The 92,257-nt window shown below is 40.9% G+C and carries 87 protein-coding genes; 12 read left to right on the top strand and 75 right to left on the bottom strand.

Annotated features, from left to right (window positions below; translation table 11 throughout):
- Positions 1 to 1,126: 1,126 nt before the first annotated feature.
- The 30 genes from G590_RS0115615 to G590_RS0115760 all read right to left on the bottom strand — a co-directional run bounded on the left by G590_RS0115615 (position 1,127) and on the right by G590_RS0115760 (position 37,116).
- Positions 1,127 to 2,170, bottom strand: coding sequence for an acyltransferase family protein (locus tag G590_RS0115615; protein ID WP_022766595.1), 1,044 nt, complete (start codon positions 2,168 to 2,170; stop codon positions 1,127 to 1,129).
- 21 nt (positions 2,171 to 2,191) lie between these two features.
- The gene (locus tag G590_RS0115620; protein WP_022766596.1) at positions 2,192 to 4,405 is read right to left on the bottom strand and encodes an OmpH family outer membrane protein; all 2,214 of its coding nucleotides are present in this window, start codon (positions 4,403 to 4,405) and stop codon (positions 2,192 to 2,194) included.
- Between the two features lie 220 nt (positions 4,406 to 4,625).
- A complete protein-coding gene (locus tag G590_RS0115625) occupies positions 4,626 to 5,195 on the bottom strand; it encodes a dTDP-4-dehydrorhamnose 3,5-epimerase family protein (RefSeq protein ID WP_022766597.1) in 570 nt (189 codons plus the stop codon).
- 2 nt (positions 5,196 to 5,197) lie between these two features.
- Positions 5,198 to 6,349, bottom strand: coding sequence for a UDP-galactopyranose mutase (glf, locus tag G590_RS0115630; RefSeq protein WP_026494211.1), 1,152 nt, complete (start codon positions 6,347 to 6,349; stop codon positions 5,198 to 5,200).
- The gene (locus G590_RS0115635; protein WP_022766599.1) at positions 6,349 to 7,269 is read right to left on the bottom strand and encodes an NAD-dependent epimerase/dehydratase family protein; all 921 of its coding nucleotides are present in this window, start codon (positions 7,267 to 7,269) and stop codon (positions 6,349 to 6,351) included. The genes glf and G590_RS0115635 overlap by 1 nt, the downstream gene beginning before the upstream one ends.
- A gap of 17 nt (positions 7,270 to 7,286) precedes the next feature.
- On the bottom strand, positions 7,287 to 8,300 hold the full coding sequence (locus G590_RS0115640; RefSeq protein WP_026494212.1) for a glycosyltransferase family 2 protein: 1,014 nt from the start codon (positions 8,298 to 8,300) through the stop codon (positions 7,287 to 7,289).
- 33 nt (positions 8,301 to 8,333) lie between these two features.
- A complete protein-coding gene (locus G590_RS0115645; RefSeq protein ID WP_026494213.1) occupies positions 8,334 to 9,032 on the bottom strand; it encodes a hypothetical protein in 699 nt (232 codons plus the stop codon).
- Positions 9,033 to 9,977: a glycosyltransferase family 2 protein gene (locus tag G590_RS0115650; RefSeq protein WP_022766600.1), complete on the bottom strand. Its 945-nt coding sequence runs from the start codon at positions 9,975 to 9,977 to the stop codon at positions 9,033 to 9,035.
- Entirely contained in the window at positions 9,974 to 11,002 is a 1,029-nt protein-coding gene (locus G590_RS0115655; protein WP_022766601.1) for a sugar phosphate nucleotidyltransferase, read from the bottom strand. Before G590_RS0115655 ends, G590_RS0115650 begins: the two co-directional genes overlap by 4 nt.
- Before the next feature lie 11 nt (positions 11,003 to 11,013).
- Positions 11,014 to 11,934, bottom strand: coding sequence for a Gfo/Idh/MocA family oxidoreductase (locus G590_RS0115660; protein WP_022766602.1), 921 nt, complete (start codon positions 11,932 to 11,934; stop codon positions 11,014 to 11,016).
- 1 nt (position 11,935) lies between these two features.
- Entirely contained in the window at positions 11,936 to 12,913 is a 978-nt protein-coding gene (locus tag G590_RS0115665) for a Gfo/Idh/MocA family protein (RefSeq protein WP_022766603.1), read from the bottom strand.
- Between the two features lie 11 nt (positions 12,914 to 12,924).
- Positions 12,925 to 14,703 (bottom strand): thiamine pyrophosphate-binding protein, encoded by a 1,779-nt coding sequence (locus G590_RS0115670; RefSeq protein ID WP_022766604.1) that lies wholly within the window; start codon positions 14,701 to 14,703, stop codon positions 12,925 to 12,927.
- Between the two features lie 6 nt (positions 14,704 to 14,709).
- A complete protein-coding gene (locus G590_RS0115675; protein WP_022766605.1) occupies positions 14,710 to 15,561 on the bottom strand; it encodes an NAD-dependent epimerase/dehydratase family protein in 852 nt (283 codons plus the stop codon).
- Positions 15,558 to 16,907, bottom strand: a complete 1,350-nt coding sequence (rfbH, locus tag G590_RS0115680; protein ID WP_022766606.1) for a lipopolysaccharide biosynthesis protein RfbH — start codon at positions 16,905 to 16,907, stop codon at positions 15,558 to 15,560. The genes G590_RS0115675 and rfbH overlap by 4 nt, the downstream gene beginning before the upstream one ends.
- Positions 16,907 to 17,689, bottom strand: a complete 783-nt coding sequence (gene rfbF / locus G590_RS0115685; RefSeq protein WP_022766607.1) for a glucose-1-phosphate cytidylyltransferase — start codon at positions 17,687 to 17,689, stop codon at positions 16,907 to 16,909. The genes rfbH and rfbF overlap by 1 nt, the downstream gene beginning before the upstream one ends.
- An 84-nt stretch (positions 17,690 to 17,773) precedes the next feature.
- Positions 17,774 to 18,937 (bottom strand): UDP-N-acetylglucosamine 2-epimerase, encoded by a 1,164-nt coding sequence (neuC, locus tag G590_RS0115690; protein ID WP_022766608.1) that lies wholly within the window; start codon positions 18,935 to 18,937, stop codon positions 17,774 to 17,776.
- Positions 18,934 to 19,932, bottom strand: a complete 999-nt coding sequence (neuB, locus tag G590_RS0115695) for an N-acetylneuraminate synthase (RefSeq protein ID WP_022766609.1) — start codon at positions 19,930 to 19,932, stop codon at positions 18,934 to 18,936. Before neuB ends, neuC begins: the two co-directional genes overlap by 4 nt.
- A gap of 12 nt (positions 19,933 to 19,944) precedes the next feature.
- The gene (locus tag G590_RS0115700) at positions 19,945 to 21,120 is read right to left on the bottom strand and encodes a LegC family aminotransferase (protein ID WP_022766610.1); all 1,176 of its coding nucleotides are present in this window, start codon (positions 21,118 to 21,120) and stop codon (positions 19,945 to 19,947) included.
- A gap of 23 nt (positions 21,121 to 21,143) precedes the next feature.
- Positions 21,144 to 22,349 (bottom strand): polysaccharide biosynthesis protein, encoded by a 1,206-nt coding sequence (locus tag G590_RS0115705; protein ID WP_022766611.1) that lies wholly within the window; start codon positions 22,347 to 22,349, stop codon positions 21,144 to 21,146.
- Positions 22,350 to 22,449: 100 nt separating this feature from the next.
- Entirely contained in the window at positions 22,450 to 23,082 is a 633-nt protein-coding gene (locus G590_RS0115710; protein ID WP_022766612.1) for an acetyltransferase, read from the bottom strand.
- A gap of 19 nt (positions 23,083 to 23,101) precedes the next feature.
- On the bottom strand, positions 23,102 to 24,352 hold the full coding sequence (locus G590_RS0115715; RefSeq protein WP_022766613.1) for a lipopolysaccharide biosynthesis protein: 1,251 nt from the start codon (positions 24,350 to 24,352) through the stop codon (positions 23,102 to 23,104).
- A 154-nt stretch (positions 24,353 to 24,506) separates the two neighbouring features.
- Positions 24,507 to 25,556 (bottom strand): CDP-glucose 4,6-dehydratase, encoded by a 1,050-nt coding sequence (gene rfbG, locus G590_RS0115720; protein WP_022766614.1) that lies wholly within the window; start codon positions 25,554 to 25,556, stop codon positions 24,507 to 24,509.
- 89 nt (positions 25,557 to 25,645) lie between these two features.
- Complete coding sequence (locus tag G590_RS19875) at positions 25,646 to 26,998, bottom strand: glycosyltransferase (protein WP_081641112.1); 1,353 nt, start codon at positions 26,996 to 26,998, stop codon at positions 25,646 to 25,648.
- 21 nt (positions 26,999 to 27,019) lie between these two features.
- Entirely contained in the window at positions 27,020 to 28,453 is a 1,434-nt protein-coding gene (locus G590_RS0115730) for a lipopolysaccharide biosynthesis protein (RefSeq protein ID WP_022766616.1), read from the bottom strand.
- Positions 28,434 to 29,657 (bottom strand): CDP-glycerol glycerophosphotransferase family protein, encoded by a 1,224-nt coding sequence (locus G590_RS0115735; protein ID WP_022766617.1) that lies wholly within the window; start codon positions 29,655 to 29,657, stop codon positions 28,434 to 28,436. The genes G590_RS0115730 and G590_RS0115735 overlap by 20 nt, the downstream gene beginning before the upstream one ends.
- 39 nt (positions 29,658 to 29,696) lie before the next feature.
- Entirely contained in the window at positions 29,697 to 30,584 is an 888-nt protein-coding gene (locus tag G590_RS0115740; RefSeq protein WP_022766618.1) for a glycosyltransferase family 2 protein, read from the bottom strand.
- 6 nt (positions 30,585 to 30,590) lie between these two features.
- The gene (locus G590_RS0115745) at positions 30,591 to 31,046 is read right to left on the bottom strand and encodes a YhcH/YjgK/YiaL family protein (protein ID WP_022766619.1); all 456 of its coding nucleotides are present in this window, start codon (positions 31,044 to 31,046) and stop codon (positions 30,591 to 30,593) included.
- Positions 31,047 to 31,155: 109 nt separating this feature from the next.
- Positions 31,156 to 33,627 carry a hypothetical protein gene (locus G590_RS0115750; RefSeq protein WP_022766620.1) on the bottom strand — a complete coding sequence of 824 codons (2,472 nt, stop codon included), beginning with the start codon at positions 33,625 to 33,627 and terminating at the stop codon, positions 31,156 to 31,158.
- 131 nt (positions 33,628 to 33,758) lie between these two features.
- Positions 33,759 to 34,961 (bottom strand): beta 1-4 rhamnosyltransferase Cps2T, encoded by a 1,203-nt coding sequence (gene cps2T / locus G590_RS0115755; protein WP_022766621.1) that lies wholly within the window; start codon positions 34,959 to 34,961, stop codon positions 33,759 to 33,761.
- Positions 34,962 to 35,049: 88 nt separating this feature from the next.
- Positions 35,050 to 37,116, bottom strand: a complete 2,067-nt coding sequence (locus tag G590_RS0115760; protein ID WP_022766622.1) for a hypothetical protein — start codon at positions 37,114 to 37,116, stop codon at positions 35,050 to 35,052.
- A gap of 122 nt (positions 37,117 to 37,238) precedes the next feature.
- Here G590_RS0115760 and G590_RS0115765 point away from each other — a divergent pair, with 122 nt between their 5' ends.
- The gene (locus G590_RS0115765) at positions 37,239 to 38,468 is read left to right on the top strand and encodes a hypothetical protein (protein ID WP_022766623.1); all 1,230 of its coding nucleotides are present in this window, start codon (positions 37,239 to 37,241) and stop codon (positions 38,466 to 38,468) included.
- 241 nt (positions 38,469 to 38,709) lie between these two features.
- Here the strand turns inward: G590_RS0115765 and G590_RS0115770 are convergent, their stop codons facing one another.
- From G590_RS0115770 to G590_RS0115800, 7 genes are all read right to left on the bottom strand, one after another.
- Complete coding sequence (locus G590_RS0115770; protein ID WP_022766624.1) at positions 38,710 to 39,540, bottom strand: hypothetical protein; 831 nt, start codon at positions 39,538 to 39,540, stop codon at positions 38,710 to 38,712.
- A 105-nt stretch (positions 39,541 to 39,645) separates the two neighbouring features.
- The gene (locus tag G590_RS0115775; RefSeq protein WP_022766625.1) at positions 39,646 to 40,713 is read right to left on the bottom strand and encodes a Fic family protein; all 1,068 of its coding nucleotides are present in this window, start codon (positions 40,711 to 40,713) and stop codon (positions 39,646 to 39,648) included.
- Between the two features lie 128 nt (positions 40,714 to 40,841).
- Positions 40,842 to 41,516, bottom strand: a complete 675-nt coding sequence (locus tag G590_RS0115780) for a hypothetical protein (RefSeq protein WP_022766626.1) — start codon at positions 41,514 to 41,516, stop codon at positions 40,842 to 40,844.
- Positions 41,517 to 41,780: 264 nt separating this feature from the next.
- Positions 41,781 to 42,794, bottom strand: coding sequence for a type II toxin-antitoxin system antitoxin SocA domain-containing protein (locus G590_RS20870; protein WP_022766627.1), 1,014 nt, complete (start codon positions 42,792 to 42,794; stop codon positions 41,781 to 41,783).
- Positions 42,795 to 42,904: 110 nt separating this feature from the next.
- Positions 42,905 to 43,393 carry a hypothetical protein gene (locus G590_RS0115790; RefSeq protein ID WP_022766628.1) on the bottom strand — a complete coding sequence of 163 codons (489 nt, stop codon included), beginning with the start codon at positions 43,391 to 43,393 and terminating at the stop codon, positions 42,905 to 42,907.
- A gap of 220 nt (positions 43,394 to 43,613) precedes the next feature.
- A complete protein-coding gene (locus G590_RS0115795) occupies positions 43,614 to 44,594 on the bottom strand; it encodes a type I phosphomannose isomerase catalytic subunit (protein WP_022766629.1) in 981 nt (326 codons plus the stop codon).
- A 2-nt stretch (positions 44,595 to 44,596) separates the two neighbouring features.
- Entirely contained in the window at positions 44,597 to 45,916 is a 1,320-nt protein-coding gene (locus tag G590_RS0115800; RefSeq protein WP_022766630.1) for a sugar phosphate nucleotidyltransferase, read from the bottom strand.
- A gap of 129 nt (positions 45,917 to 46,045) precedes the next feature.
- On the opposite strand from G590_RS0115800, the gene G590_RS0115805 reads away from it, so the two are divergent.
- Entirely contained in the window at positions 46,046 to 47,572 is a 1,527-nt protein-coding gene (locus tag G590_RS0115805) for a hypothetical protein (RefSeq protein ID WP_022766631.1), read from the top strand.
- A gap of 3 nt (positions 47,573 to 47,575) precedes the next feature.
- Here G590_RS0115805 and G590_RS0115810 read toward each other — a convergent pair whose 3' ends face one another.
- The 9 genes from G590_RS0115810 to G590_RS0115850 form a co-directional block, all read right to left on the bottom strand.
- Positions 47,576 to 49,084 (bottom strand): hypothetical protein, encoded by a 1,509-nt coding sequence (locus tag G590_RS0115810; RefSeq protein WP_022766632.1) that lies wholly within the window; start codon positions 49,082 to 49,084, stop codon positions 47,576 to 47,578.
- Positions 49,085 to 49,208: 124 nt separating this feature from the next.
- Positions 49,209 to 49,367, bottom strand: a complete 159-nt coding sequence (rd, locus tag G590_RS0115815; RefSeq protein ID WP_022766633.1) for a rubredoxin — start codon at positions 49,365 to 49,367, stop codon at positions 49,209 to 49,211.
- A 42-nt stretch (positions 49,368 to 49,409) separates the two neighbouring features.
- Positions 49,410 to 50,051 carry a flavin reductase gene (locus G590_RS0115820; protein ID WP_022766634.1) on the bottom strand — a complete coding sequence of 214 codons (642 nt, stop codon included), beginning with the start codon at positions 50,049 to 50,051 and terminating at the stop codon, positions 49,410 to 49,412.
- Positions 50,052 to 50,160: 109 nt separating this feature from the next.
- Positions 50,161 to 50,601 (bottom strand): hypothetical protein, encoded by a 441-nt coding sequence (locus G590_RS0115825; RefSeq protein WP_022766635.1) that lies wholly within the window; start codon positions 50,599 to 50,601, stop codon positions 50,161 to 50,163.
- The gene (locus G590_RS19885; RefSeq protein ID WP_022766636.1) at positions 50,598 to 51,008 is read right to left on the bottom strand and encodes a helix-turn-helix domain-containing protein; all 411 of its coding nucleotides are present in this window, start codon (positions 51,006 to 51,008) and stop codon (positions 50,598 to 50,600) included. Before G590_RS19885 ends, G590_RS0115825 begins: the two co-directional genes overlap by 4 nt.
- On the bottom strand, positions 50,998 to 51,381 hold the full coding sequence (locus tag G590_RS0115835) for a type II toxin-antitoxin system RelE/ParE family toxin (protein WP_022766637.1): 384 nt from the start codon (positions 51,379 to 51,381) through the stop codon (positions 50,998 to 51,000). Before G590_RS0115835 ends, G590_RS19885 begins: the two co-directional genes overlap by 11 nt.
- Before the next feature lie 198 nt (positions 51,382 to 51,579).
- Positions 51,580 to 52,776, bottom strand: a complete 1,197-nt coding sequence (gene pseC / locus G590_RS0115840) for a UDP-4-amino-4,6-dideoxy-N-acetyl-beta-L-altrosamine transaminase (RefSeq protein ID WP_022766638.1) — start codon at positions 52,774 to 52,776, stop codon at positions 51,580 to 51,582.
- 37 nt (positions 52,777 to 52,813) lie between these two features.
- Entirely contained in the window at positions 52,814 to 53,611 is a 798-nt protein-coding gene (locus tag G590_RS0115845) for a hypothetical protein (protein WP_022766639.1), read from the bottom strand.
- Positions 53,598 to 54,410 (bottom strand): hypothetical protein, encoded by an 813-nt coding sequence (locus G590_RS0115850; RefSeq protein ID WP_022766640.1) that lies wholly within the window; start codon positions 54,408 to 54,410, stop codon positions 53,598 to 53,600. Before G590_RS0115850 ends, G590_RS0115845 begins: the two co-directional genes overlap by 14 nt.
- A gap of 177 nt (positions 54,411 to 54,587) precedes the next feature.
- Between G590_RS0115850 and G590_RS19890 the strand changes: the two genes are divergently transcribed.
- Positions 54,588 to 54,782, top strand: coding sequence for a DUF6465 family protein (locus G590_RS19890; protein ID WP_051142171.1), 195 nt, complete (start codon positions 54,588 to 54,590; stop codon positions 54,780 to 54,782).
- A gap of 78 nt (positions 54,783 to 54,860) precedes the next feature.
- Here G590_RS19890 and G590_RS19895 read toward each other — a convergent pair whose 3' ends face one another.
- The 4 genes from G590_RS19895 to G590_RS0115870 form a co-directional block, all read right to left on the bottom strand.
- Positions 54,861 to 55,430, bottom strand: coding sequence for a DUF4143 domain-containing protein (locus tag G590_RS19895; RefSeq protein ID WP_051142172.1), 570 nt, complete (start codon positions 55,428 to 55,430; stop codon positions 54,861 to 54,863).
- Positions 55,396 to 55,809, bottom strand: coding sequence for an AAA family ATPase (locus G590_RS20875; RefSeq protein WP_051142173.1), 414 nt, complete (start codon positions 55,807 to 55,809; stop codon positions 55,396 to 55,398). The genes G590_RS19895 and G590_RS20875 overlap by 35 nt, the downstream gene beginning before the upstream one ends.
- A 110-nt stretch (positions 55,810 to 55,919) precedes the next feature.
- Positions 55,920 to 56,117: a hypothetical protein gene (locus tag G590_RS0115865; RefSeq protein ID WP_022766642.1), complete on the bottom strand. Its 198-nt coding sequence runs from the start codon at positions 56,115 to 56,117 to the stop codon at positions 55,920 to 55,922.
- Positions 56,114 to 56,920 (bottom strand): hypothetical protein, encoded by an 807-nt coding sequence (locus G590_RS0115870; RefSeq protein ID WP_022766643.1) that lies wholly within the window; start codon positions 56,918 to 56,920, stop codon positions 56,114 to 56,116. Before G590_RS0115870 ends, G590_RS0115865 begins: the two co-directional genes overlap by 4 nt.
- A 63-nt stretch (positions 56,921 to 56,983) precedes the next feature.
- Between G590_RS0115870 and G590_RS0115875 the strand changes: the two genes are divergently transcribed.
- The 3 genes from G590_RS0115875 (at position 56,984) to G590_RS0115885 (ending at position 59,356) form a co-directional block, all read left to right on the top strand.
- The gene (locus tag G590_RS0115875; protein WP_022766644.1) at positions 56,984 to 58,234 is read left to right on the top strand and encodes a sensor histidine kinase; all 1,251 of its coding nucleotides are present in this window, start codon (positions 56,984 to 56,986) and stop codon (positions 58,232 to 58,234) included.
- A 278-nt stretch (positions 58,235 to 58,512) separates the two neighbouring features.
- Positions 58,513 to 58,884 (top strand): hypothetical protein, encoded by a 372-nt coding sequence (locus G590_RS0115880; RefSeq protein WP_022766645.1) that lies wholly within the window; start codon positions 58,513 to 58,515, stop codon positions 58,882 to 58,884.
- Positions 58,885 to 58,906: 22 nt separating this feature from the next.
- Complete coding sequence (locus tag G590_RS0115885; RefSeq protein WP_022766646.1) at positions 58,907 to 59,356, top strand: hypothetical protein; 450 nt, start codon at positions 58,907 to 58,909, stop codon at positions 59,354 to 59,356.
- Positions 59,357 to 59,418: 62 nt separating this feature from the next.
- Here G590_RS0115885 and G590_RS0115890 read toward each other — a convergent pair whose 3' ends face one another.
- The 23 genes from G590_RS0115890 to G590_RS19920 form a co-directional block, all read right to left on the bottom strand.
- The gene (locus G590_RS0115890) at positions 59,419 to 60,144 is read right to left on the bottom strand and encodes a lysophospholipid acyltransferase family protein (RefSeq protein ID WP_022766647.1); all 726 of its coding nucleotides are present in this window, start codon (positions 60,142 to 60,144) and stop codon (positions 59,419 to 59,421) included.
- Positions 60,145 to 60,148: 4 nt separating this feature from the next.
- Positions 60,149 to 61,198, bottom strand: coding sequence for a 5'-3' exonuclease (locus G590_RS0115895; protein WP_022766648.1), 1,050 nt, complete (start codon positions 61,196 to 61,198; stop codon positions 60,149 to 60,151).
- A gap of 76 nt (positions 61,199 to 61,274) precedes the next feature.
- Entirely contained in the window at positions 61,275 to 61,751 is a 477-nt protein-coding gene (locus tag G590_RS0115900) for a GNAT family N-acetyltransferase (protein WP_022766649.1), read from the bottom strand.
- A 924-nt stretch (positions 61,752 to 62,675) separates the two neighbouring features.
- A complete protein-coding gene (locus tag G590_RS0115910) occupies positions 62,676 to 63,314 on the bottom strand; it encodes an AAA family ATPase (RefSeq protein ID WP_022766650.1) in 639 nt (212 codons plus the stop codon).
- Between the two features lie 594 nt (positions 63,315 to 63,908).
- Positions 63,909 to 64,622, bottom strand: a complete 714-nt coding sequence (locus tag G590_RS0115915) for an ABC transporter ATP-binding protein (RefSeq protein ID WP_022766651.1) — start codon at positions 64,620 to 64,622, stop codon at positions 63,909 to 63,911.
- A gap of 95 nt (positions 64,623 to 64,717) precedes the next feature.
- Positions 64,718 to 65,476 (bottom strand): ABC transporter ATP-binding protein, encoded by a 759-nt coding sequence (locus tag G590_RS0115920; protein ID WP_022766652.1) that lies wholly within the window; start codon positions 65,474 to 65,476, stop codon positions 64,718 to 64,720.
- Positions 65,477 to 66,538 carry a branched-chain amino acid ABC transporter permease gene (locus G590_RS0115925; protein WP_022766653.1) on the bottom strand — a complete coding sequence of 354 codons (1,062 nt, stop codon included), beginning with the start codon at positions 66,536 to 66,538 and terminating at the stop codon, positions 65,477 to 65,479.
- Between the two features lie 12 nt (positions 66,539 to 66,550).
- On the bottom strand, positions 66,551 to 67,435 hold the full coding sequence (locus tag G590_RS0115930; protein WP_022766654.1) for a branched-chain amino acid ABC transporter permease: 885 nt from the start codon (positions 67,433 to 67,435) through the stop codon (positions 66,551 to 66,553).
- 106 nt (positions 67,436 to 67,541) lie between these two features.
- Complete coding sequence (locus G590_RS0115935) at positions 67,542 to 68,714, bottom strand: ABC transporter substrate-binding protein (RefSeq protein WP_022766655.1); 1,173 nt, start codon at positions 68,712 to 68,714, stop codon at positions 67,542 to 67,544.
- A gap of 147 nt (positions 68,715 to 68,861) precedes the next feature.
- Positions 68,862 to 69,386, bottom strand: coding sequence for a hypothetical protein (locus tag G590_RS0115940; protein ID WP_155828786.1), 525 nt, complete (start codon positions 69,384 to 69,386; stop codon positions 68,862 to 68,864).
- Between the two features lie 143 nt (positions 69,387 to 69,529).
- Positions 69,530 to 69,802: a hypothetical protein gene (locus tag G590_RS0115945; protein ID WP_022766657.1), complete on the bottom strand. Its 273-nt coding sequence runs from the start codon at positions 69,800 to 69,802 to the stop codon at positions 69,530 to 69,532.
- Between the two features lie 142 nt (positions 69,803 to 69,944).
- Positions 69,945 to 70,562: a DUF4234 domain-containing protein gene (locus tag G590_RS0115950; protein WP_022766658.1), complete on the bottom strand. Its 618-nt coding sequence runs from the start codon at positions 70,560 to 70,562 to the stop codon at positions 69,945 to 69,947.
- An 88-nt stretch (positions 70,563 to 70,650) separates the two neighbouring features.
- Positions 70,651 to 71,934: a chloride channel protein gene (locus tag G590_RS0115955; RefSeq protein ID WP_026494216.1), complete on the bottom strand. Its 1,284-nt coding sequence runs from the start codon at positions 71,932 to 71,934 to the stop codon at positions 70,651 to 70,653.
- 4 nt (positions 71,935 to 71,938) lie between these two features.
- Positions 71,939 to 72,274 (bottom strand): Hpt domain-containing protein, encoded by a 336-nt coding sequence (locus G590_RS19900; protein WP_022766660.1) that lies wholly within the window; start codon positions 72,272 to 72,274, stop codon positions 71,939 to 71,941.
- 21 nt (positions 72,275 to 72,295) lie between these two features.
- Positions 72,296 to 74,026 (bottom strand): two-component system response regulator, encoded by a 1,731-nt coding sequence (locus G590_RS19905; RefSeq protein ID WP_022766661.1) that lies wholly within the window; start codon positions 74,024 to 74,026, stop codon positions 72,296 to 72,298.
- Between the two features lie 224 nt (positions 74,027 to 74,250).
- A complete protein-coding gene (locus G590_RS21190) occupies positions 74,251 to 74,565 on the bottom strand; it encodes a DUF1858 domain-containing protein (RefSeq protein WP_022766662.1) in 315 nt (104 codons plus the stop codon).
- 71 nt (positions 74,566 to 74,636) lie between these two features.
- Entirely contained in the window at positions 74,637 to 74,912 is a 276-nt protein-coding gene (locus G590_RS19910; RefSeq protein WP_022766663.1) for a barstar family protein, read from the bottom strand.
- A gap of 115 nt (positions 74,913 to 75,027) precedes the next feature.
- Positions 75,028 to 75,855: a ribonuclease domain-containing protein gene (locus G590_RS21705; protein ID WP_022766664.1), complete on the bottom strand. Its 828-nt coding sequence runs from the start codon at positions 75,853 to 75,855 to the stop codon at positions 75,028 to 75,030.
- 446 nt (positions 75,856 to 76,301) lie between these two features.
- Positions 76,302 to 77,378: a pectinesterase family protein gene (locus G590_RS0115985; protein WP_022766665.1), complete on the bottom strand. Its 1,077-nt coding sequence runs from the start codon at positions 77,376 to 77,378 to the stop codon at positions 76,302 to 76,304.
- Positions 77,379 to 77,392: 14 nt separating this feature from the next.
- Positions 77,393 to 78,967, bottom strand: a complete 1,575-nt coding sequence (locus G590_RS0115990) for a glycoside hydrolase family 28 protein (RefSeq protein WP_022766666.1) — start codon at positions 78,965 to 78,967, stop codon at positions 77,393 to 77,395.
- Between the two features lie 235 nt (positions 78,968 to 79,202).
- A complete protein-coding gene (locus tag G590_RS0115995) occupies positions 79,203 to 79,826 on the bottom strand; it encodes an alpha/beta hydrolase (RefSeq protein WP_196802507.1) in 624 nt (207 codons plus the stop codon).
- Positions 79,827 to 80,033: 207 nt separating this feature from the next.
- Positions 80,034 to 80,519 (bottom strand): hypothetical protein, encoded by a 486-nt coding sequence (locus G590_RS0116000; protein ID WP_155828787.1) that lies wholly within the window; start codon positions 80,517 to 80,519, stop codon positions 80,034 to 80,036.
- A 167-nt stretch (positions 80,520 to 80,686) separates the two neighbouring features.
- Positions 80,687 to 80,905, bottom strand: a complete 219-nt coding sequence (locus G590_RS19920; RefSeq protein ID WP_022766669.1) for a hypothetical protein — start codon at positions 80,903 to 80,905, stop codon at positions 80,687 to 80,689.
- A 318-nt stretch (positions 80,906 to 81,223) separates the two neighbouring features.
- On the opposite strand from G590_RS19920, the gene sdaAB reads away from it, so the two are divergent.
- Positions 81,224 to 81,892, top strand: coding sequence for an L-serine ammonia-lyase, iron-sulfur-dependent subunit beta (sdaAB, locus tag G590_RS0116010; protein WP_022766670.1), 669 nt, complete (start codon positions 81,224 to 81,226; stop codon positions 81,890 to 81,892).
- Positions 81,893 to 81,897: 5 nt separating this feature from the next.
- The gene (gene sdaAA, locus G590_RS0116015) at positions 81,898 to 82,779 is read left to right on the top strand and encodes an L-serine ammonia-lyase, iron-sulfur-dependent, subunit alpha (protein ID WP_022766671.1); all 882 of its coding nucleotides are present in this window, start codon (positions 81,898 to 81,900) and stop codon (positions 82,777 to 82,779) included.
- A 74-nt stretch (positions 82,780 to 82,853) separates the two neighbouring features.
- Here sdaAA and G590_RS0116020 read toward each other — a convergent pair whose 3' ends face one another.
- Complete coding sequence (locus tag G590_RS0116020) at positions 82,854 to 86,489, bottom strand: hypothetical protein (RefSeq protein ID WP_022766672.1); 3,636 nt, start codon at positions 86,487 to 86,489, stop codon at positions 82,854 to 82,856.
- A 656-nt stretch (positions 86,490 to 87,145) separates the two neighbouring features.
- Between G590_RS0116020 and G590_RS19925 the strand changes: the two genes are divergently transcribed.
- From G590_RS19925 to G590_RS0116040, 4 genes are all read left to right on the top strand, one after another.
- Positions 87,146 to 88,048: a hypothetical protein gene (locus G590_RS19925; RefSeq protein ID WP_022766673.1), complete on the top strand. Its 903-nt coding sequence runs from the start codon at positions 87,146 to 87,148 to the stop codon at positions 88,046 to 88,048.
- Between the two features lie 86 nt (positions 88,049 to 88,134).
- Positions 88,135 to 88,659 (top strand): hypothetical protein, encoded by a 525-nt coding sequence (locus G590_RS20880; protein WP_022766674.1) that lies wholly within the window; start codon positions 88,135 to 88,137, stop codon positions 88,657 to 88,659.
- Positions 88,660 to 88,933: 274 nt separating this feature from the next.
- Positions 88,934 to 89,245, top strand: coding sequence for a BrnT family toxin (locus G590_RS0116035; RefSeq protein ID WP_022766675.1), 312 nt, complete (start codon positions 88,934 to 88,936; stop codon positions 89,243 to 89,245).
- The gene (locus G590_RS0116040) at positions 89,226 to 89,531 is read left to right on the top strand and encodes a BrnA antitoxin family protein (RefSeq protein ID WP_022766676.1); all 306 of its coding nucleotides are present in this window, start codon (positions 89,226 to 89,228) and stop codon (positions 89,529 to 89,531) included. The genes G590_RS0116035 and G590_RS0116040 overlap by 20 nt, the downstream gene beginning before the upstream one ends.
- 89 nt (positions 89,532 to 89,620) lie before the next feature.
- Here G590_RS0116040 and G590_RS19935 read toward each other — a convergent pair.
- A partial coding sequence (locus G590_RS19935; protein ID WP_035763537.1) for an InlB B-repeat-containing protein occupies positions 89,621 to 92,257 on the bottom strand: 2,637 nt, incomplete at its 5' end.

Raw genomic sequence — 92,257 nt, forward strand, 5'->3', positions numbered from 1 at the left:
CATACATATAAAGCGAATTTTTCGGTTGCAGTGCATATGTGTAGATTGTTCTATCGAGGAAAGGCATCATCACCTGATTTGGAAACCATTATATCAAAAAATCTAGTTCCTATAAGGCCAGATAGACATCGGGAAAGAAAACTAACTGGCAAGATATATCATAGTTTCCTATACAGAGTAGCATAAAAACAATAAGCTGCATAATTTTATTTTGGCGGAAAAAATCCGTCTATTTGCTATGCCCTAAAAAGAAGAAACTGAGGATGAAGAGTAAAATACTTCATCCTCAGTCTGTTGCCATTTTTGTATTGTCATACTAACTTAATGACATTGGTCAAATGACTCACCATCATTAACCAAATTTCTAAATTGTATAAAATCTTCCTTACTGGAAATAACATAAGGATTATTGGCTGTTCCCATTCCATGAAACGGAACCTTTTTCAATTCTTCCGCATAACACACATTAGCTGGGAAGGCCATCATTGATAATAGAAATTAACCCCCCAATGCAAGCAATGATACTCTATAATGTTTACGAAACCTAGATGCTTTACTTTTCATATTATCCATGCTCTATTCATTGTATATTTTCCCTACGTTTCAGAATCAACTTCACCATACACATTCCCATATATGTTTCCATAAATACGCACATGGCTATCTCCATAAACAAGACATAGAATGTCTCTGTGAATATCTCTAAAAATTCTTGTTCCTGTTAATAACCAGGCTTCAAAATATGAATCACCAGAAGATTCCCCTTCATTAGACACATCGTTATACTTTGTATGAGTCAATCTTTTTTCTATGCAATTTTAAGACCACTGCCCCATCGAAATAGTACATTGGCAGTTACAAAAAATCTTCCTATACGGATGGGTTGCATCTTTAGTCGGATTTAATGCCCCAATCAACAGGAGGATCCTATATCGTGTATTATTGCTCCTACACAACCTTATTTGTGTCAGGTACCAATGCTATAATACGTGTTTCCTGACCGTAAATACGCTGAAATATATTATGGCGATTACCCTACCCGCAAATTTTCTGGCATTTACCATAAAGCACTTCAACTTATACAAGCTGCACTTGATGATGTAAATCTGACTCCTAAGCCAAATCGTTATACCTCGCGACCTTTATTAAGAATTACTAATTTATCAATGATTTTCCGATTGGCATTCCCCATAAACAAAATCACATAGGAAACCAACACCGAAATCACAATAGCGACAAAGAAATCTCTTATACCTTCATTCGGATACTTAATTTCAACTACAAATGTAAAAATCGTGTAATGAATCATATATATCGGAAAAGTAAGATTTCTTAAATGCAGAAGTACATTTTGAGTATGATCATTCACCCAATATACATCGCTACGATTAGCCCATACCAATGTGCATAAAAACAGTAACACAAGAAGAATCAATACAATATAATTATATGCCTGTTTATAAACTACCCCAGACGCAACGATGCCCACTAGCGTAATACCTAAAACAATCACATATCCTTTAGCAGATAACTCTTGATATATTCTATAAACAACGATTCCTAATAAATATGCAAACACAACATATTGCACATGATAAACTGTTGCCAAATAGCCCATCAACAAGATGAGAACAATTCCATCTTTTAAGTAGGAAATGATGCTATCATACGATTTATGCTTGTGTTCCAATACCAAAAAAGCATGTACTTGATTTAACCACCACTCAACTACAAGCGTCCATAAAGGTTTCATACTCGCAAAAGAAGCAATTCCTTCTGCAGACCAATTCCTTGAATTCAGCATCAATATATTACATATAAATGTTTGAATGTTATATTCATTTATAAAGGAAAAATTAATATGCAAAGGCCAATGTAATGCGTCAATCAAAGCCACTACCAGTAATGCTGGGATGTAATAACTATAGATTCGAACTACACGTTGCCCCCCCCATCGAAAAAATGAACGGTTTGTGTTATCCAATGAATACGTATTCAAAAACCCAGAAAGAATAACAAATATCAGAACCGCAAAATCCTGAAAATAAAAGAAATAACTTGCGTCTTTAAAAGGAGTAATATGAAAAAAAACAAACCCATGACCAACAAAAACAAAAATGCATGCTAAGATGCGCCACACATCTAAAACCACAGATACATTCTTTTTCACAATAAAATAAACTCCTCTCTACTAATCATTATCATAAATCTCCCCTACAATTTCCCCGTTAACGTTGCCATATATATGACCATAAACATCTCCATAGATCAAACTATCTACATCCCCGTAGATATTTCCATAAATATCACCATAGATAGGATAACCAATACCAGCATAAATATCACCATAGACATTGCCATAGATAGTATTTGCTGTAGCACCAGCCATAAAAGATAGATAATCCGATTTAATACCATATTTTAATAAATTAACAAAATCATTATCCAAATCATATTTTTCAGCCAAATCATTAATTGCATTATTATATTGCTTTACTATCTCCTCTTTATCATCTCCTTGCTTCTGCAAAGCATCACGATACTCTATATTTATCTCATATGCTTTTTTTGCTACATCCGCAAGTTCTCTAAGTCTTTGTTTGCTAAGTGAATCTTTAATCACCAAATTTGCTCTAAGTTCTATTTCATAGAGAGCAAAATCAATACTCGAACCATTGATTGTAAAAGAACGAGGCATCGTCAAAATACGATTAGCAAAATAATTTGTACCAGAAAACAGATTTACTTCAAGGTAAGAATCTATTGCGCTGTTATTCTCATTAGATACATCCAAATACAAAAATGTATCCTTTAAATCATAATATAAATCCTTGTATTCATCGTTCCTTAGTATAACCGGTTTAATATCGTTATATAAAGAATACCCATAGGCATATGCGCCAAATACCACATGGTCATCATACTCCTTCAATGTCATCATCGCATCTTTCTCTGTATAATTGTTGAAGAAAAACACATATTTCAAGCCACATGCAATATTAATAAATACTGTAAAAGCCATAATTCCTTGGATGACACGTCTACTATCAATGCAAATCTTACTGAAAAGGTTTCCAATTAGCAAGAGTATTATGGCTAGCGTACTGATTATTATTACGAATTTTAAAACGAAAGAAAAATCTCCTGCAGTTCCAACTTTATTCGAAAAAAAGCGATAATATAAAATCAAAAGAAGTAATAAACATATTCCACAGCGGTACATTCCATTGAACGATAATAAATTTACTTTAGAAAGAATATCAAAACCGTTCATAAGATAATTAATAATCAAGCAAAAAAATACAAAAGGTAAAATTAGCACCGCTTTGCGAAATATATAGTCATTCGTAGCTAAGGTCTGAAAAAATAGACCTACTACTGCCATAAATGGAAACATTAGTGCATCATCAAATTCCTTGTAAGCACGATGAACAATCCACGGCAGTGCCAATAAAAACAAAGCCAACACAGGCATGTAAAACAAAAACACATTTGCCCCCCAAAAATCTAGAACAGTTGCAACAAATGCTTTAAACCCAGCTGATGTGGCATTCTGATACCCATCTACAGATGAAAAATCGTTGAATGTGTTCAATGCATTCAAAAGGAAATTGGTGTTCCATACTAATTTGTAATAAATCTCACACAAAGCTAATGCTGTAACACCTCCGGCCACTGCTCCAAACAGGCTCTTGCGAAATGATGCCACATCATTTTTCACCAAATATATGCATCCACAAACTATAATCGGAACAAAAAAGAAAACGTTCGTTAAGTATACTAATTGCATAGATGCAGCAATCAAAATAGTTGCTGAAAAATACTTTACAATTATGCTTTTACAACGCAAAAAAAAGTCATAAGCTAATAAACCAAATGACATACGAAGAATCGTTGGCTCCACGACACGCGATGTAATTAAAAATGGAAAACTAATAGTAAAAAGAAATGATACTCCTACAACCAGCCATCGATCACGTTCCAAAGAACTTCCATATTTCTTTACTAAAAATGCGGAAACATGCATAATCAATAGCAAGTTAAGTAACGCAATAAGAACTATTGGAACTCGAAATCCATAGTAATTATCTCCAATGATTATTAAACCCGCATAAACCATCAGGTTCATCAGCACATTATTCTTTAAATGATAAGCTGTATATGATGTGACTGTAATACCATCAGTCACATCAACGACCGGATTAATGGAATCATAATTATACATGTTCAAGCCCATAAATCCATAAAGCCCTTCATCAGGCGCATTATATGTACCCACGCCATACTGTGGCAGATCTTTGTCTAGTCCAATAAAACGAAGGCAAAATAAAAGAACAACCAACACAAGAGTTCCGTAATATAAGCTGTTGTTCTTTTTTGATTTATTGATAACAGTTATAAACAATATCCGATTCCTCACTATTTAACAAAATATATATCACTATCAAATTCACTAATTATATTTACTCTTGAATTGCCTACACCAACACACTGAATTGATTCTCCCTCAAAAAAAGTAATAATTAATGCAATCAGCAGAAAATCTATCGTATCTCAAGAGTTTTACCATATAGTCGCAGAACCGTCCCCACTATAATTTTCATTCCCACTATATCTAAGAACATCTAATGCATCAACCGATCATACTCAGCAAAACTCATTAATTCCAAATCCTTCTGAGAAATAATCAACTTATCCTTGCCACCAATCTCCTCTAGTGGCCATTCAATTGCCAAGTCTCTATCATCATAGCGGATTCCACTATCACCTTCGGCATCAAATACTTCGGCCGCTTTGTAGCTCATGATTGTATCTTCAAGCGCAATATATCCCTGACCAAATCCTGCTGGCACTAACAAACTCACAACATCGTCACCCTTTAAATCGAAATGAATCCACTTTTTATATGTAGGGCTCTCTGGGCGCAAATCAACCATGACATAATATACATGCCCACTGATACATCTCATCAGCTTTGGTTGCGGCTTAATTAGTTGGAAATGCATTGCACGAATCACGTTTTTCTTCGAAATCGTGTAGAACGTTTCTTTTAATTCATAATCAATTCCTGCATTTTTAAATATATCTATATTATAATCTTTAACAAACCCTCCACGCTCATCGGTAGCATAAAAAGGTCTAATAAGGTATGCACCCTTTAATTCCAGTTCTTGAAAATCAAATTTTTGAACCATACTTATCCTTTCCGGTTTAAAATCTCTTCTGATATTTCCATCGCTCTAAGTATCACCTGATCCATATTATAGTATTTGAAATCTGCTAATCTACCACATAATATGAGATTATCATATTCTTGAGCGCAAGAATGATATTTATTGTATAATGCCATACTATCTTCAGTTAAAATTGGATAGTAACGTTCTGTTTGATTTGCCTCCGTAGCAGAAAACCCTCTAGGTATCTCATACGCAACTACAGTATGATTAGCTGACTGTTCAGGCATCTTAGTATACTCAGTCACCCTTGTAAATCCAACCTCTTGCGGATATGCAACTAATGCTGTGTTTTGAAAGCTACTACATTCTAATCTCTTAAAGTCAAATTCAAGAGAACGATATGGCAATTCTCCATACTTAAAACTTAATAATTCATCAATTGCACCAGTATATATAACATCGACAATTCTCTTATCAAACAGGACATGTTTTTCTACAAACTCAATGTGTTGCAGTGCATCAACACTTAACTCAAGTCTAATATTCTCGTGATTTATGAGCTCTCGATAGAAAAATTCAAAGCCTCTGTCTGGCATAAATTCATACTTGTCATCAAAATACGTATCCCTATATGATAATAGGATAGGCACCCTCTTTAAAACAGAAGGATCGATTTCAGATGGGTCAACTTCCCATTGTTTAGCAGTATATAGCTTATAGTCTTTCTCAAAAAGGAACTCAGCGTAAGATTTAATATCATCATCTTCTGCACTAAGCATTTCTACAACCGTAACTGCTTTCTGACCTGGATATGCCTTTTCAAGTTTTTTCTTTAGTTTAATCGCATCGTCCTTGCTAAAAAACTGATCAATAGTTTTATAATTGAATGGTGAAGGCGTACTTATGCCATCTATTACTGCTTCACACTTCGTTTTAAAAGGAATTGGGTTGCAATAATGCGTAATAAAATCATATACATTATCATCATTTGTATGGAAAACATGCGGTCCATATTTTTGAACTAGAATTCCATCCATTTGGAAATCATACATGTTTCCAGCCATATGACTGCGTTTCTCATAAATCGTGACAGAATTACCTGCTTCTGCTAGATTACGTGCAATTACACCACCAGCCAACCCTGCACCTACAACAATATATTCTTTATTCATCACATTGTACTCTTTAACCAATCTACGGTTTTCTTAATGCCTTCTTCAAAATCTATTTCCGGTTTGAAACCTGTATCACGTTCCAATTTACTTCCATCATACGCTTCCGTAGGCAAAGGATTTCCATTAAATGGGATTTCTCCCAAAAAAAGATCTATTGACGGATCTATTGTGTCTCTAATTATTCGAATATACTCTTTTAATGGTCTCGCACTATTACTTCCAAGATAATACGAAGTAAAAGCCTTACCTCTTGAAGATGCATAGTAGATTGCCTTAACTGTATCAGTTACATACATAAAGTCATATGTCTGTTCTCCAGATGTAAAAGCTGCTCTTCGACCCTCAAGCATAGTTCTACTAGCCATCATAACAAAGTTATTTGTTGTACTACCAACTGCATATGTATTGGATAAGTAGCACCATACATGTTCAATACCTAGTCGTGCACATTCTGTCTTTGTCATGTAATGCGTTGTAACCTTAGCAATCCCATAAAAACTTACCGGATTCGGCTTTGCTCCATCTTCACCGTGATAATTCAGAACATCCTTCTCAGCCAACGTTCCAGCACCTACAAAACGCTTTATACCCATCTGATTAATAGAATCAACAAGTTGTAAAGCATAACGAACGTTTCTTAACTGCATTTCATAATATCCTCGTTCCTCACCAAAAGAACCAATCCATGCTAGATGTATGCAAGTATCTATGTCTCTATCCACAACAATTTGTGGCAGATTATGGATATCATCCATATCACAATACACTATAGATACACCTTTAAGATTTTTAATTTTATCAATATTGGAATGCCGACTTCTAACTACTGCGATTACTTCTACGCCTTCATCTGACAATACTTTTAATAGCTCAGAACCTATAAAACCATTTGCGCCGGTCACAAGACACTTTTGCATTCTACTATCTCCCTTTATTACGGATTTAAATATGTCACCTTCGATGCAAGTAAGTACATCCGCATTACAAATTTCATACAGTGAATGCGTTCTGCGGTAGTAAAGATTTTTGTAATCATTACGCCAGATTTACGCTCACTATTCTTACGCAGATGTCGCTCGTACCTATCTTTCAAGTAATTTGGCATATACTCAAGCATCATCTTATTTGCAGCATTATAATTTTCTACAAACTCACTTATTGTTGAATACCGATTAGAATGGAATAAGTAGAAATAGTACTGTTTAACCATAAGATATGATAAGTCAATCCTATCTTGATTCTCAATTTTCTCAATCATCGGTACAAATAATTTCAACATATCATGTTGCAAATCCAAATATGTCCAAGCTTTTTTCTTCACCTTAGCACCTGAAGTTGAATGCTGGTTAACATAATAGTCATATACAGGCTCGTTCACTATTGCAAAGTTCATCGTATAGTAATTGAATTGCGTATTAAAATCAATATCATCCAACCATGATTGATGAAAACGAATATTGTTTTCAATAACGATTATTCTACGGAAAAGTGTTGCCTGCAAACTAACAGTAAACCACTTCGAATAATCCGAAGTGAAATCTACTACACGAAGCTGCTTACCTTCTGTATCGATTTCTTTAAAAGCTCCACAAACCTTATCTGCATTGTTTGCCTTTGCACTAGCGGATAGCTTTTCAAGACACTCAGGCTCCATCCAATCATCGGCATCGTTAAACATAATATATTGACCTGTTGAAGCCTCAATGCCTTGGTTCCTTCCTAAAAAAACACCTTGATTCTTTTCAACTAAAACCTTAACGACACGAATATCAGGATTACTAAGTGCAAAATCATCAATAACTCCCTGTGTGTTATCAGTAGAGCCATTATTAACAAGTACTACCTCAAAATCCTTATATGTTTGTTTTTTTATCGCCTCTAAAGCCCTTGGCAATAGTTGTTCATAATTATATGCTACAACAATAACCGAAATAAACGGCTGGCTCATCTTTAATGTCCTCCAACTTGATTTCAATTTGCTCTAATAGTATTTCTCAATATCAACATTAAAATAATTCTGAGCAAAACACGAACTGTGCTTTCTGTCATTAATCTCAATACTCCCATTAGCATTTCGAATAACAACCTTATTGTCCGGTATTTCCTGATTATGAATAAGAGCATCAACACCAATAGATACACCATTTCCTATTGGTTTATCGCCAATGATCTTTGCACCAGCAGCTAGGAACAATCCTTTGCCAAGCTTTGGCAGAAGACGCTCAGCATCCCCAGCAGTATTAATTGTAACGTTCTGAAACACCACAAGAAAATCATCATAATCTGCATTTCCCATGATAGTTCCAACCGGATGCCCCAAAAAATATATCTTAGGGATCTTACACTTATAAGAAATAAAAATGCTATGCAAAGATCGATTTAAGTACAGAAGCTTATCACATTCTGACTTCATCTGAAATCTGGTCCATAAGCTATTGGCAAAATAAGCAATAAACTGCGTATACTGATCTGCATGATAATGTGAGAAATGTGTTTGTCCTTCTGCATCACAATAAGCAGGGAATGTAATATGTTGGAAGCAATACTCAAGTCTCCCCAATGCATCATCAAAAGCAATGGATACTTCCTTGCCAATCAAATCGACATTATCTGGAAACATATAGTTCGCCTGCCGACGTACATACTCCTGTAGCTCACTTTTTGGAATGCTTAATTCCATCTATTCTTCCTCATCAAAATTAAGTCGTTCTGCTTCTACTACCATTGGTCGATTCATTTGCCTGGTAAGGATCTCACCGATATATTCACCGATGATTCCGGTAAATATCATCTGAATCGCTCCCATAAAGAATACACCAATAAGAATTGGCGCTGTTCCACCTGGAAAGTTATTCCAAAACATCAGCTTTAAAACCAAATAGATAATACCTATTACAAAACTAAAGAATGCAAGGAAAAATCCTGCAAATGTTGCCATACGAAGTGGCACCCTTGACGTAGTGATAACCGACGTAAGTGCAACATTCAAATAGCGGAAAAAATTATAACTAGACTTTCCCGACTTTCGTTGTGGCTGATTATACTCTACAAATCCAACCTCATATCCAAAATCACCTATCATATTACGAAAGTTAGGCGTTGGATCATTAGCTGCACGAAGATAATTCATTACTTCACGATCATATAAGCCAAATCCAGTGACATTATCATACTGTTCAGAATCTGCCATGGACTTCACCATGTTGTAATACATATTGCGACATAAGCGTAGCAGTGGGTTCTTATCCTTACTAGCAAAACGCTTGCCCCATACAACCTTGTATCCCTCTTCCCACTTCTTAATGAACTCAGGAATCAGTTCTGGCGGATCCTGAAAATCACATGCCAAACAAATAGATGCATCTCCACTTGTCTGGAAGAATCCATAGCTTCCCGATCTGGATGGTCCAAAATTGCGAACATTAAAAATTACCTTTACGCGCTTATCTTCTGCCGCAATCTTACGCAGAATTGTTGGGGTATTGTCCAACGAATGATTATCAATAAATACATATTCATAATCATACTCCGGAACAGTACTCATCACTTCGGTAACTTTCTTATAGAGTTCGTACACATTACCTTCTTCGTTATAACATGGTGTAAATAAGCTTATCTTTTTCATACACCCAGTTGCTCCTTCATATGTTCCATTTCCTCAATCTGCCCCATATCCATCCAGGATTTCTTGGAAATCGGGAAAATACCTACTTTCTCGCCCTTGTGTACGTAATTCATAGCAATATCCGTCATGTGGATAAACTGATCTTCTTTTAGTTCATCTATAACTTCCGGCTCAACCACATAGATTCCTGTGTTTGTCAAGTAAGATAGTTCAGGTTTCTCTTTTATATTTAATAATTCAGCAGAATCATTTGTATCAATGACACCATACGGAATCTGTACATCCATCATAGCGCATACAACAGTAATCTTATTCCCACTTTGCTTATGCGTCTTATAAATACACTCAATATCTGCATTCAGCAATACATCGCAGTTTGAGAGAAAAAATGTATTCTCTACCTTCCCCTTCAAGTACTGCAATCCACCACCAGTTCCCAAGAATTCGCGTTCTTCCTCAAATGACAGCTCGTAATCTTTTTGAACTTCATTAAAATAGGAACGAATCATACCAGCCTTATGGTTGAGAATCATATGGAAATTTTTACAACCATAATTACGGAATGAATTAATAATGCGCTCAGTAATTGTCAGATCTCCAATCGGAATTAATGCCTTCGGCAGGATCTGAGTATATGGGTACAAGCGTGTCCCCTTTCCCCCAGCCATAATAACAACCGGCACTTCGTTTAGAATGGTTGTAGACTCTGGTGAACGCTGCTCGCCAAGGACATTCACAAGCTTACCATCTTCATCTACAATTGGATAGAAAATTAACTTTTTTGGGTATTCACGTGCCTCATACAACGAATGAAAAACAATTGGTCTATCATTCATTGCAGTTGTAATATCCGCATTCAAGTCTCCTCCCATTAAGAAATACTTGCGCATATCACCAGCAGTAAACACCCCCAATAGTTTATAGTTATCAGAAACTACAGCAACTGCCTTAATTCCTTCTTCATCCATTACAGTAACAACTTGCTTTACTGTTTGTGTTGGCTGTACAACATATTGTTCCAACATTCTCTTACTCCCTATGATTCCTCGGCAACGCGCATTGTTGCAATTGCCGATTTTATCGTGTTCTTTGGTTCAGTAACTCCTTCTATTACTTCGTAGAAGTGTTGCATTTCACGCATATACATTGTATTTACATCTTCATGATTCTCCTGAATTACCTGATCATCACATAATACGCGATGTTCTGCAATGTCAAAAATATACTCATGTTCTGCAGTACGACATTCCAAACTACGTCTTGTCTTGCGTCCAAGGTAATCCAAGTGAAGTTCCAGTAGCATTGTCTTGTATTTTGCAATATATACCGCCAAATCTTCACTATCAATCTCAAGATTAGAATATGTCCCTGAGAAGGCTACAACCTCTTCCGGCTGTCCAAATAAATGTTCCAGATAATCCCATTCATGGATTAAATCTATTCGAACGCCACCACCCTGATCCTTGTGTGCACTATATACAGCACGATAATCCACCCCCGGTCGCCAGTCCGGAAGATAGGATGACGATATCGAACGGGCACTAAACACCGCTTCTTCCTTTACAACACGTTCCGCTGCAATGATTTCCTGCGTATATCGAAGTGGACAGGCAACATAATAGCGCTTACTATTATCAAATATTGAACAATCATATGTTAACTTATCAAACACCGGCTTCTCAATGAAGAAGCAATCTGCATACCCATGCAAAGCTCGTAGCGTCTCATAATGCATATGAGTCGGATTCAAGATAAAGATAGCATCATACTTCTCATCTAGTTCTGCTTCACTATGTATCACCTTAGATATATGCTGTTGAATATCTTCCGGAAGTATGCTAGACGTCTTCCGAAGCGCATGTATTTCAGGATATACTCCATGTTCTTCACATACTGCGGTAAAATTACGAATATGTCGTTTTCCTATGGAACCAATTCCGATAAAACATACCTTCATTTTAGGCTTTCTCGATTTCGTCTATCTTTTCAAGTATAAACATGTCTCGCTGATAGTTATACTTCTGCTGTGGATGATTCTGACGAACACAGTCTAAGAAATCAGCAATCTCGTCTGCATATGCATTTTCAATGATATTCGCCGTATAACGTTCATCTTGGACAACATCATCATAGCAAGTAATGTCCTTCAGTTCTTTCACATCCAAATCATAGACTTGAACTGAGTTCGGCGTACCGTCCCAGAATATCTGCATATTCTCATTATATATTTCCAAATGTCTACGCGCTTTTCTAGCAACAACATCAACTGCTACAATACCGGTAGACCCAGAGCTATGTTCCAACATCAACAGATAGTTATCCGGATAAGACAATCCTAAGTTCGTCATACTACCCTTCTTAACCGTAACCTTGGTAATATCTCCAAATGCCGCACAAATCCACGGAAACTCGATAGCCATAATCTCTCGACATCCATTGGTTCGCGCATCTGATACAAAAAAGTTCTCTATTTTCTCCCACGGATGCCAATCAGGTAAATACTGACCTGTATGGTAAATATAATTCACCGACTGACCTCGAGCCTGTTCAATAATGTATCCTACATCCTTACGATATAAAAATGTAGAAGACAAGAACGCAATACGATTATGTTCCTCTGAAATTCTTAAAATATCATCGTAACGATGATTTACAAGATTAATCTCAGTAAACACATGAATATCATGTTCTAACAATTCACAAATAATATCTCCATGGGATAATGGCGAAGTACATACAAATGCGCACTCCACATTATTCTCACTTAATACAGCGTCAATAGAAGAAAAGCAATCGATACCATATAACTGATATGCCTCTTCTTTACGTGCATCCTGACTATCAATTCCGATTATAGTAATTGATGGATCAACCTGCTGAATGAGACGTATACGTCTTTTACCCATGGAACCAAGTCCAACAACTAGTACCTTCATATTACTCCTTGTTACCAAAGCATTAACTTATCATGCTCTTCTTGACTAATAAATGGTGCCATATCTTCCAACGCCGGTGTAGAGAATGAGCCATCCTCATTCATACGAGACATAACTTTTGGTGTGATCGGATCGTTAAATCTCTGCATTACCTCAAGAAGAACATTATCCTCTCGCGCAAAGAATTCATTCAAGCTATCATGCAATTCCCCATTGGTATTACATCTCATATATGATAAGCCAAATGTTTTTGCCACCTCAGAAAAATCAGGGAAGCTAACACCACTATCCGGTGTGCATCCAATCCATACTCCATTGAAGAAGTTTGACGTAGACTGACGAATTGCATTGTATCCATCATTATTGAAGATAACCATTTTTACTGGCAATTTATTCTGACGAATCGTCTGAAGCTCCTGAAGATTCATCATAACACTACCATCACCTGTTACGCAGAAGATTGTCTTGCCAGAAGCAATCGCTGCACCTACTGCCTCTGGAATATCTGCACCCATAGAGCCACAGTTATTATTCGCTATTAAACGCTGATTTGGTTTCTTAATGCCAATCTGAAGCTTAGCACTATTGGCCGAATTATTGCCAAGTACAGTAATACTATCATCTGGCTCAAGCTTCTCATATTCCTGCCAAAATCTGTATGAACATACACGTTCATTATCTTCCACATCCTTTGCAGGGTCAAATGGCGTAAATCTATGCTTCAAGTCATCACAATAGGTAACCCATTCACTTGGAACATCAATTTCTGTAGCCATCTCATTAATCATTTCAAAGAATGGATGTAAGTCAGCTTTAACAAAGTAATCAACTCGAACCCCCGGTTTCTTCATCTCATTCTCATCGATATCAACAGCCATCATATACGCCTTTGGCGCAAATAACTCTTGAGCAAATCCAGACATTTTAAATCCTAAGCTAGACCCAATTGAAAGAATCACATCTGCATTCTGTACGATAAAGTTACCTGTTCTAGGTCCAATAGAACCAGACAAGCCATAATAACGATCATAATCCATGTACATTGCATCTGCAGAGATACAAGCTGCAATTACAGGAACCCGAGTTTTCATTGCAAACACACGAAATTGCTCAATAGTATGGCTATTAGCTACGCCATTACCCACAAGAATACATGGACGCTTAGCACTAGCAAGCTTATGAAGGAGTTCCTTGAGAGATTCCTTATCAGGGGCAATCTGATCCGGTGCTTTCTCAACCGGATACATGTCATCCTCTTCTACCATTGCGCTTTGAATATCCAACGGAATATCCAGCCATACCGGTCCTCGACGACCATTCATCGCTATATCAATTGCCTTACAAAGTTCTCGCTTTACTTCCAATGGATCAGAAAGCATTTTTGCATACTTAGTCATATTCCTAACAGATGGAATAATCTCAAATTCCTGAATACCACGATAACGTAGTGGTAACCCAGACTTCTCTACACAAATCTCGTAACGAACCTGACCGGAAAGGACTATCATTGGCAAACTATCTTGCCAAGCCCCCATTACACCTGTAATGGCATTGGTTGCTCCAGGTCCGGATGTAACACAAACAGCAGCTAAATTCCCGCTATACCTTGCATATGCCTCTGCCGCCATTGCACATGCCTGCTCATGATGGTGGAACACCTTATGAATATCTGAATTCAATGCCAACGCATTATCCAAATGCATTGCACCACCACCAACAACGGCGAAACAATTAGTTATACCCTTCTGTACGAGTGTATCCATGATAATATCTGCAACTCTACGTTTCATTCTTACTCATTTCCTTTCAGATTCTATCTGCATGCGAATACCATCCCGCAATGAAATAAAACTATACGAACCAATCTCATCAATTATACGCTGATTAGATGCTGAATATTCGTAATTATACCCATCTTTTAATATGTGAATTGGTATATCACTCTGCATTTCTTCACATACAATGGTTGCAATTTCGCTTAGAAGATACTTCTCTCCTGATGCAACATTATAATCATGATATTTATACTCATCTTCCTTTGAAATCAGACGAAGCAATAATCCCGCCAAATCATATACATGCATATAGTCAAACACGCAATCCTGTCTGATTGTTAATTCCGGAGCTCCATCTCGTATATCACGAATACAGTGAGTAATAAACTTGGACTCGTGGTCTCCAGGTCCATAGCATGCAAAGACACGAATGTTATATACATTATCACTCTGCTTTGCTAATGTATTCATGATATACTTAGCAAAACCATACTCATCTGTCGGAACCAATTCATCAAAAGAATCTTCTGATATGGATATCATATCCCTAGTTTTTGAAAATTCAGCACCAGATCCTAGATAGAACATCTTGCCATAGTATCCACGCATACGATAGAAGTTCATAAAGCAACGTAAGCTTCCCTCTACCATGTTGACATCCTGATCCAATGGATTCTTCACCCCATTCGGATTGGCACAGTGAATCACTATATCAAATTGATTTGTCTTGATATAGTTTTCCACTTCTTGCGTATCAAGAATATTCAACTCACTCCTTCTAGGAGCTACCACATCATGCTCTTTTCTAAGGATGGGGAGAATATTGCTCCCAATTAGTCCAGAACCACCTGTCAAGAGAATTCTTTTTCTCATCGATTTACTGCCTCTGTAATAATCTGAGCCATATAATCCATCTTCTTATCAGTCATTCCCGGATATACGCCTACCCAGAAGGTATTTTCCATAATGTAATCGGTGTTTTTCAAGTCGCCAACCACGCGATACTGATCAGTATCACGAATGGGGTCAAAGCATGGATGCTTTACTAAGTTACCACTGAATAACAAACGTGTTTGAATGTTATGCTCCTCAATGTACTTTGTAATCTCATTACGAGTAACCCCAGCATTTTCCTTAACAGTGATTAAGAATCCAAACCAACTTGGAACACTGTTCTCAGCCGGCTCGGGAAGAATCAACTTATCAGATACAGACTCTAGCCCTGCTCTCAAGCGATCCCAATTGTGACGGCGTCGCTCAATGAAGGTTGGGAATTTCTTCAACTGTTCCACGCCAACAGCAGCCTGCATATCAGTAACCTTCAAGTTGTAACCAAAGTGGCTGTAGACATATTTGTGATCATATCCATGTGGAAGTTCACCAAAATCGCCATCAAATCTATGACCACAGAAGTTATCCTGTCCTGGAGGGCAGATACAATCACGTCCCCAATCACGATAACTCATAATCAACCGATGCAAGATTGCATTATTGGTGTATACCGCTCCACCTTCACCCATAGTCATATGATGTGGTGGGTAAAAACTGGATGTTCCGATATCCCCCCAAGTTCCTGTAAATCTAGTTTCACCATCAATTGAATACTTGGAACCTAACGCATCACAGTTATCTTCAACAAGCCACAAATTATGCTTATCGCAGAATTCACGTACACTCTTCAAATCAAATGGGTTTCCCAAAGTATGAGCAATCATAACAGCCTTAGTCTTTGGACTCAATGCTGCTTCAAGTTTCGTAACATCAATATTGTACTGAGGAATTGTCACATCAACAAATACCGGAACTGCACCATACTGCAAAACAGGCGTAACTGTGGTAGGGAATCCACACGCGACAGTAATCACTTCATCGCCACGACGAATTCTACGGTCACCCAATTCCGGAGCCGTCAAAGCAGTAAATGCAATTAGGTTCGCAGAAGAACCCGAATTCACCAAATGTGCGTACTTTACGCCAATCCATTTAGCAAACTCCTTTTCAAACTGAATTGAAAATCGTCCCGTGGTTAACCAAAAATCCAATGCAGCATCAACAATTGCACACATTTCTTTCTCATCATGTTCACGCGAAGCGTAGGAAATACGGTCACCCGGTTCAAATTCCTTATCCTGAACCGGCTTCTTATACTCATTATAATAATCCGTGACTAATGCACGAATATCTGCTCTTGCTTCTTCTTCATTATTCCACTTACTCATTATTTGTTCTCCCATACCATCCAAGGTGCTTGTTTCTTAGCAACCAACTTTTCTAACTTATTCTTTTCAAGGATTGTATCCATGCACTGCCAGTAACCTTCGTGACGATAGCTCATCAGGTTGCCTGTGCTTGCCACACGTTCTAACGGTTCACGTTCAAACACGGTATCATCGCCTTCCAGATAATTAAAGATCTCAGGCTGCAATACCATATATCCGGCATTAATCGGAGCTCCATCCATAGAACTCTTCTCACGAAATGAACGTACCGCATTATCTCCACCGATATCAAGAACTCCCTTTTCCTGCTGCATAACAACAGAAGTAAGAGTAGCCAGCTTGCCATGAGACTTGTGGAATTCATAAAGTTCACGAATATTAACATCGCAAACACCATCACCATAAGTAAGCATGAATGGCTCATCACCAATATACTTCTGAACACGCTTTATACGACCACCGGTCATTGTATTCTCACCCGTATCCACGACGGTGACCTTCCATGGTTCGGTACGTTTATCATGAACCACCATCTTATATTCTTCCGTCAAATCAAACGTGATATCGGAAGTATACAAGAAATAGTTTCGAAACCACTCCTTAATCATATGCTGCTTATATCCTGCGCAAATTATGAATTCATTAAATCCATAATAGGAATACTCCTTCATAATATGCCAGAGAATAGGCATACCACCGATTTCTACCATTGGTTTTGGGCGTATTTCAGACTCCTCAGATATACGAGTACCACGTCCACCGGCTAATAATACAACCTTCATGTTCTCTCCTTTTTCAACTTATTCTAAACTTGATACAAACGTACCTAATTTTAGCAATCTGTAAAACTAAAGTCAATTTTTGCACTACGTAATATCGAAAAACTTCTTTTTTAAATCGATACTTCCATCTATAACAGTATCATATATCTTCTTTGCAATCTGTTTTGCTGCACATCCTTCACCATACGGACTAACAACCTGTGCACACACTCTTTGATGCTTTTCTGATAGTGCAAGGCTCATTGCTTTTCGAATAGCTTCTGTATCTGGCGAACAATTAATAATACTCTCAGATTGTAGGCGCCCACGCTGTCGATTACCAATATTAATGGTTGCCACATGGAATGCCGGCGTCTCAATAATTCCACTAGAAGAATTACCCAAAACGAATTTGGCATACTTCATCAATGATAAATATCTACGCACACCAAGCGAAGTAAATACATGAAGATTTGGTATATGCTCTTTTGCTTCATCCAGCAATTCGTTGATACGAGCGCCGCCCTGATCCGCATTGGATTTAGTCACAATGAATTCCAACTCTGGAGTATTGCGAATTGCATTAAGGAACTCCTCAATCTGATCATCTACCGATTCATTCTCCATAGTCACCGGATGATAGGTGCATAGTGCATAATCGCAATCAGGTAAATCTATGCTTCGCAATGCCTCTTCCTTGCTCATATCTGCCATATGGAGAATATTATCAATACTAGTTGAGCCATAATTGAAAACATGCTCGGGATTCTCGCCTAGCTGAACAACACGTTTTCGGCTCTCTTCGTTGGTTACAAAATGCATATACGCAATCTTGCTAATCGAGTGGCGAATCCACTCATCCATCGCACCTTCTGTAGTATCCCCACCACAAAGGTGAAAGATTGGCGTTCTCGTATTGCCAGCTGCCATTGCAACTGCCATCATCTCATACCTGTCTCCAAGGATAACAATCCCATCGTATTGTTCATGTGCAAACAACTCGGTAAACTTCACAAGAACATCCGCTTGGTTCTTAGATATATCTACCTCCGTCTTGGACTGTAAACGAATCCTTATCTCATGATCAACACGTAGGCCGGATGAATAAATCTCATCAATGGTCTTGCCATATACTTCACTCAAATGCGTTCCTGTAACGACTAATTCCACTTGAAATTCATCTGACTCGTAATTACGTAATTCACGTATTAACGGTGCTAACAATCCAAATTCAGCGCGGGTCGCAGTAATAATTCCTATTTTTTTCATAGTTCGATTAACTCGTCTTCTCCAAAGTTACGGATTGCCTTGGTTCCAATCACTTCAGTCCAATGCATTGGATTGATTCCGGTTCCAGGACGCTTTGTCGTAAGGTTCTTTTCTGTAAGAACCTCCCCTTCTTTGATATCACATGCTGCAACGATACTTTTCCTTGCAACCTTCTGATTAGCCAGCTCAGCCTCCACCGGACGCTTCACTCCATCCCCAAGAGCCACCTCAATATGGCGAATTGCTTCTATCATCGCACCCAACTCTTTGGGTTCTAGACTTGCCTTATGATCTGGTCCCTCCATAGTTCTATCTAAAGTAAAGTGCTTCTCTATCACCTTAGCTCCCATAGCAACAGCAGCTATCGGCACTTCAATACCTGACGTATGATCTGAATACCCTACTGGACAACCAAAAGAATTCTGTAGGGTTAGCATCGCATTTAAGTTTACATCCTCATAAGGAGTAGGATACTGAGTAGTACAATGTAACAATGTAACCTCGCCGGATCCGTTATCACGAAGAACTCGTAGTGCATCCGCCACCTCTTGCAAGTTCGACATTCCGGTAGATAAGACGACAGGTTGATGCAACTTAGCAATAGCCACCAAATATGGATAGTTTGTAATCTCACCAGATGGTACTTTCCATACACCACATCCAAGGCTATGTAAGAAATCGATACTCTCAATATCGAACGGGGTAGAAAGGAACTGAATTCCAACCTCTTTACAATATGCCGCCAGTTCGACGAATGCTTCATAAGGAAGTAACAACTTGGACAACATCTCCTTTTGAGAAGTCGTCTTACCAATATTCTCTTTCTGGTATTCAGCCATCTCTGCAGTCTTGGTTACCAGAGATGAGAGCTTAGCCGTCTGGAATTTCACAATATCTGCGCCACAAACCTTGGCGGTACGCACTAATTCCTTGGCAATCTCTAAATCACCATTATGATTCACGCCTGCTTCTGCAATAATCAAAGTTGTATTCATTAATAACCCCTATTACTTCGTAAATCCACGTAATACATCTTCAATCTGTTCTACCACATATGTCATCTCTTCTTCAGTAATCTGAGTAGTAGAAGGAAAATTCAAGATGCATGCAGCATAGTATGGAGCCTTCTCAAGGCCATAGGTCACCGCATTCTTGTACGGAATCTGCTCATATATCAGTCCCCATATTGCTCTCGTCTGTATCTTACGCTCCTCCAAAGCAGTTATGATATCACGCATAGATGCCTTAACCTTATTAAGGTCAATTTTTAATGAATAGAACCACTTATTAGAATTGGTACCTTCTCTAAACGGCATTAACTCACCTAGTTCAAATCCTTCAAATGCCTTCTTGTAATAATTATAATTGGCCTGCTTACGACGAATAAACTCAGGGAGTTCCTCCATCTGAGCCACCCCAAGGGCAGCCTGCAGATTAGTCATACGATAGTTAAATCCAATCTCATTATGAATATAATAATGAGGATCATTCTTCGCCTGAGTTGATAAGTAACGTAGATGATCTACCACTTCACTCTTGTTTGCAGTAATTGCACCGCCACCTCCGGTGGTAATGATTTTGTTTCCATTAAAAGAATATGCTCCGAAGTCACCAATAGTTCCTGCATACTTACCCGCATAACGTCCCTCAGTATAGTGACTTCCAAGCGCTTCTGTAGCATCCTCGATAACCCTGATGTTATAATCATGAGCTAAATCCATAATGCCTTCCATATCTGCCATGTTGCCAAAGACATGCACAACGACCATCGCACGTACAATTGAATCTCCATAATAGAGATGTCCATCACGCATCTCACACTCGTCCTCACAGAATTTACGAGCTTTGGCAGGGTCCATGCACAAGCTATCATCACAATCGATAAAAATTGGAGTTGCAAACTGATAGCGAACCGGATTCACAGCTGCGATGAAGGTTACTGGAGGAACCAATACAGTATCTCCAGGCACAACTCCTGCTTCTACCATGGATAAATGCAAAGCAGCAGTGCCACTCTGGCACGCACATACATTGTCAGTATGAAGGAACTTGGCCAATTCCTGCTCTAACTTAGTAATGTAAGCACCGCCGGTAGATACCCAGCCTTGGTCGATGGCATCGTCCACGTACTTACGCTCATTGCCTTCAAAATTAGGAATAGAAAGTGGAATCATATGATCCATATTAAACACCTCGATTTCGTCTATTACATCTTGCTATCTAGAGACTTACCAGTCTCAATATGTTCAAAGTTAGGAAGATATTCCTTCATGATGGCAATCACCTCTTCTTTTGTCGGTGTGCCCTCAAAAGACGCCTCCAGCTTTTCATACATTTTTTTTACGCGTGCCTTGTCAGGAATCTCCTTGCCCGTAATAACCCCCAAAGCCTGCATACGATCTCCTGTCCAAGTTTCGCTATCGGTATAAAACTCCTCGTATGGTTTCTCACCAGAAGTATCGGACTTGGAGAAATGCACCGGATACTGCTTGCTACCCTTCTTTAAATCTTCTGCTCTATCGATTGCTTCTGCATCAGAGCCACACTCTAATACTTCATATCCATGAGACTCTAAGAGCTTTCTTGCAATATCATCAAAGCTCATAACCTGTGCTTCCCTAAGCTTCGGAAAGAATATCTCACGATTATTACCAAGCATACAAGCCAACATACAGATCTGCCCAGACTCTTCAGGTGATACAAAGTAACGTGTCACATCACTTGGCGCAGACAATGGTTGTAATTTTTCCATACGTGCTATAAATCCAGCCGGAAGTGATCCATTAGAGAATGCCACGTTGGCAAATCTAGCGGTTTTAACTGGGAAGTGGTCCGAATAAGAGAAAATCACGTCTTCCATAATACGCTTGGATGCCCCCATAATATTTACCGGGTTTGCTGCCTTGTCAGTAGACACACAGAAATACTCCTCCGGTGGGAACTCCGTCAAGAGATCCAATAATTTCTTGGCATGCAATACGTTATTCTGAATCAACGCCTCTACCGAGAAGATATCCTTCTCAGAACGCACATGCTTATGAGCAGAGAAATTCGCCACAATATCGAATCCTCCACGCGCACGGAACATCTTCTCAAATACAGGAGCCGCGAAGTCCATCGGATAAGTAATATAAGCCTCAGGCACATACATTCCCTTAGTAGAACGAAGATCACGAGTTAACTCCGCTAGTGCATTCTCATTAATATCTACTACCACCAATGAAGCTGGCTTGAATGGTAAAATTGCTCGGATAAAGCTAGACCCAATAGAACCAGCTCCGCCAACAACTAAGACAGTCTTTCCCTGAATCTTAGTTGTTAATACTTTTCTATTTGCTTCAATATCCGCCAAAAACATAGACTGTGAACGCTTTGTTACATATTCATTAATAAACTGATTGATATTAACCATGTTAATCCTTCCTAAACAATCTCAATATAAATATAATCCAATGTTAAATGAGCTATATTATAACATTTCTCCTAATCATATTCCAAACCAAAAACAAATGTCAACATACATGCGCGGGTACACCCACTGCAGTACATTCGCCCGAAAGCTCTTGTGTCACAGCAGCGCCTGCACCAACAACAGAACCATCTCCCACACGAATTCCCTGTATCAATGTACTTCCAGCCCCCAAAAAACAATTTTTTCCAATGTTGCAATTACCACATGCAATAGCTCCGATTGATACATGTGTATAGTCTCCAACCACACTTTCATGCTCTATTATGGCACCTGTATTAATAATGCAATGCTCACCAACTTTAACTTCTGAATTCAATACTGCACGCTTTCCAATAAATGTTCCTTTGCCTATAATCGCAGTTGGAGACACGATGGCGGAAGGATCACAGATTACTGGGAATTGAAAGCCAATGCTCTCCAGCTTGTTAACTAGTTCCCTGCGAACTAACGTATTCTTAATGCTCCCTACTGTTACAAACGCGTAGTGATATCCTTTTTCTTTTAATTCCGGCAGTATTTCATCTGAACCAACTACCTTATATCCCATAATCTCATTTCCTGCCGGTATGTCCGGGTCCGTTATCACGATATCATCAAATTCGTGCATAGCTAATGTAGCATCCAATACAGACTTGCAGTGGCCACCGCCACCTACTAGGATTAATCTTTTCATATTACTCCCTTACAGCCATTCATTTATATTTCTTTACCACTATAAAAATCATCACCACAAATACTCCACATAAAGCCAACATCATTCCATTGTATAGCATAACGGCTCCCATCATACCCCACCTAGCTACAGCAGGTCTAGAAGCTAATAAAGAAGCAATTGCGATAATAAGATATCCCCACATTAAATTCTTCTGATGACGCATAATGGTCAGAACCGCTGTAAATACTCCAGAAAGCCCAAGCAATCCACCGCCAACCAGCAACCATAACAGCTCAGCTTTGTAATTGGTCAAATCCGTGTTATACAAAATTGATAAAACCGGGATTCCCAACACATACGCTCCAGCAATACAAATCACCGTAATTACAGATACAATTACGGACTGATTAATGATAGATCTTGTAAACTTATCTAATTGTTTCTTATCCCACATGCAAGAAAGCGAAAACAGAATCGGGTTAAAAATAAAGCCATTTAATAAACCAATCACAAACACCGGCATGGAAATAAATCCATAGATAGCTTGTAAATCATCGGATAATTGAGCATCAATCGCATACTTTGGAGCATTTCCAATATAAAATGCAAGAAAAGCTGCCGCAAACACAGGAAAGCAAGCCATCAATAACTGCTTTGCACGAATTTCTATATTATAATCAGCTTTCTGAATAATTCCTTTTGTTGCTTGTAACAAAACCATCATCAAAACAATTGTAAAAATCGTAGATACAATCATTGAGCATAATAAGCTTTTTGTTAAAACAACAGAAACACCAAAAAAAACTATGGTAGCAAGCATACGAATCGTCATACATTTTGCACCTATATCTAATCGACCGCATCGCTGATACTCACCGTAAAATACATCTTCATAAGCATCCGGCAATTTAAAAATGCACATCCACAGGATAATCATTGCCTTCTCCAGCGTATATCCATTAGTAATCGAGGCATATACAATATACAATACGGAACATAGCAGCATCAGTAATAACGAATATACTCTTGATCTGTGATACTCCGTAAAAGAATACTCATGCCTCACATCAGACACCTGATAATTACGCATTCCAAACTTACCAATATTCAAAAATAAATTGGAATTTGCATTTGCGATAGTAAACACTCCCGCTGTTACTAAATCAACCGTACGCGTTAATATCATCAATAATATTACCGACTGAAAAGCTCCCAAAAGACTGCCAGCCATATTCCAAACAAAACTATCTCGTTCGATATCTTTTGATTCCAACAAAAAATGATTCATATAACTTCCACTTCATAAATAAAACTAAATTCCATCAGTGCCAAACATCTATTAAGTATGCTACATGTTCAATACTCTAATGCACCATATTCTACACTTATGACACCTGATGAAATATACTATACTCTAGGGTATAGTAGCATAATGCATTATGCTATGCGAAGAACTCCCTAATCTGCTTCTCCATGCATCCTGGCACATCTCCACCTGTTGCATAGACCTTTGACCACTCTACAGTCTTCTGAATAGCCTCTTCCACATGCCATCTGGGCTGCCATCCAAAGACTCTCTTAACCTTTGAACAATCCAACTTTAGAAAGTTTGCTTCATGAGGGCCGCCATCAGACTTGTTTATCCACTTCAGACCATCTCCCCAGGATTTTACAAACAGATCTACTAAATCACCGGTAGTAACACAGTCACATTCATCCGGTCCAATGTTGTAGAACCCAGCCTTGGATGCATCCTCATACTGTTCCTTTACAATCATAAGGTACATCTGCAATGGTTCTAACACATGCTGATATGGACGGGTAGAGTGTGGATTACGCACGATAATATCCTCTCCTTTAATCGCAGCTCGTACAGAATCTGGGATAATTCTATCATTAGCAAAATCCCCGCCACCAATAACATTACCGGCACGAGCCGTTGATACAGCCACATTCATGTCACAATAAAAAGAGTTTATGTAGCTATGTGTTACCAACTCAGAACAGCTCTTGCTGTTTGAATATGGATCATAGCCATCCAATGGCTCATTCTCACGATAGCCCCATTCCCATTCATTGTTGTGGTATACCTTATCCGTGGTCACATTCAGAAAAGATTTCACACAGGGATGCTGACGAACCGCCTCGCAGATATTTACCGTTCCCATTACATTTGTCTCATAGGTATAGACAGGATCCTTATAGGAGTCTCGTACAATTGGCTGTGCTGCAAGATGCATAACAATTTCCGGCTGTACTTCATCAAATATCTGCATCAGATGTTCTCTGTCACGGATATCGCCGATAACAGAGTTCATCTCATCCTCTACCTCACACAACGCAAACAGATTCGGATTTGTCGGCGCTTCCAATGAATATCCCGTTACTTTCGCCCCGGCGTCTATCAATATCTTGCAGAGCCAAGATCCTTTGAATCCAGTATGACCTGTAACCAATACATTTTTTCCCTTAAACCACGTTAAATCCAACATATAAATTCCTCTTATTCTATATTTGCTTGAAGTATTATAGCATACTTACAATTTAAACAGAATTGTTCCTTTACTTATTATCTAATTCATCAATTAGTTGTCTTTGTATAGAGCTCTATTTCAAAAGTTTTTTCCATTTCATGCATAGATACGATCTTTTGTCTCTCAAGAATCGCATTGTTCATTTCACTCAGTTTCTCTGAATTCAGCCTCTTTAGCACATCATATAAGTTATCTGAATCCACGCCGCTTATTATGCCTGCCCCATCAGTAACTATATCTTTCGCACCTACCGTTTCAGAAAGAACAACCGGAACGCCATAGCTAAATGCCTCTAAAACAGTATAGCCAAAAGTTTCATACCAGATGCTCGGTACAACAAGTACATCAGAATGGTTAAATATATATTCAAGATCATCGTAGCAATATCTACCATGTACATTAACATACGGTGGAGTTTCAGGAGGCTTAAAATGAATATCTAATTGAAAATTTGGGTGCTCACTCCAAAGCTTATTCAATGCTTCTATAAGGGTTATATATCCTTTTCCTTTACTATACGATCCTAAATATCTGATCCTAAGAATGCTATCTTCGAACTTCTTTTTCTTTCGATGATCTACTATATCCCCATGTGTAATAGGTATGACACACCCGGCAGGTAAACCACTCAAATACTTAAGATATATCGTCTCAGTCAATGTACTGTTATAATGAATAACATCAAACAAGCACAACATAGACTTGTAAAAAGAACGCAGGCGCTTATAATTCTCCCCATCACTGATATCCGGCGAAGTGTGCACGTCATTTCCACTGATCAAATACTGGTTTCTATGACTATTTCGCATCATTCTTATCAAAGTAGAATTTTTTAATAATCGATAGGGAACCGACTGCAGTAATAGAATCTGCGATAAAGAGAGCGCAGACATATTACAAGAATTACAATCTACACATTCCATTACTGTTTTACATATTTCCCCATTCCTGAACATAGTAACCTTTGGACATATGGGGAAGAAATCATGAGCCGAAAATATCAGTCTAATTCCTAGTTCTCTGGCCGTTTCTAAGAAAGACTTTTGTAACCCCATAAGGGTATGCACATGAATAACCTCCGGTTTGAAATCACCCAAAAACTTTTGAAACACTTCTGAACACCCAGGGGTTGTAAATGCATTAATATCTCGTATGCCTTCATCGTATGAAACCGGTAATGGATTTATAATTTCATAATTTGGGATTTTCAGTCCACCTTGTAATGATTGCCCTCCATCAATAATCTTTGTTCTCCTGTCAATTATTCTTATTCTTCCCGGCCATAGCAGAGCAACATAGTGACCTTCAAGAATTTGTTCTTTCATCAAGTCAGTACAAAACTTTGTTAATCCACCTGAGCGATATGGAGGCAATCCTAACGAATAATGTAATATACGCATTACTCAATCCCTTCTCGGACATCACTTTCTTTTGATAATTGAAATAACATAATGCCTGCAAATCTCAAACTCCTTAATATGCAGTAGATAAGAATATAACAAGTAAATCGCCATGCCGGTTATAACCTGCAACATTAGTGTTGTCGAACAGGATAACCCCAGATAAGCCATGAAGTAAACAGGAACTCCCATAACAACACAGCCAATCAGAGTAGGTAATATATCTCGGATTTGGTCATGATATTCATAACCATTATACTTTTTACTGGTATATGCTATTATAGCCATCAAGATTACAGTACTTACTACACTCCCAAGAATAATCGCCATAATACTGATTCTACAGGTAATCAAAAGAACAACTATCGCCACAATTCTAGCCAAGATATGTTCTTTCATAAACACATCACTTCTACCAGTCCCATTAAGAGCCTGATGCCGCGGAATCATTCCAACCGCTGGGGCATTTAAAAAGCAGAATGCCTGCAAATACGGTGCAGTATCCAACCATTTATCTGTCAATACAACTCTTATGAAAGGAACAGCTACTGCTGCCAGTCCAGTAAGCATAGGATATACAACATAAGAGGACATCCTTATCGATTTTCTTAGCATTTCTAAAACATGCTTTCTATCGTCTTGCTCATTGGATATAGCCGGAAACATGACCGCTCCGATAGATGTCGTAATGTTATTTACTAAGAGGTTGGGAAATTGTTGACCCTTTGTATAAAAAGCCAAATCCGCTGAGGTATATACCCTTCCTATGATCATATTCTGAAGCTGACCAACAACTGTATTTGAAACCCCTTCAAACAGTATTTTCCATCCAAATCGAAAAAGCTGATATACCCGTCCAAGCGAAAATAACAACTTAGGTCTCCAGTCAACTGTAAAAAACAGTACAATAGTATCTATAATCGAATTTGTCATATACTGAGCAACAAGTGACCAAACGCCATAGCCATGATAAGCCATAGCAATGCCAATAATCCCTGAAATCACTGTTCCAAACAAAGTGGCCCAAAAGTACTTTTTAAACATCATATGCCTTGAAACATAAGAGTGTTGGATACTATTTACAGAAGCAACAATGATTCTAAGTCCCATAACTCGAATAACAGGACATAGTATCTCATTCATATAAAATCCTGCAATAAAAGGACCGGCAAAAAAAATCGCCACATATATCAACAATGAAACGCTCAAGTTTAAATAGAAACATGATGAGAAGTCCAATTCATCTGCATCTTTTTTTTGAATCAACGCATTCGGAATTCCATTAGTTACGAATATATTTGCAATTGCAATAAAAACCGTAACCATTGATACGGCGCCATAGTCATCCGGAAACAACAATCTGGCAAGAATTATTGATACTACAAGGGATACTATTTGGGCTAGCATCCGCTCCGCGAATTTCCATATCACATTATTAATTATGCTGTTCTTCATTTTTTATCTTACCTTGTGATTCCAGGTTCAATAGACGCAACATTTTTTCATACAGATATTGTCTGCTCGTCCCTAGCTTTTGCCCCGGATTGTAATACTTATTCCGAAGTTCATCCCGCCCCGTTTGATGAACTTCATCAGTTGGATCGTCAAATACATGTTTGAGGCAGTCAGTAATTTGAGCAGGATTATTTGGCTTATACCCCACATGATTATCTTCCATACACAGAAAAAATCCTCTAATTTTATCTGTAAATTCTTTATAATCATATGGATACAGAATAATAGGTCGATTGGTTGCAAGAAAGTCAATATAGATAGCCGAATAATCAGAAATCAAAATATCTGTCTTGCAAAGAAGGCTTTGAGTCTCAACATCTTCATTTGTTATATCAAAAATTCTGCTATATTTATCCAGATTTGATTTTTCATCCTTGTGATAGAAATGCTTTTTTATAATAAAAACAGCATTATTTTGCTCACAAATTTCCTGGATGTCCGGAAGATCAAATATTTTATCAACTTCTATTGGGATAGCGCCTTCAAGCCTATGTGTTGGAGCATATAAAACAACTTTGCGGTCTTTAATAATATCATTCAAAAAATCATTCCTATGATCATATAATCTTTCATCAAAAAAGACATCTGTACGCGCCATATTTGCATAAATGACATGATCATCAGGTACAGGCACCTCATCATGTGCCATTTCTATCAGATACGGATTTGTTCCGACTCCATATCTCTTAACATTTAAATGAATAAGAGCATCAAAAAATTTCTGATAACAGGTCTCATATCCCTTATCATGGCTCCTCTTAATAGCCACGCCATGCCCTTGATCAAAAATCATGCAGCCACTAAGAAGATAAATATTAAAATCACCATAATCAACAGTCGAAACCAACATAGCTGCGCGCATCTGAACGAGAATTCCTTTTAATGACTTCGAATAAACAGCAGGTTTCCCCTGGCTGATTAAATTCCTATATACATCATAATTCTTGGTGAACCAAATTGGCTTAATATCTTTTTTATTCAAGCAAAACTCATACAAATATTTTGTATTGTCTGCATATCTTTGTCCGAACCACGCACCAAACAGTACAAGTCTTTTGTCTTTCGGGACAAGCCCGGTCATTAGTTTACACAGCAATATGAAAATAACTCTGAAGGGTCGTAATATAACTTTAAAAAAATCCATTATCTTTCTCTTAATTCTTTATATTTTTAATTCTGTTATTCATTTACAGAAAAAATCAAATGTTTTCCGCAGTATTAGATAATTAAATGTACCAATAAAAAAAGTAAGGTGTAATATCAACTTATGTGCCAGATTCATATGCAGCACTTTATTGGCATACACCATCCTACTCTTAAATCCCATTCTAAGCTTCTTGTACAGACTATTTACACTCTTATCAATGCTTGTAGAATGCTCATGAAGATATTCTTTACCAGTTATGAGTTTTGACTGATAGCCATTTTGCTTTAACTTATATGCCATAAGGTTTTCCTCTCCATAAAGGAAAGTATCTTCATCAAATCCCCCTATGTTTAAAAAAGTCTTTCTTGATATTCCGAAGAATGCCCCTGACACCACATCAACATTGACTACCATATCGTTATTAAGATAAGCTTCATTATAGAGAGTCTTATCACCAAGCAATTTTTTAGTAATAATCATGTTCTCTTTGATACAATCCGCAAATGACGGAAGCTTCCATGCAGATGGTCTGCTACTACCCGATATACACTTCATCATGCAGGCGACAGCACCAACTCGTGATGAATTCATAAGAACGCTTTCTAATAAACGAATAGTTTCCTCATCAAAGTATACATCCGGATTTGAAATCAATAGATAATCCGGGCAATACTTTTTTATCGCATATTGTGCACCACGATTGTTTCCTTTTGCATATCCTCCATTTGTATCTATCTGAATAACATCAACCTTCTCATCAGTATACTGCAAAAGATCTATATAAGAATTGTCTGTCGAATGATTGTCAACAATCACAATATGATCAACACACTGATTTCCTCTAGTCCTTTCTATAAATTCTTTCGTTGTTTTTGCATCATTATAGTTTAGAACAATCAATACATTGCTATGCTGATGTATCATAATGTCTCATTTTCCCTTAACACATACTTTAAAAATTGCCTTGTCACTAAATTCTCCATCATCGCGTAGCCCAGGCATGTGTGCATCCTGTGGAAACACTATTAAAAACCATCCGGGATTAATCCTTAAATCAATTCCCGTGTCTGAAAATGGCGCTAATGCACAATCTCCTTTTGCATCAAATTCACCCCAATCATTAACATAAGAACACTCCGAATAACGAATCACTTCGCTTCCGTCTATTACAATATGAATATCTAAATATTCTTCATGTCTTTCCCACGAATTCTCTTCTTTTGTTTCCAAATAGACTCTATTACAGAAAACATTGTTTCCCTCAATTTCGTGTCGTCCTATATCCCAATTTTTATAATGTCCTTTTTGTATTTCTTTAATTGCTATATCCAAGTGCCTACTTATTCCAAGATAAGTTCCAATATTCTCAATTCTATCAAGTATCATTTGTCCTACCTCATCTCTATTAGTACTTTTATTCCATGATCATTTAAAACAGATATGTATCATTCATTAATTTTTCATGCTCTTTGTAATTCAGCTACTAATAGATTGTCTATTTTTCAAAATATCCAACTTGTTCTCCATATACTTTCCCATTAACTTTACCAAATACTCCTCCTGTAATATTCCCATATACATCTCCGTTAATATCTCCAAATACATAACCATTGATATCCCCATATATATCAAAATCAATATCACCATAAACATTACTATTCACATCAGCATTTTGATTGCCTTCAATAATGATGAAGTCGCCGTCTATATCTATTCCCCTCTCCTTTAGTTCAGTACAACACAGTACATTGCCTAATATCTTTCCTGATACATTTCCTTTGTTCTTTCCATGGACAACTCCATATACATTCGAATCTATTACAGAATTTATATCGCCGTAAATATCACCATAAACACTTCCATGTATTGGCTGATTAATACTCCCATGAATATCACCATATACATTTCCATAAACCGGAACTGTAATATCGGTATATACACTTCCTATAATATTAGTAACTTCCTTACCTTTAATTGGATACTGCGCTCCTTCGGTGTATGGGTATATACATCTATCTATCTCATTACTCCACGCTTTTGAATCATTCTCAAACGTTTTATCTACTTCTTCGCCTTGTTGTAGCTTCTTTTCCTCTATGACTTTCGAGTATAATGCCTCTCTGTAAGCTCTGTAATCCTCAGCAGTTCCAACCTTGTACAGACACATATCGTGTACATATCCAAAAGTTAAAAAAGATCTTTCAATCTCTTTTTCAGGAATAAAATATGTATTACCTTCTCCTTCCGAATAGTATACATTACGAAAGTACTCCTCTAGCTCGCCTCTGACTGACGTATACTCTATTAATAATGGTTCATCCAATATGTTGGCAAATTCCATAGTGTTGTTAGGAGTTGTTAGTAATGGCTTCATATCATTATAAAGCGAGTAACCCAACTGAAACCCTCCACCAAGCACATATTTTCCATCCACTGATTCAGCAAGGGCAATCATACTGTCTCTTTCTACAAAAGATGGGTTTTTCAAAAAGTACTTATATGTAAATGTTAAATTGCACAAACACATACAAATAAACACAAACCATCCAGCCCTCATCTGTAACTTCACAGAATCATTTAGTCTTATATACTTTGGTATAATAAAAACAAAAAGGATATAAATCAGTATTGGAAACAGTTCTAACACAAGCAGCACAATGACAGATGCCAAATCGTAATCTTCATGAGTATCATTGTAAAATACTGTTCTGTACAACAACGAAATTGCAACATTAATTAACCCAAATATCCACAAAAAGGCATCAAAGGCTTTCGCCTTTCGATTATTTTTTTCAATACCAGTTTCTTGGCTGTTCTGAAAGTGCGTCTTCATATCACAACTCACAAACAAAACATATAGTATAGAAACGACAATTGGACATATAAGTATAATTTTACGAGTAACTGTGTCCCATGAAATGAAAGTCTGACCTATAAAGCATAAAACAATCAATTGCAAAAAAAACAGACACTTATCATTTTTCGAAAGCGAGAAAATTTTTCTCTGCTTAACAGAAAAAAACAAAAGTATCGGAAGATTATATAAGAATGAATTGCTCCCCACTATCTTCGCCCACACCAACGCCAAAGCCCTAATTAATGGTTCTGATGTATCAACTGTTAAACTTGCCGTACTATTATAAGAAACAAACCCCTCAATTGTGCGCAAAGAATTTAGTATTGCTTCAGTCTGCCATACATAATAATAATATATCTCAGCCACGACAAACATACATAACGATCCAAATACAAACCACGCAAACTCTCGAACAGCATTCTTTATACCGTCATTTTTAATACTAATTATAATTGATAGCCCTACTGCAAAAAACAAAAACACATTTGTAATATATACAAGAAACGTTGAAAAAGTTGCAAAAATTCCAAGCACAAAGAAACGAGTCGTATGATTGTCAGGAAATGAAATATACACTAACGCAGTCAGTAGAACAAATACAAGCCTCACCATTGTTGGCTCTGCTATTCTACTGGCATTAAAAAAAGTAAAATCAGTAACATACCATGCAAGTATTGCTATTTCTGCTATAAACTCTGCCCTATCGCCTTTTCCATATATTCTTCTTAGTTTATCAATCAGCTTGAAAAAGAGAACAAATACAAGCAATCCCCATAATACATATGGAATCCTTAGCCCAAAATAATTATTTCCCCAAATATGGAAGCCAAGAATAGACATAAAATTTCCGGGCACATTGCTTATAAAGTTCTCCTTAACTACGAGCCCCAATTCCTGACCTTCATAGAAAATATGCGGATTAATACTCCCATAAGTCTTCTCGTTTATGGCCATATAAGAATACGCGCCTTCATCAACAGGTTGATACTGCGCCACCCCCCATGGAGCAAGGTCCTGATCAATATTAATTGCCCTCAAGCAAAACAATACAATCAAAAGAGCAAAAATAGCTTTGTTATATTTTTGAGTGAAAAAATATCTCTTTTCCATCTCTCTTAACTTCCACTTTATAATTATTTCGTTTGCCGTAATAAAACATCCAACTTTATCATATCATCAGAGGCAGTTCATGCATTTTTTATGGTTAGAATGGATTTTAATTTTTGTTCCATGTATCATTACTAGTCTAGTATTCCCAAGAACTCTTTCTCATATTTTTCAGCAATACTTTGCCATGTATAATGTTCCTGAATTCTAGCTTTAGATTTCTGTCCCCAGTATAAAATCTCATCACTTGAAAGCATTTCTACTTTACCTATTAGCTCAGCCAGACTTCCATCTTCTTTATTCCAATAATTTGCTGCTGTTCCAGCAGTTTCTTTGTTGTAGCATACATCAATCAACAAATTAACATTAGTACTTGCAAGAGCCTCCAAAAGGCTTGGGTTGGTTCCACCGACTTCATGCCCATGAATGTAGGCATATGCACCTTCTCTAATCTTCTTGAGAAGTTCTTTATCATAGACAGAATCAGCAACAATCACCCTGTCATCTTTTGAAAAGGAAAGCTTTTTATCCAAGGCATTATAAAGCTTAACATTAGGAGTAGTTACAATAATAAGCTTCTTGTCAGTATCAGTTCTCATAAACTCTCTGATAATGATGTCGAAATTATTCTCCTGCACAAATCGTCCAACTACAAGATAATATTGGCCTTTGGAAGTTGAATACTCGCTAAGCCAATACTTATATCTGCTGTCATCATCTGCATATGTTGATGGGGTTAAATCAGCTCCATATGCCACATATGTTGTACTCGGATTATACCTGCTATACTGTGTATTAATATATTTCTCGATTTCTTTGCTGTCGCATATTATCCTATCAGCATACTTGACCATAAGCTTCTCGGAAATACGCCAATATAGCCTTACCGGTGCTGACCATTTTCTCCTTGCCCAATCATGTCCATCCGGGTTCAGGTAAAACTTACCTCCCAATTTCTTGATTTGTCTCTTATAATGCCCCATAAAAAATCCAATCCTACAAGCCATTATAAAGAATATTGGTTCCTTGATAGCAGGCCTCTGTCTGCAATAATCTATAGCTCTTTTAAGCGCTTTCATATCATAGATGATAGCTCTGCCTGATCCCCACTCATGTACCTTGACGTTATAACACTTCGCGCCGTTATACTCATATCTGTCATTGTCACGAGCGATACGAGCCACATGATATCTAAGCTTGTCGCTGATACGATGTAGTGTAAGATTCTCAACAAATGTCTCGAAGCCACCATATTCTGCAGGAATCCCCTTACACCCAATGCAAAATACTTGTTTTTTCTCTGTATAATATTTTTCACGTATTCTGGGATAACTCATAAAAACCAGTCCATATTCGTTATTTTGTAGCTATTTTTAACCATAGTCTAATATATGATATAGTAATGCTTACTTAATTTCAACACCATCACAGTCTCCACATTCGGAAGTACTTTAGATACATCCGAGGGTTGATCTCACATATATAATTCACACCATGCAATATGAATATAAGTAAAACTGCTAAAAGTATAGTAGTTGTCATAATGGCAATAGATGCAACTAAAATCTTATTCTCCATATGATTACATTCCATATACTTCATTACGGCCACTCCGCCGGCTAATACTGTTATCGGAAGAATATCTACTGGATACCTATAATTCAAGCCCCCGATATCAAAATCCATCAAAGCAACTACTATCGCCACAAACATTGCGATTCTAAATGCCATAAGGTTTCTGTTATCTTCAGGCATCCTTCTCGTCAATAACAAACTTGGCCATGTAATTGGAAATACGAATATACCAAAAGAAGCTGAATCATAGAACATATTCCCTGTATGGTTCACAAAATGTGATCCTACACTTATAAAAGGAAACTCCAGTTTAAACTCCAGATAATCAAAGAAATAATAATACAACGCCGCAGGTAAATGTGCAAGATTCACTTTATTGTAATGTATATCAGATACTGTGAGCTGATAGTTCTGCCCAAACTCCAACGGAGAACCGAACCTTATCATATTGAAGCGAATTATTAGTGCCGCACCTATTACCAATGGAATTATATACGATAGCGCAAAATTAGCTTTATTCTTTATTGTATATTCTTTCGAAACAAGAATCATTAAAAAAAGCGGTATAAGAAGCCCTGCTACATGCAATGAACCACTTGAGCGAGATTCAAGCAGAAGTACCGTTGAAATTCCAGAAATCAGAAAAAATACACTCTTTATCCATATCTTTCTCGATGAAAGCGCTACAAATGCCGCCCAAACCGTAAGAAACACAAAAGTCAACATTGACGAATAGTTAAGTGTGTACTTATCAGCAGCACTTAACAGACAGAGAACATTGCTACCAAGGGCAACCGCAGGTGTAGCAATAAACACACCTATTGCCTTCGTTTTTGGAGCAAAGAGTTCTGCTGCCTTCCACGTACACATACTCCCGAAAATCACTGTCAAAAGCGCAAAAAAGAATGAAGCTGTAGCATATGATGGCAAATGTCCTGTTGCAAAATAGTATGGTACATAAAACACAAGTACCGGAGTCATTCCGTAATATGTGTAATAATGACCGTTGTAGAGTGCAAAGTCCCATAAGTAATCTAGCCCTTCTCGCTGTGAAGGATCATATGGATTTTCCAGTTCCAACAACTGTGGACTCACTTCTTTTCTTACTATGCCACTGGTATGGTTCATTAATGAGTCAAACTGATACACATGGAAGTCATTTTCAGCCTCGTTTGTTATTGGGTACTCCGGAATTGTAGTTATGCCCCACTCATCAACATTTGTAGCAACCAAAAGCTCTTTTACCCAGACAACAGACACTATAAGTGTACAAACAACCAGTACAAAGGCAATTCGCTGTTTTCTGCTCTTAGGATCAAACATGATGCTCCAAAGGCTGTCAGACATCAGTGAAATCAGTAATGCTGATATCAGGAAAATTGTCAGGAATCTTGTTAAGGTAAAATGATAGGCTAATGGCTTATTAAGAATAGCGTTAGATAAGCTGACCCCGGGATTGTCCCATGTTATCTTAAAGTTCCTAAGATTGCCCTTGCTCTTAAGTATTACATTGTCACTATTATAGTTGTCATCATCGGGAATAACTTTGAACGAAGCAGCTTCTGTATACGCATTGGCGTATGCATCATCTTTGAGAAATACGGACACATTAGTAACGTAGCCTATATCACCAGTAAATCTAAGATAAAGTGTTTCCGTGCTTATGTGGGGCACGAGAATCTCTGCTTTATTTTCTGTTGCAGATTGTGAAATATTCTCAGTTAAGTCATACTCACTAAGACGTGATGTAGTAATTGCATTGTAATTAAAAACAATCAGTTCAAGAAACAGGCATACCCCAAAGGTTATAACAATCTTCTTGATAATTTCTCGCTCAAAACCACCACTGCGTAACGCAATCAGTGTCATAATAGCAATCAGTAAGAATATTGAATATGTAGCAAGTAATGTTCCCATACTTTGTTTCTGTCCTTTAGAATAATAAAATAATACAGCCTTAATCAGTCCTATCTACACAACAGTATACCATGGTATAATTGAGAGCGGATATTTGTTTTGATAATAGGGGGATTGTGATTATGAGTAATCGCAGGGCTTTTGACAATAAACTGGTGGAAATCATTGATAAATACATGGATTGGATCATATTTGCTTTTCTGCTTGTTATGTCCGTTCATATAAGAATTAAGTACACTCCACTTGTAGACGTCCCCGGCTGGAGCGATTACAATGCTTTTCTGGCTCCATGGGTTGAAGAGTATCGTAAGCTCGGATTTGTCGGTGGTCTGTCAACTGCAATTGGAGATTACTATATTCCTTACAACGTATTCCTCGCTATTGTAGGACAACTTGGAGTTAATCCGGCAAGTGCCATTTCCTTTTTCTCATGCTTTTTTGATGGCGTTATGGCTGTAGCCATGTTCCTTATTGTTCGGTGTCTACGTGCCAAGGATCTTGCTTGCGGGTTCTGGGCGGAACGCTTCGATAAGTGTTTCTGTCTCACCCTTATAAATCTTCCCTTTATCATAGTGGATGGTGCACTCTGGAAGCAGTGTGATTCTATTTACAGCGCTTTCATTCTTCTGGGGCTTTTCTTTTTCCTGAAAGAGCGTCCGAATCTGACTTTCATTATGATTGGATTGGCTTTTTCTTTTAAGTTTCAAACCGTTTTCATTATTCCATTTTTCGTTCTTGCATATTATCTCAAGAAGAACTTTAGCATTCTTCATGTGCTTTGGATCCCGGCAATGTATCTGATAACAGGACTTCCGGCAATTTTTTGCGGAAGATCCATTACCAACACATATGGAATATATTACCGTCAGATTAATTCAACAGGTGGAGCCACAGTTGTGAGTTTCCCAAGTATTTGGTACATTGGATTCCAGGAGCAGATGTTCAGACATATTGGCGTATTTGTTGCTCTGATGATTTTTGCCGGAGCTCTGGTGTTTGCAAAGTTCAAGCTGCAGGATGTAACTTCCGGGAAACAGGTTCTTCATGGAGCTTTTTGGCTGACTTTAGCCGGATGGAGTATTATGACCGCAGTAGAGTTCATGCCGGGAATGCATGAAAGATATGATTATCTGGCAGTTGTATTGATCTCTTTTGTTGCTGTTGCATACAGAAGACAGCTCTTGATTCCTGCACTTATTATGAATCTGTGTAGCAACTTCTCATATGGAAGACTACTGACACAGACGGGGGAGCAGTATTATCCTGTGGCGGCAATTGCATATTTCGTGGCTTATTGCTGGGTTACATATGATTTGTATAGAGTTTGTTGTAAATGTAAAGAGCTGACTTGATAGTCAGCTCTTTGTTTTATCACATGTTATGCATTTTGTCTATAAATGTATCAGCCACGTACAACACTTATCCCGTGCCCTTACAGCATAATAAGAATGCACCTTGAGATTATCGCGTAAAGATCTTTTGGTTGGCTATTATGGCAAGTATAGTTCAGCTTAATATACACCGTTATGGCCTCGCTGAATTAATCTACCCTCGCGAAATTATTGATACATAATGAATTTCTGTAGATAATCATTATTCACTTTTCAGTTTATCCACCATCCTTTGGTACTCAATAGTCATTTCTCTTTCACTTAAGATAAGCTTATACAAGATAATATATGGGACCATCATATTGCTTTCCAATTCGCCCTTATCAAATCGTTCTACCCATTTATACGTAGAATCAGCTGCTATATCCTTCATTATTTTTTCAGACATCTTACCATTTCCTAATAAAACATTTATATTGCCTTTGATAGTTCCACGCGTATCATACGCAATAGAATCATTAATAAACTTCATGTATAACGAAGCAATCTCCGGATGATATTTAAAATCAATGTTGTTAATCATAGTCATCATATGATTACGCAATTGCTCCTCTGCGTTATAAAAAAGTACAATAGATGGCTCTAAAATGCCATCGGTTAAATATGGTGATGACTTATATAGATCCCTCATGTCTTCAAATTTGATATCTCTCTTCGTTACTTCCTCTAAGCTTACCTCCCCTCTTTTCTCCAACGGAGTTATTACAGCATATAGTAACATGAAATACCTTTGAATCAGCAATTGCATAATAATGTCATATCTTAGAATTTTATCCTTTTCTTCCAAATAGGCCTTCTTTTCATCTTGCTTGTCAAGAATACTTTGAATAATGGACACGGTTATCACAATTCCTATTAGATTTGTGGCTATTCCAATCAATATATTATTTATACTCTCTGCCATCTCTTCCGCGAAAAACTCAGCGCTAATATTTGAGCAGACTACAATAATAAATGTTATACTTATCACAGATAAAACACATCCTACTCTCCCAGCTATGGAATTAAGCAAATTTCTTACTTTTTTAAGCACTTTATGTCTCCCTTCTATAACATAAACAGCCTGATCAGTTAGATGGTTTACTTTAACACTCTTATACTATTCCTATGATCTTTTTGGTCACACGTGTGAGCAAAATCACTCCCCAGCCACAAAAACGTCATATATACGTTGATATTTATATCCTTTTTTCATGACAGTCGGATCTTTAACTAGTATATTTAAATCGACTAATTGCTCAATTATCTTAGACACAGCATTAACAGAAACGCCCGACGCTTCTTCTATCTCTTTTTTGGTAAATACTATCTGTTTTTTTATCACCGGCATAATTTTATATACAGAATTGCCTTTTATGCTTTCTATTGCTTTCATATCTTCTTTATATATTGATTTGACCTTCTCAATTTTATATATATATGAAAAACACTGATCTATCACACACTGTAAGAAAAATTTAATAAAGCCAGCCACATTACCACGTCTAAACTCCATTAGATTACGCTGATATGCCGGCTTGTATAATTCTATTATTTCAGACAAAAACAGTATTGGATTATTCTCGTCAAGAAGCGCCATCTGAACAGGAATAAGCGCCCTCCCCAATCTACCATTTCCATCTTTATAAGGATGAATCGTTTCAAATTGAGCATGTGACACCGCAACATTTATTAGATATGGATCAATAAAAGAATTATTCATGTATTGATAGAGATTTGTAAGATGGCTGTATACCGTTTCAGGAATTGGCGGAACAAAAGTTGCATTTTCCAAACTGCAACCACGCGGACCAATCCAATTCTGGGTAGTGCGTATCTTCCCAGGCGTTTTCTCTGATCCCCTTACGCTATCAAGAAGAATTCTATGCATTTCATTTACCAATTCATAGCTAATTCCGTCCTTGATATTCTTCTCAGCATAAGTAATAGCGCTTTTAAGATTCTGTATTTCCCTACTATCATCAGTCTTATCCATGTATTTCAAATAAAACATTTCATCTTGAGAAATCTGTGTGCCTTCTATTTGCGTAGATTTATAGCTTTCTGTCAGAAGTATTGAATTAAGAAAGTGAGACGCATCTAACTCAAGCGTATTCAGCGACGCTTTGTACTCTCCATATTTAGCATTCGCTTCAGAAGACAATCTTAGTAATTCCTTATCTACGTTATAATCAATTGGCAATTCATATGGGACAAATGGCTTCATAGTTACATCCTTTTCACTGTTTTTGATTAATTTTAACATTTTCAGCAATAAAAATCACTGTTTTTTAAAAAAACAGTGATTTTTATTGCTAGAATTTTTGTTTTTTAATGAATGAATGTGAATTTTATCTAACCATTCAACTTATCACCATACATGATTAAATAATCTTTGTAATAATGAAAATACATCTCATTAAATGTTCTAAAATCCTGGAATTGGCCACAAATTATTGCATACTTTTCATTCATTATTTCATTATTCCTCTGACTAATATCCATGGCCATCTCATCCAAGAACATACAACACATCATAGCTGAAAAGGCAAATAAAGATACTACAGATGTAAAGCCTTGAGGTAAAAGGTTATCCTTAATAAAAGGCATAATAATAAAAATAGCAACTCCAAGAACAAACAATATATCTGAAGCCAACAGAAGCCCTCTTATAAATCTCAATTTTGCATATTCATTTGGATGAATCATTTTCCTATCACATTTATATCCCACTGTATCTTCGAGATTTTCTATTGTATTTCTAATGTTAATATTATGATGAGTTCCAACTTCCTTCATCTTTTCATTCAAAAAAAGTACCGCAATCCCAACTACATTTTGTAAAACATTTTTCTCGAATAACACATTCCTAACCTTCACAAATACATCTGAAACAGAAAAGAATAATGCAGTTAAAGAAAGTGCTCCTAAAACATTATTCCCAATATTAAGCCATCCGGTGGCACATAAGCCTCCAACAACAGCATATAAAATAAATATTACACAAATAAGTAGTTGTGATTTTCTCATATATAAGTCCCACTTTACATCTGCTACATAGTTCAGCGAATCATTTATTAACTATATCATAATACTAGAATTATTACGCTATAATGCCAGCTTACAATCAATGTTATTTATTAAAATATCCAAAAAGTATTTTCCAATTCTGAATATACTTATCATCAATATCAACTTTCTTGGCCGTCTTCATTTCTCTTTTAATGCGTGACTATGAATTTTGTTGCAACCATAATGTAATGCCCCCGATGAACTTCTCAGGCACCAAGCTTCTTAGAAACGAAAAGCCCTCTGACTTCTAATCTCCCCAAGCACTCTACTAATATACTTACTAATATTCTCCTCCGAATCCAACCTATTTTTAATGTAGTATTCCTTAACCGATTCTTCATCAATCGATTTGTTACACGGATCAGTATCCTTACACCCAACTCGCTGCTCAATCCAAGGTTCCTGCCTATGACTTATCATTTCAAGTGTTTTAGGAGAATATAGACCAAATGTACTGATCACCATATCTATTGCCTTGATTTCATCCTCAGATACTAAAGACAACATCGCACCATGCGTACTATTTATCCCGTTGTCTATTGGTTTATACCCATATTTTTTATACTTAACATAAATAGATGGATAAACATAACCATGTTGCCAAGCCTGACACTCTTCACCAATCAGTCTATTTCCATTAAGCGCATAATTCACGCCGTTAGAAAAAGCCATAAGCTTTTCAAGCGCCAGCGGTGTTACTTCTTCCATTTTAATAATTATATAATTGGCAATCTGGTTGATTTTTGAAGCTTTGATTTGATCTATCTCAACTAATCTTTGTTTTATCTTTTTAATTGACACGTCGTTTAATTTATCGCAGTTTAACTCAAAGAGTTTTTCGAAAGAATCCTCATTATCCAACAATTCTTTCAAACGATCAGAGTACTCAGTTGCAGGAATAGCGCCCTCAAAGTATCGTTTGATTGTAACACTTCCAAATCCTGCAACTAATGCCAATGGTTCTTTTCCAACATTGTATTTTTCCATAATCTCAGTAATCTCATCTAGTCCAATTATCCCTTGAGATTTTTTATATGCACTGATCCTTGCTTCGGATTTCTCATAATTGTAATCAACTGAAGCTGCCACTTCACTATTGCAACACTTGCATCTTGCAACCGGGAATTCATACCGAATTCTCACACCTTTATATGTTTCATTTACAACTTCATCTTGGATACTGAATTCGACAAGATCCTCACATTCATTGCAATATGCCAAATTTAATTTATTCATCTTTTCTTCCTCTTATGTTTGAGTCTTTGTCTATGTTTCTGATTTATGATATATGTTTTATCTTTCCGGCACATTGGCTCACAATGTGCCGGTTAAGTTATTGTCTTTGTTTATGTCTTTGGATTGTTCTTATGAAAAGAAACTACAAATACAATTTGATTCGGTATCTTCCGATCATTGACCTTAATGTAGATCAGGATGTTTTCTTTCTCTACGCCACTTGTATCAGCATCTCTCCTAATCAACTCGCATGGATATTTAAAAACATACAAGTATTCTTGCGGTAATCCAAGCTTCTTTCTCTTGTCTGCGCCTTTGCTTAAGTCTAATGCTTTGCCGACAAAATTGGCCAGCTTAAGATCACACAAAATCATTTTCTCATCCTCTTTATCAAATATATAGTTATCTGACAAAGAAGGATTTTGAGCTGTTGGAGTCGCAGGCACATATGACTCATCTTCCACAGCCTTCTTTAAATCTGCTAAAACACCGAATACTTCCGAATCACTACAGGGCACTTTGGGCTGCACAACCACTTTTTCAGTTATAGCATTAATGGAGAGCTGCTTGAAGTGACCCTTTTTATGGTCACTCTCCATTCTTTTTACCTCCTCTCTTCAATGATACGATATTATGTATTTTCGTTTTATCGTATCACAATCATATTCTCTTATCTCCTATTTGTCAATACCATCAGTCAAATGCTGAGTAAGTGAACTGTTTCATTGGAGCTCATGTCATAACACAAAGCGAACGAAAAAGCGAACGCAAAGTATTGCGTTCACTTTTCCGTTCGCTTTGTAAATAATAATATCTGAATCAGCAACTAACATCTAAAATCTGTGCCTTGCCATGCAACTTAAGCTCCATGCTGTCTGCAGGTACAAATATACAGTCTCCTTTGAAGAAATTCAGTGACAAGCCTTCCCCAAATATAACTCCGCAGCCATCCGTAACCAGAAGAGCATGAAAACTGTTGGATTCTGCTCTAAAGTCTGGCATCTTGCGGCCTTCTGTGTTAAGAAGCATTCTGTCTACTCTGAAATACTTACAGCTGGCAAGGAGTTCTTTGGCGCAGCCATTGTTGTATCTGAGTGATCGCATGGGCTGTCTTGGAATGGCTTTAGATTTAAGGTCAGATACTTCCATGGCTTTATCTATATGTAACTGCCTTTTATTACCGTTCTTATCTATTCTGTCATAATCATAGAGACGGTATGTGATATTGCTGTTTTCCTGTATCTCAGCGATAAGCGCTCCGGCTCCGATTGCGTGAACTGTTCCGGGGTCTATGAAGAACAGGTCATTTTTGTGTATCTGAACATAATTAAGAAGCTGTCTGATGGTACCATCGTTTAACGCCTGTCTTACCTGATTTTCAGTAACATCTCTGTTAAATCCATATACAAGTTTTGAATCTTCATGGGCATCCAGGACGTACCACATCTCTGTCTTACCAAAGCTGTTCTCATGAATTCTCGCATACTCATCATCAGGATGCACTTGTACCGACAGATCCGATTTAGCATCTATCAGTTTGATAAGGATTGGCAGAGTAGGCACTCCACCGGTAATACCAAGAGGATGTGTTCCAAGATACTCGGGGTGTTCCTTAAGGATGTCGCCTAAAGGTCTTTTGCTGACAGAATCAATGCTCTGGCCATCTGGATGTGCCGAACACTCCCAGGTTTCAGCCAGAGGACTCATGTCAATGTTCTTATTAAAATCGTCATTTAACCTGCTGCCGCCCCAGATGTAATCCTTGGCTGCCGGCAACAGCATAAAGGGTTTATTGCCCATATTTATAACTCCGGCATCTCGTACTTGTGCTTATCCTGCACACTTATGCTCTCTCCAAGCTGAACCTCTATGATCTGAAGTCCGGCATCTGAAGCAATAACAGTATGCTTGCAACCTGCTGACATAGTTATAACATCACCGGGTTTAACAGGCTGTTCCATACCATCAACAATAGTCTTACCGCTTCCGGATATTACAACCCAGGCTTCATCACGCTTGTCGTGGCTATGGTAATTCATCTTGTGTCCGGGATTGAGAGTAACCTTAACGGTCATACTTCCTTCTTCAACATCAAGAACGCGGTAGCTTCCCCAGCTCTTTTCAGCAAACATGATCTCCTGGTCAAAGGAATCAACATATGGCTTAATATAACTACTCTGTTCCTTGTCACTTACAAGGATTCCGTCAGGACTGGCGGAGATAACAACGTCTTTAAGTCCCATTCCCAGAACAGGGATTCCAAGCTCATTGATTACATGAACGTTATCGCAAGTATCGTTTAGTACTCCATCGCCTACGATATTCTCAGTCATGGCTTCTGTCAGAGTATTCCAGGTTCCAAGGTCCTTCCACTCTCCGTCGTAATTAAGGACCTCAATGCTTGACTCTGCTTCTACAACTGCATAGTCAAAGGAAATCTTCTTGAGGTTGTCATATCCGGAGAACAATTCTGAATATACTGATGTGCCAAGAAGCTCTTTACTCTTATCAAGAACGTAACTGAGCTTGTAAGCAAATACGCCGCCATTCCAGAGTGCACCCTGACTAATAAACTCTTCAGCTTTTTCCTTGTTCGGTTTTTCTGTAAACTTATATCCTGTTCCATCTGCGTTCTGTACAGGCAGAATATATCCGTATTTTTCACTCGGATATGTAGGCTGTATGCCCATAAGGACAAGGTTCTTGTCACCCTTTTCAGCCCTCTCGCACAGCTTGTTGACACATTCAAAATATGTGCTGTCAACATACGGATCTACAGGGCATACTACAACCGCCTCATCGCTTGATACACCCTTCACATCATGAAGGTAAGCAGTAGCTAAAGCAATCGCAGCGAAGGTATCTCTTCTGCAAGGCTCTACAGATATACCCACATCATCTCCAAGCTGGTTATGGATAGCAGAAACCTGTGATCTTGATGTTGCTATAGTTACAGTCGCATCAGGGTCCACAGCCTTGATCTGGCCATAGATACGCTGAACCATTGACTGATATTCACCATTTTCATCCTTAAAAATCTTGATAAACTGCTTTGAACGGATGTCGTTACTAAGTGGCCACAAGCGTTTTCCTGAACCACCGGATAATAAGATAATGTTCATTACTAATACTTCCTTTTTATTGATTATAAATAATATGTATTATACCATGGTATAATATCTTTGTTTTATTGCAATGTCTATAACAGTAATTATTATAGAAAGAACTTCATTTAGAAGGGAACCAACTAGATGCAGAAATTATTGAACAACAGAATAAAAATACTGGCTATTATTTTGGTCATAATACTGATAGCCACGCTGCTTCCTATTATATATGTATCCAAGTTTGCATATCCGTGGGCTGATGACTTTGGATATTCGGCTGATGCAAGACAAGCCTTTTTAAGAACAGGTTCTGTTTTTGCCACCCTGGGTCCCGCTTTTGAGCATGTGATAAATACTTATTTTACCTGGCAGGGGACTTATACTTCATGCTTTTTCATGGCACTTGAGCCTGCTGTATTTGGCATTAAGCTATATCACCTTGGTGGAAGCATCATGCTGCTGTCTATCCTGCTATCGTATTACTATCTTTTGAGCGTTGTATTTAACAAGCTCTTTAATGCATCAGGCGCCGTAAAATGGTGTCTCTTATCACTTCTAACTATGTATACGATACAGGGCGTTGATGGAAAGGCAGAAGCCTTCACCTGGTTCAACAGCGCTGTACATTATACCTTTGCTCATTCACTCCTGATACTGTTTATCGCATTGACGGTTAACCATATCTGGACATCGGATAATAAGAAGCGCATAGTCAGGACGGTCCTTATCAGCATACTGGGATTCCTGGCTGCAGGAACCAACAACATAACTGTGTTCGGAGGTCTTTTATTCATAGTACTCTTCTATGCAGGTCTTGTTCTTTATCAGAGAGTATACGGTGACAGAACCTATGATAAATTCCTTCGCAGTCTTCCGATGATAATCTCATTTTTCGTGGGAGCCGCCATAAATCTGGGAGCTCCGGGCAATAAACAGAGAATGCTGCTGGGATCCAATAACAACAACCTGTTTGTTGTAGTAAAGAATTCATTTGCCTTAGGCTCCGCATTTATTCAGAGACATTTCAGTGGCGTGACCCTTGGCTTTATACTTCTTACAGCAGCTATTATCTGGTACTCAAACAGTGCTGATAAGCTCTTTGAAAAAGCGACATTCAAGTTCCCGCTGCCGGTACTTGTTACTGTGATTAGCTTCTGCCTATTGAGTGCTCTTTATGCCCCTTTTGCCTATCTTGGTGATGCCGAAATATCTGAGCCTTATATAGATGCAAATCTTAGTGTTACCAGGGTTTCCAACACGATCTTTTTCGCATTCGTTCTGCTGCTGTTTTTCAATGTTTTCTATTACTGCGGCTGGCTTCATAATAAAGGCTTTAACAAGTATTCTCCTGTTGCAGGCATAGCTCTGACCGTAGCAGCGATCATCATTATTGCTTGCAGCACTGTACAGATTCTCGGACAAAAACCCGGTGCATATACCACAGCATCAGCAATAAACAATATCAAAAACGGCACAGCTGCTTACTACGGCCTACAGATGAGTGAAAACATCAATAAACTTCAGTCAGACGATGCTGTTGTATACGTCTCTCCGATTGCTGTTGATCCGGACTGTCTGTATCCTCACGAGGCAGAAGACTGGAAAAGCGGCACTAAGTATTTCTTTGACAAAGAAGAAGTAATATATGATGCCGAGCCATATGATTTTTAAGTCTCATTCACCATATATAACAGTGACTGTATGCAAATCAAATAGTCCTGCTGCTGACCTGTTTACAAATTCCTCACAGTCAACAGAGAGTCCCATGCCATAAGCTGATACTGCTTTTTTAAAGCCGGGCACGTATACTATCGCATCACTCTCTTTTTCCGCGAGACGAAGACTTGAGAGTACATACTCCCTTACGGTGTAGCTCTCCTGCATGGCGCCTGTCCTGAAGTCATCAAAGGCTTCATAAGATATACTGCTCTTGATCTCCGACTTAATCTTTCCGTAACCGGCAAGAGAAATAATTAGTGTAATGGCTACAAGGGCTGTCGGAAGGTATTTTGAGATGTTGGTGTTTCTGCCTTCAAGTCTTTCGTGAAGCCACTGACCGAGGAAAATCACGAACAGTATATACATCAGTTTCGCAACAATCTCATAGGATGCCTGAGTTCTCTGGTTTCCTATCACATCTGAATGATATCCATATGAAACCGGGAACATTGTAAATAATCGTATCAGCCAGGTTCCCACGAACACTGTTACCAGTACAGGTGTCGAAACCTTCCCGTCTACTATCCTGACTTTCAAAAACAGGCATATTGCCAGTACCAGAAACAGAGTGGCGATGAAGCTCAAACTTGTAAATAGTATCTTATCTTCCGATGCACAGGTGACAAAAGCATCTCTTAATCCGTCTAAAAAAGTCTCATGACCTTCCACTATTCCGGCATTAGATCTGATATAGTTGCCCGGGCCGATCACATTGACAATAGCTCCCACAAGTGCAAAGCAGAGCGGAATGATCGATTTCACCTTAAAACCGGATTTGCCGGTTCTGATAAAATACAGTATCTCTATTGCAAGAAGCCACGAACAAGATGCTGACACAACATTGAGAGCTCCGCCACTTGCAAAAAAGGCCAGGATGCTGCTTACAATCAGGTATAAAGCCTCTTTTACCTGACTTGTCTCAGTGCCTCGTATATACTTGAGCAGCAGAGTGCAACTAAAGAAAGACAATATAAACTCAAGAGTAAAATTCATGGTTCCCGTATACCAGAAGAACAGCTCCTGTGATGGATGAGTTCCGTTCATTCCAAAAATCACAAATAATGACAACGCAAATATCATGATTGCTGCCGTTTTATCACGCAGAAGTTTCCTGATAATCACAAAGAGCGAAACTACAAACATAACGCTTACGCAGATCATGTAAAAATGGAATCCCGGGAGATCCCATCTGGAATAGGCTCTTACAAAGTGGACCACAAAATTAAAGAAAAACGTTCCCTGATTAGAGTTGTAGTATTCCCACGCTCTCACAAGAGCTCCTTTAAAGGATGACCCGTAGGCTATGAACATGTCTTTTGCCCCGGCTTCAAAGCTGAAATCGTCTTCACAAAGGTATGTGAATCCGTTTGCTGCTACGATGGGAACCGCTATCATTATTGCAGCCACTATGAAGAGTGCTGTGAATATTCTCTTGATTGTCTCTTTATTCCTGAAGTAATCCATTTATTCTTCTCCGTTAGTATTAGTCACTTGTCTAAGATTATATCATAGAATGGCACAAAACAAGGAGCCGGTTCAATCAATGAACCGACTCCTTGCTGTTTCATATCATATTCATTTTAGTTGTTTATGCCTGTTCTGAGAACTGGTCTTTATCTACGCCGCAAAGCGGGCAGGTGAAATCATCGGGCAGGTCCTCCCACTTGGTTCCGGGAGCAATTCCGTTATCGGGATCGCCTGCTGCCTCGTCATAGACATAACCACATACATTGCATACGTACTTCATAAGAAATTACCTCCTTTGGCTTTAGTATAAGATCATTCATTGTTAGCGGATTATCTTCTCAAAATCATCCTTGCCATGCTTACAGATCGGGCAAATGAAATCGTCCGGAAGGTCTTCGCCCACGTATTCATAGCCGCATATTGTGCAGCGCCATACCGTCTCGCCCTTGGGTGTTGTACCAACTGCCTGAGGTTTGGGCTTGATATCGCTCTGGTAGAATTCATAGGTACAGGACTGTACATCCGAGAGCACGGTCATGAAGGCCGGTTCGCAGATGAAGAGTGTGTGGGAGCCAAGATCTACTTCCTGTTTTACATTAAGTGAGAAGTAGGCGTTGGTGCCCTCTATGATATAAGGAATGCCATTGTCTGCCATCGCATAGCTACTGCTCGGATATTCCGGGCTGAATTTGTCCACATCGCGTCCGGACTGGAATCCAAAGTGCTTGAAAAGGTCAAATTTAGCTTCCTTGCTGATGACAGATATGTTGCAGGTCTTAGTTTCCTTGATCATGTCATGGGTGTAATTAGCCTTATTGACCGCAATTGAAATGGTGTTTGGGTCAGACGCAACCTGTACAGCTGTATTGATTATGCATCCGTTTTTCTTGTCGCCCTGAACCGCAGTGCAGACAAACAGACCATATGAAAGCTTGTACATGGCTTTATTGTTGAATTCCGGCATAGCTGTTCCTCCTTAAAGTTTGTTTGATATTACGTTTAGGTGTGTGTTTATAATTATACAAAAGAGCCTCCCTAAAAGGAAGGCTCTTAATGGAAAGTTAATATTTGTTCTACTGATTTGAATCAGCCACACTTTTATAGTATTCAATAACATTAATAAAAGGTATTGTGATTTTACCTGAATTAAATATAGCTGCGCTTATAGATTCTATCTTTCCACGAGCCACTCCTATCAAAGCAGACACTCCGTTGATAGCTAAAAGGTTAATAAAATCTTCTTTGCTTGAATCTGAACCAGACTCAAATGTTCCCCCGATTGATATAGTCAAATTTGCTTTTTCCTCTTCAGACTGATCGATTTTAATTTCAATATCAATTTGGACAATTCCCAAGAAGACATTCCCATCTTTTCTTATAGTTGGCTCATGTACAGAGAGACCAATTGCTTTCTGTGCATCAGGTTTCAAATCAGCTATATTACTATTTACAGCTATATTTGAAATTGTGCTACCCAATATATTTATTCCAGTTGCTACACTATTAAAATTCATGCTATACAGTTTCTCCTATTCTCTGACGTCAAGTTATTTACTGATATCTTAGGAATATACATTTTGCTATCATTCTTTATCAGAGAGAATTTTTCAGTGATTATTTTGTTATTTAAAACCGGCGTAAATGTCAAATCTATTTTGCTACATATTTCATTCAATGACTTGATAGTAAAATTGTAATCTCTGCTCTCCCATTTTGATACCATTCCCTGAGAAACTCCCATATAGACAGCAAATTCTTTTTGTGTCATACCCATTTCTATTCTTCGTCTCTCAATCTTTGATGAAATCTGAGCCAACTCAACTATACTTTTCATTTCAGCCTTTGATAGCCCATCAGTTAACCAATTTGTTTCCTTTGCTCTTGCAATTTTATCCTGTATTCCCATCTTTTCACCCTTCATTTAACCATCTCAATCTATATTCAGCTCTTTTTATCGCTATATTATAATCATTGTCATTCTTCTCTAAAAAAACTGTAAGTAAAATTACTTCTCCGTTATCTGTAATAGTGTACAGAACTCTAACATTTTTTCTTGTCTCGGGATGCCGAATACTATATATATCATCTTTTATTTTCTCAAAGCATTCTAAATCAATGGCCTTTTCTTTCTGGCATTGAAGGACAGCTAAATCCTGAATCATTTTACCATGATATCTTTTCCACGGAGGATTTCGTTTCCATATCTCATCAACTGCTTTTTCAAATTCTTTTTTCACATTAGATATTATGTATATATCAGATAGTCCCTCGATACCTATATGTTCAAGCGTCAAACATAGCCCCTCCTTTCTACTCAAATGAGTGTACTATTATAATATTACTTATAAGTAATATTTTCAATAGTAATTTGAAGCCATACCATAATCTCAGATCAATATAATCACAATATGAACAAAACGCAAAAGTAAACGTTGTTTTCGTTCGCTTTTGCGTTTTCATACATAATTGCTTATAGATTTTCCTAAATCACATTACTTCCTATAGTAGTCAATGATCTTCTTGACCGCTGTGATAACGCTCTCCACATCCTCATCTGTCATCATGGGATAAAGCGGAATACTCATTATGCCCTTGTAGATGTGCTCAGCATTTGGGCACAGGCCCTTTGTGTAGCCCATCTTCTGATAGAACGGGAAGTAGTAAACAGGTACATAGTGGACCTGACACTGGACGTTTTCTGCTGCCATGGCATCGAAGAACTCGCGGCGTGTGCAGGTGAGCTTATCAAGCTGCAGCTGGATGATATACAGGTGCCTTGTTGTATCGGACTCCGGAATCTCTTTTTGAATGAAGAGTTCGGGAACGTCCGCAAAGGCTTCATTGTAGCGATTAACGATGGCCTTTCTCCTGTCAGAGAACTCCTGAAGCTTGTTCAGTTGGCTTGAAAGGAGCGCTGCCTGGAAATCTGTCATACGGTAGTTAAATCCAAGGGTCTGCATCTCATATACCCATGGGCCCTCAGGGTCTTTATCCACGAAGTCAGCCTGATCATGTACGATACCGTGCTGGCTTGCAAGGTGAAGCTTCTTGTATAGCTCCGGATCGTTGGTGGTGATGGCTCCGCCCTCTCCGGATGTGATGGTCTTAACAGGATGGAAGCTAAAGCATGTCATATCTCCAAGGGTTCCCTCGGGCTTACCATTGTACTTGGTGCCGATGGCGTGAGCCGCGTCGATGATCAGAGTAAGTCCGTGCTTATCACAAATCTCGCGGATCCTGTCGTGCTCAACTGCCTGACCTGTGAAGTCTACAGCTACTACCGCCTTGGTGCGCTCTGTGATGTGAGCTTCGATTGAATCAGGATCTATGTTGTAGGTATCAGGATTGACATCTGCAAAGACAGGCTTGGCGCCCACATATACCGCACAGTTAGCTGAAGCAGCAAAGGTAAGAGGTGTTGTGATAACCTCATCCCCGGGGCCGAGACCTGCTGCGATTGCTGCACAGTGAAGAGCAGCTGTTCCGTTACAAACTGAGACAGCATATTTCGCTCCCGTTACCTCGCAGAGCTTCTGCTCAAGGGCTGTAACTGACGGTCCGCAGGTTATGAAATCTCCTCTCAGTGTTCCGGCAACTGCCTGAACATCATCTTCTCCGATCCATTGACGGCCGTAAAATATCTTTTTCGATCTGACGGGGGTTCCCCCATGTATCGCAAGTTTTTCCATTCGATAAACCTTCTTTCTTTGACTTTGCGTTATTATTTTACCACCTACTGCGAAGCACGTCACTCTTAAGATAAAGATTACCTCTGGTGTTCATCTTGATGGGTTCGAACAGTCCGTGGTCTGTCATATAGGCGAGATTCTGCCTTGTGCAGGAAAGTTCATCACAGCACTGTGGTGTATCAATTATATTGAACCCTGCAAATGTGATAAAGTCTGCAAGACTGAGAGGAATCAGCTTGCCTGCACGATACAACTCAGCCGCAGGGACATCTATCGAATTGTTGAAGGTTATATAATATCCGCCCACACCTACCATGCATGAATTCATTAGCTTCTTGTTCTTGCAGACCTTCTCGGCCAAATCATCATTGTCTGTTTTCATCAGGTCAATTTTTCGTGTCTTACCATCTGCAAAAAAGCACAGAATGTTTGTATCATCCAGGACAGTGCAATCAATCAAATTTCTCTTTTGCCTGGAAATCACATAGTTCGGGAGCTTAGCAATCTCTCGGATATACATATTGTCTTGCGAACATCTGCCCCGAGACAGCTCCAGAAGTTTCATTTCGTCGTATTCCCTGAGGTTATGGTTCTTCAATATACTCTTAATATTCTGGCGGCCACTGGGAATTACTCTTCCGCGAACCCACAGATAACTTGCATCTCTAGGCATGCTAAATATCCCCCTCTTGACAAAAGCTGTGAAAAGCAGGGGAGCGGTCCATTCATCGAGGTCATCTTCGAGCTCGACTATATAAGCTTTCTCTTTGGGGTAGTATAAAAGGACTCCAACCGAACGGTTGTTATCATCATCATAGATTTCATAGATTTTCATAATACGTATACCTCTTGTAGATCATTTCCCATGTTTTCTTAATCAGGGATGGAGATATTATTCCGTCGAGTCCTTCGAATATAATCTCTTTATCAGATTTCTTAAGATGCCCCGGGAATATACCCTCCTTGTCCTTGATAATTCCAAGGTTATCCCGACATGATCGGCTTCCAATAAAGTTATTGCATGGTTTATCCTCCATAACATCGTATTTATTGACAAGTTTGTCGTTGGTACACGGATATAGAAGCGACAATCCATGATCAAACAATGGTGCAAGTCTTATAGTATGCTTTTTAGCATTACGAAGGAGCTCTATGTTGGCACCATGCCTGTCCCTGTTCAGGATTATGTAGTCTACAGCTATCATCCGATCAATATACTCGCCAAATCCGCTCCTGACGCAGAAATCATAATGAGATTCTCCTTTAATTGCATTGAAATTATAGTAGTCATCTAATGCCCATTTATTCTCCCCGGGTTCCTTAAAATCATCTGACGCGCAGAGATATGTATTATAAACTCGTCCCTCTATTTCTATATCTGCATTTATCAGCTGATAGTTAAGATGCGGAACCTCCAGCACAGTCAAGAGTCTATCTACAATAATCTCGTTTATGCACTCGTGACCTATTACTCCGCTTTCGGCATCGAAATTCGAAAGCTTATAATATATCTTTTTCCCATCAAGCACAGATTCGGATTTGAGGAATGTACCCGCTGTACCACTTGAAGTTCTGGCGTGAGACCATTTGAGGAATGTAAGATCCTGTTTTTCCTTGATTATTGCTGTTTTCATAACGTATAAATCCTTTTCTTTTTACTAATTTAAGTATATAATTTTATTTGACGTGCGTCAAACATTTGAGTTTTTGTGAGATTTAAAAGCATCGACATGATTTGAACTATTCAAAAAAGCGTATTATAATATCCTCTAATAGTTTACATTTCATTTATGAAAAGGGAGGAACTAAAAATGGCAGCAAAGGTTAACACAAAGATTGAGCTTCAGTTTGGCGACAAGGCAGTAAGCGATGACGTTCTTGTTGCTGCAGCTAAAAAGGCTTACGGCAAGAAAGATATCAAGAATCTTGACATCTACGTTAAGCCTGAAGAGGGAAAGGCTTACTACGTTGTAAATAACGACGTAACAGGAAGCTTCGACCTTTAATTTTGTAGTTTGTTTTCGTAATAAAAGGATTTGAGCTCCTACCTGACGGTAGGAGCTCATTTTTATATTTGTAACCCACTAAATATACTTCAACAAAAAATCTGTAATTCCTATAATGGTAAAGCCATTTTCATCCAGGGATTCCTTAATTGGTTTATTTACAACGAGTATCTTTTGTACTTGATCATTCAACTTAAAATAAGGGCGTATTTCTCTTTCGCGTGTATCCGCATTAGAAATATCAGAAGTAACCTGGATATAAAGCGATTTCAAACCTTTAGTCGCATAGAAGTCAACCTCATTATTCTTACGAACCGATTTTCCATTCTTATCTTTTTCAACAGTATCAAATGCCCCAACATTAACAGAATATCCATTATAACAAAGCTCATTATAGACAATGTTTTCAAGCATTTGTCCTTCATCCGGAAAGGCAAAGTTCAGGCGAGCATTTCGTAATCCTGTATCAATAAAATAATACTTTCTAAGTGCACCTATTTCTTTTCTTCCTTTTAAGTCATAGCGTTTTGCCTCACGCAAAAGGAAAGCATCTTTAAAGTAACCAATATAGCTTTCAACCGTCTGTTTATCTATATTTTCATGTCTGACACTTTCAAACGTATTGGCTTTTTTTCTGCTCTTCTCCACTCTTTAATACAGCTAATGGCATCCCGCCATATTGCATATACGAATATATTGCCTCTGTTGCTGACCCTCCAATATATCCGTAGTATTCCTCAAATGACAACGGAGAAAGTTTAATATTTGTTGCCTTATCTCTAAATTCAGTAACTATATCTGAAGACAACATTTTGGAATTTGATCCCGTCACATATAGATCTATATTCTTTTCTCTTGATAGTCCAAGTACAACATCAACGAATGATATTACCTCAGTATCATTAGCATCCGCTAAAACATGTTTGCCGTCAGTGAAATTAGGATTGATTATAGAATATACCTTCTGTATTTCATCTATAAAAACATAGTAATCATCTTTTTCTTTGCATTTTTTCCTTACTAACACTGCATGTTTTCATAATCAACAAAATTGTAGAATTCTACATTTTTAGTGATTACAATAATGTTATAAAAAACACCCCAGGGCAAATTGTCCTGAGGTGTAAATGCTTTTCTCTATCCAACATTCAAGGCCGCCACCAAACAGACCGCAGCCAGTATCACTGCTATAATGGCGAAGGTTCTCATCCATTTGAAAAACTCTACAGTCTCTTCATCCTGACCTTCCTTGGTTATATTCAGTTGCCCTATTGTGAAGAATACGACACCGGCGATGAAGATCACCGCTGCGTATATCAGGAGTAGTTTATTCATAGGCTGAAATCTCCAAAAACACTGGTTGTTGCCGTTGTCTTGGCAGCTGAGGTATAGGCCTTGATAAGGGCCTTGGCAAGGTCGTTACTAGAAGAAGCATCCAGGGCAGAAGCTGTGCTTGCGGCGGATGCTGTATCCGTATTTGATGTGCTGTTCGCTACCGCCTTAAGGGCAGATGTGAGTGAATCTGTCGCCGTAGTGCTGACTCCAAGAGAGTTTGCAAGCAGCGAATTCACGTTGAGTTGATCAAGGGACTGTGCTTCAAATGGGCTTGTACTTGCAGAGCTGCTGCCGGTGCTGTCCTCATCATCTGTCTTGAACAAAGAACCTGCGATCATGTTGCCGGAGAAATAACCGGAACTCGAGAGCTCTTTTAACGCATCTGCACTGAGAATGCCGGCGTAAGCGTCTGTGTTGCCGGACTTGGTACCGGTCTGGGCGGAAGAACCTGTTCCGCTCTTGTCAGTAGCCGAAACGGCTGCCTGGTTGTCTTTTGCCAAAGATGTGCTCTTACCGGCCTCGGAAATCTCGAGGAAGGCGCCGTTTATCTGCTCAAAGGTGGAGTCGATGGCTGCTGTCGCAGACTTAACCTCGCTCTGCACCATGGCCTCAATGTCGGGTATGGTGTCGACGTCACGGGTCTTGCTCTGGATGTTGGCCTTGATGGCTTCGCTGAGATCAGCCTGAAACTGAGCCTTGTCCGCAATCTCCTGGGACTGCTGCGCAGCCTGCCTGCCGATATCTGAAATTGAATTGAGATATTTATTGACGGCGCTTGTGAGCCGCGAGATATCAAATGACATTTTTATCCCCCAAATAAGCAACTATGCCTACCATTATTATACACTATATCATATACTTATGTTATGGAAACCAAGAGATTTGAGAACTTACGAAACAGATTCAGATACAACTTAAAACAGCTCGCAGTCTTTGAAAGAAACCCATCTGTTGTTGAGCAGAAGTCCAGGATCTCAATCATCCTGCTCACCGGATTCATTGTTTATGCGCTGGTGACGATCTATCCATGCGTCAAATCCGGCTACTATCACGGCGTGGTGACCAACATTGCGATCATTGCGTTATTTCTTTTGGCCATAATTCATCTAAAGCTCTACAAGTGTCATACGGCATCCACTATCATAACGACTTATATGCTCAGTTTTATCATGTTCTTCCACTTCATCATGGAGGTGGACTGGACCATCGGAATGGACGCGTTCTGGCTCTTTATTCTTGTAACGCCCTTCATCACGGACTATCTGGCCGGGGCCATCTATGGGACAATAGCCGCTTCCTCGGGACTACTGCTGAGTTTGCTGTGCTTCCGCACGTCAATGCTCAATTACCTCCAGCCCTATGGCAGCAACATGGTCCAGTGGTACACGGTCATTTACCTGGTTACCATGATAGCTGCGGCGGTCATCTCCTACGAGCTTACGGCGTATCAGATAGATAAAAAAGTTTCCGACGAGAAGATCGCATATTATCAGGCCGAGCGCACAGAGAGGCTCAAGAAGCTCCTCTCCGTCTACGAGAGCAACGAACAGACCATCCGCAAGTACAAGCACGACATAAGGCACTTCAACCGAGTGCTGGCGGGCTTTATCCAGAACCAGGAATATGACAGCGCCGCATCCTACCTGCAGGAATTTGATTCCATGCTGGAGGGCGTAACATCGGTTTCCTTCTGCGAGAACCCGATTGTCAACGAGCTATTGACCATTTATGCAAGTCAGTGCCAGAAGCTTGGCTTCAAGCCCAGGATCAAAGCTGCTGTTCCGGAGCGCTTCGCAATTGAGGAGACCGACCTAACATCACTTGTGGCCAACGCCCTGGAGAATGCGGTTGAAGCCCAGTCGCACCTTGATCAGGACAAAAGAGCTCTTCAGGTGGAGATCTCTTTTGACGGGCGCAAGCTAAAGCTCATGACCAAGAATCCTTCGCCCAACGAGGTTTCGTTTAAGGATAACGGACTTCCCATCAGCACAAGGCCTGTACAGAGCGGAGTCGGCACTGCGCAGATCAAGGCCATCGCAGAGAAATACGGCGGCGTAGCGAGCTTTAAGATGGAAAACGGGGCTTTTGTGGTGAAAGCGGTACTGACATGTATATAAAAATGGTCCTAGGGGACGGAGTCAGCGGTTCATTTTCAAGTAGATAGGTTGAAGAAGGCACAGCTTTCGAGCTGTGCCTTTAGTTTGCATTCAAATCCCAGTCTGCGAGCGATCAGTTTTAATTCTTAAGAAATCTTAAGAAATTTCGACGGTAAATCTTAAGAATTTGATGTTAATATAATCTATATGCTCATTCAGAGCTAAGCTGTCATATTCATGACAGTAATTCGGCAATTCGCTGAACTATTCTCACTAAAAGATTTAAGAAAGGAACAAAAATGGAAGCAACAAATGAAATTAACACAGGGAACACACCGTTTGACGATGTGTTTAGAACTCTTGTTGTTGAGCATAGCAAATTGCTGATAAGCCTCATCAATGAGATGTTTCCCGGAACCAACTACACAGGAAACGAAAAGATGATTCCTCTTAACGAGACCTATTTCGTTAATAAGGAATCATCAGAACAGGACAAGAAGATACTTGATTCTGCTCTGGCAATCATATCCGCGGATGGAACAGAGCGGATCTTTCATCTTGAATGCCAGAGTACCCCTGATGGCAGCATGATATTGAGAATCTTCGAGTATGATACGCAATGTCAATGCCCCCACAGGGAAAACTTTAAGCTACGAAGTTCCCATACTTAAGCTGCGGGATTATGATTGTGATATGATCTTGGAGAAGGAATTATACTTCTTGATACCATTTTACTTATTTAATTTCGAGGACGATTTTGCTAAAATAGAGGCAGGAGACATGACAGTAATTGACTCATTCCGGACGCGATTTTCAGAATTGTATGACAGACTGAAGGAAAGGCTCGAAAAAGGCCAAATTGATGTCATGACTCACCATTCAATCATCATGCTGACAAAGAAAGTGGTGGCAGCGCTTGCACAGAGTAAAGCTGCTGTAAAAGAGGAGGCTGAGAAGATTATGGGCGGACAAGTTATAGATTATGAGACGAAAATCATATATAGGCAAGGAATTGAGCAAGGAATTGAGCAAGTTATTACAGACATTCTCCTAAGAGGTAAATCTCCTGAAGAAGTTTCTGATTTATGCGGATATCCTCTCGAGCAGGTTCAGACAGTAGCAAATAAATTGAATATCAAATAACGTCTAAAGGCGCAGCTTTCTGGGAGCTGCGCCTTTTGTTTAGCAAGGACATTTTTATCATCTTATACACTTTCAAGATGTTCTTTTATCTTATCTTTTATTCTGTTCTCTACAATCTCGGCAATCTCCTGAGTCTTCATGCCTTTATAATCATCGTAGTAGATCGGGTCAAGGTAGTAAACGTAAGTGGTCACAGGACCTCTGTACGGGCTGTTGTAAACCTTGTAGGAATCAACAAGTGCCACGGGAACGATGGGTGCCTTGGCCATCTGAGCGAGCTTGAAGCTTCCGGCTTTGAAGTGCTCAACGATGTTTCTGTTATCCTCTTTGTAGCCGCCTTCCGGGAAGAGGATATATTTTTTGCCCTCGTCCTGTATCTCTTTTGCCATATCCTGGAACGTGCGCAGGGTCTGGCGAAGATCGTCGAGGATAATGGACTTGCCGTCCACCAGCATCAAAAACTCAGCCACCAGTATGATATGGGCCTTGGCCTCGTCCATGACAAAGGAAATCGGGCTCTTGTGAACCGCAAAGATTCCGGGAACATCGTACTTGCCCTGATGATTGGGGTAAAGAATGTAGCCGCCCTCCCTGGGGAGCTTGTCCTCGCCGTAGCAGATGGTCTTGTAACCCGAGGACTTGTTCATCCTCTCTACCATCTTCTGCGCGATGGCATAGCGCTCTTCAATGCTGTGGCGCTCGGGGTGGCGCATCCAGATCCTTGCTTTGATCACGTAGTAAAGGATCCAGTGAATATTTATTAGTATTGTCTTTAAATAATTGCTCATGAAATCAGATTACCTCCAGGGCAGCGAAAAGAGACTTAAATCCGTACTTTTCGAACTGCTCTCCGGCCTTTTCTTTGTTAATATTTAATTTGAAGTCGTCCAGGTTGTCGGTTATGGGATAATCCCTGCGGATCTGAGCAAGGTCTTTTGACAAAAAAGCCATGTCCCTGTACTGGGTAAGCGCCTTGAGCGGGCTGCGGCTGATGCCAAGTTCCTCTTTCCAGAAGGTGTTCAGGGTCTTAAGGTCCTTGTCAGTCGGGCAAGCGTCGATGGCCTCGTAAATGCCCTCTACCGTGTTGTAATGGGCAAGAAGCGGGATCGCTGCGCTGCTGACGCCCTTGACACCGGGGATATTGTCGCTGGAATCGCCCTGGATGCCCTTGAGATCAGGGATCTGCTCCGGACGCACGCCGTATTCCTTAAGGCACAGGTCAGGGGTCACTTCGAAGGCCTTATCCGGAAGGCCCACCAGCTTCCTGTTCCAGCCGAACTCAGCGCCGTACTTGGACTGGAGCTCATCTGCCGTCTCCTGCTTGGTCTGGATCAGCCACACTCTGGTGTAGTCGCTGACCAGCTGAAGATAGTCATGGTCCTTGGTGATTATATATGAAGGAATCTGTTTCTCGAATTTGGTTGCGACGCTGCCCACGATGTCGTCTGCCTCGAAGTGGTCGTCGAACATGACGGGAAGTCCGAGCTCTTTTAACATGTCCTCCATGTTCTGGAACTGCTCCTTGAGAGGCTCGGGGGTGTCGCCACGATTGCCCTTATAATCCGCATATTTCTCACGCCTGAAGGTGTCCCTTGTGGTATCGAAGGCGAACATCATATGCGTGGGCTTCTGCTCTGCGATGATCTTGAGGATCGTGCGCATCATACCGTACATCGCGTTGGTGTACTGGCCCTTGTCATTGTGCATGATCTGGGAAAAGAGCTTTTCTTTTTTCTCGGGGTCTTTTTCGAAAAGCAACGCCTTGGGGAGGTTGCCGTAGTAGTTGGTAACCAGCATGGAGCTGCCGTCTATCAGAATGAATTTATTGTTGTTTGTCCTCATAAGTTGATCCTTGTATTGCATAATTTATCATTATTATATAGAAAATTCCGGGGCCTTGGCAAGTTGGTGATAAGGCTCACAGCTGCTTGGTAAAAAACCTTGTCATGGCGCTGTGTATGACGAAATCAGGTCTGGGTATCTCCCTGTAGCCTGACTTCTCATACTCATGTATCGCTGCCTGAAGGTTGTCGTGGGTTTCCAGGTAGGATGTCTTAAAGCCCGCTTCTCTCATCCGATCCTCTACATAGGCGATAAGCTTGTAGCCGAGCCCTTGGCCCTTGGCCGAGTCGCTCAGGTAGAGCTTCTGGAGCTCTGCTGTATCAGGCATCGGGTCGAATCTTGCAAAGCCAATTCCGCCGATAAGCGCGCCTGTAGATGGGTCGTATAATACGTAGTAACGGCGATCCGGGGCGTTATAGTAGTCGGCCAGGTGATCGAGGCCGTCATCGTAATATACCGTTCCCGGAATGTCGAGATTGTGCTGTTTGAGATTGTCCCTTACAAGTGCTGCCACTGCGGCGTTGTCGGCGTCTGTCATTTCTCTTAGTTTCATGGGCGGGTAGTCTGCTCCTTCCTGATGATACACGTAGTAATATTATATCAGAAAAATGCCGGTACATTGGCAAGATGTACCGGCTTTTAGGTAGGAGATTTCTTATGACTATTCGTCGTAACCAGGTGACTTGGCATTGTCACTCGGTCTGTCTGAGCCAGTAAGCTTGGCGAGCTTGTTTGGCTCGTTATGTGTAATTCATTGTTAGCTTTTGCTAACATAGTTATATTAGCATAGGCTAACACGGAATGCAAGAGGTTTTTTCATTATTTTTTTACTTTCTATTCACTTTTTGTAAATATGTACAAAATATGAACGCAAAATTCACAATTTAGCAACGCATTTAGGGCAATGTAGATGAAGATTGTATACAGTAATAATCCTGGATTTATGCGGGTTTGGAGGATTTTTATGAAACTTATTTACCGGATGGATTTTGGATATGAAGAAATTAGTTACAAGCAGACGTTATTTTTAACTTTTTTATATTGAACGAAAATATTGCCCTGTGATATATTTGCCCTTGCGTTTGTGCGCGCCTATCTGCCGGGCCTCAAAAATGGCACTCGCCATCAAAGCTCAGGGCAATGCATCACTTATTTATCGATGAAATTCATCTTTTAAATATGATAGCGTCTTTCTAGTTATGTTATGAGAAATATGGAGGTGGGTAGCTTGTCATAGGGTTATTCACCATTTAGTGGCTATGTGCCACGAATCACCATGCCTTTGTGCAAATATCCGCCGGAGTCTCAGCATAGGCAATCGTCTATAAACTCACGGCCATGCATCAGGATCTTTTTTGATTACCAACCGGTAATCGCCCCTCTTTTACCAATGATCTTTGAGAGCATCTATTATGAAAAATGTGATTACTACACCAAAAAAGAGCAAGCATAATTCGACTGCTTGCTCTTTTAATATTCAATCAAATATATCTTCGCCGAATCTGACCTTGGCATGCGCCTTGATAGCTTCTACACACTTATCAAAGCCAAGCTTGCTGCTGTCGAGACAAAGGTCATAGTTCATGGCATCGGTCCACTTCTGACCTGTGTGGTGTTCATAGTACTCGGCGCGGTACTTATCCTCTTTTGCCATGAATTTCTCAAGTTCCGGCAGTGGAAGGCTCTTTACCTTGGCCGCCTGTTCAACAAGGAAATCATGTGGCGCGTGTACAAAGACACTCAGCACATTGTCATAATCCTTAAGTACAAAGTCTGCTGCTCTTCCAACGATTACGCAGCTTGTGGTTTCAGCAAGTTTCTTGATAACCTTGGCCTGGAAATTAAAGAGATTGGCTTCGGATGTGAACTCCTTGCTCTCAGGCCCAATCACTTCGCCCCTGTAGACATTGACCGGCATCTTGAAAAATCCCGTATTTCTGAGCTTCTCATCTGTTTCAAGAAACAAGCTCTCATTGATTCCGCTCTCTTCCGAAGCAAGCTTGATCAGCTCGTGGTCATAATAATGAATACCCAGGTCATTGGCCAGCATCTCTCCGACTGTTCTTCCGCCACTACCGTACTGGCGGGCAATTGTGATGACTATATTTCTTTTCAAGGCTCTGTGTCCCTCCCCGTTTGATCAATTATCTTCTTAATAATTGTATTAGATACCTTCTAATAAGATTATACTTCTAATTCCATTGCAAATACAGTATTCTTCTTCATTCCTGCTCAATTTCTTGGATGAGGCGGTTGTTATGATATTACGAGCACAAATGTACTGTTTAATAGCATGAAATGTCATGCTAAATCAATTTTTTCGTAAAAACATGACTTCGATTTTTGTCACAGTCATGTTTTATTTGTTTTTTCAAAATAGCATGACTTTATTTTTCAAAAAAGTCATGCTTATACGATTTTTTGCTCTGAGCATGACTCACCAGTCATTTTATTAAAGAAAATTGCTATACGCATGACTATTTCAGGCCCCAAAAGTCATGTTTTTTACAATATTTCCTCTGCGCATGACTGACGCGCTTAATTGCAATATCCTGCAAATAAATAAGGATGCTCGAGACTCTATGCTACGACACTTTTTGGTGCCAGAGCAGTAAGTTCCTGCATCCTTCAATATTTTGTCTAGAATATTTATCATCCGCGGAGCAAACTTGTGAGTCAAACTGAAACGTCCCCGGTGACTCACAGGTGCTCACTCGCCCAGATATGCTTTCCTGATTGCTTCGTCGTTCAAAAGCTCTTTTGCATCGCCCTCCTTGGAGATGGAGCCGGTCTCGAGGACGTAGGCTCTGTTTGCGATGGAAAGCGCCTTGCGGGCGTTCTGCTCAACGAGGAGCACGGTAACGCCGTCCTTGTTGACATCCTGGATGATGTTGAAGATCTCGTTTACGAAGATTGGTGAAAGGCCCATGGATGGCTCATCCATGAGGATCAGTTCGGGATGTGACATAAGAGCTCTGCCCATGGCAAGCATCTGCTGCTCACCGCCGGAAAGTGTGCCGGCCAGCTGATTCTTACGTTCCTCAAGTCTTGGGAATCTCCTGTAGATATCCTGCAGGGTTGCATCCATCTCAGCCTTGTCTGATCTTGTATAAGCGCCCATCTTGAGGTTCTGGAGCACGGTCATCTCAGCGAACACGCGCCTTCCCTCCGGCACCTGGGCCATTCCGAGGCTCACAATCTTATGGCTCGGGGTTTTGGTCAGCTCATGACCTTTATAGAGGATGTCTCCTGTCTCTGCCTTGAGAAGGCCTGAGAGCGTGTGAAGTGTTGTGGTCTTGCCTGCGCCGTTTGCACCGATCAGGGCCACGATCTCACCCTTGTCTACGTGAAAAGAGATACCCTTGAGGGCCTGGATCACGCCATAATATACACTTAGGTCCTTGACCTCTAAAATTGGTTCCATAATACACCTCTAAATCATAATGAAGTTCGTGCCTCGCTTCGCTCGCCAGAACACGTTCGAACTAGGCTCGATAATACCTCGCCAAGTTCTCTCAGCTACTCACCTAAATAAGCAGTAATTACTTCCGGATTGCTCAGCACTTCCTTGGTCTCGCCCTGACACAGCACGCGGCCGAAGTTCAGCACTGTCAGCTTCTCGCAGATACCTGAAACGAGCTTCATATCGTGCTCGATCAGGAGGATGGTCATGTCAAACTCCTTGCGGACAAGTGCGATGGTATCCATCAGCTCTTTTGTCTCATTGGGATTCATGCCGGCTGCGGGCTCGTCCAGAAGAAGAAGCTTGGGGCCGGTAGCCATTGCTCTTGCGATCTCGAGCTTACGCTGTTTGCCGTAAGGGAGATTGGAGGCCAGATAGTCGCGCTCGCCGTCCAGGTCAAAGACCTTCAGAAGACGCATAGCCTCGTCATCCATCTCTTTTTCCACCTTCTTGTACTTGCCGATGTGGAGCATGCCCTCGAGGGCGCTGTATTTGTAATGCTCAGCCAGTCCGACTTTTACGTTGTCGATAACCGGCATGTTCTTGAAAAGCCTGATGTTCTGGAAGGTTCTCGCTATTCCTGCGTGGTTGATCTCGATTGTGCTCTTACGAGTGATGTCCTCGCCGTCAAGCCTGATGATTCCTTCGTTTGGCTTGTATACACCTGTCAAAAGGTTGAATACTGTGGTCTTGCCGGCACCGTTAGGTCCGATAAGTCCGTAAAGCTCACCCTTCTCAATCTGTATATTGAAGTTGTCAACAGCGCGAAGTCCGCCGAATGAGATACTGAGGTTGTTTACTTCAAGAAGTGCCATTTAAGCCACCTCCTTTTTCTTGCCGAGAAATCCCAGAAGTCCGCTTTTTCCAAAGGTCTTTTCCCTCCAGGCGATGATCTTGGGTGACCAGTTAACGATCATCATCACGATCAGAATGATGGAGTAGATCAGCATTCTGTAGGTGTTAAGGCCTCTGAGCAGCTCAGGAAGCAGGTACAGGATGCAGGCTGCGATGACGCTTCCGCGGATGTTTCCGATTCCGCCCAGTACCACGTAAACCAGGATCATGATGGACGCGTTGTAGCCAAAGTACTGTGATGAAGCCGTCAGGGTTGTGATGTTGTGGGAGAAAAGAACTCCCGCAGCCCCTGCAATTGCAGCAGAAATGGTAAACGCCATCATCTTGTAACCTGTGACGTTGACGCCTGTTGCCTCAGCAGCGATATAGTTGTCGCGGATAGCCATGATTGCACGGCCGTCGCGGGAATTGATCAGATTCTGAACCACGAAAAGAGATATCAGAAGCACCACAATGCCTATTGTAAAGTTGGCGTTGTGCGGAGTTCCTGTGATTCCCATGGCTCCGTTGACGATGACGTTTCCGTCCGCCTCCATCTCGAGGTCCATGGCGCTTTTCATGGTGAAGTGCAAGCCCTTACTATCGATTCCGATGTAAAAAGAGTTTATGACGTTCTTGATGATCTCACCAAAGGCCAGAGTTACAATTGCCAGGTAGTCGCCCTTAAGACGAAGTACCGGGATACCGATAAGGAAGCCGAACAGCGCTGCCACGCCGATTCCGATTATGAATGCGATGATAAATCTCGGAACTGTGGGAAGTGTATTCTCCATTGCTTTGGAAAAGAATGCGCTGGAGAAGGCTCCGATGCACATAAAGCCGCAGTGTCCGATGGAAAGCTCGCCCAGGATACCTACGCAGAGATTCAGGGCAACTGCGATGATCGCGTAATATGTCATTGGTACCAAAAGACCTTTAAGATGGCTGGAGATATTTCCGGTCAGCATCAGGACTTCCAATATAATGTAGGCAGCGATTACGATGCCGTATGTTATGAGATTTTGTTTGGTGGTTTTGTTCATAATGTTTTCCCCTCAGACCTTTTCCTGAACTTTTTTGCCAAGTATTCCTGTTGGCCTTACAAGCAGCACCACAACCAGGATTCCGAACACGATCGCATCGGAGAGCTGTGATGAAATGTAGGTCTTGGACAGGATCTCAACAATTCCGAGAACAAGGCCACCGATCATGGCTCCGGGGATCGAACCGATTCCGCCGAGAACCGCTGCTACGAAAGCCTTAATACCGGGCATTGCGCCGGTGTATGGAGAAAGGGACGGATAAGCTGAGCAAAGAAGAGCTCCTGCCACAGCTGCCAGAGCTGAACCAATGGCAAAGGTCAGGGCAATCGTCTTATTGACGTTGATACCCATGAGAGCCGCAGCTCCCTTGTCCTCTGAGGCAGCAAGCATTGCCTGTCCCTGTTTCGTCTTATTAATAAAGAGCTGAAGCACTGTAAGGATAACCACGCTCACAAGGATCGTCACGATTGTTACGCCCTGGATCTTCAGCTGGCCGTTTGCAAAAGAAAGGCCTTCCCACTTGATGACTGAAGAAAATGACTTGATGTCTGCGCCGTAGATAAGGAGCGCAATGTTTTCAAGAAGATAGCTGACGCCGATGGCTGTGATAAGAACCGCCAGGGGTGATGCAGCTCCTCTGAGAGGCCTGTAGGCCACGAACTCGGTTGTAACGCCCAGGAGTGTACAAAGGACTATCGCCACAATAATGCCAATCACTGAATTGCCCGAAAGTGCTGCGCTTACGGAAAAGATAATGTAGCAGCCCACCATGATAAAATCACCGTGAGCAAAGTTCAGCATCTTGGCAATTCCATAAACCATGGTGTATCCCAGGGCGATTATGGCATAGATACTTCCAAGACTAAGTCCATTAATGAGATAGGTTAAAAAACTCATTGATACCTCCAAAAAACGTTGTAAAGTTATGAAACAAAAACGAGGGATACCTTTGACAGCATCCCTCGCTGGATGTCTAAATCATTATATCATAGAACTGCCGATGTTACTCAGCTGAAACGTAAACGCCGCCCTTGATAACTACAGCCTTAGGCTCCTTGTTAGGCTCACCTGATGCTGACCATGTCATCTTGGATGATGTAAGACCTGAAGCCTCGATCTGTGTCATAGCCTCTGTGAGCTTTGATCCGATATCTGAAACGCTCATGTCAGGTGTAACACCGCTCTTCTCGATAGCTGCCTTGATGATGTAAACTGCATCGTAAGCGTCAGCTGCGAACTGGTTAGGTGTCTCGCCGTACTTCTCGTTGTACTTCTTAACGAAGTTAACTGTGAGGTCATCTGTTGCATCTGCTGCGAAAGGAGTAAGAAGCATAAGTCCCTCAGCAAGTGATGTGTCGAAGTTCTCAACTGTAAGGATACCGTCCATACCGTCTACACCAAAGAATGTAGGAGCATATCCCATTGTGTTAGCCTGTGTAAGGATAAGAGCAGCATCTGAATAATATATAGGAAGGAATACAAGATCAGCACCTGCATCCTTAGCCTTCTGAAGCTGTACAGAGAAGTCTGTGTTGTTGTCCTGTGTATAAGCCTCAGCTGAAACTATCTCGTAGTTCTTGCCCTCAGACTCCTGAGCGAACTTCTGGTAGATACCTGAAGAGTAAACGTCTGAGCTGTCGTAGATAATACCAACCTTAGTTGCAAGGTTGTGATCGTTAATGTACTGAGCAGAAGCGATACCCTGGTTAGGATCTGAGAAGCATACACGGAATACGTTGTCGTACTTAACGCACTCCTCAGCTGATCCTGAAGGTGTAAGCTGGAACATGTTGTCGTTCTTGGTATTCTCTGAAACTGCGATTGAGCAAGCAGATGTTGTAGAGCCAACAAGGATCTGCATTCCCCAGTCCTTAAGAGTGTTATATGCGTTAACTGACTTCTCAGCGTTGAGCTCGTCATCCTCACCCTTGTACTCGATCTTAACACCGTTGATTCCGCCGGCTTCGTTGATCTCGTCTACAGCGATCTGAGCACCGTTAACAACTGCGTTACCGTAAGCTGCAGCTGCACCTGTAAGAGGTCCGATAGCTCCAATCTTAAATGTTCCTGATCCTGCTGCGCCTGATCCGCCTGCTGCATCACCACAGCCTGCCATCATTGTGAGAGCAAGAGCAGAAGCCATAACAGCACTTATTACTTTGTTAAACTTCTTCATAATAAATCCCTCCTCAAATGTATATTTGTATACAATGTTATATCTTAAGTTAAATCAATAGTTAAGAAAAGTCAATACTTTAAAGCAAAAAAGTGACTCCCAAAAATATGGGAGTCACCGATAGTTCTTTTAACAAAAAATCGTGTCCTAGCGGTAGTAATCGTTCTCCGCCTTCTGAAGCATCTTAGCTTCCTGGATCTTGGCGTTCACATCCGAAAGGAACTCATGGTTGATCGGGTCTGATATGAATTCAAGGAAATCAGAAGCTTCTTTATTCTTAAGTTTCTGGATCTTGGTTAGATACTCGAATATCTCATCGTGAGTCTTGCCTTCATTGTGGAATCTGTCGACTATATCGAACAGCACCATAAATCTGCGCATTCGCACTCTTGTATTGATCTGATGAATTTCAAAAAGAATGGATAATGTAAAGATAACGCCTGAGATTCCAAGCACCAAAAGTATTACGCCATAAAGTTTAAGCCCTGATTGAATACTAAGGACTCCGGCGGTAACACCTGATATTGAAAAGATAATCAAGGAAGCTAATAGAACTATCAGCCTTGCCTTATTCCTGGCTTTCTGGGTCAGCTCCATGAAGCGAACCGCCAGGCCAAACACTAAGTAAAAGACTAGTGCGAAGGCAATCCCCACATACGCTAATTTGAGCATTGAGTAATCCCCCTATGAATTAATTGTAACAACCTTATTGCACCAATGCAACGAAAGTTATACCGTACATTAATTAACGAAAAAGCGCTACAATCCAAACTATGTCTGAACTGTAGCGCCTTAAATGCTTGGCAGCATTGGTTTTATGTGTATTCAATTGCACGGAACTCATCAAATTGAGGATCCTCAACGAAATCAAGGATCAAATTCAGCGGTGTAAGACCTATGGCCTCGTGATGAATCTGCTGCTTGATGACCATCTTCTCATAGTTGGTGAGCTTCGAAAACTCCGGATGGCTCTTCTCATACTTCTCATTCAGCTGGTCAAATAAATTGTACTCCGGATCACCCCACGCTAATACTTCGGCTGTCTTCAGGTTTGGTTTGAACGGAGAATATTGCAGCTGCTTGGACATAATCAGGTGCTCCTTTCTCATGTTGCAAAACTTGACTAACGATACCCGAAGGGTAAAATAACACCCCGTACCCAAAATTATAGCATAGAGTTTAACAAAATTTAATAATTTTACCCAAAAATTTTATAATTTATTTTCCCGCTTAAGCCATTACGCCGTGAGCTCTGTTATAGCCTGCACAAACAGTGTTTGTGTTATTGATCAGGATATTCCATGCGATAAATGCACCGATACCGCAGAGCCAGATACCGAGGATCATCCAAAGAAGAACAGCTGATCCGCCTTCTGTTGTAGGCTGTCCGTATCTTGCGCAGTTAACCTGAAGTCTGTTACCGAGCTTGTAGTACCATACATATCCATAGATACCGCATGTTACCATTGTGAGCAGGAAGAACATCCAGAATCCCGGAGTATCGTCTCCATCTCCCTCACATGCAATGTTTACGTCCTTGATAAGCTGATAAATGAAAACCCAGGTATAAATACCACATGTAACTATTGAAAGCAGAACGAAGACCAAAAGGCTACGGTCTGTCTTGAGTGGCATGAAATTGTAAGGTGCCTGGTATGTATAGTTGTTTGCTGCGCCGTTATATGCGCCTGCGTTCTGAGCAGCGTCTTCTGCTGAAAATCCCTTGATCTCTTCGTTTACATTTCCCGCATTCTCTGCATTTGCTGCATTATCCCCAACCGGTGCTCCGCAATTAGGGCAAAACTTTTCTCCATCACTTAGCTGTGTTCCACAATTAGCACAAAACATCAAAAAATCCTCCTTAACCTAAATAAACAACAAATTTATTATAGGTAAGGAGGTAATTGTTGTAAATATTAAATTATAATAAACAGGCTCACATGGTGTCTCTGTTGATGAACTTATTGTGGAACTTGGAGTACATGATCTTCTGGCTGGAGTACAGGCTGTGATAGCCTGAGAACGTGTAGCTCAGCGCCACAGCAAGCAGGTAGAAGGGCATTCCCTTAAATCCGAACAGCTCAAAACAGATAAACAGTGAAGATATCGGGCAGTTCGTAACTCCGCAGAAAAGTGCACCCATTCCGATAGCTGCACAGAGCGCAGGGTCAAAACCAAAAAGCCTTGAGTACAGGCATCCGAATGTTGCTCCGATATAAAGAGCCGGTACGATCTCGCCGCCCTTATAGCCCGCTCCCAGAGTAAGCGCTGTGAAGATGATCTTCAGAAGGAAGGCAAAATACGGCGCTTCGCCCTTGATGGCCATCTCAATGACATTCATTCCCGCACCGTTATAGTATCTTGTCCCCGACAGGTATGTCAGAGCCACTACGATACATCCGCCCACAAATATTCTGATGTAGGGATTCGGCAGGAGCTTTTTGTATGTCTTGCCTGAGACTTTGAGTATATCGCAAAAGATAACACTCACTATCGCACAGAGTATCGCAAGGACTCCGGTAAATATCGCATGATATGGTGTGAATTCCGGAACAATGTTGACTGCAAACTGTTCTCCTGTTGCGCCGAGGAGTTCACTTATCCCCTGGGCCACCAGAGCTGAAACCACGCATGGAACAAGGGCTGAGTAATACATAACACCCACATTTTCAATCTCCATGGCCATAAAGGAAGCTGTCATGGGAGTTCCGAAAAGTGCTGAGAACGCTGCACTCATGCCACACATGGTGATGATCTTGACATTGCCCTCTTTTAACTTGAAGAGTTTACCGAGATTATAGCCGATACTTCCGCCCATCTGCAGAGCTGCGCTCTCACGGCCCGTCGATCCGCCGAAGAGGTGGGTAAGTGTCGTGGAAATAAAGATAAGGGGAGCCTTGGTAACAGGCAGGTTCTTCCCCTCCTGGATAGACTGAATTACAAGGTTTGTACCCTTGTCCTCATAGTCCTTACACAGTCTGTATAAAAAGACAATGAGAAGGCCCGCCACAGGCAGACCAAATATAATGTAATCATGTGTTGTTCTAAATTCTGTTGCAATCTGTATCGATTTGGAGAATATCGCACCTATTGAGCCCACAACAAGTCCTGTGAAGCTGCCCAAAAACAGCCATCTAAACAGCACTCGTATGCGCCCCCAAAGGTCTACGTCCGGCAGATGTTCAATTATGAAATATAAAGGATTCTTCTTCTCGTCCATGGCTTTACTTTAGCTCTTTTACCTGATTTCGTTGCTCTATAAGTTTATCATAAAGCGGCTTATAATCAATATCTTCCCTCTTGCGCAGATGCTCGGTCACTTCGCAGATCGTCTCATAAAGCGGTGTCAGTGCCAGATTTCCGATCACACCCTTAAGAGCATGCACTGTTTCAAAGGCTTCATCAAGGTCATGGTCATCAAGGTTTTTGCCCAGCACCTCAAAGCGGTCGTCGGACATGCCCAGCTCGATCATCTCCAGGTAGAAGTCCTCCATGCCCATGCATCTCTCCAGACCTTCCTCTACATTTGCACCAAAATTCCTCAAGGATTCAATTGTCATACCTTCTCCTTTCGAATACGGTCAACAACGTATCAGCCCTCTGTTTCGTTCGATCAGCGAGCCAAATTCGGCAGAAGTCAGTGGCTTTGAAAAATAGAAGCCCTGAATGATGTCACATTCTGCCTTCTTCAGCAAATGATACTGTTCGTATGTATTAACACCTTCAGCGATTACGGGAACGCCCAGGAAATCAGCTACTTCCAGGATAAACTCCACGATATGCATCTCTTTGTTGTCTATCGCGATGTCTTTTATAAAGCCCATATCGAGCTTAAGCGCGTCAATCGGAAGGTTTGTCAGCATGTTCAGGGAGGAATAGCCCTTTCCGAAATCGTCCATGGCCACCTTAAAGCCCCGGCTTCGTATCTCATTGACCACTTCCACGATGCTGGTAACGCTGTCGGTATAGGCTGTCTCGGTGATCTCCAGCGACAGATCCGAGTTCTCAAGGCCGTTCTCTGCAACGATACCACTGAGAAAGTCCAGGAGGTCAGGCGCAAAGATATCCGCTCTTGAGACATTTACGGAAACCGGAACCGTCAGGCCGTACATATCCTTCCATCTGCGGATCTGACGGGCTGTCTCACTCCATACAAACCGGTCAAGCTCTTTTATCTGACCATTCTCCTCGAATAGCGGGACAAAAAAATCCGGCTGAACATAGCCAAACTTCGGGTGTTTCCACCTGATAAGCGCCTCGGAGCCGCACAAAACGGGCTGTTCTCCGCCAATGTCGTACTTTGGCTGGAAAGCCACGCTTATCTGGTTGTTCTCCAGCGCTGCGCCGATGTCAGCAAGCAGATGCCCTTCATAGAGCTCTTTTTCATGCATCTCGTTATCGTAAACGGCAACCTCAGTGTCGTGGGCATTTCGGGATAGGGTGTTGCAGGCCTGAAGCGCACGATCAAAGCGCTGCTGAAGGGAGCAGGACCTGTAAAGATCAGGATATACGCCGATCCTGAGCCTTGCCTTGGTGGTGTTCATAACCTCGAAAAGCTTGTCTATCAGCGTTTTCTTGAGGTACTCGTAGTCTTTCTGGTGCTCGATGTACAGATAAAAGCAGTCGGCGTCATGGCGACAGGCGACTCCGCCGAAGGTTCGGGCAATTGTTCTTATGCCCTCTGCCATGGCTTTCAGGACGCTGTCACCGAAATTCCGGCCGTAGAGATCATTTATAAGATGGAACTTGCTCAGGTCCACGACCAAAGCATCCACCTGCTGTTCAGGATGGAACTTGTCGTACTCCTGGCAATACTGGAAAAAGAAGTCCTTGGTCATAAGGCCCGTAAGCCTGTCGATACCGGTGGCTCCGATGATGGTCTTGTCGATGAAAAGCTCGATTGCACGGCCGATCCTTGCTTTTATGACCTCGGGCTTGTCGTAGGGCTTGCCGAGGAAATCCACAGCACCCCTGTGAAGACTCTCAACCTCGGCGTCCTTGTCGGTGGTGACAACAACTACCGGGATATTGTGCAGGTCTTTATCCGCCCTCATTTCATCAAGTACCGCAAAGCCGCTTTTCCCGGGCATATGAAGGTCAAGAAGCACCAGGGAAATCGCATCCTTCTCGCTCTGGATGATACTTATCGCCTCATCCGCGCTCTGGGCAAAGTCGATGTCATACTCGTCCCCGAGGATATTGCCGAGAAGTCGCAGATTTACCGGCTCATCGTCAACAATCAGGATCGTGCGTCTGAAATCCCGTTCATGTTTGGCACTTATATCAAGTCTGTTCAGGCTATCCATTGTCATAAGCAATCACCTTTTTATAACTACAGTCGTGCATATTAATTATAAATGATTAAATGGTAAAAGAGCTATTTGCGATGCTTATTTTCGTAAAATTATATGCTTTTTATAGATTATTTTTAAATTTTTCAATTTCAGTTCGCGGGCTTGGAGTCTTTGGGGTATAAAAAATCCCCGAGGCCAGATGCCTCAGGGATCATGTGATGTGAAATGTGTTGTTGGTGAAATTAGTTATTGTGCTCGAGAAGGTAATCGTTAAGGGCGTCTGTGATCTCATCGCCATCGATTCCGTGAACTGCACATGCTTCAGCCAGTGACTCCATCTGTGAAGCAGGGCATGAGATACATCCCATTCCGCACTCCATAAGGAACTGCGCTGCGAGTGGATGCTGTCTGATGATATCTCCTACAAGCATGCTGGAATCTATGATGTTACCATTATCGGCTGTTGCGCCGGCATTCTCGTTCTTAAGCTCTTCTGACATTGAATTTTCCTCTCTTTCTGTATCACTTCCAAAGAATAAATCTTTTAATGAACCCATAATTATTGTACTCCTTTTATTCTGTTCGTTATTCTACTCCTAGAATCGATTGTGTGCAAGTTATTTTTTGATCACGGATAAAACCTGATCTGCAGGGTATCTTCCTCGTCTACAGCGCGGCGGGAGAGCTTTTTGAGCTTATTCAGGTAGTCCGGAAGCTCTTTTTCCAAGGGTGTTGTGTTGTAAAAGATGATGTTCCAGTCGTGGGCTTCCTCAGTCAGAACGTCATAGAGCGCATCAAGGTTGTGCCCGTAATGCTCCGGAAGCGGTAGCTCTTTTGCCAGAGTCTCATGAAGTTGTTCCCTGGTGGTAACGTCCGCCAGGTCTATGTAAAAAACTTGTTCCATTTGTTGTCTCCTGTGAGGATTGTGGGTTGTAGTGTCCGGTTATTGGGTCCGGTGCCGGTGGTTATGCTTGTTATGGTTCGTAGAAAGATTCGATGCTGTTACCGTGGGCTGTATGCTACGGCTCATAGAGGAGTTCGAAACTCTCATAGTGGTCGCCGGTGTAATAGATATAGCCATCGTCTGAGTAGATTATGCGCTTGGCGCCTCGCTTGGACTTGCCGAGAGTGTCGATGTCACACTCGTGGTACTCTTTGTCCTCGGGAAGGAGTCCTTCGTAATTGCCAAAGTAGTCGCCACCAATGCACTTGCCCGGCGCGTAGTCTTCCAGGGAACCTCCCTGCCAGCCCAGTTTCTTGGCGGCTTTCTTGGTGATGAAGTTCTCGGGAAGCTTGCCATAGGTGTGGATATAGAGGGCAACGTCATCTTTGGTGGTGTAGGTGCCGTCCTCGGCGATGGCCTGAGTTTCGGTGACGGAGGCGGGCTCTGTTGTGGCTTCTGTTGCTGATGCAGTAACCCGGTTTTCGGCGACGGAGGCCGGCTCTGTTGTTGCCTTCGTTGTGCTCCCTGCTGCTGTGGTGATTTCTGTTGTAGCCTCGGCTGCTGCAGTGGCTTCGGTAATGGCACCGGCGGCAGACTCGGTGGCTGCTGTTGTCTCTGTTATGGCGCCGGCTGCTGCCTGCGTTGCAACTGCGTCGAGATTAGTGTTTTCTTCTGATGCCGCCGGAGTTTGCTCTGTTACAGTTGTTGGCTGATCCGTTGTGCCCTGTTCTGTTGTCTGCGCTGTTGTTACCTGAGCTGTCGTTGCCTGCTCTGTTGCTGTCTGCTCAGGCTGCTGCGAAGCTGCAGGCTTCTTCTGACAGCCTGTAAACAGCATCAAAAGTGTCATTACCAGGATAAGAGGCAAGATTCCGCGCCTGCTTATCTTTTTTCTTGTTAAATTCATTGTAAATTCCTCATGATAATTTATTCTTGTCAAACTAGAATTTATGATGATTTTCCTACGCAAATATTACTTTATTGACAATGCAGTGGAAAATTTTCCGGAATTTTTGCTTTGCCTTCCACTACATCTTATAGATTACTACAATAGCAGTGGACAATTTAGCTTGAATCTGTGCTGATGCTCCTACGAAAATACCATCATATCGGAAATGCAGTGTAGAAGAGTTCCATATTTTTCCTACGCATTCCGTATTTTTTCAGTGATGCAGTGGAGAAAACATCTTATCCGGCGTTTTGACATCCACTGCATTTGCCATTTTAGAGGCATTGTGTAGGAAATATTCCTTAATATGAGTCAAAATGAAACGTCCCCGGTGACTCAAAATGAGTCGAACTGAAACGTCCCCAGTGACTCAAAATGAGTCAGTCTGAAACGTCCCCGGTGACTCACTCCGTGCAGGCGAGAACGACTTCGTCGGCGCGACGGGAGATATCTGCGGCGGTTGCATGATCTATGGCGCGGACCCAGGGGTTCTTGCGGTCAAGGGATGCTTCCCGGCTGCTGTCGCTACCGGCCTGCGGATCTGATATAACTCTTGTGCCATACTCGCCATAATATGTGCCCGGCTCATCCTTGGTGATGCCACCCCAGCCTGAAAAACGCTCAGGAGCTATGCTTTCATCCATTATGCAGTCGAGGAACACAGTCCTTGCCTCTTCTCTCCAGGGTCTGCCCAGAAAGACCGAACCCTTCTCGCAGCCTTTCGCTCCGAAGATCCTGCAATTTCTGAAAACAAATCCCATATTATCCTTAAGTCCGCATGCAGCGGTGATATAGCCATTTATGATGCGCTCCGAAATGTCGATCTGGTCTTTGTCAACGCCCGATGCGCTTCCCGCGCCAGCCCGGCTTCCTGCGCTTCTTCCAAACATCCTGTCATTGCAGGTAATAACACAATCATCAAATACTGCATCTGCGCCGCCAAAGATAAAGTCCACATCTCCGGTGATCTCACAGTTCTTGTAATACTGCCTGGTCAGGCGTCTCTCAGTCATCATGCGAGGCCCCATAAAGCCATTCTGCTGCCTTGCGCTCACAGGAAGCGGCGCACAAAACAGAGTATCCTTGCATCCGGTCATCTTCACCTTCTCAAACCTGCATATATCGGCATCCGCATAAACAGCCACAGCCTGGCCCACAACTCTGCCATCTCCGGCTGAATTCTTGATAGTCATGTTCCTGACAGTCACCTTTTTTCCGCCAAAGAAAGCTGTATATGTCCTGAAAGTCCCGCGCTTACTGCCATCCGGCATTACTTCATTAGCATAGTCATCAAAATCAATGACTGTCTCATCGATGCCTGCACCAACCAGCGTAATATCTTCCTTCTCGCAAAATATCTTTTCCCTGTATACTCCTGCGCTGACTTCTATCACAGCGCTCTCTTCATAGGGAACTGCATCTATTGCTTCCTGTATTACAGCGTAATCTCCGCCACTTTTTGCAACTTTGATTTCCAGCATACTATTTCCTCATTTCACACATACTCAAGCCCTGAAACACTCTGCCTCTCGACTCCGACAAGCTCAGGCTCGCCATCGGCAGCGCCTGAAATCTCAACATCCGAAAGCACCAGCTCGCGTACATTCTTGGCATAGATGCTGCGGCCTGACATTTCGTCGAAGTTGTCCATCATTACAGGCCTCTCAGGCACGCGCTCCGCTTCCGGGGCAAAAGACACTTTGATGTCCTCAAAGCACAGCTTGCCAATGGGGCTCTCCGGCAGACCAACTGCACAGAGAACGCAGGAAGATACACCGGTGCAGCTGATGTGTCTTCCGGTAATGCTGCCGATCACAGGTGTCATCTCGTCAACAGGCGCCGGAGCCTGGTTCTGCACATAGTCGCTGTGTCCGTCCGGATCGCAGAAATAAAACATATTTACAGTGAAAGGCATGTGAACGCCTTCCATCATGATATTCTCAAATAAAATGTCATCCAGAACGCTTCTCTCGCCACGTCCGCGTCTAGTCTTGATGCGAAGTCCCCTGTCTGTGCCTATAAATTCGCACTGTGAAACCCTTACATCCCTGACGCCGCCTGCTGCCTCGGAGCCGACAGTCACGCTGCCGTGACCTCTCTCAAATTTGCAGTTGCGGATCTGAACATTCTCGGTAACCTTGTGGTGCTTCAGCGCCATGTAGTACTTGCCGCTCTTGATGGCCATACAGTCATCTCCAACGGATATCACGGTTCCCAGCACTCTTACGTTGCTGCAGCTCTCAGGATCAAGGCCGTCAGTATTGGGCGAATCCGAAGGATTGTGAATATACAGATTAAGGAAAGCAAGATCATCACTATAATATGGATGAACCGTCCAGCAAGGTGAGTTCTGCACTGTCACTCCCTGGACCCTGACCTTCCTGCATCTGCACAGGAAAAGAGTCTTGGGCCTCCATGCAATGCGCTTAACCTTGGCATCCTTCCACCAGTCTGCGTTCTGCGCATTTCCGTCAATGGTACCGGGGCCGATGATATCCAGATTCTGAGCATCGATAGCAGTAACCAGCGACGCAAAGTTGTCCAGAGGATTGCCCTCCCAGGTGCCAAGATTATACTCATCCTTCTCATCAGTGGACATTGTCATGCCCGGAAGCACCGGATATTTCTTCCTGTCAGTCTCTCCAAGAAGCACAGCTCCTTCATCCAGCCAGAAGGTCATGTCAGACTTAAGGAAAATCGGCGTTGTCAGATACTGACCTGCAGGCAGATACACGGTTCCGTCTGCGGGGCACGCACAGATAGCCGCCTGAATAGCAGCAGTATCGCTTGTCTTACCATCTCCCACTGCTCCAAACTTCGTCACATCAAGCAGTACAGACTCATGGCCGGTCACAAACTCCTTTTCCACCAGCTCTCCGCCTGCATCCACGCCGATCTTATATTTTGTATCGGGTAAAAGACCCATGACCGAAACAACGTTTTTATCAGTCATAAGGCTCTTTTCCCCATTTATATACACGCCAAACTCGGCCTGCTGCCTGAAAACCGCCTCAGACTCAAGCTCGATGGTCACGCTTCTGTTAAAAACCTCTACAATCTTAAAATCCATGAAAACCTCCAATAAAAAAGTGCTAATGTCATACTATTCATAGCCAAGACTCGAAAATGCAAGCATTTCCGAGTTGGCGAATATCCGCCAAATATAAATATTTAAAAATTCATCTATTTGAGTAAACTCAATATCTGAATTTTTAAATATTTATGCTTGGCTCTGAATAGTACCATATTAGCACATTTCCTATCTAAATCCCCGTAAAATCATGAAGTAAAAGTGGTACATCAGCTCACTTTCCATCTATCCATTCGCTTATGACTTCCGCCGTCTCATCAAGCTGCTGATCAGCCGTGATAGTCGGCTCGCCGTCGCCATTCTGAAGCCCGTAGTTGCCGAAGTACGAGTGGATACCGCCCTCGATCACGTACTCTGTTGAATCTGCAGGCCAGTTCTTCTTGCTCTCATCGTAGTTGTCCATCTTAATGACCTTGTCGTTGCTGCCAAGGATCGACAAAAGCCTGACATCCATATCCGCCAACGAATCTACCGGATAGGAAGCACACAGGATGATTCCCTTAAACTTAAATGCAGAATGGTCCCCTGACTCCGTCCCCAGGGACCAATTTTCGACGAGGTAGCGTGCAGCTGCGACGCCGCCAAGGGAGTGGCCTGCGATGTACCATTCAAGATCATCGACGGACTCCTGGTCCTCATACCGCGCCCTTGCTGCCTTTAAGGTATCCACAGCATTGACACTGAGGAGAGCCACGTTATCAGCCATTTTGGGCAAAAGACATATGTACCCCCGCTCAGCTAATCTGTACATAAGGCCACTATATGCCGTGTACTCCACCTTGGCTCCGGGGTAAAAGACTATAACTGCCTTGTAATCCTGGTTTTGCGGAAGGAACACCGTCCCCTCCGGGGCCTCGAAGGAGTGGACTTCCTCCGTAAGGTCTTTTGCCAGATCGGCGATAGCCGTCTCATCCGCAGCATAATAATTGCCGGTGTATATCTTGAATGCCGCAAAAACGAGGACAACCAAGAGCACCAGCATTATTAGTATTCCAAGTATTATCTTTTTAAATAAACTCTTCTTTTCCAAAAAAGTACCACCTGATCACGCTTTAAGCGCTCTGTCCATGATCTTGATAAGCTCAAGTGCACTGACAAAGTCTATCTTCTCATTTTTCTCCTGGTGGATCACATGACCCTGCCAGGTGGCATCCTGTCTGTAAACCACCTGAATAACGAAGGTTCCGAGCTTGCCCTTCTTGTTCTGTACGTTGCGAACGCCGTTTGCCTCTGAAATTACCTCGATGGGAAGCTTGTCAGAGAGCTTCTTTTTCTTGTAACCGATATCGTCTCTGGAGCCCTTCTTGAAAACACGGGGCGCCAGTCCGCGCTGAGGGAAATCCCACTCGTCAAAGAGTTCCTCAAGCTTCATCATGAAGTCCATCATTCCGTCAAAAGCAATAGGGTTATCCGCATACTGATGATATATAAGTCCCTGATAATCCGCATTGTCATCACTCTCAATGCAAGCGCAGATCAGGTTTCTGGCAAAAAGCATCTGCTTGGTCTCGCTCATATCCTCTTTTTTCAATCTCCCTCGAAAGAATTCAATAATCATAGTTAATTATAACCTTTTTAAGCCTTCAAATAAACAATTTCCTTGGGCTTTTACAGAAAAGGGGCCGTATGATCCGACTCACATGGCCCCTCGCGATTAGAGAAAACATCCAGCCAAAGCGCCGGTTGCTTCTTTAGTTTTTAGTTACTTCTGGTCCTCTCCTCACTCAGAGAACTGCTGCCCTTTGCTGCGTTGATTGCTTCATCTACCAGTTGCAGCAATTCCAGAGCGCTTCTGAAGTGCTCTGTGGTTTCATAGTCAGCCCAAACTACTTTTCCCTGCCAGGTTCCTCTCTGACAATCCTCCACTTTGATAATGAAGGATCCTTTGTTTCCTTTGTGGTGATTCTTACTTTTCATATGCATTACCTCGTGTCATGTTGCCAGGCTATTTCGCCTATTAGGTCGACAACAGGTCTTACTTGTATAATCTTATAATACAAAGAATACAATCATACAAATTATCATAGGAATGCCCGATTTTTGCGGATTTAGCTTAAACTATTCTTAACAAGATAAAGGGATAATTAAGATAATAAACACAAAATAAAGAATTCATAACAAATTTTATGATCACTTTTTGATTTATTCCCTTGTGTTGCAAAAAGTGAAAACTTTTGCATAAAGGCGATATAATAATAAATACAACACTTACCAAACTATCGGAGTACAATACACATGAACATCTTTGATATCATCGGCCCTGTAATGATCGGGCCTTCAAGTTCACATACCGCAGGTGCTGTGCGCCTGGGCCGCGTAGTCAACAAGCTTATTGATGAACGCCCTTTAAAAGAAGTTGTGATAACACTATCCGGGTCTTTTGCGCAAACCTATAAGGGCCATGGCACAGACAAAGCCTTACTTGCAGGAATCATGGGATATAAGAGCTACTCCCCGGAGATTCGCGATGCCCTGACAATAGCAGACAGTCTTGGCATCAAGTATTCCTTCAAGACTGAAAACATCAAAGGCGCACATCCCAATACTGCTCTGATCCGCTACTATCTGAAGGATGGCAGCGAAGGTTCCATGCAGGGTGCTAGCATAGGCGGCGGGAATATTCTTGTAAACCGCATAGATGGCCTTAACGTTGAATTTAGCGGTGACACCAACACCATTCTTGTCATGCACAAAGATACACCAGGAGTCATCGCAAACGTCACAAACCTGATGCACTGGGAGTATGAGAGTCTAAATATCTCAGGCTTCCACCTATCCCGGAGCGAAAAAGGTGGAGACGCCATAATGACCATTGAAATAGACAACAATCCCCCGGAAGAGCTCATCAGCGACATCCGCGGCATAGAACATATCACTAATGCAATCCTTATAAGAAGGGTATAAGAACAATGCTTAAATACGAATCCATGGCAGAGCTTGTAAGCGAGGCCACTAAACGCAATATAAAGATCAGCGAATTAGTTCTGGAAGACCAGGCAAAAAGCCTTGAGAAATCTGACCTTGAACTATATGAACAGATGGAAATGAACTTTAATATAATGAAAGATTCCGTCATCGATGGCTCCCGCCCGGACCAGCGTTCCACCTCCGGTCTTACAGGCGGTGAAGGCCACCTTATGTCAGAGTATGTCAAAAGAGCTGACGGAGGCCTCAGCGGAACCTTCATGAGTAAAGCAATATCCAGAGCCCTGGCGGTTGCCGGCTGCAACGCCTCAATGGGCAAGATTGTGGCTGCGCCTACAGCAGGAAGCTGCGGAGTCCTCCCGGGATGCCTTGTCAGCCTCTACGAGGACAGAGGTTTTCCGGAAAAAGACATTGTGATGGCCATGTTTACTGCAGGAGCTGTAGGCATGGTGATTGCAAACCGATCTAGTCTTGCAGGCGCCCAGGGCGGATGTCAGGCAGAGTGCGGAAGCGCCTCCGCAATGGCTGCAGCAGCGCTTGTGGAAGTCATGGGCGGAACACCGCAGCAGTGCTCAGATGCCTGTGCCATGGCCATCTCCAACCAGATGGGACTTGTATGTGACCCTGTAGCAGGTCTTGTTGAGATTCCCTGCATCAAGCGAAATGTTTCAAGTCTTATGATTGCCTTTTCATCAGCAGACATGGCACTTGCCGGAATTCCGGCACATATCCCGGCAGATGAATGCATGGATGCCATGCGTGAAGTCGGCGATGCTCTTCCAAATACACTAAAGGAAACAGCAAAAGGAGGCCTAGCTTCAACGCCGACAGGCCAAAAGCTCAAAGATCAGGTCTTCGGAACCTGACTGGCCAATTCTAAAGTATTCATTAACAAAAAAGATTGTAACAGCCCGAAAGCTATTACAACCTTTTTTAATAATTATTTTCTTTTTTTCTTAGATGCGAGCACTCCCATAGCTGTTGCAGATGCACCCATGATCATAAGTGTTGCCATCAGAGGATTGCTGGTGGAATCACCGGTCTTACCTCTTCTTGCGCCTAAAACCATAGGCTGAGGTGCTGTTCTCTTTGCGCCAAGAACCTGAGCAACTTCTTGTGCGAGAGGTGTATCATCATCGATGATGATAACCGGTACTCCCGGTGTTGTTGGTACATCAGGTGTTGAAGGTGTATCAGGTGTTTCAGGAGTCTCAGGTGATGTTTCAGGAGTCTCAGGTGGAGTCTCGGGTGTTTCCGGCGGTGTCTCAGGTGTCTCCGGCGGGATCACCTTGGTTGTTATCTCTGTCCAGGTACCACGTTCACTATTTTTTGAATACCTGCTGATCTTGATCGCATATGTCTTGTCTAATGAAGTCTTTGTCATGCTGTAATCTGTCTTGGTGAGAGTTGCCTTCTTAATGGTTGTTGTAACATCCCGTTTTGCAATCAAGATCTTCTTTTTGGCAATAGTATCAGCAGATACTTCCCAATACTTTTCTAATTTCTCAGCGGTTAACCTCTGCTTATTAACCTCCTTGCTTACATCCAGTTCTGACTCATAGACATATAACGTGCCGGAAACAATTGCCTTGTAGGAATCTTCTACATCTTTTTTAACGCTAACCTTGTAATTATTGGTTACAGTATCAGCAACTACTTTATAACCTGAAGGTTCTACAGTACAGCTTTTTACCAGGTAAGCTGTATATCCATATTTATATTTATGTCCCTCTGTTGTACTCGAATTTTGAATTTCTTTGCAAACTATTGTACCGCAGAAGTTTCCGCCACCAGTTTTCACTGTTGATCCAGTCGCCAAAAGATTCCCAATAAAATTATTAGGTTTCATCAATACTGTATCTTCATGTTTGTCATCATATTTTGACGTAACAAATGTAACGTTAAGTGGAATATTTTCGCCATATTTAATGGGTCCGTCATTGTGGGTCCAAGGAACTGCTTGATAAGTTGAAAGATAAGTAGCTATTGGTAAATAAACAAATCCCGTATTGGAGCGAAGGACTATCTCTACCGGATCTTCAGTAGCTATATAAACATAAGCCATTCTATCCTCTACTGCATCATCGATAATGTAAGTACCTGGGTCATGGATTGTATACCTCATATCTCCCCATTGGTCGCCTTCATTATGTTTGATAATACCACTTGTCTCTGCTTTTGCTAATATTCTATCCCTTTCTGCCTCGAATGCATCAAAATCCACGTCTAATGGATATGGAGTCCCCGGGTTCCAATAGCTATTATAGCTATACCCCTCAGCGTAGTGCACTCCACCAATAACATTAGCGCCTTCCTGATGATTATGCATATAACCACTTCCAGCAAGAATAGTATACTTTTCAGTATCTGTGGATACTTTATAGTAAACCTTCGTACCGTCAGCTTTTTCCTCTAAATATATGGTTTCCCCGCCTTCGCCTTCTATTTGTTTGCAATTATTTATAATGTAGTCATAATTAGCTGTTGTAGTAACAGCGAATTCTCCAAATTCTGTAATCCCCGTTCCTTCTGTTGTAGTAGTTACTCCTACAACTTCGACGTTTCTGTAAACATTAGGATCCAAATTTGCTGCTGCCGCTTCAGCTAAATCCCGGGTTGTATATATTCCTGAAGAATAATCACCTGTCTTAACAATCTCTACACGATCTTTCTGGACAGTATAGTTATCTTTAAGTGCCTCTACTTTTTCATTTGCTGTATTTTCATCGGCAAAGGTAGCCTCGGCTTCTATTGTGCATGTTCCATCGTTATTATTGGTAATTGTAATAATATCAAAGCCGTTTTTTAACAGATCAGTTTTTGCCGCTTCAGCTTTTTCCTGTGCAGACACTAACTCGATAACTTCATGCTTAGGATTCGTATATCCATCTTTTATAAGTTGGTTATATTTATTTGTCGCTTCCTGTGCGTTGTCATATGTCTTCGAAAAACTCTGTGTATCCACTAACGTACTGCTCATATTAACCGTATAACCGGCTTCCTCAAGCTCTGCCTTTTTCTGATTTGCAGTTACATCGCTTTCATAAGTCGCGGTTGCAGATATTGTGTATACTCCGTCATTTTTGTTAATAACAACATTTTTAAATCCTTCGCTTTCCAGGTATTCCTTTACATTTTGTGCCTCAGCTTCTGATGCAGCAACGTTCTTCTCTACATGGAAATTTGTATAGCCTTTCTCTTTAAGATCACTTTCGGCACTTGCAGCATCTTCCGGTGAGTCATATGTTTTGTCATGTTTATCTGCTACATATGTGTTTTCGCTTTCGTAAGCCCTGGCGTTAGCATAGTTAGCTGAATCATTGTCGAGTTCAGCCTTTCTTCCATCTGCAGCGGCCTGAGTTTTAAAATTCTTTTCCACCAGTTCACCGGTTTTATATGTTTCTGTGCCATCAACTGTTTCAAATTCTGTGTAGCCGATCTTTTCGAGTTCTTCTATTTTCTTGGCCAGTTCCGGATCGTTATCTCCTTCGAATTCTTTATCAAAGACCTCAAGCGTCTGTGTCTCTGTTTTTTCCGAAACAGTTTCAGCAGCATTGCTTATAATATTTTGGAGATTCTCATCCTCCACGTAATGAGGCTTGCCTTCAGCGTCATTATATGTAAAGCTTGTACCGTTGTTATCCGTAGTAACTGTGAATTCAGTATTCCCATCTTTAACATCCTGGCTCAGTGAGCTTAAATCTTCTTCACTTACCTGTGTGTCACCAATGGAATAAGTTGTTGACTGCTGAACAACATTGTCTTTTGCAGAATCAACAATGATATCCTTAAGGTCATCAGAAAGCTGAACATCCTGGCCGTTAATTGATACGTTTGATGTACCGTTAGTAGTTTCAACTACTATCTCTGCACCATCACTGACATTAGCAAGCTCGGCAGCCTGATCATTTGTCAAAGCTACCGGGTCCTGGCCCTCCTGTCCATTGTCAATAAAGGAATGCTCGCTGACTTCTTTAAGCTCGATTCCTTCATTCTCAGTGTTATTCTTTGCTGCTTCTTCTACCTGAGATACGATCTCTTCTGCAACATTTTGATCAGAAGTTGCAATATTCGTCTCAGAAGTTGTCTCTGTGGAAGAAACATCTTCTACGTATTCTCCGGTTGTAGTAGTTGTTACTGTGGTCGTTACTGTACCATCGTCATTAGTAGACTCTGTAGTTTCGGTAGTAGATGTGGCCGTTTCTTCATTTTTGGTCAATGATTCAGTGTTATTAACAACCTCAACGGTCGTTTCCTCTGTTACAGCAACGGCATTATCGGTCTTCTCGACATATGTGTTTTCTGTTTCGGTTATGGTTCCGGTCTCAGTCTCCTGTGTCTCCGACTTAGTGGTAGTGGGTTCTTCAGGAAGGTCAATCAGATCAGCTGCCTCAGATGCTGCATCTTCACTGGGGGCATTTACCTCAGATTTATCTGATTCTGACTCAGATGGACTGTTGTTGTCGCCATCTTTCGCTTCAGCCACGATCTCATTGGCCATAAAGACCATAGAGCCTGCCATAAAACAGAATATTCCTTTGCGAACTGCCTGGGGTATATTGTTGTATCGTCTCATTTCCTACCTCCTTATCCACAAAGCCACCAATATCTTAAGCGTTATTCTTAATTAAATTCTACTTAATGGCCTATCATAAAAAACATCATAAGCTGCAAAAGAAATGTTTCTTTATGATGTTTTAATCTTTTCTTTATTTTGTTTCTATTTCCTTAATACGGAAGTTTGAGACACACTAAAAAGCTATAGCATTTTCGTAGCCCTCGTGAGAAAAATATATTAAAGAGATACCGAAAGATAATGACGATAAAGAGGAAGAAGAGAGGAGAGGTAATATTCCAGATAAAAAAATAAGAGAGAGTCTTGAAAATCTTGGTTTAAATACCGACACTATCGACGAACTCTTTGCTCAAATCGATGCAGAGAACGCTACTCTTGTTCCATAAGTACAATCATATGAAGAATTTAGGCGCAGTCCTTCGAGGCTGCGCCTTTTCATTTTGGTCCCTAGGGACGGAGTCAGGGGACCATTTTGGAATGCACCTTAAGGAAATCTTAAGAATTCTTCATTAAATCTTAAAGACTTCTTGCCGCTTGATGTGGTAATATCTTCCTCGTGCTACTTTTCTAGCACATTCTATGGCACTTTGCCATCTATCATTCCGGGTATGCGCATACGTTGGAAATCATTACGGCAACAGAAGGAGGATTCACAATTGCCAACCAATTCCATAAGCAATCCTAAATATAAAGACTCTGTCTTCAGGATGCTCTTCAACAATAAAAAAGAGCTTTTATCACTATACAATGCAATAAACGGCTCTCACCATGATAACCCTGATGACATCACCATTAATACAATCGGTGACAGTACATTCTTGAAGGTGAAGAATGATGTATCATTTATCTTCAACTACGAACTCAATGTATTCGAACATCAGTCAACGCCATGCCCCAACATGCCACTAAGAGATCTGTTCTATGTTGCAAAACTACTGAAGAAGATAACTCAGGAAGATGACCTATACAGTTCTAAGCCTGTGAAGATTCCCACTCCGAAATTCTATGTTTTCTACAACGGTACAGAACCTCTTCCGGATGAAAAGATCTATCGTCTGTCTGAACAGTTTGAAAAGCAGACAGATACACCGGATATCGAACTGACAGTTACGGTACTCAACATCAATGAGGGCAATAATCTGAAACTCATGGAGGCATGTGACACGCTAAAAAGCTATAGCATTTTTGTGGCCCTCGTGAGAAAATATATTAAAGAGATACCGAAAGATACTGACGATAAAGAGGAAGAAATCAAGGCAGCAATTAATCATGCCATTCAGGATTGCATTGATCAGAATATCCTAAAGGCCTTTTTTGAGAAACATAGAGGAGAGGTACGTGACATGACATATTGGGATTATAATGAAGAACTTCATAATAAGACTATTGCTACAGAAGCGACCGAAAAAGCAGCTCTTGAAATGATACGTTTTGATCAAGAAGAAGGAATTTCCAAGGAAAAGACCCGTCTACGAATTAAAAGGTTTGGTCTATCCGATGGCACTATCGACGAACTCTTTGCTCAAGTCGATGCAGAGAACGCTACTCTTGTTCCATAAGTACAATCATATGAAGAATTTAGGCGCAGTCCTTCGGGGCTGCGTCTTTTCATTTTAGTCCCCAGGGACGGAGTCAGGGGACCATTTTGGGAGAAAAGATCTATCGTTTGTCTGAACAGTTTGAAAAGCAGACAGATACACCGGATATCGAACTGACAGTTACGGTACTTAACATCAATGAGGGCAATAATCTGAAGCTCATGGAAGCATGTAACACATTAAAAAGCTATAGTATTTTCGTATCGCTCGTGAGAAAATATATTAAAGAGATTCCGAAAGATACCGACGATAAAGAGGAAGAAATCAAGGCAGCAATCAATCATGCCATTCAGGATTGCATTGATCAGAATATCCTAAAGACCTTTTTTGAGAAACATAGAGGAGAGGTACGTGACATGACATATTGGGATTATAATGAAGAACTTCATAATAAAACTATTGCTACAGAAGCGACTGAAAAAGCGGCTCTTGAAATGATACGTTTAGCTCGGTCAGGTAATATTCCAGATCACAAAATAAGAGATAGTATTGAAAATCTTGGTTTAAATTCCGACACTATCGACGAGCTCTTTACTCAAGTCGACTCAGAGAACGCTACTCTCGTTCCATAAGTACAATCATGTGAAGAATTTAGGCGCAGTCCTTCGGGGCTGCGTCTTTTCATTTTGGTCCCCAGAGACGGAGTCAAGGGGTTCATTTTCACCTTAAGGAAATCTTAAGAATTCTTCAGCAAACCTTAAGTATTTCTACTGTTTTTCTTAAAGACTTAGCCATCTAATTCTATTATGATAGTTTAAGTGCCGACACATATAACACATCAAAAATGCAAAACGCACACACTTTGTATTGCATTATGTAATTTTGTGATATAATTAAGGGGGGATAATGTACAATCACTTTACTATTGATTTTGACACAGTAGATTTCGAGTGGGATGACGAAAAAGACAACTACAACTTTGCTACCCATGGTATAAGATTTAAAACAGCAGCCAAAGTTTTTCTCGATCCTGATGCCTTAATTCGTGATGACGATGAGCATTTAGGCGAAGAAAGATATGATGTAATAGGTTCAATTGGCAAGATCATCTTTGTCGTTATTACTATTCGCAAAGGTAATACCATTAGGATAATATCTGCCAGATGCGCAACTAAGCCTGAGAAAGAGAGGTATTTATATGGCAAAAATGAATATTAAGGATTTAAACCCAAAGCTTTCAAAGGAAGAGAAAAAAGATCTTCTCAAAGCCGAAAAGATGCCAATTACACATGATGATGACTGTCCAGTGATGACGCCTGAGAAACTTAAGGAATTCAAGAAGCTCCACCAACAGGAACAACGTAGAAAAGAGACCGTATCCCTTAGAGTTTCTCCTTCAACTCTAAACATTGCCAAAGCCTATGGAAAAGGATACACTTCATTCCTTGGCAGGCTTCTGGATGAGGCCATCAAGGACGAGAATCTGGTTAAGAAATGCATATGATGATAAAAGAAATGGCGGATAGCCGGGGTTTACCGACTATCCGCCATCTTATTGATTTTGTTTAGGGAAAAGAGCTAATGGCCTATGCCTTAGTCTTCTTCCTCTTTCTTTTTACCTGTGAGCATCATTGCGATTGCTGCTGCAGCTGCGATTACGATTGCAAATACTCTTGCTGAGCTGTTTGCTTCGTCTTCTGTTCTTCCACGTCTTGCGCCAAGAACTGCTGCGCCGTCAGTTGCTGCTTCAGGTTCTCTTGTTGCTCCAAGTACTGCTGCAGCCGGTGCTGGTGCAGGAGCTGCAGGTGCTGCGGGAGCTGCAGGTGTTGTAGGTGTACCTGGTGTTCCAGGATCATCTGTAGGACCAGGTGTAGGTGCAGGATTCTGACTGATTACAGTGTAGATTACTACATTGTATGCAGGTGCTGTCATTGTTGTGCTAGCTGCACTTGAATGAACTGTTCCTGTGATAATATCAAGGAATCTCTCAAATGCATCGATCACACGACTGATCACTGTATCATTTTCAGTATCTCTTTCCATTTCCCAGAATGTAAGTGTGTAACCATCGATTGTAGGAACATCAATTACATCAAACTGCTGGTTGTATCTAACCTCAAACTGCTCAGGAAGTGCTGGTAATACGTCAGGTCTTGCAGTTCCTGCAAATCTGTACTCATAACGAACCTGATATGCCCTTGGTCCATATATGAGGTCAACTACTGTTCCGGATGCAACCATGTCTTCTGTTGTAGCTTCACCATCTGCAGGCTGGTTTACAACTACATCGATCAGTTCGTATCCTTCGTAATCCTTAGCAGCAAGGCTTGCCTGTGTTACTTCAATCTCACTAGGATCATTTACCCAAACTGTTCCGCTGTAGCTTGCTGTATCCATTACAGTTCCTTCAACCACATGGTTAACTGTATATTCTACATCCTTGGTCTGTGTTGTATCCTTGACGTACTTAAGAGTGATAACTGTTCCGGTTTCAACCAAATCTCCCTCTCTTACGCCTGCAGGATCGATAGAATCGAACTTGTAGCCAGTGAATGTCTTCTCTTCAAGACTTCCAGCCTCTACTTCGATTGTATCATCATCATTTACCCAAACTGTTCTTGAGTAGTTTGTACTGAGTGCTGCATCAATAGTTCCATCCACATCATACTGAACAGTGTACTCTACTGTCTTATTCTGTGAATCGTCCTTCACATAGTTAAGTTCTATAACTGTTCCGGACTTAACTGTTGAACCTTCTGTTGCAGTTGCAGGAGTCTTATTGTCGTATCTGTAACCCTTATACTCATTCTGCTTGAGAGATCCTTCTTCGATTTTTATTACATCATCAGCATTTATCCAGATCTCTTTTGAATAAGTCTTGGTATCTGCCTCCTGCTCAACACCTGCTACCATGTGCTTAACTGTATACTTTACAGTCTGCTTCTGGCTTTCATCTACCTCAAAGGTAGCTGTGTAAGTAGTATTAGCATAAAGAGCTCCATCTCTATTCAGCTTATCAATAGCTACAGCTGAAGTAAGCCCTGAATCACCACTTACCTTATCGCCATCCTTAAACCAACCGGTGAACTTATATCCTGTCTCAGCCTTTGCCTCTGATCCTGTTACTCCAACTGTTCCAAGTACCTGAATGTCAGCATTCTCTTCAGGTGTAACAGTTCCCATTGTTCCGTTTGAAGACTCATACTTAACAGTATATGTCTTATTAGGGTCAGGAATAAATCTTGCCTCAAAGGTTGTGTCATCATAAAGTTCATCTTCGTCAGTATTAAGTTTGTCAATTACTGTGGCAACATCCAGTAAAGCATCTCCACTGATCTTATCATCATCCTTGTACCAGCCGTTAAACATGTAACCAGGCTCTGCTGTTGCTGCTGATCCTGTTATTCCAACTGTACCAAGCTTCTGAATATCAACGTTCTCTGTAGGATTTACACCACCCTTCGCTGTATTTTCTGACTTATAAGTTACTGTGTACTTAGCGTCAGGATCTGGAATGAACTTAGCAACAAAGTTTGTATCCTGGTAGCAAACAATGCCATTTTCTGTTTCAGGATCCTTGTTGAGGTACTCAATTGCCTTTGTAGAAGTAAGTACAGCATCATTAGTTACAAGTTCTAATTCTTCGCCGTTCTTCTTATACCAACCATCCAGGATATATCCAGGCTCTGGTGTTGCTTCTGAACCTGTTACTCCGGTAGTCTTTGTAATCTGAAGTCCTGTGTTGTCGGAAGGACTAGCACCGCCTCCGGCAAGGGCTGTGTATACTACGTTGTACTTCTGACCGTCGTCCTCAACAAACTTAGCTGTGAAGGTAGTCTCCTGATAAAGAGTTCCTTCCTTAGTAACGTTTGCCTTTGCAAGGTCTGCTGTAAGTGTTGGTTCTGTAGTAATGTTTGTATCGTCCTTATACCATCCAAGAACCTTGAATCCCTTCTTTGGTGTTGCTTTAGATCCATTTACGTTTGCTGTTCCAAGCTTCTGGCTGAACCCTGCATCTTCTGTAGGATCTACTGTTCCCTTTGCTACATCCTCAGATTCGTACTTAGCCTTGTACTTCTGATCAGGATCTGGTTCAAATTTTGCAACAAAGATTGTCTCCTGGTAGATTCCATCTACTGAATCTATCTTTGACTGTGCAAGGGTATCTGTAAGGACTGGCTGCTCAGTAATAATTGATCCATCCTTATACCATCCAGTAAATTTGTAACC

Origin of the sequence: Butyrivibrio sp. XPD2006 (assembly GCF_000420865.1) — a bacterium.
Classification (GTDB): Bacteria; Bacillota; Clostridia; order Lachnospirales; family Lachnospiraceae; genus Butyrivibrio.

Coding starts and splice junctions, on each gene's coding strand:
- G590_RS0115940 (WP_155828786.1), bottom strand. CDS start 69,386: ATGCTCAAATTAGCGTATGTGGGGATTGCCTTCGCACTAGTCTTTTAC.
- sdaAA (WP_022766671.1), top strand. CDS start 81,898: ATGCTTAAATACGAATCCATGGCAGAGCTTGTAAGCGAGGCCACTAAA.
- G590_RS0115890 (WP_022766647.1), bottom strand. CDS start 60,144: ATGAGCAATTATTTAAAGACAATACTAATAAATATTCACTGGATCCTT.
- G590_RS0115915 (WP_022766651.1), bottom strand. CDS start 64,622: ATGGAACCAATTTTAGAGGTCAAGGACCTAAGTGTATATTATGGCGTG.
- rfbH (WP_022766606.1), bottom strand. CDS start 16,907: ATGAGTAAGTGGAATAATGAAGAAGAAGCAAGAGCAGATATTCGTGCA.
- G590_RS0115880 (WP_022766645.1), top strand. CDS start 58,513: ATGGAAGCAACAAATGAAATTAACACAGGGAACACACCGTTTGACGAT.
- G590_RS0115990 (WP_022766666.1), bottom strand. CDS start 78,967: ATGGATTTTAAGATTGTAGAGGTTTTTAACAGAAGCGTGACCATCGAG.
- neuB (WP_022766609.1), bottom strand. CDS start 19,932: ATGAATACAACTTTGATTATTGCAGAAGCAGGCGTGAATCATAATGGT.
- G590_RS19885 (WP_022766636.1), bottom strand. CDS start 51,008: ATGAAGGGTGAAAAGATGGGAATACAGGATAAAATTGCAAGAGCAAAG.
- G590_RS0115760 (WP_022766622.1), bottom strand. CDS start 37,116: ATGGGAACATTACTTGCTACATATTCAATATTCTTACTGATTGCTATT.
- G590_RS0115985 (WP_022766665.1), bottom strand. CDS start 77,378: ATGCTGGAAATCAAAGTTGCAAAAAGTGGCGGAGATTACGCTGTAATA.
- G590_RS0115635 (WP_022766599.1), bottom strand. CDS start 7,269: ATGCAAAAGTGTCTTGTGACCGGCGCAAATGGTTTTATAGGTTCTGAG.
- G590_RS0115845 (WP_022766639.1), bottom strand. CDS start 53,611: ATGAAAATCTATGAAATCTATGATGATGATAACAACCGTTCGGTTGGA.
- G590_RS0115795 (WP_022766629.1), bottom strand. CDS start 44,594: ATGGGCAATAAACCCTTTATGCTGTTGCCGGCAGCCAAGGATTACATC.
- G590_RS0115805 (WP_022766631.1), top strand. CDS start 46,046: ATGCAGAAATTATTGAACAACAGAATAAAAATACTGGCTATTATTTTG.
- G590_RS19890 (WP_051142171.1), top strand. CDS start 54,588: ATGGCAGCAAAGGTTAACACAAAGATTGAGCTTCAGTTTGGCGACAAG.
- G590_RS21190 (WP_022766662.1), bottom strand. CDS start 74,565: ATGGGTTCATTAAAAGATTTATTCTTTGGAAGTGATACAGAAAGAGAG.
- G590_RS0115870 (WP_022766643.1), bottom strand. CDS start 56,920: ATGTCATTTGATATCTCGCGGCTCACAAGCGCCGTCAATAAATATCTC.
- G590_RS0115665 (WP_022766603.1), bottom strand. CDS start 12,913: ATGAAGGTACTAGTTGTTGGACTTGGTTCCATGGGTAAAAGACGTATA.
- G590_RS0115735 (WP_022766617.1), bottom strand. CDS start 29,657: ATGGATTTTTTTAAAGTTATATTACGACCCTTCAGAGTTATTTTCATA.
- G590_RS0115710 (WP_022766612.1), bottom strand. CDS start 23,082: ATGAAAAGATTAATCCTAGTAGGTGGCGGTGGCCACTGCAAGTCTGTA.
- G590_RS0115920 (WP_022766652.1), bottom strand. CDS start 65,476: ATGGCACTTCTTGAAGTAAACAACCTCAGTATCTCATTCGGCGGACTT.
- G590_RS0115625 (WP_022766597.1), bottom strand. CDS start 5,195: ATGGTTCAAAAATTTGATTTTCAAGAACTGGAATTAAAGGGTGCATAC.
- G590_RS0115930 (WP_022766654.1), bottom strand. CDS start 67,435: ATGAGTTTTTTAACCTATCTCATTAATGGACTTAGTCTTGGAAGTATC.
- G590_RS0115750 (WP_022766620.1), bottom strand. CDS start 33,627: ATGGAAAAGAGATATTTTTTCACTCAAAAATATAACAAAGCTATTTTT.
- G590_RS0115705 (WP_022766611.1), bottom strand. CDS start 22,349: ATGGTTAATATCAATCAGTTTATTAATGAATATGTAACAAAGCGTTCA.
- G590_RS0115825 (WP_022766635.1), bottom strand. CDS start 50,601: ATGAATTTTAATAGTGTAGCAACTGGAATAAATATATTGGGTAGCACA.
- G590_RS0115935 (WP_022766655.1), bottom strand. CDS start 68,714: ATGAAGAAGTTTAACAAAGTAATAAGTGCTGTTATGGCTTCTGCTCTT.
- rfbG (WP_022766614.1), bottom strand. CDS start 25,556: ATGTTGGATTTAACGTGGTTTAAGGGAAAAAATGTATTGGTTACAGGT.
- G590_RS0115810 (WP_022766632.1), bottom strand. CDS start 49,084: ATGGATTACTTCAGGAATAAAGAGACAATCAAGAGAATATTCACAGCA.
- neuC (WP_022766608.1), bottom strand. CDS start 18,937: ATGAAAAAAATAGGAATTATTACTGCGACCCGCGCTGAATTTGGATTG.
- G590_RS0115790 (WP_022766628.1), bottom strand. CDS start 43,393: ATGGAGAGTGACCATAAAAAGGGTCACTTCAAGCAGCTCTCCATTAAT.
- G590_RS19905 (WP_022766661.1), bottom strand. CDS start 74,026: ATGACAATGGATAGCCTGAACAGACTTGATATAAGTGCCAAACATGAA.
- G590_RS0115645 (WP_026494213.1), bottom strand. CDS start 9,032: ATGGAATTAAGCATTCCAAAAAGTGAGCTACAGGAGTATGTACGTCGG.
- G590_RS20870 (WP_022766627.1), bottom strand. CDS start 42,794: ATGAATAAATTAAATTTGGCATATTGCAATGAATGTGAGGATCTTGTC.
- G590_RS0115730 (WP_022766616.1), bottom strand. CDS start 28,453: ATGAAGAACAGCATAATTAATAATGTGATATGGAAATTCGCGGAGCGG.
- G590_RS0115895 (WP_022766648.1), bottom strand. CDS start 61,198: ATGAGGACAAACAACAATAAATTCATTCTGATAGACGGCAGCTCCATG.
- G590_RS0115780 (WP_022766626.1), bottom strand. CDS start 41,516: ATGAGAAAATCACAACTACTTATTTGTGTAATATTTATTTTATATGCT.
- G590_RS0115745 (WP_022766619.1), bottom strand. CDS start 31,046: ATGATACTTGATAGAATTGAGAATATTGGAACTTATCTTGGAATAAGT.
- G590_RS0115875 (WP_022766644.1), top strand. CDS start 56,984: ATGGAAACCAAGAGATTTGAGAACTTACGAAACAGATTCAGATACAAC.
- G590_RS0115800 (WP_022766630.1), bottom strand. CDS start 45,916: ATGAACATTATCTTATTATCCGGTGGTTCAGGAAAACGCTTGTGGCCA.
- G590_RS21705 (WP_022766664.1), bottom strand. CDS start 75,855: ATGAATTTAACAAGAAAAAAGATAAGCAGGCGCGGAATCTTGCCTCTT.
- sdaAB (WP_022766670.1), top strand. CDS start 81,224: ATGAACATCTTTGATATCATCGGCCCTGTAATGATCGGGCCTTCAAGT.
- G590_RS0115740 (WP_022766618.1), bottom strand. CDS start 30,584: ATGATACATCAGCATAGCAATGTATTGATTGTTCTAAACTATAATGAT.
- cps2T (WP_022766621.1), bottom strand. CDS start 34,961: ATGAGTTATCCCAGAATACGTGAAAAATATTATACAGAGAAAAAACAA.
- rd (WP_022766633.1), bottom strand. CDS start 49,367: ATGAAGTACGTATGCAATGTATGTGGTTATGTCTATGACGAGGCAGCA.
- G590_RS0115955 (WP_026494216.1), bottom strand. CDS start 71,934: ATGGACGAGAAGAAGAATCCTTTATATTTCATAATTGAACATCTGCCG.
- G590_RS0115640 (WP_026494212.1), bottom strand. CDS start 8,300: ATGAGCCAGCCGTTTATTTCGGTTATTGTTGTAGCATATAATTATGAA.
- G590_RS0116020 (WP_022766672.1), bottom strand. CDS start 86,489: ATGAGACGATACAACAATATACCCCAGGCAGTTCGCAAAGGAATATTC.
- G590_RS0115865 (WP_022766642.1), bottom strand. CDS start 56,117: ATGAATAAACTACTCCTGATATACGCAGCGGTGATCTTCATCGCCGGT.
- G590_RS0115900 (WP_022766649.1), bottom strand. CDS start 61,751: ATGAAACTAAGAGAAATGACAGACGCCGACAACGCCGCAGTGGCAGCA.
- G590_RS0115670 (WP_022766604.1), bottom strand. CDS start 14,703: ATGAAACGTAGAGTTGCAGATATTATCATGGATACACTCGTACAGAAG.
- G590_RS0116035 (WP_022766675.1), top strand. CDS start 88,934: ATGTACAATCACTTTACTATTGATTTTGACACAGTAGATTTCGAGTGG.
- G590_RS0115950 (WP_022766658.1), bottom strand. CDS start 70,562: ATGTTTTGTGCTAATTGTGGAACACAGCTAAGTGATGGAGAAAAGTTT.
- G590_RS0115820 (WP_022766634.1), bottom strand. CDS start 50,051: ATGCCGGAATTCAACAATAAAGCCATGTACAAGCTTTCATATGGTCTG.
- G590_RS0115885 (WP_022766646.1), top strand. CDS start 58,907: ATGATCTTGGAGAAGGAATTATACTTCTTGATACCATTTTACTTATTT.
- G590_RS19910 (WP_022766663.1), bottom strand. CDS start 74,912: ATGGAACAAGTTTTTTACATAGACCTGGCGGACGTTACCACCAGGGAA.
- G590_RS19900 (WP_022766660.1), bottom strand. CDS start 72,274: ATGACAATTGAATCCTTGAGGAATTTTGGTGCAAATGTAGAGGAAGGT.
- G590_RS0115765 (WP_022766623.1), top strand. CDS start 37,239: ATGAGTAATCGCAGGGCTTTTGACAATAAACTGGTGGAAATCATTGAT.
- G590_RS0115850 (WP_022766640.1), bottom strand. CDS start 54,410: ATGAAAACAGCAATAATCAAGGAAAAACAGGATCTTACATTCCTCAAA.
- G590_RS0115925 (WP_022766653.1), bottom strand. CDS start 66,538: ATGAACAAAACCACCAAACAAAATCTCATAACATACGGCATCGTAATC.
- G590_RS0115655 (WP_022766601.1), bottom strand. CDS start 11,002: ATGTTGGAACAATATGTTGTACAGCCAACACAAACAGTAAAGCAAGTT.
- G590_RS0115775 (WP_022766625.1), bottom strand. CDS start 40,713: ATGAAGCCATTTGTCCCATATGAATTGCCAATTGATTATAACGTAGAT.
- G590_RS0115675 (WP_022766605.1), bottom strand. CDS start 15,561: ATGAGAAAAAGAATTCTCTTGACAGGTGGTTCTGGACTAATTGGGAGC.
- G590_RS19920 (WP_022766669.1), bottom strand. CDS start 80,905: ATGAAAAGTAAGAATCACCACAAAGGAAACAAAGGATCCTTCATTATC.
- glf (WP_026494211.1), bottom strand. CDS start 6,349: ATGAATAAAGAATATATTGTTGTAGGTGCAGGGTTGGCTGGTGGTGTA.
- G590_RS0116040 (WP_022766676.1), top strand. CDS start 89,226: ATGGCAAAAATGAATATTAAGGATTTAAACCCAAAGCTTTCAAAGGAA.
- rfbF (WP_022766607.1), bottom strand. CDS start 17,689: ATGAAGGTTGTATTATTAGCCGGTGGACGTGGTACTCGTATATCTGAG.
- G590_RS0115945 (WP_022766657.1), bottom strand. CDS start 69,802: ATGTCCAAGCAGCTGCAATATTCTCCGTTCAAACCAAACCTGAAGACA.
- G590_RS0115650 (WP_022766600.1), bottom strand. CDS start 9,977: ATGAAAAAGATAAGCTTATTTACACCATGTTATAACGAAGAAGGTAAT.
- G590_RS19875 (WP_081641112.1), bottom strand. CDS start 26,998: ATGCGTATATTACATTATTCGTTAGGATTGCCTCCATATCGCTCAGGT.
- G590_RS0115660 (WP_022766602.1), bottom strand. CDS start 11,934: ATGAAGGTATGTTTTATCGGAATTGGTTCCATAGGAAAACGACATATT.
- pseC (WP_022766638.1), bottom strand. CDS start 52,776: ATGGAAAAACTTGCGATACATGGGGGAACCCCCGTCAGATCGAAAAAG.
- G590_RS0115700 (WP_022766610.1), bottom strand. CDS start 21,120: ATGGATCATATGATTCCACTTTCTATTCCTAATTTTGAAGGCAATGAG.
- G590_RS0115715 (WP_022766613.1), bottom strand. CDS start 24,352: ATGAATCATTTTTTGTTGGAATCAAAAGATATCGAACGAGATAGTTTT.